This is a genomic window from Pseudomonadales bacterium, from assembly GCA_024234435.1.
In the GTDB taxonomy this organism is placed as follows: Bacteria; Pseudomonadota; Gammaproteobacteria; order Pseudomonadales; family Porticoccaceae; genus JACKOF01.
On sequence record JACKOF010000002.1, the window covers coordinates 1 to 115343 of the forward strand.

The following is a 115343-nucleotide window of genomic DNA, read 5'->3' on the forward strand; positions in this document are numbered from 1 at the left end:
GGCTGCACCGGACAAATTTTCGCCGTCATCTTTTGTGCAAAAGCACGCACAAAAGCTGCCATCAAAAATTTTCTCGGTGAGCCGGGCGTTATGTGCAAGAGATCATCGCATGAAGTTACATTCTCGAAAGCTAAACGAAGCTGATTTTCAAGCAATGCAAGAGCTCCTTCTAAAAGAAGGCCCGAATGAATGGAATTACATTACAGATAAAAGCATTGCGCATCAATTTCAACTTATTAATCAAGGGAAAGCTTTACCCGTTTTAGCGGAAGAGACTAGCATTGTTGGCTTCGCGGTTCTCATTATGAAAGAGGCGTGCCCGTCCAAATTGAGTAAGTATGCTGCTCTAGCAGATATCGCATATATAAATGACGTAGTTGTTGCCTCAAGCCAAAGTGGTAAAGGCCTAGGCAGCCAACTCCTAAAAGAATCCATTAAACTTGCTGGCAATGAAAAATGCAGTCATGTCTATATCGAGCGTCACGAAGAAAATCTGGCCTCTGCGGGAATGATGCGAAAGGCAGGATTTGAGCTCATAGAGACATTCTATGACCCAAATAAAAGAACTACAGGTTCTAGAAAAACTTCGGTGCTAAGTATATGCACATAACAAGCAAAGGCAGCATCGCCCTGCGGGCTGGACGCGCTAACGCGCGCCGCTGCTTTGGGCGTTAGGCACTTGCATGTCCTGCCATTTTAATTTTTAGAAAGTACAGGGCGTTGGTTCAAAGAGATTAAATCTAAATTAGATCATCAAAGAGGCCATGTTAACTTAGAAGCAAAACACGATTATGGAACTGATAATTTATTAAATTATTAGCGTTGAACATCACAGGGAAAATTAAAAAGGACTAAAAATGAAGAAGCTGTGTCAATTACTGGGAATTTTTCTCGTAGTACTGAGTGCAAATATTGCGTTGGCGGAGGTGATAAAGAATAGAACGGAAGAAATAGGTAAGGTCGAAGGAATCATTGACAGTAAATACCTCAAGTTTGTAACCGTCAATAAAAAACTGTTTTCCAAAGGAGGCTTAAATATATCCAGAAATTTAGGCTTCAGCTCAAAAAGTCCACTTCCAGTTAACCTAGTGAGTAGCAGTTACAAGTTTTGTACTCATTTCTACTTGGACAAAGAGTATTCAGCTGATGAGGCAATTCAGTTTAATTTGACCTACGGGGATTCAAAGGTTGAATTGTTAGGCGTCGAGCAACACTCAAATAGGTTGTGCTCATTCAAGGAATTCAGGGTTTTGTTGACAAAAGATGAGCTGGAAAAAGAGCGAAATGAAAGGAATAAAAAAATTGAAGAAGGAAAGAATGTTTCTATTGGAGACGCAACCGTAATTGCTCGCCGAATTTATTCTTATTCAATTCGCACTGGAGAAATTATAGAGAGTAAGCCGCTAAGTAAAAAAGAACTGAGGGCTTGGGGAAGCACCTGTAGAACTGTGAGGGTTAACTCAATGCCAAGTATCGATGAAAAAAATACAAGAAATGTCAAAGTTACGCTCTACAATGTACATACCTCAAATGGCCTATGTATAGCGGATAGCCTTAAGCTTCGATAAGGCTTAAAAAACTAGTAGCTTCAGTTTATTAGCAAGTGAAATATTAGGTTTGGGTTGTCATTATTAAATGGCTAGGCGCTATTTGATTATTAATAGTAAGGTGCCGCAGAACACAGGAAGGTAGGGTTTATGGAAAAACTGTCGAAGTTCTTACTACCAAAAGATGCTATAGAATCAATTTTTAAACTATTTTCCTATTTGGGCGTAGCCACCATAGTTATCGGGTTGGCTAAAAATGAATAAGAATAATATGTTGCAGCCAAACAAAAATTTAATATTTTCTTCTCAACCCATCTATGGAAAATTTTCCATCGTTCTAGTTGTCTTAATGTTGATAACTTTACTCCCCCATTATGTAAAGATATTTGATTCGGAGACAATTGTTACAGCTCAATTTGTAATACATGGAATGCTCTATTTGTGCTGGTACATACTGTTTGCTGTTCAGTCTCACCTATCCTCTATTCAAAATGTTGCCTTACATAAAAAACTTGGCTATCTAAGCCTCTTTCTTATATGCGCTCTGATTTTTAGTGGCACAGATATGATGATCGGTGTTATGCAAAACTACGACAGCAGTTGGAGTGAGGTATTTTTAAGATCTCGAACAAGTTTTGTGTTGGCCATATTGCACACACTTTTGAGCTTTTCCTGTTTGAGTCTGTTGGGCATTATTTTCAGAAAGAAGCTCCATATTCACAAACGTTTTATGGTCTTGGCTTCCCTTAGCATGGTATCAGCTTCTGTAACACGAATTGCATATTTACCCATGATGCCTATTAGCGGCGTACCTCTCGTACTATTATCCACCTATGGTTTTTTATTCGCTCCTATCGTTATTGATCGCATGATATTTGGGCGCGTTCACCCTGTATTAAAATGGGGCATACCTCTTTATATTGTTACTCAACTCCTTTGTATCGGTTTCCTACCGTCCACTGAAATTGGTCAAGCTATAGCATTTCCATTTTAGTGATTTAACGTTGGGGTTGAATGCACGAAAAACACTCCTAACAATTAGCTATGATTACAAGCCACAGGTTCCGACCATTTTTCACCCGAACAAATACCGTTATTCACCACAATATTGAATAGCTGCCTCATGTCATTTGCTTAAAACAGAGAAAAACATGAAACCCAAATTTAACCCCGGAAAAAACATTGCGATAAAAGTACCAGCGCATGAGTTCGACAAAATGGTGAACTTTTATAAGGTAATATTGGGCTTAAAACAGAAAACCGCCAGCTCACCCGACGCCCCCCACTCCGTAGCATTCGAGTTTGGCGACAAGAATTTATGGGTAGATAAAGTATCAGGAATCAGTCAGGCGGAGATATGGCTAGAGATAGTAACAGACGACGCTATTGCGGCAAAAAATTACTTCGAGAGCCAAGGCTGCACAATTAGAAATGAGATAGAGCTATTACCACCGGGTTTCAACGGTTTTTGGTTAAGCAGCCCGTCCAACACAATTCATTTGATTAGCGGGTTATGAGCAATAAATCTCAACTTGTTGCTACCTTAAACAGCGCGGGATAGCCTATAATTTGCCGCCTCACAACACCCCAAGAAATTGACATGTCGAATAAAATTGAAAACTCGTTGGAATCCACCATTTTTAAAAGCCGCTGGATGTTAGCCCCTTTCTATATAGGTTTGGTTTTTAGCCTTGTTTTATTGTTTATTAAGTTTGCTCAAGAACTATGGCATATGACTACTCATGTTTTTAGTGCCTCTGAAGCAGATGTTATTGTCGGAATTTTAGCGCTGGTCGATATGTCATTAGTTGGCAGCTTGTTATTAATGATCATATTTAGCGGCTATGAAATTTTCATCTCAAAAATTGATATTGGTGATCACAAAGATCGCCCTGACTGGATGGGAAAAGTTGATTTTTCTGGCCTCAAACTGAAAGTCATCGGTGCCATTGTCGCCATTTCTGCGATTGATCTTTTAAAATCTTTTATGGACATACCCGAGGTGATGAGCGATGCCGACGCCAATAGCCTGAAATGGAAAGTCATCATCCATATGGCATTCGTTGTGTCCGGTGTGCTATTTGCTGTAATGGACAAGGTTGCTGGCGATACCCAAAAGCACTGATATTTGGGGAAATTAAAAACGGCGGAGCTGCCAAACTCCGCCGTTTTCACTTAAACACCGCGCTCTCCTTCGCCGGAGCATTTGAAACCACTACTAAAGGTCAAAGCGATCCAGAGTCATCACCTTGGCCCATGCATTTACAAAGTCTTTAACAAATTTTTCCTTTGCATCATCGGCGGCATAAATCTCTGCAATAGCTCGCAGCTCCGAGTTTGATCCGAACACAAGGTCCACCGGGGTGGCGGTCCACTTGAGTTTGCCGGTTCCTCGATCATGCCCTTCGTATATGCCTTCGGCGTTTGATGATTTCGACCACTTTGTGGACATATCCAGCAGGTTAACAAAAAAGTCATTGCTCAAGGTGCCCGGACGGCTGGTGAGTACACCGTGCGACGTTTTACCGGCGTTTGCATTCATGGCACGCATACCACCCACCAACGCTGTCATTTCCGGAACGTTTAGAGTTAACAGGTTTGCACGATCTACCAGCGCCTCTGCAGGCGAACGGCGGTTGCTGACCGCAAAGTAGTTACGAAAACCATCGGCTGTTGGCTCCAGTACGGCGAACGATGCGACATCTGTCTGCTCCAGCGATGCGTCGGTGCGCCCCGGTGTGAAAGGCACCTCGATATCGTGACCAGCCTTGTTAGCCGCCTGCTCGACAGCCGCAGCGCCACCCAGCACAATCAAATCAGCCAGAGAAACTTTCTTACCACCTGAGGCTTTGCGGTTAAAGCTCTTTTGAACTCGCTCCAGACGTTTTAACACCTTTGCCAATTCTGCCGGATCATTGGCTTGCCAGTTATTCTGGGGGGCCAATCGGATACGTGCACCATTGGCTCCGCCTCGCATGTCTGTACCTCGGAAGCTGGCAGCCGATGCCCAGGCAGTTTTCACCAGCTGGGGAATAGTCAAGTCCGAATCGAGAATTTCAGACTTCAGCGACTTGATATCGTCGGCGTCAATCAATGCGTGATCGACCGCAGGTACAGGATCTTGCCAAACCAGCACTTCACCGGGAACCTGTGAACCCAGGTAGCGGGAGCGTGGCCCCATATCGCGGTGTGTCAGCTTAAACCAGGCCTTTGCGAAGGCCAGTTCAAACTCTTGCGGGTTTTCCTGGAAGCGCTTGGCAATCTTGCGATAGCTGGGATCAAACTTCAGCGACAAATCCGTGGTAAACATGATGGGGGCATGTCGCTTTGAGGGATCATGTGCATCCGGCACTATTTTAGTGGTGCCTTCATTCTTTGGAATCCACTGGGTTGCACCTGCAGGGCTTTTGGTTTTAACCCATTCATAGGTGAAGAGGTTATCCAGGTATTGCGTAGTCCAGGCAATCGGGTTGGCAGACCAAGCCCCCTCCAAACCGCTGGTCACGGTGTCTTCCGCATTACCTTTGCCACATTTGTTTTTCCAGCCAAACCCTTGCTCTTCCAGGCCCGCAGCAGCAGGCTCAGGCCCTACACATTCATTGGGGTCATGAGCACCATGCGCTTTGCCAAAAGTGTGACCACCGGCAATCAGAGCAACCGTTTCTTCATCATTCATCGCCATGCGACCAAACGTATCGCGGATATCTTTCGCGGCTGCGAGTGGGTCCGGGTTACCATTCGGCCCTTCCGGGTTTACGTAGATCAACCCCATCTGAACAGCTGCCAGCGGGTTCTCCAGTTTTCTGTCGCCACTGTAACGCTCATCAGCCAGGAATTTGCTTTCCGGCCCCCAGTAAACCCTATCAGGTTCCCAGTCATCTTCACGGCCACCGGCAAAACCGAAGGTTTTGAAGCCCATCGATTCCAATGCCACGTTACCTGTCAGCACCATTAAATCTGCCCAGGATATTTTGCGGCCGTATTTCTGTTTAATCGGCCACAGTAAACGCCGGGCCTTGTCCAGGCTGACATTGTCGGGCCAGCTATTAAGCGGCTCAAAGCGCTGCTGCCCACCGCCAGCTCCACCCCGGCCATCACCCAAACGGTAGGTCCCCGCACTGTGCCAGGCCATTCGGATAAAAAACGGACCGTAGTGCCCGTAATCAGCAGGCCACCAGGGCTGGGATGCTGTCATCAACGTTTCAATTTCTTTTTTGATCGTATCCAGATCAAGTGTTTTGAACGCTTCAGCGTAGTTAAAGTCTTCGTCCATGGGGCTGGACTCGGCATCTTGTTGCCGCAAAGGTTGAAGGTCCAACCTTTCGGGCCACCAGTCATGATTCGACATACTTTTGTTCTCGGCATAGGCCGAGGCTGATAGTGTTAACGGCGACATGACTATCGCCAGAACTGCAACCAGAGGCATTTTTTTGATAAACATTTCTACCCACTCCTTCCTGAAAAACCCATATTGGCTTTTCAATATAGCAGTGGATTTAAAGATCGGAGATTTTTATAAACTATAGGATCGATTGAAAATATCTAATTAACTCACAAGCTGATTGCCATAATGATAGTTGACAGGGTGTCAGATACACTTTGAATGCCACAAGAGAAGAAAGACTTTAACGTTATGCTACAGTAGAATTTATCTGTTATCTGGCCATCAGAAAATCAAGGAGACCATCATGGCGAACGAAGGTTATCACGAACCTATTAACGAACTGAGTGATGAAACGCGGGATATGCATCGGGCAATCACGTCACTAATGGAAGAGCTGGAAGCAGTAGACTGGTATAACCAGCGTGTTGACGCCTGCAAAGACCATGAGCTAAAAGCCATTCTTGAACATAACCGGGATGAAGAGAAAGAACACGCAGCCATGGTGCTGGAGTGGATTCGACGCAAAGACCCCTCTTTTGACAAAGAACTGAAAGACTACCTGTTTACTGACAAAACCATTGCTCACAAGTAGATTTTTTCGCGCAGACAATCAGGGAAACTCGGGGCATATGAAAGGAATGCACAAGACCGGGCAGCAATTACAGCGCGGCTTTACATTGATAGAACTGATAGCGGTCGTGGTTGTTTTGGGCGTTCTGGCGGCTATCGCGGTACCTCGCATGGTCAACCTGCGCGAGGCCGCCCTGATCAGCACCACCCAGCAACTCAAGGGTCAGGTGTCCAGTGCTGCTCACTTGGTTTTTGCCAAAGCCATTACCGAAGGCTTGCACAACCAGACTTCAGCGTCGGTGCTAGTGAACGGCATTTCTGTGGATATTGCTTACGGCTACCCCACAGGTACAGCCACCGGCATTAGTCGCATGGTAGATTACCCTCCAGGCGACTGGAACAGCCGCGCCAGTGTTTTCAGTGGCGCCTGGGTCTATTGGCACGGCGAGTTGTCGGAAGATGCCGGAGTGGGCCAATGTTACATCCGCTATCGACAATCGGTGGCGGCTGGAGTCGGCCCGGTCATTGACGAGGTTTACAGCGGTTGTTAGAAATTCAGCAGGGCCGCTCGACATTGCGACCGAATCGCAATTATCACTTGCAAATAAAAATTGACTTCGATTTCAATTAGCTATACTGTGCCGCCCAGCATGAAAGTAAGTCCTTGGTAAACGCTCCATTTCGTCGCATTTCTCGTAATTCTTCGTCCTGTAGTTTCAAATCCCAGTTTATTTTTCCGCTATTACCGCCTTCCCAAAGGCACATTTATATTTTTTATTACAGGATAATTTGTTATGTCTACAGTTAAAGGAACCGTTAAGTGGTTCAACGAAGCAAAAGGTTTTGGTTTTATCGAACAGGAATCAGGCCCAGACGTTTTCGCTCATTTCAGCGCAATTGTAAGCCCAGGCTTCAAAACACTTGCAGAAGGTCAACAGGTAGAATTTACTGTTACCACTGGCCAGAAAGGCCCACAAGCTGAGAACATTGTACCTCTCTGATTTGAGAATCAATGTTTAAAAAGGCAAGCTCAGGCTTGCCTTTTTTATGTCTAAAAAAGACGATCTATTCCGATTCGTAGTTTAAGAGACTGCCCACAGTGGGCAGTCTTCAGCCTAGATAACACCGGCTAGCTTACCGGCACTGTATGCCACCAACCCCAGCGCCGCCACCACAATCCACCACAAAAACAGCAGACTAAAGCGAAACGGCTTACGCTCCACTGAGTGAATACCGCCACCGGTAACCTTGCGAATACGTTCAAGGTCTTCCTCAGAATAAAGCTCTTCTTTTCTGTTACCCATTTGTTTCAAGCTCCTACTAATTTCTGCAACTTGCTATTCAACCGCCTGCTATGCCAGCAGTTCCCCCAGATCAAGATACTGCAATACCTGATCGGCACCCGGATCTGTCAACTTTGGCACCTCGCCTAACAGAGGACAAGATAAACGACGCTGAATCGCTTCAACGTTTTGCCGATAGTGCACCATGTCCTCATCGATGGTATTAGCTATCCAGCCAGCCATTTGCAACCCGTCACGAAAAATCGCCTCGGCAGTAAGCAACGCATGATTAATACAGCCCAGCTTCATGCCTACCACCATGATTACCGGAAGCTGCAACTGGCGTGCGAGATCGGCCAGTGTTTCCCGGTCATTGAGGGGCACTCTCCAGCCACCGGCACCCTCAATAATGGTAACGTCCGGTCGCTTCGTCAGCACCCCCCGACAAAATCCCGCCAAACGGTCAGCGGTCATTCTTCGCCCTTCTTCTGCAGCTGCAATATGCGGCGCGATAGCGGGTAAAAACGCTACCGGATTAATCTGTTCATAACTCAACAGTAACGTAGTGTATTGCTGCAACACCAGGGCGTCATCATTGCGCAAGCCGTCGGGCGTTTCCAGACAGCCCGCAGCCACCGGTTTGATGCCAGCAGTAGACAGGCCCTGTTGTTTTGCTGCTGCTAGCAGACCCGAAGCCATTAATGTTTTGCCGCAATCGGTATCGGTGCCGGTCACAAAAAACGATTTACTCATTACTCAACATCTCATTTGTTGCGTCATTCTTTCTCGCCTGACAGCGGATCACCCGCCAGGTAGCGGGCAACCAACCCTCTGTGGAACGAAACTTTTCGTAACCCTCTTTTAAAGCCTGAATCTGCTTGCGGCCCGTTAATCCGGGATTCTGGCCGGAATTGATATTGTGTGCACCAAGTCCTTTCAGCTCCTGTGTCAGCTGTTTTAAATCGGCATACTCGAGCACACTGTCATCCATTAGAAAGCGCTCAATGTCAAAGCCCTGCTCAGAAAAAACCGACCGCCAGGCCTGCGCCGGATAGAACCGGTTAACATGCACATAATGGTCCACTGCTGACCAGGCTGCCTTTAACTCTGCCAGCGTGCCTTCAACAAGGGAGGTATATGTCAGCAGCCCGCCAGCATTCAAGACGCGGTTTATCTCTTTGGCTAGCAGCGGTAACTGCTCACACCATTGCAGCGCCAGGCTTGAAAATATCAAGTCTGCGCTGCCATCAGCCAACGGCAGCAGTTCTGCATCGGCACAGAGCCACTCTGCTTTTTGAGTTCTGTGACTACGCGCATAGTTCAACATGCCCGGCGCAAGATCCAAACCAATAATGACCGCATCAGGATACCTTTCCGCCAGTTGCGAAGTGAAATAACCGGTACCACAGCCTAAATCGACAACTACACGGGGTGACATGTTCGCCGGTAACTGATCGATCAGCTGCTGGCCCACCTGCCGCTGCAATCTGGCAGCACTGTCATAACTCTTGGCTGCGCGACTAAAAGATTCTGCAACGCGCTGCTTATCGAGGTGATAGCGATTACGCGCCAAAAACCCGACAACCGCATCCGCCAGTCTTTGCGGACAACTCAACTGAGCAAGATGTCCTGTATTTTCCAACACCAAAGTTTGTTGATGACTGTTAAGCCGGTTAATTGCCTGTGCCGCACTATCAGGCACAAGAGCATCCTGCTCACCCAAAATATGTAATCCGGGTACCGTTATCTGTCGCAGATTATGGCGGTTATCAATCTCGCCCAACAGTTGCAATGCCCGCTGCCAACTTTCACCGCCCGGGTTATTGAAATGACCACGCAAGGTTTTCAACAATGTTTTTTCGTGCTGGTCGCCTTTACATTGCAGTCCGTGAAAACGCTTCAGACAAGGTTCCGGCTGTTGCTGAAAAAATTGACAGAACTCCTCAAACACCGATTGCGGCATCGCTGTTTTCCAGCCTTTTTGTTGCACAAAGCTGGCGTTACTGGCAAGGGTTATCAAACCATTAATTCGACCCGGATAATGGGCCGTAAAAGCTGTTGCCAGCATGCCACCCAGTGACCAACCCAACACACTGCAACGCTCCGGCATAACTGATGCAAGCTGTTCGAGCAACTCATTCAGGGTTGTCATTTCAATGGTCGTATTCCTGCCAAACCCCGGTAGATCGATACTGATCACATTCAGATGGACCGACAGCAGAGGCAACAATTGCTGCCATATGCGGCTATCGCTGCCCCAGCCATGCAGTAGTACCAGCGGCTCAGGTTGCAATAGTTCACCTGTACAGGGGTGCTCTGCTGTTAACAATGAGGTATCGATATGTTGTTGTGGCGCAGGATTCATGACATTTCTCACCGATCCCCACTGTTGGCGAAATCATCCAACACTTCAGCCAGGGCCACCAGCAATTTATCAACCTGAGTGTCACTGTGAGCAGCACTGAGCGTTACTCGCAAACGGGCAGTCCCCACCGGCACCGTAGGTGGCCGGATGGCTCCTACTAAAACGCCTCGCTGCCGAAGTTTTTCACCCACCTCAAGCACTTGCTGATCACTGTTCAACAACACCGGCTGTATAGGTGTGGGCGAATCCATCAGGTTTAATCCCATGCTTTTCACCCCGGTTCGAAACTGCTGAATCAAGGTGCTCAGTTTTTCACGCCGCCAATGTTCTTCACGAACGATTTTCAGGCTGGCGCGGGTTGCTGCCGCAATGGCCGGTGGCAGAGCCGTGGTATAGATATAACTGCGTGCAAACTGAATCAGGGTTTCAATCAGGGCTTCAGAACCAGCCACAAACGCACCAAAGGTACCAAACCCTTTTCCAAGTGTACCCATCAGTATCGGTACATCTGTCAGCGATGCCTGTTGCTGTTCTATCAAGCCACCACCGTGATCACCCAGCACGCCGAAGCCGTGTGCATCATCCACCATCAACCAACCGTTATGTTGCGCGCAAACATTAATAAGACCGGGCAAATCCGCCAGGTCGCCATCCATACTGAAAACACCGTCGGTAACCACCAGCTTGCGACCCGATTCAGCTTTTGCCAACAGGCTACTCAAATGATCCATATCGCTGTGTCGATAACGCTTAAAGGCAGCACCGCTGGCCAGGCCACCGTCCAACAAAGAGGCGTGATTCAGCCGGTCTTCCAAAACATAATCGCCCTTGCCCAGCAAGGCACTCATCACACCCAGGTTCGCCATATAACCGGTGGAAAATAGCAGCGCCCGTGGTCGACCAGTAAACTCGGCCAGCTCTTCTTCCAGGGCGTGATGCTCTCGAGAATGCCCGTAGATCAGGTGAGAAGCGCCACTGCCAACACCGTATTGCCCGGCAGCTTTGCGAAAGGCGTTGATAACATCGGGATGGTTGGCAAGGCCGAGATAGTCGTTACTGCAAAAAGCCAGACACGAATGACCACTCACCTCTACATTAACGCTCTGAGGTGAAGTTAATATCTGGCGATTGCGGTAGAGGTGTTGCTGCCGCCGACTATCTAACGCAGCGATGAGCTGGCTGTCCATATCAGTCATCTGCTAGCACACCAAAGGCATTCATCACGCGCAATATAAAAATATCCGGCTGAAGCGCTTTTCGCACAGATTCACCGGTCAGCGTTAAAGAACAAATGGTCTGTCTGCGCTTCCTGCATTTGCTGACGCAGCAACAGCTCTTGCTCTTCGCTGGTTTTCTCCTGCTGGTATTCTTCTGGCGAAATCCCCAGGCGATCAAATAATTGCATATCCCTGTTGGCTTTCGGGTTAGGTGTCGTTAACAGTTTCTCGCAGTAGAAAATGGAGTTAGCTCCGGCCATAAAAGCCAGCGCCTGCATCTGATCGTTCATTTCCTCACGACCCGCAGACAACCGCACATGAGATTTCGGCATCATAATTCGGGCCACAGCAATGGTGCGAATAAATTCAAAATCATCCAGATCCGCTTCATTTTCGAGTGGTGTTCCCGCCACTTTCACCAACATGTTAATCGGCACGGACTCTGGCTGATGAGGCATATTGGCCAGCTGTATCAGCAGCCCCGCCCGGTCTTCAGGTTTCTCGCCCATACCAACGATACCGCCAGCACAGACTTTCATTCCGGCCTTGCGAACATTGTCGAGTGTTTCAAGGCGGTCTTCATAAGTACGGGTGGTAATGATGTCGCCATAGAATTCCGGTGAAGTATCGAGATTATGGTTGTAATAATCCAGCCCGGCCTCGGATAGAGCCTGTGCCTGTTCCGGCTTCAGCATTCCAAGGGTCATGCAAGTTTCCATACCAAGTGCTTTCACTTCGCGCACCATACGCGCAACTTCGGGCATATCTTTGGCTTTAGGTGAGCGCCAGGCAGCGCCCATACAAAATCGGCTGGCACCGCTGGCTTTAGCTGCCTTTGCTTCTTCAATAACCTGCTCGACCGCCATCAGCTTTTCTTTTTCAAGCCCGGTATCGTAACGGGCGCTCTGCGGACAGTATTTACAGTCTTCAGGGCAGGCGCCGGTCTTGATCGACAACAATGTGCTCAATTGAACCTGATTGGGATTAAAATTCTGGCGATGCACTACCTGAGCCTGGAACAGCAGATCATTGAATGGCTGGTTAAACAACGCCAGCACTTCTTCTCTTGTCCAATCGTGGCGAACAGTGGTGGTTTGGCTGGCAGACATGATTAAATATCTCTATGATTTGAGATTGCGGAACATAGCGGCTGAGGTCGCTAGTTTAAAGCACGGGCATTAACAGTCAACCTGAAATGGATTTTTGGTTAACAGTGCATATTTTAAAACTTTATAGCAATTTTCGCCGGTTCAGCAAAAACAGTCTGCCAAGGATCTGTATTTTGTGCAGTTTGCATACACCGGAACCCATTCCAATCTGTAGCGCCTGCCGACTGCATTTGCCTTTTAATCATCACCCCTGCCGCCGTTGCGCACTGCCACTGCCAGCGCAAGCCCCCATCGACAGCCTGTGCGGGCAATGCCAAAATCCAATGCCATCATTCGATGCGGTCGTCGCTCCCTTCCTCTATTCAGAGCCTGTCAGCAACATGATTAACCGCTTCAAGCACCAAGGCCATTTATGGGCAGGCGCTGCAATAACCGACATGCTTGCGGAGCAATTGTTAGCCAGGGAAAAACCTGACTGTATTGTGCCGATACCACTGCACTGGTATCGGCAGTTCAACCGGGGCTTCAACCAGGCCGACTGGATCGCCAGACGTCTTGCACGGCAGCTCGACATTCCCGTTGACAGCGCATTGATAAAGCGCACTACTGCCACACCTCCCCAACAGGGACTCAACAGAAAGCAACGTTTGAAAAATCTGAGGCATGCCTTTCAGCTGAACAAATCTTTCTCTGGCTCAACAATTGCTATTGTCGATGATGTCATCACCACTGGCAGCACCCTCAGCACCATTGCCACTTTACTGAAACTGAATGGCGCCACAAAGGTTTATGGCTGGAGTCTTGCCCGAACCGGGCTGGAAAAAAACTGAGGCTAGCCGGATAATGGTCAACCCAGCTATCAACGGATGCCATCTGTGATTGATACCCAAATGTCAGAAGCTGAACTCTGGCAAAAAATTCAGCTCGAAGTTAACAATATGGCCGACGAAGAACCGACGCTTCGCGGCTTTCTGCAAGCCTCGGTTTTGGGCCATAACCGGCTCGGACCAGCGCTGGCAAAACTGCTGGCTGACAAACTTCAAAGCGTACCATTGCCTGCTGAACTGCTCGCCGGATTATTTGAAAGCAGTTTTGCTGATCCTGATGTTGCACAACAACTGATCTGCGACATCACGGCGATTGTCGAGAGAGATTCGGCCTGCAGTTGTGCCGCCTGCGCCCTGCTTTATTATAAAGGGTTCCACGCCCTCTCCGCCTGGCGTGCCGCCCACCAGCTCTGGCAGAATGGACAAAAATCATTGGCGCAGGCCCTTCAGCACGCCATTTCAACCGCCTTCGGTGTTGATATACATCCTGCTGCAACCATTGGCAAAGGCATTATGTTTGACCACGCCACGGGCATTGTCATCGGCGAAACCGCCGTGATTGAGGATTGCGTCTCCATTCTGCAAAGCGTCACGCTGGGCGGTACCGGCAAAGAGTGCGGTGACCGGCACCCGAAGGTTCGCAAAGGCGTTCTGATAGGCCCGGGAGCGAAAATTCTTGGCAACATAGAAATTGGGGAGGGTTCAAAAATTATCGCTGCCAGCGTGGTTTTGCAAAATATTCCCCCTCACTCTCTGGTAGCGGGCGTACCGGCCAGAGTCATTGGACATGTGGATGTGGAGTCACCTGCCGAATTAATGGACCAGAGCCTGAACGGATAATCTCTCATAACCCGATTTCGAGGATCAGTATGTCAAAGCACCCTGCAAAACTGAGTAATGAGCCAGAACTGCTTAAAGAAGCCATTCGGGTCGGTATGATCTATGCGGAAAAACGCGGTGTCGCCAAATTTGAAAAAACCGACTCGGCCAACGATAAAATTGAATATCTCTACAAACTGCTGGTACACGACAAACTCATTCAGCCACTGGCAAAGGATCAAACAGACTGGCCACAGATGAAACACAAACTGGCCCTGTGGATCTCGCGGCAACTGCCGACTGACCACCCCTTGCTGCAAAACTGAACTGTTCCGCGCAGCGGCTTATTTAGTCTGTATATCCAATGCTTTCTGGTAGAGAGCGTTCTTATGCCCACCCGTAATTTTTGCCGCCAGCTTTGCCGCTTGCTTCAGCGGCACTTCTTCCATTAACAACTTTAAAACCCGTTCTTGCTCGAGGCTATCCTCTGACGTTTGCTCGTTGTTGGCACCGCTTAAAAGAATGACTATTTCTCCCTTTTGCTGATTGGGATCCGCTTGCACTTCAGCCAGCAGTCCGGGCAGGGTTCCGGTCAGGAATGTTTCATAAGTTTTGGTTAACTCCCGGGCGATTACTGCTTGCCGCTCACCACCAAATACTGCCGACATATCTGCCAGTGTTTCCAGAATGCGATGGGGAGACTCGTAGAAAACAATCGTTGCCGTTTCTGCCGCCAAACTCTCCAGGCGTTTGACGCGGGCACCGGATTTGTGGGACAGAAAGCCTTCAAAGCAAAATCGGTCACTGGGCAAGCCTGAAGCACTCAAAGCGGCAATCAGGGCGCATGCTCCCGGCACTGGAATGATTCTGAAACCCAGCTGTCTTACTTCTCGCACCAGTTTGTAGCCGGGATCGGAAATCAGTGGTGTACCGGCATCAGAAATAAGAGCAACCGTTTTTCCCTGCTCAAGAGCGGCTATAATGCGGGCCATCTGCCGATCATCACCGTAATCGTGATAAGCCATCATGGGCGTATCGATGGCAAAATGATTTAACAGCCGGGCGCTGTGGCGAGTATCTTCAGCAGCAACCAGATCAACCATCTGGAGAACATCAACCGCACGGGGTACCATATCCCCAAGATTACCGATCGGTGTAGCTACTATATATAATTCGCCAGCCATACAATTTACCAGATAGAAATGGAAACCTGTGCCAAATAAAATTTTTAACTATTGCTCGCTGTTTGCCCTTTCGCTGCTTTTGGCAGCCTGTGGTGGCGTACCCGGCAAAAGCGCACAACAACGAAGTGCTGACGACTTAATCAGACAGGCAGAGCAGGAACTCAGCCATGCGGACGCAAGCATAGCATCGCAACAACCGGGTCACCAGATTGCCGCCGCGAAACTCTATGCTCAAGCTGGACAAAATCTGCGTGCACTGTCTATTCTCTCCAATCTGGATAGCGACCAGCTAAACAACCAGGAACTGATAGCATACAGTTTGTTCCACACGGATCTGGCGCTACAGGAGGACAATTTCTTCCTTGCCCGGCGACTGCTTTCCAATCAGCGTGTCACCCGGCTCAAGGAGATAATGACACCGGACCAGAAAAAGCAATGGTTACAGCAACGCGGCGACCTGTTTGGCTTGCTGGGTGAGGATGAAAAAAGCCTGCGGGCCTATACGGAGCTGGCGCAACTGACGACCAGCCAGCAGGCGCGCCAGAAGATACACGATCAACTCTGGCAGGTACTGTCCAGCATTCCCCAGCAGTCGCTGGAAACGCTACAGACAACAGAACAGGACCCAATTCTCGCAGGCTGGTATTCTCTGGCAAACACCAGTCGATCAACACAGTCTGATGTGCGCCGCCAGCTGGAATATCTCAATCAGTGGCGTACTGACTGGCCCACACACCCGGCAGCAAGTACGTTGCCTTCCGGGTTGAATACCGTCAGTACCATTGTCAGTGAGCTGCCAACACGGATTGCGCTATTACTGCCTGCGCATGGCCCTCTGGCGCAGGCTGGCGCAACCATCCGGGACGGGTTTCTGGCCGCCTGGTATGAAAGTTACGAGCAATCGAACAGCGCCCCCAAAACCCTTTTTTACGACACCAGTGAAAACATACCGATTACCGAACTTTATCAACGCGCAATTGCTGATGGCGCTGAAATCATTATCGGTCCGCTGCAAAAAGACAAGGTTCAGGAACTACTTTCCCTACCCGAACTCCCGGTGCCCACTATTGCGCTCAATTACATAGACTTGCCCGCTGGGCATTTACCCAAAAATTTATTCCAGTTCGGGTTATCCACCACTGATGAGGCCCGCCAGATTGCCGAAAGAGCCTGGATCGAAGGGCAGCGAACAGCGCTTGCTATTGTGCCCAACTCCAGCTGGGGCGAACGGGTTCTCGAAACCTTTCGCAGAGAATGGGAGGCAAAGGGTGGCACCCTCCATGTTGCCGAACCTTACAGTGATAACGTGGTGGATTTTGCCCCGCTGCTAAAACCCGGTTTACATATCAACCACAGCGACCAGCGAGCAGAGCGGTTAGGTCGGGTACTGGGCAAAAAACTGGATTACACGCAACGTCGACGACAGGATCTCGACATGGTTTTTATGGCAGCCTATCCGGACCAGGCCAGACAGATAAAACCAACGCTGGACTTCCTGTTTGCACGTGATCTGCAGGTTTATGGCACCTCACAACTGTTCAGCGGCGAAGATAATCCCGGCCGAAACCGTGATCTGGAAGGCGTGCGCTTCAGTGCAATGCCCTGGACGCTACCGGGTGCAACAGCAGGAAAACTGCAACCGTCCAGCGACCTGCACCCGTTGTATCGTCACATGTTTGCTCTGGGGATCGACGCTTACCACTTGCACCAATGGCTGAGTCAGCTGACAAGTATGCCGGGAACGCTGTTATTCGGCAGCACAGGTACGCTTCAGGTTTTGGCAAACAACACCATTTCCCGCCAGCAACCCTGGGCAGAATTCAAGGATGGAACGGTACGCTCTGCCCAGCAACTGACCACCAACAAACCCTGACAAACATATGTTCAGACGCTTCACGGATGAAGGTGGTTGTTCGGGGAAAAAGGCAGAGCAATATGCTCAACGTTTTCTCAGATCCCGGAATCTGAGAATTATAAAAACCAATTATGTCGCCCCTCGTGGTGAGCTGGATATCATTGCCCGCGAAGGTGACTGTCTTGTTTTTGTGGAGGTGCGTATGCGATCCGGAAACAGTTTTGGTTCCGCTGCTGACAGCATTGATGCGCGGAAGCAGCAAAGCCTGATTTACGCCGCAACCCACTATTTACAAAACACCGGGCAATGGGACAAAGTCCAGTGCCGGTTTGACGCGCTCTGTTTGTCTCCGGAAACATCAAAACCGGGCAAGGAAAAGAACTATCAGGTAGAATGGATTCGCAACGCATTTAATCCCAGTTAACCGAGCACAGCCCTTCCAATGGAATCGCGAGTCATTGATTTTTTCCACCAGAGCATCGAGGCGAAAATGTCTTGCGGTGAACGGGTGGCACCCGCCATTGTCGCGGCCAGTCGACTGGTGACTGAGCGATTATTGCAAGAGAACAAGGTATTCAGCTGCGGCAATGGTGTCTGCGGCCCCCTGGCCGCTATTTTTACACAATGTCTGTCACTCCGGCATCGCATTGAAAGACCAGGGCTTCCTGCATTGAACCTGTCAGCAGAGGCTTCTACCCTGAGCGCCATCGCAGAGCAGCACAGCAGCGAAATTTTCAGCAGACAATTGCGCACCCTTGGTGTACCTGGCGACGTGCTGGTCATTTTCAGCACTGGCAGTAACGCATCCAGTCTGGTGCAAGCGATTCAAACCGCACATGATCGCGACATGTTCGTCGTATCGTTTACTACCGACGGAGATCAGGATCTGGCAGCATTACTCACTAACAATGACATCACTATCAGCGCCAATAACGCTGAACCGCACCGCGCAACAGAAATACATTTGCTCGGATTATTTTCTGTTTGTGAATTGATTGATCAACAGCTCTTTGGAGGAGCAGGATAATGGTTTCACTGTTTCGACTTTTCACCGCTATCATGGTTGCCAGCACACTGCTTGCAGGTTGCACCAATATTATTCATGCAACTACCGACAAGCCTTTCCAGCCAGACCCTTCGGAAACACCAATTGGCACTGACATTAATGATTGGCAGCTGGAAACCCTGATAGGCGTCAACATCAAGAAGGCTCACCCGACGCTTGAGATTTCCCATATCAATGTGCACGCCTATAACGGCGTGGTATTGCTCACCGGCGAAGTCCCCAGCAATGAGCTACGCAGTCTGGCCGGTCAGACTGCCAGAGATTTTCGTGGCGTCCGTCAAGTCTATAACGAACTGGAAACCAAGGGGGTAACCTCATTTCTCGCCAGAACCAACGATACCTGGTTGACCACGAAGGTAAAAACCAAACTGATTGCGGACAACCAGGTGAAAGCCAGTAAACTGAAGGTCGTTACGGAATCCGGCGTCATTTACCTGATGGGTGTGGTACCACGAGCAATCGCAGAACGAGCCGCCAATATTGCCAGCAATACTAAGGGGGCACAAAGAGTCGTTAAGGTTATTGAGTATCTCGACTAGAATCATCGGCGCAGACTGAACAAGCAGGGGTTGTATACAACCCCTGCTATTTTTGGGCGTGAATACAGGCGGTCATCAGGCCAGCATCAAGCATCCAGCCGGGAACCATAATTCCGCTTCCACTGCGCATAGTCACTAATAATTTTGTCCATCGCCTGCTGGTCATAAGGCACCAGCCCGCTTAACAGCATGTGTTTTTCGCCGCGTCCAACCACATTGCCATTACTGATTAGATTGAAAGCCAAACAAATATTGCCTCGTTTGCCCTGCAAATCAAGAACCGTTTTACCTTTATCCAATTCAAGGCGAACACCCTGAAAGTCCAGCTGATGAAGATCAATCAGCATACTTTGATACATCACCATCGGCCTATCGGGATTAATCATGACGCCTTTTTGCTCCAACAGGGGAACCAGTACGTGGGGAAAGGTGTGTCCGGAGAAGGTAACGTAGCTGTGGGTCAACTCATCAATCAGATTCGAGTCGCGGCTATTATCACCGGTGTGCTCAATAGTCAGGTATTCCTTGCCTTTGTGATCGGCTATACACAGCTGTGGCGACTCATCAGGCAGAATCAGTTCAATACCGTCTGACACCATACCGGAAAAAACAAACCGCATATGCCGCGTGATGCCATACTTGGCCAGCATTACCGCAAACAACAAATCTCCAGGCACACAGAATCGTTTCGACTCTTCGTCATGAAGGGGGTTAAAATCATCTGCCACCTGCTTGGCAAAATCACTCGCCTGCTGACGACTGAAACTGATTTTGCCATCAGCTTCTCTGTAGAATAGGTCTGTTAGCATGTATTGGCTATTTGATCACTTTCAGTGACGGGCGTGTTTTACCACTGCCTGTCGGTGGAGTGGGCTTGTCGGGGTTGTCATCGCTCTTGTCTTTCTTCTTTTCAGGATCAAGCGGGGGCACCTTGACGGGCATGGGCCGCGCAGGTTCTGGCAATTTTTCTTCCTGAAACACCATCCCCTGCCCGTTTTCCCGTGCGTAAATACCCATCACTGCACTAACGGGGAGGTAAATGCTGGTAGGCACACCGCCAAACCGTGTACTGAAAGATATCCCCTGATTGGTCATTTCCAGACCAGTGGTCGCACGCGGCGCCAGATTCAACACGATCTGTCCGTCGCTGACATAATCCTGGGGAACAGAAACCCCGGAGTGATAGGCGTCCACAACCACATAAGGCGTACAATCATTGTCCACTATCCACTCATAAAATGCGCGGATAAGATAGGGACGATTGGATGTCATCGACATGATCTGCTACCTGACGGGGTTAATGTGCTTATGGACGCATCTCCCTTTCCAATTCCGTGAGGCTTTCCTGGAAAGAGTCTCGCTCAAACAGGCGCTGCATATAAGCCAGCAGAGGCTTGGTCTGGCGATTATTCGGGAGTGTGATTCCCATACTTTCCAGACGCCACAGAACGGGGGCAAGACAACAGTCAACCAGCGTAAACTCTTCATTCATGAAGTAAGGCTTTTCAGAAAAAATCGGCGCAATCGTGACCAGGCTGTCTCGCAACTCCTGGCGACCTTTATCCGCTGATTTCAACTCTGGCTTGTTCACTATGGTGTCCACATGTGTGCACCAGTCATTTTCGATTCGGTGAATAAACTGGCGACTCAAGGCGCGGGCCACCGGATAGACAGGCAACAGCGGCGGATGAGGAAAACGTTCATCGAGATATTCCATCATCACTTTGGTTTCAAACAGAGCCAACTCACGGTCAATAAGCGTTGGCAGACTGTTATAGGGATTCAGTTCGCTGACTTCCTGTGGAATTTTTCCTTCTACTTCTTCAATATCAACAGTGACCCCTTTCTCAGCCAATACAATCCTGACGCGATGACTGTAGTGGCAAATCGGGTTTGAATAAAAAATCATTGAAGATCGTTTGGTAACAACCCCCATAATGTAACCTCAAATAATTAAAGAATAAGTGCCGGGCGATCTTGCAAGACCGCCCGGCGGAGTCAATTAGTGAATACCTTTCCAGAATTCCCGGTTAAGCAACCACACCCAGACAAACAGAAATGCCAGGAACAGCAGAACATAGATACCGATTTCCTTGCGTTGCTCAGCCATTGGTTCTGCAACGTAGGTCAGGAAGTTCACCAGATCATATACGGCAGCGTCAAATTCTTCCGGCGACAGACTGCCTTCTTCAATGATCTTGTAGCGCCCGCAGGGATTATCCAGAATTTCCTCGGAAGTCAGAGGGTCGCGTTTAATACCACCATTGTGCGCCAGAACCGGACCCGGGGCACAGTCCTGTAAACCCTGCAGCTCCAGCATAGCATGGGGCATACCCACATCTTTAAACACCTTGTTGTTAACACCTACGGGACGATTTGGATCCACATAGAAGTTGCGCAGATAGGTGTACAACCACTCGGGCGAACGGGCACGGGCAACCAGCGTTAAATCAGGAGGTGTGGCGCCGAACCAGCGTTTGGCGTTGTCAGCGGGCATGGAAATCTGCATCAGATCACCAATCTTCTGATCAGCATAGACAAGATTATCCATCATCAATCCCTTGGGAATATTCAAGTCGCTGGCAACCCTCTCCCAACGGGAATACTGGGCTGAGTGACAGCCCATGCAATAGTTCTGAAATAACTTCACGCCATTTTGCAAAGAGGCCTTGTCGCTCAAATCCGCCTCAAAACTGTCGCAGTGAATAGTGCCGCAGTCGAAACCTGATTCAGCACCCACCGCTTTTAGCGGCGCCCAAGCCAGGAACACCACGATCAGAAAAACACCCCAGGATTTCCAGAAGCCTATTCCACCACTCATCGTCACCCGGTCAGGTTCAGCCAATGTTTTTTCCCGGCTGGTCCAGAACGGCATCAGCAGGAAGTAGGCGAAATAGATAATCGTACAGATCTGAGCCAGCAATGTCCGCGAAGGCGTAGGCGATTTAACACCCAGCACACCGAGAATGATAAACGAAGCCGCAAAAATCACGATAGCGATGCGGCTGACTTTACCTTTGTAGCGGATGGATTTAACCGGGCTGCGATCAAGCCAAGGCAACACAAACATTATCGCGATAGCCGCACCCATCGTTATAAAACCAAACAGCTTATCCGGCACCGCACGCAACATCGAGTAGAACGGCGTGAAATACCACACTGGCGCAATATGCTCGGGTGTTTTCAACGGGTTGGCAATTTCAAAGTTCGCATGCTCCAGGAAGTAGCCACCCATTTCCGGCACAAAGAACAGGATAAAACAGAACACAAACAGAAATACCACGATCGGCACCAGATCGTGAACCGTGTAATAAGGGTGGAAAGGAATACCATCACGAGGGATGCCATTTTCATCCTTATTGGCCTTAATGTTGACACCATCCGGGTTGTTTGAGCCAACTTCGTGCAATGCCAGAATATGCATCACCACCAGTGCCAACAGTACGATTGGCAAGGCAACCACGTGCAATGACATGAAACGATTCAGAGTAATACCGGAAATCAGATAATCTCCGCGCACCCACTCAACAATGGCGTCGCCAACTACCGGAATCGCACCAAACAGGGAAATAATCACCTGGGCACCCCAGTAAGACATCTGACCCCATGGCAAGACATAACCAAGGAAGGCTTCAGCCATTAGCGCCAGGTAGATCGCCATACCGAAGATCCACACCAGTTCGCGAGGCGCCTTGTAGGAGCCATACAGCAAACCGCGGAACATATGCAGGTAAACGACAATAAAGAATGCCGAAGCACCTGTAGAGTGCGCGTAGCGAATAATCCAGCCAAAATCCACATCGCGCATAATGTATTCAACCGAAGCAAAGGCTTGTTCTGCAGAACCCTGAAAGCTCATTAACAACCATATACCGGTGATCAGCTGAATAACCAGCACGACCATCGACAACACGCCGAAGAAGTACCAGAAATTAAAATTCTTTGGCGCGTAATACTCCGCCATGTGTTTTTTCCACTCGACTTGCAACATAGGCATGCGAGAGTCGACCCAACCGCCGAAAGATTTTAGCCAGTTCATTATGCTGCTCCCTCGTCTACACCGATAACAATGACATCGTCGCTCTCATAGGCATAAGGCGGCACTTCGAGGTTCGTCGGCGCTGGCACCCCCTGAAACACTCGTCCGGCAAGATCAAACTTGGATCCGTGGCAAGGACAGAAAAAACCGCCCATCCACTCACCGTCATTACCTTTCAGATCCTGGGCTCCAACATCGGGGCGATACATCGGCGCACAACCCAGGTGTGTGCAGAGACCCACAAGCACCAGCAACTCTTCTCGAGAGGCGCGGTTAGCCGCATCAACATACTGGGGCTGGTTAGATGCTTCCGAATTCGGGTCACGCAGACGATTATCCATCTTGGCGAGATTCGCCAGCGCTTCTGGCGTCCGGCGCACGATATAAACCGGTTTGCCACGCCACTCAACAGTGATCATTGCACCCGGCTCAATCTTTGAAATATTGGCTTTAACCGGCGCACCTGCGGCTTTCGCCTTGGCGCTCGGTTGCCAGGAACCTACAAACGGAATTGCAGCACCCACTACACCGGCGGCCCCTACAACACAAGTGGCTCCAGTCAGAAATCGGCGACGACTTTGGTTAATACCGTCATTGTTCATGACGTTCTCCTGTCAACAGCAAAAAAGTAAAAAAATAGTAACTATTGTTGGGTATGAAATGGCGTGCAATGGTAATGAAAAGCACACTTTTTTACAAGGCATACAATCAAGAAACGAAGATAACTCTCTGTTTTTCTGATAAAAACCAGACAAAAAAATACCCGGCCAAAAATGCCGGGTATCTTCGATTGCGAATATTCCGCACACGTAACGTCAGAACAATCCCCGCTAAAAACGAGAACCTTATTAACGTTTTGAGAACTGAGGACGTTTCCGCGCTTTGTGCAATCCGACCTTTTTACGCTCAACCTGACGGGCATCACGTGTCAAAAAGCCAGCTTTGCGCAGCGAAGAGCGCAACTCTTCATCGTACTGCAACAGTGCGCGAGCAATACCATGACGAATAGCACCCGCCTGACCAAAGCTGCCACCGCCTTTAACGGTAACTTTCAAGTCAAACTTTTCAGCCATATCGGCCAGCTCAAGCGGTTGACGAACGATCATACGAGCCACTTCACGACCAAAATACTGATCGATAGTGCGATTGTTTATAGTAATGTTGCCGCTGCCATTCTCCAGAAAAACCCTGGCTGAAGAAGTTTTACGACGACCAGTACCGTAATATTGAGTGTCTGCCATAATAAGCGATCCGTCAGATATTCAGTTCTTGCGGTTGCTGAGCAGCATGTGGATGCTCTTCACCGGCATAAATTTTCAGTTTCTTGAACATGGCGCGGCCCAGAGGACCTTTTGGCAACATGCCCTTCACTGCATTCTGTATCACACGCTCAGGTGCCTTCTCGATCAACTTTTCGAAGCTGATAGACTTCAGCCCACCCGGATAACCGGTGTGACTGTGATAAATCTTGCCTTTTGCCTTGTTACCCGTAACGCGCACCTTTTCAGCATTGATCACGACGATGTAATCACCGGTATCCACGTGAGGCGTATATTCGGGCTTGTGCTTGCCACGCAGGCGAGTGGCAATATCAACCGCCAGACGACCCAGAGTCTTGTCCGCCGCATCGACGAGCAGCCAGTCGCGCTGTACAGTTTCATTCTTGGCGCTAAATGTTTTCATCTTTTCCTGCCTGAGAAATTGGGAGCTTCACCCTTCCAAAGGGCACCAGCCTTCCAAAAGGAGGGCGCATTTTACAGACGGGACTTATGCTTTTCAAGCGGAAATTACAGTTTATCTGAAACGACCAAAAAACACGGGAACACACCCTGATTAAGGCGGCAATCAAAGGCCTGATCAAGGCATGTGCGGCCTGGCCAGATACTCGTGCGACTGCATTTCCAACAACCGGCTCGTCGTGCGCTGAAACTCGAAACTCAGCTTACCCTCTGTGTACAGCTGCTCAAGCGGAACCTCAGCCGACAACACCAGCTTGACATTGCGATCATAGAATTCATCGACCATGTTGACAAAGCGCCGCGCCTGATCGTCTGTTGAACGGCCCATTTGCGGCACGTTACCCACCAGTACAGCATGAAATTCACGGGCAATTTCAATGTAGTCATTCTGACTGCGCGGCCCGTCACAAATTGCCGGAAAGTCAAACCAGACCACATCTTCACCAACGTAACGGGTGATCAGACTACGCCCTTCGATATCCAGACGCTCCTCCTTATGCACCTCACCAACTGCAGGCACCAAACTCCGAAATGCACTCATTAATGCCTGTTCAGCCTGGTCACCCAGCGGAGCATGAAATAACTCCGCTCGTTCCAGCGCTCTCAACCTGTAATCCACCCCGCCATCCACATTCACCACAACCGTGTGCTCTTCAAGCAGTGCAATAGCAGGTAAAAACCGTTGCCGCTGCAAGCCATTGGGGTACAGGCCAGCAGGCACAATATTGGATGTAGCCACCAGCGTCACACCTCTTCGGAACAACATCTTCAGCAATGAGCCCAGGATCATGGCATCGGTAATATCAGAAACAAAAAATTCATCAAAACAAATAACCCGGGTTTCAGCTGCAATCCTGTCGGCAACAACCTCCAGAGGGTCCGACTGCACTGGCATATTTTTCAGTTCCTGATGAACCCTGCGCATAAATCGATGAAAATGAACCCGCATTTTTCGATCAAATGGCAGGCTCTCATAAAAATTGTCCATCAGATAGGTTTTGCCGCGGCCCACACCACCCCAGAAGTAGAGCCCCCTCTCTGGCTGCAGCTGCTTTTTGTGTCGGCGGAACAACGCCAGAAACCCTTTTGGAACGCTATCGCGTGCAACAGCTACCAACAAACGCTCGTAGAGAGACTGCAAGTGCTCAACGGCTTGCTGTTGAGAAGGGTCATGATTAAAACCCTTTTTCAACAGGTCGCGCTGATATCTCTCTATGGGGGACAACTGTTCCTGAGACATGGCAAATTTAACAATCGTTTTTCAGACAAATAAATTCCGGGGCAGCGAACTCTACACGTGGACAATAACTGTTGGCAAATTGTCTCTGCCTGATTCACCAACAAAATGGTTGATTCACAACAGCGCATATCTCAAACTAGGGCGCATAATCATTTAAAGATACAGCAATTCGGAGATGGTGTTTTGGACATTTCAACGTTATTTATCGCTCTGGCAGCACTGGCGCTGGGGCTAGTTATAGGCTTTTTACTGACTCGCACCCTGCACCCCCAGGAGAAGCAGCGCAAGGAAGTGGAAGAACAACTGCAGCAAGTGCGGCAAGAGCACAAAGACTACCAGCACAAAGTCACCGAGCACTTTATCACTACCTCAACATTGGTCAACGACATGACTGAAAGCTACCGCGGCCTGCACGAGCATCTGGCCGCCAGCGCCATGCACCTGACCAACCCTGAAATCAGTCGCCAGATGATCGAAGCCGGCTACGGCAGAATATCCGGCGATATCGCCAGCGAAACCCTTGCTCGCACCGTATCGTCCGAGATACCTTCACCACCAAAAGACTATGCACCCAAAGTACCTGGCGGCGTACTTAGCGAAGACTACGGCCTGGAAGACAGCAGCGATTTTCCGCCCAACCCAAAGGGCAACCCCAAAAAGGACAAACCGGCAAAAAAACTGAACGACGAACTGAATGACGACCCAACATTGAAGGTAGGCTAGACCTCCAATCAGGACGACCACCAACCAGATTCAGGACCAATTTGTCTTATCTATTACGCTTCATCCGTTACATTGGCTGGCCCACTATCAGTGGGCTGCTGGCTGCTGCCGTTGTTCTGCTGCTATTTCCACAGCTCCTGGAAAACAACCGGGATCAGGTAGTAACCGATGAGCTGGCACCCGATGGCGCCAGCTGGACAGGCCCAATCTCCTACTCGGAAGCGGTCAGGCGAGCAGCACCGTCTGTTGTCAACATATACACCCAGAAAGAAATCACTCGAGCCAGACACCCGCTGCTGGACGACCCCTTTTTCAGGCGGTTTTTCAACAGCAGCAATCTGCCTCAGCAAAAGCGTATGCAATCGTCACTCGGGTCTGGCGTCATCCTCGGCAAAGAAGGTTATGTACTAACCAACAACCATGTAGTTGCCGGTGCCGACCAGATAATTGCACTTTTACACGATGGCCGGGAAGCCAAAGCCCTGGTGGTTGGCAATGACCCGGAAACCGATCTTGCGGTTATTAAAATAGAAGCAGACAATCTCACGCCTATCAGCATTGGTGATCCTTCTCAGGCAAAAGTAGGCGATGTAGTACTGGCAATAGGCAACCCTTTCGGAGTCGGGCAATCTGTCTCCCAGGGCATTATCAGCGCTACCGGCAGAAATGGTTTGGGTTTAAATACCTTTGAAAACTTCATTCAAACTGATGCCGCGATTAACCCCGGCAATTCCGGCGGCGCACTGGTGGATGCCTTTGGCAACCTGCTGGGAATAAACTCAGCCATTCTCGACCGTACCGGCTACTCAGTCGGCATCGGCTTTGCTATCCCTGCCGATACAGCCATCAAGATTCTGGAAGATATTGTTCAATATGGCCGTGTCATCCGGGGCTGGCTGGGAGTGGAAGCCAGACCATTGAGCCAGCAAATGGCTCAACGCCTGGGCCTCAACCCACCACAGGGCCTCTTGATTACCAACATTCAAGGCAACAGCCCGGCTCAACTGGCTGGCATTCAACCCGGAGACATTATCACCCGCATCAATAATCGCTGGGCGGGCGATAACAACCGGAGCATGAGTCTTATTGCGCAGCTTTCGCCGGGCGATCCGGTGCAGCTGGAAGTATGGCGCGATGGAGAAGAAATCAATGTTATGGCGGTGGCAGGCACTCGACCAACACCAAACTAAGTGGCATAAACTCAATCTGACTCTCTCGCCGGACATTACGGGCAATACCAGATACATTGACGCCAGCAGCACACAAAGCACCTAAGACTTCGTTACCCACCTGATCAGATGAAACACACCGAAACCCGGTTTCTTCTCATCATCCAGCTCCACATGCCATGCCTCATCCGCATATGGCCGCTTCAGCCCAAACTGCCTGACAAGTTCATTTGCGCCCTTACTCCAAGGGCCGCCCAGACGCCCCCAGTCGACATTCAAATCTATAGCCCGCCCACACACATGATTCGAAACAGGGATATCCGGCACATTGGGAAACCGGCGCGGGTCTCCTGCCTCATACCCTTCTTCCGCGTAAGCCAAATCATTAGCACCCAATGCTCTGGCATTGCCCAGTACAGCCTCGCAGTCCGATGCCTTTGCATCATCCGGGACACCCACTCCCCATTCATCCGAAAACCACCTGTTACCATCAAGGTCACAGCCATCCTTTAGCTCTCGCAAAGACCTCATGGCAATTTTGCCAACAGCAATACTGTGAGCCGTGCTCCATCGATGAGCAACAGTCGACTTTCTGTAATGAAGATTGATATTGCAGTTAACACCCTGGCTGCGTAAAAAATAACTCAACCCTTTCACCCTGAACTTTAACCGCAGAGCAATTGGTAACGAGAGAACAATAGATTTTTTCAATATTGAAGTATCCGTTCCCAAATTAGCGTTAGAGCAGGAGCTCCAACCCCATACTGTTTGACCCCTTAATCAGAACACTGCTGCCATCAAAATCCTGAGTAGACATCCACGACCTTACTTCTTCCGATGAAGAAAACAACAGATATCCCCTCCCGCTTGCACACTTTGAGAACTCAGCCCCAACCAAAGCGACAAACGTCAAATCCATCTGCCCTAGCTTCCTCACAACATCTCGATGCTCCTTTTGGCTGCTGCCACCCAGCTCAAGCATATCTCCCAAGATAACGACTTTTTTCTCGCCATGAATTCTGGCAAAACTATCTAGTGCAGCATGCATGCTGGTTGGGTTCGCATTATAGGCATCGACTATGTAAGTAGCGCCATCTCTACGAACCACCTGAGATCGATTATTGCTCGGCACGTAGCCCTCAATAGCAGCCTTTATCGATTCATTATCTATTCCTAAATATCGCCCCACAGCAACAGCTGCAAGCACATTAGATAAATTGTAAGCGCCGAACATTTGTGTTTGCACATCAAAGCTCTGGTCTTCATCCAAGGGATCACCAAAATCAACGGTTGAGCAACGCACCCGAACAAATGGCCCGCATTCCAGAACACACCCTCGAATGCGGGCCATTGCATTCTCGCCATAAGACCAGAAACATTCATCAATACCTGGCAACGATTCAATGTGAGGGTCATCAAGGTTAGCAAAAAATACGCCTCCCTTTGCCTGCAAAAAATTAAACAGCCGACTTTTTTCCCTGAGAACACCACCAACACTACCAAACCCTTCCAAGTGAGCCTTGCCAATATTAGTGATAACTCCAGCAGTAGGGTTCACAACTTCGCTTTTCAGGGCAATGGTGTTCTTCCCTGTTGACGAGATTTCGACCACGGCAACCTGAGTCTGCGAATCAATGTCAAAAAGAGTGTGAGCCACTCCTCTGATTGTATTGTAATTCCCGTGCGTGGAAGAGGTTTCAAGTTTGCAGGCAGCAACCGCCGCAATCAATTCTTTGGTGGTTGTTTTGCCACAAGAGCCGGTAATGGCAATACACTCAATATCATGTTGATTCCGGTGGTATGTCGCCGTGTTTAAAAAAGCATGCTCCACATTTGGCGTATAAATATATTCCGGGCCTCGAAACCGGTAACTGTCGACTACCGCTACGCTGGCCCCCTTTTCAATGGCGGCAGGCGCCATGACATTACCATTGAGAGGTTGATCCGCCAATCGAGAAAACCTGTCTGAGCCAAACGCAAAAAAAACGCAGAGCCTTTTCAGCAGCGATGGCGAATACAGCTCAAAAGTCCCCCATACTGCCCACACCATTCTTTTTAATCTGGACTCAGGGCAATAAACGGGAAGAGCAAAAAAAACATCGCCCTCTTCCAGGCTCGACAAGCTGGTAGATACACCCCCACTACGTTTAACACGTTGATATATGGCTTTGACTGTTTGCAGCGGGGTTCGTGGAACATGACCGTTTGGCACAACAAATCTTCCCTGATCAAAAGTCCTGTGTAAGCGCAACTCCATTTTTAAGAGCGCCCAACGAAAATAATACAGGCAGGATTATACCTGATTAACGTCAAAACCAATGAACGGATTGACCGCTAATTGACGGAGCTCAATATACTTCACACACGCCGACAGCTTTTCCACGTCGTTACCACAGATACAAAAAAGCCCGGTATACACCGGGCCTTTTCTTTTCACTTCGAACTGGGAAATCAGAGCACTCTACGGCGTCTTGCGTAGTAAAGGCCTGCCAGACCAAGACCAAACAACAACACAGTAGCGGGCTCAGGAACATCACCGGGTGGATCAACGGGCGGTGCACCTGTTTCAGCTTCCAGCAGGTTCTCAAACATGGTGGCGTTATCAAAAGTGCCGCCCCAGTTAGGAGAGTTATCCCAAACATTCTGATCAGTAATCAGGAAAATACTGCCAGGACCGATATTCTGGTAAGCCATCATAATACTGATGTCGCCGCCAAAATTCTCTTCGCCCAACATCAACGCTTCGGCAGTCCCGCCAATGGTTAAGGGCGCAAAGGCAGCGTATTGGTAAGTGTTAACATTTTCGGTGAGCGCGTGAGAGAGAATCTGCCCATCCACAACGCTGGCGCTTCTGAAACCGGAATCAACAATAACATTGTTGATCAGAATATCGCTGCCAAGAAATGCTAGCGCGGCGTTAATGCGGGTATTCTGCGCGGCTCCGAAGGTACCGTGCTCACCCATGAACGCGATGCGGCCACCACCCAACAGGAAAGTCGCCATGGAGTTTAACTCGGCGGCTGTGTAATCGTTGGCAGGCTGTGTTGCCCACAAAAGATCCGTTCCCGTCAGGTTAACCGTATCCAGGGTTCCACCTGCAATAGTGGAGCTATGCCCCACCAATCCGTTATAAAAATTGTTAATGGTGCTCTGACTAAAGCCGCCTAAAGCTTCACCCCAGACAGTGACAACACCCGCAAATGATGAATTAACTGCACCCACGAACAAAGCCGTTCCGAGGGCAATCTTTTTAAATCCAGCAAACATTTTAGAATCCTCCTAAAACCATAAAGTCCAAGCTTTCCAGCACGGGACTGCCAACCAGCAATTAAAGTTACCAATTGCAAACTAGCAAACTATGTGCCAAAAAAAATATTCTTTTATTTTCAATGAATTAAAATGGTAGAAAAAAACAGCAAGGCTTCCAGTGTAAAAAGTATCGACACAAAAAAACTAAAGTGACAGGATTTCTGATAAGGCGTTAATCAGTGCCTTATTCTGAGACTCCGTACCCACAGTGATTCTCAAGAACTGCTCTATACGCGGCTGTTTGAAGTGTCGTACGATGATATTGCGCTGGCGCAGCTCTGCCGAAAGCCCGGCAGCATCCCGACCAGAATGGCTCGCCAGAACAAAATTGGCAGAGGACGGCAGCACGTCGAAACCCAGCTCGGTGAGTGCTTGTGTGACGCTCTCCCGCTGCTGTATCACCAGCTGACGGGTTTGCTGGAAATACGTCTGGTCTTCAAAAGCCGCCACCGCTCCTGCAATCGCCGGGCGACTCATCGGGTAAGAATTAAAGCTGTTTTTGACTCGTTCTAATGCGGCTATCAGGCTCGCATTACCCATTGCCAGCCCGATACGCATGCCTGCCAGGGCGCGCGACTTGGACAGTGTCTGGATAACCAGCAGGTTAGGGTAATCATTAATCAGGGTTACTGCACTTTCACCACCAAAATCAATATAGGCTTCGTCTACCACCACAACGGATTCGGTATTCGCTTTCAGTAGTTTTTCGATATCCGCCAGAGATAACAGCAACCCTGTCGGTGCATTGGGGTTGGGGAAAATGATGCCACCATTGGCCTGGAAGTAATCCTGCACAGTCAGACTGAAATCGTCCGCCAAGGGTAATTGTCGATAACGAATGCCATAAAGACCACAGTACACCGGGTAAAAACTGTAAGTGATATCCGGAAACAGAATTGGCAGATCATGCTTCAACAGTGCATTGAAGGTATGCGCCAGCACCTCATCGGAGCCATTCCCGGCAAACACCTGACCGATGTCAATCTGGTAATAGTCCGCAACTACTTGCTTGAGCTGCTTGGCATCAGGGTCGGGGTAGAGACGCAAATCATCATTGACTGCCTGTGACATTGCCTGCAAGGCCCTGGGTGAAGGCCCGAAAGGGTTTTCATTGGTATTCAATTTAACGAGATTGTCCTGCCGGGGCTGCTCTCCAGGCACATAGGGCTCCAGCGAATCAAGCAGGCTACTCCAGTACTTGCCGCCCGCGCTATTAGTGGTCATCGACAGACTCATCCAAAATACGGTATTCAGCGGACCGGGCATGTGCCGTGAGACTTTCACCTCGGGACAGCACTGATGCTGTCTTTCCCAATTGCGATGCACCCTGCGCTGAACACCGGATCAAGGAACTGCGCTTTTGAAAATCATAAACACCCAGCGGCGACGAAAACCGTGCTGTTGCCGATGTAGGTAACACATGGTTGGGACCAGCGCAGTAATCACCCAGCGCCTCCGCGGTATAACGGCCCATAAATATGGCACCCGCATGACGAATGTCAGACAACAGCTCGTCAGGATTGGCAACTGACAACTCCAGGTGCTCTGGTGCTATTTGATTGATCAGCTCAACCGCTTGCGCCAGATCCTCAACCTCAATTAAAGCTCCCCTGCGCTCCAGGGCAGCCTTGATAATGGATGAACGTTCCATTTCCGACAGTAAACGTTCCATGCTCGCCTGCACCTGATCCAGAAATTCCCGGTTCGGAGAAATCAATATACTCTGTGCATCTTCATCATGCTCGGCCTGGGAAAACAGATCCATCGCAATCCAGTCCGGGTTCGTTTTGCCGTCGCAGACCACCAGAATTTCGGATGGCCCAGCCACCATATCCAACCCAACATGACCAAATACAGACCGCTTCGCAGTAGCCACATAAATATTGCCAGGGCCGACAATCTTATCCACGCGGGGAATCGTTTCGCTACCGTAAGCCAGCGCAGCAATCGCCTGAGCGCCACCAACAGTAAAAACGCGGTCAACACCGGCAATAGCAGCAGCGGCCAGCACCATCGGGTTTAACTCTCCACCGGGTGCAGGCACGGTCATGATAATTTCACCAACACCGGCAACTTTTGCGGGAATCGCATTCATCAAAACGGAAGAGGGATAACTGGCTTTACCACCAGGCACATAGATACCGACCCGGTCCAATGGTGTTATTTTTTGCCCCAGCACCGTGCCGTCGGCCTCTTGATACTGCCAGGATGCCTGTTTCTGATGCTGGTGGTAAATTTGAATTCTTTTTGCAGCCAGCGCCAGAGCCTCACGCTGACTGTTATCAATAGTTGCCAACGCCTGCTGCAACTGCTCATCGCTCACCAAAAACTCAGACATGCACGCTGCTGAACGACGGTCAAAGCGGTTGTTATATTCGAGTATGGCTGCATCGCCCCGCGCCCGAACAGCATCCAGAATTTCATCAACAGTTGATTGCACAGCAGCATCAGAAACACTTTCCCAGGCGAGCAAACCCTTTAACCGGTCATCAAACCCGGCCTCGCCTGCACACAGGCGAGCGATATTAATCACAGTAGCATCTGAACAGGTCATTCTTCACACCGCTCGCTTCAGATCATCAATAATTTTCTGAATAGCAAGATGTTTGGTTTTCATTGATGCCTGATTGACAATCAGGCGGGAGCTGATGTCAGCAATATGCTCGCGAGGCTCAAGGCCGTTCGCTTTCAGGGTGTTTCCGGTGTCCACAATGTCGACAATCTCATCGGCCAGCGACATCAAGGGCGCCAGTTCCATAGCGCCATAGAGTTTAATCAGATCTACTTGCCTGCCCTGCTCTGCGTAAAAACGACGCGCAATATTGACGTATTTGGTGGCCACGCGTATACGCCCGGCTGGCGGAGAAACGCCGACTATGCCTGCGGTCATCAGCTGACAACGTGCAATGCCAAGGTCAACAGGTTCGTAGAGTCCCTGTCCGCCGTGTTCAAGTAGCGTATCCTTACCGGCAATACCAATGTCGGCAGAACCAAACTGCACATAGGTGGGCACATCCGACCCTCGCAAAATCACCAGTCGCACATTGTCCAGGCTGGTATCGAACAGCAACTTGCGGCTGGTACTGATATCGTCCAGAGGTTCGATACCGGATTTTGCCAGCAGCGGCAGCGTTTCTTTCAATATTCGACCCTTGGTGAGGGCAATGGTAATCATCTGACTTTTCCCGACATTTAGCTTGCCCCGTTAGCCGGGTACCCGGCGTATATTAGCACCCAACTGCTGCAGTTTTTCTTCGATACATTCATACCCTCGATCAATATGGTAGATCCTGTCCACCACCGTATCGCCATCTGCCACCAGGCCGGCAATCACCAGGCTGGCAGAGGCACGCAGATCCGACGCCATGACCGGCGCGGCTTTCAGGCGCTCGACACCCTCGACAATAGCAGTGTTACCTTCGAGGTCAATTTTCGCACCCATACGATTCAGTTCATGGGTTTGTATCAACCGGTTTTCAAAAATCGTCTCCGTTATTCGCCCCACTCCTTCAGCCACTGCATTCACCGTCGTTAGCTGTGCCTGCATATCCGTTGGGAATGCTGGATATGGCGCCGTTTTCAGGCTCACCGCTTTCGGTCGCCGCCCTTCCATATCCAGCTCTATCCAGTCTTCGCCACAGGTGATTTTTGCACCCGCCTCTTCGAGCTTCAGCAGAACAGCTTCAAGAATACGCGGGTCGGTGTCTTTCAGTTTAACCCGCCCCCGGGTAGCTGCTGCTGCGGCCAGATACGTGCCTGTCTCGATCCTGTCCGGCATGATCCGATAACTTCCCCCGGTTAACCTCTCAACGCCGTTGATCACCAGCGTATCGCTGCCTGCGCCCCGCACATCGGCACCCCAGGCATTCAGGCAGTTAGCGAGATCAACCACTTCCGGCTCCCGGGCAGAATTTTCAATGACCGTCTGCCCTTCGGCCAGCACCGCAGCCATCATGATATTTTCAGTAGCACCGACACTGACAATATCCATAAAAATATGGGCACCTTTCAGACGGCCATCACTGCGCGCATTAATATAGCCGCCATCCAGGTCAATTTCCGCGCCCATATGACGTAAACCATTGAGGTGCAGATCCACCGGGCGGCTGCCAATGGCACACCCTCCGGGAAAGGAAACTTTCGCTTCGCCGTAGCGCGCCAGCATTGGCCCCAGCACCAGAATCGAGGCCCGCATGGTTTTCACCAGCTCGTAAGGTGCGGTATGACTGTGAAGCGTGCTGGAATCGACTTCCACCTGTAGTTTTTCGTCAATGATGACACTGACACCAAGACAGCCCATCAGCTCAATCATGGTGGTGATATCGTGGAGGTGCGGAACATTGGAAACCACAACGGGCCCATCAACCAGCAACGTGGCTGCCAGAATAGGCAGTGCCGAGTTCTTGGCGCCGGAAATACGAATTTCTCCGGACAGGGGGCCACCCCCGGATATCAACAATTTATCCATGCTCAACCCTTACGTTTAGCAATAGTCAGATTTCATTAGAGCAAAGTTTGTGCGTCGGCGAAACAGTCGCAATTACCGCTGTTGCCACTCACTGGTTGTGAACGTTTTAATATTGACTGCGTGCATAGCGCCACTGGCTATTTGTTCGCTGAGAGCTGCATAGACCTTCTGCTGCCGCTGGACTGCCCGCAACCCTTCAAAACAATCGCCGACAACAACCAGATTGAAGTGGCTGCCATCGCTCTCTACTGTCACGTCACAATCGGAAAACTCTTCAAGTAACAACTGCTTAACCTGGTCTGGATGCATCACTCATGGCCTTATAACTGTTAAAAATTTATGTTGCGTTTTTTCCACGGCGACATTCAGGCACCGCTTTCAGACGACACACTCCAGTCATCAATCACACGATCCAGATCACCATTAAACTTCTGAGCGCGTTGAATAAACTGGTTGCGAAAAGTTTTACCGAGATTGACTCCGTTGATAATCACGTTGGTGATTTTCCACTCGCCACTGCGCTTCTGCCCCATGGTATATTGCAAAGGGTAATTGCCGTCTTCACCACGAATTTCCTGCAAAACATGAACCGTTCTGCGCCCTGAAAGATCTTCGTTCGGTGGTAGCACAACGATATCCTGTTGACCAAATGCAACCAGCCCCCCGCCATAGGTTTCAACCAGATCACGCCGAAATCTCATCACAAACCGGTCAAGCTGCTCCGGTGTTGCCTGTTTCCGATAAGGGCCCATAACGTTGTAGGAAATCCACTTGAAATCCAGTGCCTCATCAAGCAAACCTTCAAGCGCCAGATAAAACGGTTGTGGGTCTTGCTCGAAACCAACACGATACTGGTCGATGGTAGAAACCAGCTTGACCGTCATCTGTTCAACCACTTCGTGGGCTGTCACTTCATCATTTGCCACGGCTGATGCCGAGCAACCTGCAACAAGAAGCCATAATGCAGTTACTGTTATCCCAACCTTTTTAATCCACATGTTTACCTGTTCCTTTTTTCAATCTCTACGGGAGCGCTGACCCGAAGCCATCGCCAACAGAGTATTGGACACAAAAAAAACTGCCCGGTGCCGTCACCCGATCCAACAGCACACACAAAGAAAACTACTGACTTTGGAAGGCGCGCACTATACCATTGCCAGCCTTTTTTCGAAATACATTCACATCATTCAAAACGAGATTGACTACTGTTCATGGAAAGCCTGTTTGCCGCCTTTATGTCGCTGATTTTTGGCCTGTTGGGGCTACTTTGGGGTGCTGACCGCTTCGTGACAGGTAGTGCAGGGGCTGCCCGCAATTTCGGCATTGCGCCGATGGTGATTGGCCTCACTGTTGTTTCAATCGGAACATCTGCGCCAGAAATTATCGTCGCCATTAACGCCGCATTGAAAGATGCCGGAGATATGGCAGTAGGCAATGCCATCGGATCAAACCTGGCCAATATCGGTATGGTTCTGGGCATTACCGCTATTGTTGCACCCATTCCGGTTCAAAAGCACCTGATTCAGCAGGAGAGCCCGGTACTGCTGATCATAACCCTGTTTGCCGGTTACTGCCTGATTGACGGCGCCCTCAGTCGAACCGATGGTTGGATGCTGCTGCTGGCGCTGATTCCGCTGCTGATTCTGACTGTTCGTTACAAGAAAGAGCACCCCAACCCGGAAGAAATGGAAGAAGCTGAGTCGATTCCGGATATTTCAACAGCCGCCGCCATTATGTGGTTTGCCATCGGCCTCGGTGTGCTGTTGGTGAGTTCCGAAATTCTGGTGTGGGGCGCCAAATCCATAGCCCACCACTTTGGTGTGAGCCAGCTGATCATAGGCCTCACAGTCGTTGCTGTTGGCACCAGCCTCCCGGAGCTGGCGGCCTCGGTGATGAGCGCCGTTCGCGGACACCACGATATTGCCCTGGGAAATATCTTCGGCTCTAACCTGTTCAATCTGATGGCTGTGATGTCCATGCCAGGCATTATTGCGCCATTAGCACTGAGCAATGCTGTCTTTTATCGGGATTACCTGGCAATGGCCTCAATAACCCTGGTGCTGATTGGCGGCATTGGTTGGTCATTATTGCAATCCAGCAGAACCGGACGGCCTGCACGCCTTTCCCGCGCCATGGGCATCGTGCTACTGGTTTTGTACGCACTCTACTACGTGCTTCTGATTCCTACCCAATAGCGCCACCCCCTTAATGGAGCTGCCCGAATCTTATCGTTATACTCTGCACCTGATATTCGTTACCCACAGGAAACCCTGATGCCCGACACCGATTTAGTGTGTATTGGTCAACGTACCATTCGAATGGAAGCTGAAGCCGTCACCGAGCTTGAAGGCCGTATCGGCGCTGACTTTATACGTGCCTGCGAGTTGATTATGGACTGCCAGGGACGGGTAATTGTCACGGGTATGGGCAAGTCCGGGCATATCGGCAGCAAAATCGCAGCGACGCTGGCCAGCACTGGCACACCGGCTTTCTTTGTCCACCCCGGAGAGGCGAGCCACGGCGACTTGGGCATGATTACCCGGAAGGATGTGGTCATCGCGCTGTCCAATTCCGGTTCTACTGCCGAAGTTATCACGCTGCTGCCACTTATCAAACGCATGGGTATTCCACTCATCAGTATGACCGGCAACCCAGGTTCACCTCTGGCTCAGGCATCCGAAGCACACCTCGATGTCAGTATCAAAAACGAAGCCTGCCCACTGGGGCTGGCACCCACTTCCAGCACAACAGCTACACTGGTAATGGGCGATGCGCTGGCTATCGCACTGTTAGAGGCCCGCGGGTTTGGCGCTGAGGATTTTGCTTTCTCACACCCTGGCGGTGCGCTGGGCAGAAAACTGCTGCTGAAGGTGGAAGATATTATGCACAGCGGGAACGAAATACCCAGAGTCGCAGAGGGCACGCCCTTACGTGAAGCGCTATTGGTAATGACCGAAAAAGGCTTTGGCATGACAACCGTTGTCAGTGATGACAATGAACTTTTGGGCGTTTTTACTGATGGCGACCTACGTCGCACAATTGATCAGAACATTGATATCAACAATACTCCTATCGGCAAAACCATGCACCGCGGTGGCACAACCATCAACCGGAACATGCTTGCCGCTGAGGCCCTGAAGATAATGGAAGACAAAAAAATCACTGCTCTGGTCATCGAGGATAACGAGCATCACCCGGTGGGCGTCCTGCACATGCACGATATTCTCCGCGCAGGCGTGATGTAAACAAGAGGACTTACCCATAATGCCGACACCTTCTGAGCAAGTTATCAAAAAAGCCAGAAATATCCGACTGTTGTTGCTGGATGTCGATGGCGTATTAACGGATGGCCGTCTTTACTACGATGAAACAGGGAACGAGCAAAAGGCTTTTAATATTCAGGATGGTCTGGGCATCAAACTGCTACAGCGAAATGGCATCGAAGTCGGCATTATTACCGGCCGCTCTTCTGCCCTGTTGACACGCCGAGCCACCGAACTGGGTATCAAACTGGTCGTGCAGGGCCGTGAAGACAAGCTGACCGCCCTGCAGGAAATTCTGGCAGAGCATGACTTCAGTATGGAACAAATTGCGTTCCTCGGTGATGATCTGCCCGACCTGGCGGTTATCCGAAAGGTAGGGCTGGGAGCAACGCCAGCCAATGGCAATCATTTTGTTGCCCGCCATGCCGACTGGCAGACAGCCGCAGCTGGCGGCAATGGCGCAGTTCGCGAACTGGCTGAACTGATTCTGGATGCCCAGCAAAAACTGGCGCCAACACTGGCGGAATACCTCTAATGCGCCGCCTGATTTTCACTGCAGCCCTGCTCATTAGCTGTGGCGTTTTTTTGTTGCTTTGGGACTCACCACCAGAAAAGTTTCTCTCGCCCATCACAACCAAAACCCCGGACAAGCTGCCCGAAGCTGATGGTTACATGCTTGACACGGATACCAAAAAGTACAACCAGGAAGGGCTGCTCAACTACACACTCAAAACATCGGAAACCCGGTATTTCAAGCGCCGAGATCGGTTTGAAATGGACACACCGGAGATGGTGGTTTTTGATATTAAAAACCCGCTGCGCCCCTGGCAGGTAGCGTCCAGGAACGGTGAAGTTTTCCAGGGAGGCGAAAAAGTGCTGCTCACAGGGGATGTCTATGCCTGGCAGAACACAAACTTCAATGCCCGAAATGAACTCCGCTCGCAACAACTGGTCTTGTTTCCTGACAAGCATGTGGCCGAATCAAAAAAGCATGTCCTTATTACCACACCCGACGGACAAACTGCAGGCACTGGCATGTGGGCCAATCTGCAACAGGAACGTTTCAAGTTACTAAAGAAAGTCAAAGGAATACATCGTGCAAAACCTTAACAAGATACTGGCATTTTGCCTGCTCTGCACTCTGGCAGGCCCGCTTTACAGTCTCCCCGATGATCGCCAGAAACCGATTCATATCGAGTCTAACCAGGCAGAACGGGATGAAAAAGGAGGCACGACCGTTTATGAAGGCAACGTCATTATCAAGCAGGGCACCATTCTCATACGAGCGGAAAAAGTCACTGTATTCTCGACTACCGAGGGCGTCAGTAAAATTATCTGCAAAGGAAAACCTGCCCACTACCAGCAATTGCCAAAAATGGATGGCAGCATGGTGCTGGCAAGCGGTAACACCATTGAGTACCGTCCTGCCCTTGATCAGATTCAACTAATAGACAATGCCAGCCTGGAGCAGGATGGCACCATCATCACCGGTGAACGTATAGACTACGATGTCACCTCGGAGGTCCTCAAGGCTAAAAGTGACAATACCGGCAGGAAACGGATTCAAATGCTTATCCCACCTACCCCCCAGGCAAAATCGGCCAATAAGGAGACAAACTAATGGCCATACTCTCAGCCCAGCACCTTGCCAAAAGCTACAAAAAACGCCCTGTGATTCAGGATGTGTCGATGACCGTCGAGAGCGGAACCATCGTGGGGCTACTCGGGCCAAACGGGGCTGGCAAGACCACCTGTTTCTATATGATTGTCGGACTGGTGCCTCAGGATAGCGGCTCTATCTGCATCGATGATGAGGATATTACCCATCTGCCCATGCATGGCCGGGCCAGAAAAGGCATCGGCTACCTGCCGCAAGAGGCGTCAGTATTTCGAAAAATGAGCGTTCAGAACAATATCCTGGCCATTCTTGAAACCCGCGATGATTTGACCCGAGAACAACGCAAGGAAAAACTTGAATCGCTATTACATGAATTTCATATTACTCACATCCGCGACAGCCTGGGAATGAGTTTATCCGGCGGTGAGCGCCGCAGAGTAGAAATCGCCCGGGCATTGGCTATGGAGCCAGAGTTTATTTTGCTGGATGAGCCGTTTGCCGGTGTAGATCCGATATCAGTAAATGACATCAAGCTGATTATTCGACACCTCCGCGATAAGGGTATCGGTGTCTTGATAACCGACCACAACGTCAGGGAAACCCTCGACATATGCCAGCATGCCTACATTGTTGGGGAAGGTCGGGTCATCGCTGAAGGTCATGCGGCAGAAATTCTCAGTAATCAGCAAGTCAGAGACACCTATCTGGGTGAAAACTTTTCTCTCTAGCAAGCTGTCTGGCCCGCTAGATCAACGCCGAGGCGCAGTTCGCGAAACTTCACAAGAAACCAAAAAAAAGCATGGCACAAGAATTGCTTCACAGGATTGCCAGCGCTACACTGGACGCATCCTTAATGTCCGGAAGCAGTGACACCGCTCATGAAACAGAGTTTGCAGTTAAAAATCGGTCAGCAACTGACCATGACGCCGCAACTGCAACAGGCAATCAAACTTCTTCAGCTTTCCTCGCTGGAATTACAACAGGAAATCCAACAGGCACTTTACTCCAACCCGCTGCTGGAAGTTGACGAAGACTCACCGGAATCGGGCCAGCAAGATGACGACAACCGAAAATCGGCCTCATCGGAGGAAGAAACATCACCGCTGAACTCGTCGCCTGACGACGATCAACCCATCCCGACAGACCTGCCCGTCGACGCCAGTTGGGATGATATTTACCCCACCGCGCCTACTACCAATCTGAGCAACAGCAGCAGTGATTATTCTGCCGACTTCGAAAGTTTTCACAGTGTCACCGAATCTCTCCAGGATCACCTTCACTGGCAACTGAACCTGACACCAATGTCCGACATTGATCGACATATTGGCACCACCATTATCGACGCCATCAGTCCCGATGGCCGACTTACCCAGACACCGGCCGACCTTTGGGCAGCGCTGGACGATGATGAGATCGAACTGGACGAAGTGATTGCCGTTATTCACCGCATCCAGCAATTTGACCCACCCGGGGTTGCCGCCAGCTCGCTACAGGAATGCCTGTCCATCCAGCTAAACCAGTTTTCAGAAAACACCCCTTTTCTGGCCGAAGCCAAGCTACTGGTGACGCAATATCTGCCTCTGGTGGCCAACCGTGACTTTAAAACACTGACCAAAGCCACCGGCCTGAACAGTGACATACTTGAGTTCGCCATTGAGCTGATCCAGACACTTAATCCGCTACCCGGTGACAGCATCGATAGTGCGGACGCGGGGTATGTGGTTCCAGATGCAAGAGTGGTCAAGCGCGATGGTTGCTGGCAGGTATCACTCAATAGTGACGTGTCGCCGAAAATCTCGATTAACCAGCAATATGCTTCTCTCATCCGCCGCGCAGACAACAGTAACGACAACACCTTTCTTCGCAACCATCTTCAGGAAGCCAAATGGTTTCTGCGCAGCCTTGAAAGCCGCAATGAAACCCTGCTCAGAGTGTCCTCCAGCATTGTCGAGCTACAGCAGGATTTTCTGGAGCACGGTGCCGAGGCAATGAAACCTATGATTCTGGCTGATATCGCCGAGAAACTGGAGCTTCATGAATCCACCATTTCTCGTGTTACCACACAGAAATATATCGATACCCCGCAAGGCATTTATGAGCTGAAATACTTCTTTTCCAGCCATGTAGGAACGACCGGTGGCGGGGAGTGTTCATCTACCGCTATTCGCGCTATCCTGAAGAAGATGATTAGCGCAGAAAACCCTTCAAAACCCCTCAGCGACAACAAGCTCGCGTCGTTACTTCAGGAACAGGGCATTGAAATTGCCCGTCGCACCGTGGCCAAATATCGCGAAGGAATGAACATTCCTTCATCCAGCGAACGCAGACAATTTAACAACTAAACAGCTAGTATTCACTAAGGAGAAACACATGCAACTTAACATCAGTGGACACCATCTCGACATCACTGACGCCATTAACGATTATGTCGTGAACAAGCTCTCCCGTCTGGAGCGCCATCATGATCGCATCACCAGCACCAATGTTATTCTTTCCGTTGACAAACTGATTCAAAAAGCGGAGGCCACCGTACATGTCAGTGGCGGTGAATTTTTTGCCAACGCCGAGCATGAAGACCTGTATGCTGCGATTGATGATCTTACCGACAAACTGGATCGTCAGCTGATCAAACACAAGGAAAAAAACCGCGGCCGATAACCTCAACCACCTCTAAATCAAGCAGTAATCACCATGGAAATAGCCAATATTCTGACCCCGGAGTACACACTGTGTGCTGCCCCTGGCGGCAGTAAAAAACGTGTTCTGGAGTACCTGTCACATTTTGTTGCCGACAATATTGACAGCATTGACGCCGACTCCCTCTACCACCAGTTCCTCGCGCGCGAAAAGCTGGGTAGCACCGGCATCGGCCACGGGGTTGCCATTCCTCACTGCCGTGTCAGTGGTTGCCAGCAAATTCGGGCAGCGTTACTGAAACTGGAAAGCCCGGTGGATTTCGACGCTATTGATGATAAGCCTGTGGATCTGGTGTTCGCGCTAGTGGTGCCTGAAGAACAGAATGACGAGCATTTGAAAACCCTGTCATCCATCGCCGAGCTGCTACAGCACAGTGAAAAACGCCAACAGCTTCGCGACGCCACGACCAGTCAGGCACTCTACCAATCTGCTGTTACAAGACAGCAAAGCTAATAGGGCACCGGTATGCGACTGGTTATCATCAGTGGAAGGTCAGGCTCAGGAAAAAGCACTGCTCTCAATGTGCTCGAGGATGTCGGCTTCACCTGTATCGATAACCTGCCCGCCAGCTTGCTGCCCAACCTTATCCAGCAGACCGTCAATGACAAGAAGCAGATTTGGCCAAACAAGATAGCTGTTGGTATTGATGCACGCAATGTGCTGGGCAATCTTGGTGATTTACCCGCCATTATCAAACAGCTCCAGCTCGACGGAATTCATAGCGAAATCATTTTTCTGGATGCACGCAGCCCCGTCATCATCCAACGCTTTAGCGAAACCCGTCGCAAACACCCGCTCAGCAGCGGCACAGTCGATCTGAAAGAAGCGATCAAACTGGAAAGCAAGATGCTGGAGCCACTGGCAGACATTGCCACCCGAAAAATAGACACCAGCACCCTGACCCTGCACCAGCTGCGAGATATCATTAAAAAGCACATCGCACCGGACACTCAGGGAGAACTGGCTGTTCTGTTCGAATCTTTTGGTTTCAAGCGCGGCGTTCCGGTAGATGCGGACTTTGTTTTCGATGTGCGATGCCTGCCCAACCCCTACTGGAAACCGGAATTACGGGGCTACAGCGGTAATGATCAACCGGTCATTGAGTTTCTTGAAACACAACCCGATGTGGCTCATATGCTTGCTGATATCAATGGCTACCTGAGTCGCTGGATTCCTCAGTTTCAGGCCAGCAATCGCAGTTACCTGACCATCGCCATTGGCTGCACTGGTGGTCAGCACCGCTCTGTCTATATCGCCAATCAGTTGGGAAAATTTTTCAGCAACCGACTACCCAATATTCAGGTTCGCCACCGTGAACTTTCATAATATTTCCCGTTATTTACCCATCAATAACATACCAGAGCGACTTGACTTCAAGTGCCAGCTCAGGCATTTATAGCCCCATGATTGAGTGCGAAATAAAAATTATTAATAAACTCGGCCTGCACGCACGCGCGGCGGCCAAACTTGCCTCAACTGCAGGCAGATACGCCGCTGCGATTCAAACGGGCCACAGCCTTGAAAAACTGGTCGACGCCAAAAGCGTGATGTCGCTGATGCTATTGGCTGCAAGCCAGGATACCGTTTTGCATTTCCGCTTTAATGGTGAAGATGAAGACGCCGCACACGACAATATCTGCCAACTGATTGCCGACCGCTTCGGCGAAAGTGAATAATCACTTACGCTCATTCCAATTTATTTTAGGCACCTTCTTCTCCAGCAAGCCTGGCACACTGTTATTTTCGCTTTGCGGTCAGTAAACTAACGCCACTCAACCACTGATCCGGAGTTCTGGATAATATGCAAACGTCATCTGACACCGCCAGCCAACTGTCTCTACTCGCCGGCATTGATGACGTCATGGATTCCCAGGCCGTCCATCAACTGGGCTACATGCTCAATAATCTCGCCCCGGCTGACATCGCCCACCATATCGAATCCGCCCCTCCGCGAATTCGGCGCATCTTATGGAGCCTGGTAGAGTCCGAGTCGGAAGGGGAAGTCCTCGGTGAACTGCGCGAAGATATGCAGCAGGAAATACTCAAAGGCATGGGCAGCGAGGAGATGGCCAGCCTGTTCGAAGGGCTTGATACTGACGATATCGCCGACATTCTGCAACAGTTGCCCGATCAGATAATCCCGGAAGTGCTACAGTCAATGAGCACACAGGATCGCCTGCGTGTGGAATCAGTACTGACCCACAACGAAGACACCGCTGGCGGCTTGATGAACACGGATACCATCACCGTGCGCCCCGATATGTCTCTGGATGTTGTGCTTCGTTACTTGCGTCGCCACGAAGAAATACCGGAAGTGACCGACAACCTGTTCGTGGTAAATCGAAAAGATATCTTCCTGGGGACATTGCCATTGAGCAAAGTACTCACTTCGAACCCCAATACCACCGTTCGGGAAGTCATGGTGACTAACGTAGAGGCCATACCCGCCACCATGCCAGATTCCGAAGTTGCACACCTATTTGAGCGCCACGACTGGGTATCAGCTCCAGTCATTGACGAGAACAACCACCTGCTGGGGCGAATCACCATTGATGACGTGGTAGACGTTATCATGGAAGATGCCGACCATTCTCTGCTGGGGCTGGCTGGCCTCAGTCACGAGGAGGAAACATTTGCCTCCATCCGCCGCACCGCACCGCGCCGTGCGATCTGGCTGGGCGTAAACCTGCTTACTGCCATTGCAGCATCTTCTGTTATCAACATGTTTGAAGCCACTATCGACAAAGTTGTCGCGCTGGCAATCCTTATGCCTATAGTTGCCAGTATGGGCGGTGTGGCCGGCAACCAGACGTTAACGGTGGTGATTCGGGGCATGGCGCTTGGGCATGTGGGACGCAGTAACCTTAAATGGCTGCTCAGTAAGGAATTTATTGTCGGCTGCTTTAACGGCCTGCTCTGGGCGCTGGTTATGGGTGTTATCGCCGCTTTCTGGTTTGACGACGCCACCATCGCCTTTATTATCGCGGCAGCGATGGTGATCAACCTGCTAACCGCTGCGGTGGCCGGAGCCTCATTACCCATGATCCTGAAATACCTGGATATCGATCCGGCATTGGCTGGTGGTGTGGCTCTGACGACAGTTACCGATGTTGTCGGCTTCTTCTCATTCCTCGGGCTTGCCACCCTGTTTTACACCTGACCCCAGAGACACAAATGCCAAAGAAAAACCACAGCTGGCCAGGTACTGATGATGAGCAACCGGATGCCCTGGAACCAGAGAAAAGCAAATCTGAACTCAAACGGGAGATGCTCGCACTGCAAAAAATTGGTGAAGACATCGCTAACCTGCCCAATGCACAGTTCATTCAGATTCCTCTGGAAGAAACCCTGAGAGAAGCCCTAGAACTGTTTCGGCGACTCAAAAACCGCGAGGGGCGGCGACGCCAAATGCAGTATATCGGCAAACTCATGCGTGTTGCCGATACAGACCTGATTCTCGCCAAACTCGACCTGTTCCGGAAGGACGGCGAAACCTACCGACGGCATTTTCATCGCATTGAAAAATGGCGCGACAAAATCATCGAAAACGGCGATGACGCCGTTAACCAGCTACTGTCAGAAGAGCCTCAGCTCGACCGGCAGCACCTGAGACAAATGGTTCGACAATCGCAAAAAGAACTCAGTCAAAACAAGCCGCCAGCAGCAAGTCGCAAACTGTTTCAATACCTGCGCGACACCATTGAGCCTCACTAACGTAAACACTCTAACAGTCTGGCAAACAACCGCACCACAGGCCACAGCAAGTGCTTGACAACAACAGGCAAAATAGTGAGAATTCGCAGCCCTCGAAATGAGCACCTTGTGGCTACGTAGCTCAGCTGGTTAGAGCACAGCATTCATAATGCTGGGGTCGGTGGTTCAAGTCCACCCGTAGCTACCATATAAATCAAAGGGTTACGTACGCACAGCCCTTTTTGCTTCTACCAAATGCGTGAGATTTGCGTGACTCTCCTTTTGTCACTGCATTTGGACTCCATAAAAGTGCCAGAGTTGACGTTAATTCTCACTCGAAACTCACCTTCCCAACACGCTTAATCCAGCTTCGCAATACCCACTGCAGTGTAAGGTATGACGGCCTGCTAGCTGGCATAACCGAGCATAAATGCTGGGGTCGGTGGTTCAAGCCCACCCATAGCTACGATACAAATCAAAGAGTTACGTACGTGTAGCCCTTTTTGTTTCTACCAAATGCGTGAGATTTGCGTGACTCTCCTTTTGTCTCTGCATTTGGACTTCTCAGTAGCGTTAGAGTTGGTGTTGACCCCCGCTCAAAACTCACTCTCTCAGCCGCTTCTATCAGCTCTCCGATTTCCACTGCTGAGTAGTGTGTAGTGATTTGTTTGTTGGTGTGACCAAGCATCACCATACGCGTTTCAACCCCAATTCCAGCAGCGCGCAAACGACGACCAAAGGTGTGTTTCAGATCGTGAACCCTGACCTGAGATAACTCTGTCACGTCCCGCGCTCTGCGCCATGCTTTGGTATTCATCCGCTCGACCGGCTTGTGCTCACCTTTATATGTATAAGTAAACACATGTTCCCGATGCTTGCCCCGCTGGCGATTCACAACCGCTCTTGCCACCGAATTCAACACCACTAACCGATCTTCGCCATTTTTAACAAGGTCCCCCGGTATCAAAAATACACTGGCAGACAGCTCTGGAAGTGAAACTTCCCACTCCCATCTTAACCCGCAGACTTCCGCTTCCCGTGTGCCGGTGTTGACCTTGAACAACGCCATTTCCCGCAAGTGAATCGGCAGTTCAGCAAACAGCCTTTCCTGCTCAACCCACGAAATCGGGTATGGTTTTCTGGCATCTTTCCAATCCAACATACGAATCAGCGGTGTTGTCTCCAGCCAAGGGTTGCCACGCTCATCACGCCACAACCTGGCAGCCAGTATTAATACCCGCCGGACAACGGCCAAATCACGATTGATCGTATTGGACTTGAGACCCTCTTTTTTGCGTGAAGCAATAAAAGGCCCCAAGGTATCCTGATGCACCTGCCGCAAGGCCAGATTCCCGATAAAAGAATCAAGAATCCTCAGCGACTGAGCATCGCGATCAATACTGCGCTTGCGCTCGTTTTCCAGAAGATATTTGGTCGCTGCCTGCCGAAAGGTGTAATCAGGTTTGACCCCGTACACCATCTCATTGCGAATCTGTTCCAGACGAAAAGTCAGGTATCGCTCTGCTTCCTGCCTGTCACCCGTTCCAGTGCTTTCGAAAAGGCGTCCATATCCTCTGATACGTTTGTCGATTGTCCAAATGCCGTTTTTGCCCCGCTTGACGAGGCCCGGTGTTCTCTTCGACATAGTGAATGTCTCCTATGGTTAATCGAACACCCACAGCGGGACTTATACTGCTCCACCCAAGCGTCCATTTCAAGTCGGTCAAAGGCAATCCCCTGCTTGCCAATCGGCATTTCTGTCAACTGATGACGGACTTCCCGGTTAAACCGATTCTTGTCCATGCCGAGGTAGCCTGGCGCATCCCGTAATCGGATCAGCCGCGGCTGCAAATACAATCTCGAATCCTGTTGTGCGTGCATATCAGTTCCCCTCAAATCCATTTAGTAGAGTTTCCAACCAAGTCGGTTAACGGCCCAGATAGACCGCCGTGATCTGCTCCCGCTCATGCCCCAACTCCGCACTGATCTGAAGACGGGCAGCTCGATCCCCTCGCCGCTGATCAGCTGTTAATTGAGGCCGATTGGGGCCACCAGCACTGGGGCAGTTCCACCCTGTTAACGCGCGATATCGGGCCTGCGCATAGGCATGTCGCAGACCATGCAACTTCGACAAACCAGCATAGGTACAAGCATGTTCATAACGCCGCAACTGACGCACATAAGTCAGATCAGCAGGAATTAGCGACCCCCAAGCTGCCAACTTCTTGGCCGCCTCCAGAACCGCACGCTGCTCAACCGAAATAATCGGAATAGTTCTGGGTCGCCCACCCTTGGTCCAACCCGACTTCAACCGCAAATAGGTTTGCCGATCAGCCCAATGGGGGCAGATTTTCAGCGCCTCCTCCCGGCGCAAACCAAAAGCTTGTTGCAACTGGAGGCTCATCCGAACAAAGGGATCATTGATCCGCTGGAAATCCTCCTTACTCAAAGACACCGCCTTATTCACCGACGACACAAACTGTCGATCCGGTATTCCGTAGTAAATATTAGCGTTCGCAATCACACTAGACCGGTTAATCTTCTCAGCCCACCAACGCATATGGGCCATGCGATTCTTGATGGTGCCTGCACTGACCTGCTGATCCAGCCACAAATCCACCAGCGCCTGCACATGTTTCTGACGCAAAGAATTGATACTCATTCCTCGATAACCCAGATTATGAAGTTGATTGGCAATAGCCGTAAGCTGCCTCTCCCTATCAACCCGCGTGGCATAACTGCCATCCCGATTACGGCGACACAACAACTTCAGTTGATAATTCAGATTTCTCATGGTGTTTTCTCCTTTGGTTAGTGTTTCTGACCACCTGCCAACTCATAGCTGGGCAGAGCCGCCTAAGCGGTAAAGTCGCGGGACACCACTCCCGAAAATTCATTAATCGTCTGGACATAGACGGCACGTCGCGATTTCAGAGAAATACGGATCGTGCGAACAAACACCCGAGCACAAAACGGCCAAGGCTAACATTGCAAAAGCATGTAGAGTCGCAATAGCAACCATGAGCGGTCGCTATGCTTAGAGTGGGTCACCATGACAAAGAGCGCCTGCGTGACAGCCTTTTTGACATCCGAGACCAGCAGTGGGCCTGGGAAGATAATGCAGCCTATGGCGGCTGCGGTGATACAGGCCTTTGAGCGGATGCAGCTTTCACTGCGCCAAAGAACTGATTAAGCACGGCCCTGAATAAACCGCTGTGCTGCAACTCGCCCTAGATCAGCACATTCGACGACTTCGTAAGATAAATTCGCCTATCCCGTTTTGCAGATGCGAGGGGGGAATGCACCTCTTTCGTTAAATTCACAAATACGCATCAACAAACAATGCGCTTGAACCCAGTATAGAAAATTGCCCTCGCAACTCAACAGTTCAAATGTACCCCTTTATTTATACAGATAATGCCTAAAGACCACCCACTTCAAGACATGCGCAACGAAAGGAACCTGACAGAGTATCAAGTGACAGCGTAGTGATACGCTCTTCAAAACCGGCTACGCCCAGCAACAAACTCAGCAACCACGGTACTTATAGCCTACGTCACTACTGCCAAAGGCGGGTAGTGACGTAGGCATCTCTCAGCTACCAACCTAAAAAGCGAAAGACGAACTCTACCCCAACTGGCGAAAATTACTGAAAAACTGTTCCAAGCAGCGAAGGCTATTAATAAAACTTTTTCTTAAATTTGCCCGACATGAGCTAAATATGGTTATTTGATTTGTTCACTAGACTCAGATGTAATGCCTGCTTCCGACCCAAAGCGGACATTTTGTGCTTCAAGAATCAGCTTTTACACTGACTCCAAATATTTGAAAAAATATCACATCGATATCAAATCCACTGCAGAGAACGATTTAAAATCACGTTATCTTCAGATTGCCGAGGAGTCTCCTCAAAATACGGCGAGGTGGTATCTGGATATTATCGAAACAATCGAAAAACTCGATCCGCTCGCCGAGCTTTGCCCCATCGCGTCAGAGGGAATCAATACACAGAGAGGAACACGTCATTTCATACTCGGCAACTACCGCGCGCTCTATTTGATAAATCAACTTGTTGTCGATGTCCTGCATGTTCGGCATGGTAAGATGGAGAGAAAGCTATAAGGTGCTTTCTTTGCAGAGCGAACCCTAACTTTAACGAATTCAAAACCAATAATATGGGAAACAGTTTTCATTGAAAATCGAAAAGTTTAATCATGGCTCATTTATTAGTTTGTTCTGCGGATGCGGAGGCTTGGATTATGGATTCAATAAGCTTGGATTTGAATGTCTTGGTGCGTACGACATAAATCCACAAGCAGTAGCCAGCTACAACAAAAACTATGGTCAATTAGCAGCACAAGACGATTTGTCAGCGTTGAATTTCTCGATTAAAGGAGTGAGTAAGGTTGATTTAGTTCTATCTGGGTCTCCTTGCCAAGGTTTTTCTACCCTAGGTAAAAGGAATTATGATGATCCAAGAAATCAATTGCTTATAAGAGCAGTTGAAATCGCGCTGCAATATAAAGCTAAGATATTTGTCGCAGAAAATGTTCCTGGAGCACTCTCTGGAAAGCATGGAGATTGGTGGAAGCGCGCCAACGATATACTTTTAAATAATGGCTTTGTTACAACTACCTTAGTAATTAAGGCTGATGATTATGGAGTGCCTCAGAAAAGAAAACGGATTTTTCTAGTGGGAGTTCGAGGTGCGAATACAGATATCTTTAATCGAGTCCAGCTTTCTAAGAGTTTCAAGAAAAAAACTGTCGGCCAGGTATTAACTGATGGACCGAAAGAATCTGCGCCTGAAATACTAAAAGGAATAGATTTACTTATTGCTAAAAAGATCAAACCAGGACAAAAGCTCTGTGATGTCAGGGGAGGGAATGCGGCGGTTCATACGTGGGATATTCCTGAAGTTTTTGGGTATGTTGATGAAACTGACATACTGATATTGAAGGAATTAATGAAGGCTCGTAGAGCAAAGAGTAATCGGGTTAGAGGACATGGAGATGGCGACTTTGTCGCCCCGTCGGTTTTAGAGAAAGGCTTGGGTTTTGGCGTCAAGAGGCGGCTACGCAGCTTAAATAAAAAGGGCTATGTAAGAGTTGATAAAAATCAGAAAGTAAATTTATCCCATACGTTTAATGGGAAGTATCGGAGGCTATCTCCTGACGGTTTTTCTCCTACAGTCGACACTAAATTTGGCAATCCAAAATATTTTCTTCATCCAACCGAAAACAGAGGTTTTGCTTCCTGTGAAGCAGCTTTATTACAAGGGTTTCCTAGAGACTATAAGTTTATAGGTACGGAGTCGCAAAAGATGCAGCAGGTAGGAAATGCTGTCCCCCCACCTGTTTCAAAGGTGTTAGCAAAATATATAAAGGATATTTTGGAGGCCATTTAGTGACGGAGAAAGAAATTCAAGAAATGGTAATCAGCTGGGGCTTAGGATTGGACGATGGCTCTGAGTTTATGGCGTTACAAGAACTAATAAGATACTTGGATAAATTGCTTTTCTCAGAATATGACGTGTTGCCAAAATTCAAGCAAAGATTAAATGGGTGGTTAGGAAATGTCGAAAAGGTTGAAGAAAAGAAATCTTTATACCAGTTAATTCCAAATCTGTTTTTCGTTGGGTCAAAAGAGTTTAAATCTCTCTACAAAACGGCATTTGAAGAAAACTATCTTCAATGGCTATTTAAAACGTCAGGTGAGCTGAAATTTGATAGCACTGAATCGTTTAATGCGATTATACAGGAAGAAGTCAATCGTACAGCATTTACTAAATTGACTGATAGCATGAATCTGAATGATTTTTATCATGCAAATGGCTTGATTAATAAGGGGTTATCTATAGATTGGTATGCGGATGTCCGAGCTGGTGGAGAAGATCGAGTAGCTTCAAGCATTGAGCTACTAAAGAAAAGAAACATAGAGCGAGTGGTTATCCTCGATGACCATGTCGGTTCGGGAAGCCAAATGGATTACGTGTTAAATGGCGCAAATACGTTATTTAGTGAATTTAGCGTTTTAGTTATTCCATTATTATGCGGGAAAACTGGATATGAGAATGGGATGTCATTGGCCCGTGCATTACATTTTATGTTTAAACCGGTCTTGATAATGAATGAGCATGTATTCATATCCGCAAAGCAAGAGACTCAAAGTAATGACATTCTGGAAAAAGTGAAACAAATCGCAGAGAAATACGAAAAGAAATACATTGACGAGAACAATGGAGAGTATGACACGATATATGGTTTCGGAGAATCTGGGTCATTATTGATAATGCACACTAACTGCCCAAATAACACGATGCCTCTAATTCATTCAAATTATGATGAGTGGACACCTTTATTTCCTCGACAAGGTGGGCATCGATGATAAAGAGAAACCCATTTGCCGATTACTATCGAGCAGAGTCAGTAGACAGCAATAGTTTTGTGTCTCTATTTACGCCTATTTTGATAGATAGAGTCTCTCAGCTTTTTCGTCCAGGAAATGTTGTGCTAAAAGGCACTCCAGGCACCGGCAAGACTATGCTCTTAAATTTGCTTAAGCCTGAAGTGAGGGTCGCATACTCTAGATCAGGGGAGGAGTTTCCGGTACCTCTTGATTCAAGGCGTTTTGTGGCAGCAGGTATCAATATCAACACAAGTGGGGCCTGGGATTTTAGTCAACGCACCGATGACAAGTCCGAAGGGCGAGAATCAAAGGTGCCTTTTTATTTTGCAGACTTTGTAAATTATTGGTTGGTTAATGATCTAGTCCAGAATATTGAGAAGGTAGTTGTTGAAGGCGAAAGCTTAAGTGGCCAGGCAGGAATTTCCAAAGATAGTTTTGAAAAAGGAAGCTTCGTAACCGAATTGGCAAATGACGATTGTTGGTTTGGCGCGCTAAAAGATGTTTCAACGATTAACGAGTTAAAAGAAGTCCTTAAAAAAAGACTACTTACCTACAAAAATTATCTGAATTTTAATATTCGCAGTATTCCAGAGGAGATCGACAAATCCAAAACGGAGATAGGGAAACCTATAAATGCTCTGGTTAACTCACTGAAAAAACACAACTGTATACAACAAGATACTACGGTTTTTATTCATATAGACCAGTACGAAGATTTGTTCCACATAGAAGAAAGCGGGGGCAAATTCAATGAAAGCTATAGGGAGATGATCAATAAAGCTCTAGCTGATAGATCGACTCAGGTTTCCTATCGCATAGGAACTAGAAGTTATGCATGGAATGACAGCAATCTACAAGTATTTGGCTCAAGCGCTACGCTTGAAGAAGGAAGAACTCACGTATTACTCGATCTGAATCAGGAACTTCGCAGACTGGAAGACCCATCTAATTGGGTTTTCCCTGAATTGATGGAAAAAGTATTTATTAGACGCCTTCGCAGCGCGGGATATACGTTATCCAACGTATCTGGCAAAGAAGCTATGACCAATATATTTGGAGTGTCTTGGTCAGCCAAAAAGAAGGCGGAATACTATGGAGGCACAAATCCATCGCGTGCACTAAGGTTGGCGGATGCTTGGCCAGAAGATTTTAAAGAATTTTTAAAAGCTTTAAATAGCCAAAATGTTCTGGATGCGAAGTTAGTAGAGGCATGGGTAAGGCAACAGGGGCAAGCCAAAAAAGATTATTTATCTAATTTCGAGAAGCTGGAATCTATGCCGTGGAAAGATAAGCCTTATTGGAGAAAGGAGCGAGTAGCCCACGCGTTAAAGCAAATTAGCAGCCGTTGTGGTCAGAGAGAAACGTGGAGTGGTTACGCTGACATACTCACGTTGTCGGGAAGCAATATTTCTACGTTTCTCAACATGTGTAAATACATCTGGGATGAATTGCTTGAGGACGAATCACTAGATTCAGAAGAAGATTTAGAATCAATCAGCGAAAAAATTCAGAATATTGGTATTCACAAAGCCAGTGCTCATTCACTTAGACAGATAGCGAGCGAGTATAACGGCGAAAATAGATCGGGTTTTATCGAAAACTGCTCACGCTTTTTGGAAAAGCGTTTATACAAGGATCTTTCAATGTCATACCCTGGCGGCACCGGTTTTTCTGTTAAGGTAAAAGACATCGATTTTGATAACGAGCTTAAATCTTTGCTCGGAGACCTTGTTGGATTTGGGGACTTGATCGAAGTCGAGCATACCACCAAGTCAGCAGATCGAAAGGCCAGGAGGAAATATTATTTCCGACCGATTCTGTGCCCTTTCTTGAAAATCCCTCCATCCAAAACAAAAGAACCTTACTACGCATCATTAGATGATGTTAGAAGCTGGGTTTCGAAAGGAGGTTGTAATGTTATTCAAGGGGGCGGTGATCAGGATACAGATTTTCAAGGAGAGTTTGATTTTTGATTAAACCATGGGGATATATGCACGATATTCTATCGTGTGTCGATGTAGATACCTGGGATTTAATTACCTGCATTTCCACGGAAGAAAGAACCTTTGCAGTTGCAGATAATTTGCAAAAAATGGAACTTTTAGGTCGGGTGGGGGGAATTAAGATACTAGGGCACCCGTTGAATCAGGAGTTGCAGAAATTTACAGAATCGCTATCTAGCCAAACAGAAATTGGACAAGCAGCATTTGGTCATGAGTTTTCGTCAGCTGAGTTTGAATTGCTGTCCAAAGCTGGGGATTTGAATACTTGGTACGAAAATTTTGTGGGCGATAGCGAGAGCATAGTGCTTGATATTTCATGTTTTCCAAAAAAATTTTTTTTCTTGCTTGCCAAGCTGATAATTCGGGATGAAAGGATAAAAAACTTCATAGCTTGCTATTCAGTGCCTGAAAAATATGGAAAGCTTCCTCTTAGCTCTCAAGATGAGCCATGCCAGACATTGCCTGCATTTAATGATGACAATGTATCTGATGATTTATATGACTTGGTTTTGATTGGGGTAGGATATTCAGCCATGGCCTTTCCCAGTTTTTTGAGTGCCAATTGCCATGCAGGAGATGTGGAATTGTTGTTGCCATTTCCACCGGGGCCGCCTTCTTACCAAAGAAACTGGCAGTTTATTAAAAATATTAACGATGCCTTTCTTCACGAAGAAGATATAGAGCCTACTCGGGTTTCTGCTCGTAACGTACCTTCCATATTTGAACAAATATGCTTGCTTACTGAAAATGGAAAAAGGAAAACATGGTTCGCACCATATGGCCCCAAACCAATGTCTCTGGCTATGTGCTTATATGCTTGTACCGTTGGAAATTGCGCTGTCTACTATACGCAGCCCAAAGTATATAGTTTGAAGTATTCGCTGGGAGTTAGAAAAATGGACGATATGAACGAGGCATTTGCATATTTTGTAAAGCTTGGGGGTAATCAAATCTATACGTTAGATACCCAAGTTCATAAAAGTTGAGGTGGAATCTGAGCATCCTTGGGACAGTTTATGTAATTGAATGTCCGCTTCTGGCCGATTGGCGACAGTTTAAATATCCTGAACTGGATCCAACCTTCTACCACCCTGCCTCGCCATACCCCTGACAACTTATTCAACTCTATTTGTGTGACTTGTTGTGAAAAACCGTGCCCTGTACTGCAAACTTGCCTTGGGTGGCGATAATAAAATCAATTAGTTATTAATTTTCAGCCAATTTCATAGTAGTGACAAAGCGAAATAAAAAGCCGGACATTAAAGCGGTCTTTTATTCGGTTAAACTACTCCTTTAAAACAAATTAACTATATGATATAAAACAGTTTATGGACAAAAAAGAACCGGACATTAAAGCGGACATAGCGGCGGCCATTGATCGCGGAGAATCTACTGCAATCATGGAGCCACTCCAAATCAGTGAAGGCTCCCGTCACCGTGCGGCTTTAACTGAGCTATCTGTAGAGCTTGCCGCCAAGTCTGCCGGCTTCAGACGCAGCCTGCCCGAAGGAATCGTAACCGCTCTTGCCAAACTTGTTCGCGCCATGAATTGTTACTACTCGAACTTGATTGAGGGGCACAATACTCACCCCGTCGATATTGAACGCGCGATGCGGGACGACTATAGCGCCGAACCGAAAAAGAGAGACCTACAACTAGAAGCGCGCGCTCATGTTATGGTTCAAAAATGGATCGATGAGGGTGGATTGGACGGTGGGCGAACCACTACCCTTGAAAGCATTTGTGAAATCCACAAACGGTTTGGCGAACTGTTACCGGAAGAACTACTTTGGGTAGAAGATCCCAATTCAGGTGAACGTGTACGCCTCACCCCTGGACAGTTGAGATTACGGGATGTACAGGTCGGAAACCACATTCCTGTAAGTGCAGGTGCTCTGCCCCGTTTTCTGCGGCGATTTGAAGATGTGTATAGCCAGCATAAAAAAGCAGAGACAATTTTCTCGGCGGCAGCGGCACATCATCGCCTTTTATGGATTCACCCGTTTCTTGACGGGAATGGCCGCGTGGCTCGCCTCATGTCATACGCTATGCTCCGAGAAGCTCTTGATACAGGCGGGGTGTGGTCAATCGCCCGCGGCCTTGCCCGACAAGAAGCCAAATACAAGCAACACTTGATTGCTTGTGACCAACCGCGCCGTGGCGATACCGATGGTCGAGGAAACCTTAGTGAAAGCGCCCTTGCCGAATTCACAGCATTCTTCTTACAAACTTGTATAGATCAAGTCACTTTTATGGAGCAACTTGTTCAGCCGGATAAATTGCGGGAACGCATCCGACTCTGGTGCGAAGAAGAAATACGGACAGATAACCTGCCGCCGAAGGCAGGGAATGTACTGGAAGCCATCCTGTATCGCGGCGAACTTCCGCGGGGAGAAGTTCAAGGCATTGTGGGCACAGGAGAGCGACAGGCGCGACGAATCGTGGCAGCTCTCCAGAATGCCGGAGTCATTACCTCCGAAAGCACACGCGCCCCCTTACATATAGCCTTCCCGGCCACACTCGCCGGTCGCTGGATGCCGGGGCTATTTCCGGAGGCTTAAATAAGGCCAGCTATTAATTCATTCATCAGTGAAACCATTGCCTCACCTGCTAGAGCAAGACTACAGAGACCGTTACCCCGCTTTCCTTGAGAAAAAGTGAATATGCATCTTAAAAATCATGGTGCTTCTTTCGGTTGGCTGCTTTGTGTAACTTGGTTTTTTGAAAATGAAATTAGGCGGGACTTATTTTATTCCCTTACCTTAAAAGTGAAATAACAGTGTCGGCACGCCCTAAACCCAAATATGGCACTTGCGTGAGATTTGCGTGACTTGCTGTGAAAAACTGTGCTCTGTACTGCAAATTTGCTGTGGGTGACGAAATTAAATTTAATAAAATCAATGAGTTAATAATTTCCAGCCAGTTTCATAATGCTGGGGTCGGTGGTTCAAGTCCACCCGTAGCTACCATCTCATTCAGAGCGTATGCCGAACACTGTGTTTACACCTTTTCCAGCATAGCTAACCTTTATTTCTTGGCAGGTAAGCACTTGCCTTCGAACAGCAACTGACTTATTTCTTCCGCCGGTTTGGGTTTGCTAAAGAAGAAGCCCTGCATGGCGTGACTGCCGTGTTCCGATAGGAATGCAAGCTGCTCGGGGTTCTCAACACCCTCTGCAACCACTTCAAGCCCCAGGTTTTCCGCCATGGTAATAATGGCCCGCACAATCGCTGCATCGTCCATATCTGCCGTGATATCGCGCACAAACGAGCGGTCAATTTTGAGCGTATCTATCGGGAAGCGCTTAAGGTAGCTGAGGCTGGAATAGCCTGTACCAAAATCATCTATTGAGAATTTAACGCCCATCATGTCGAGCTTGTTGATGCTGTGAACGGTCAGCTCCGAGTTGGTTATCAGGATACTCTCTGTAATCTCCAACTCCAGGCACTGGCTCTCCAACCCCGTTTCAGTCAGTATTTCCTCAATACTGGCAACCATGTCTGGTTCATGAAACTGACGGGACGAGACATTAACAGCTACATACAAATCCGGGTAACCGGCCTCATGCCAGGCTTGCATCTGCTCACATGCCGTCCTCATCACCCATTGTCCAATGGGTACAATCAAACCACTATCTTCAGCAATGGGGATAAAGCGCACGGGAGAAAGATCACCCAAATTGGGGTTAGACCAGCGTAATAGTGCTTCAACACCCCGAATCTTGCCGGTTCGCAAGTCTACAATCGGCTGGTAGTGGAGTGTCATTTCATCATTATCAATGGCACTTCGCAGGGCAGTTTCAATGGCTATATCCTCGTGTGCCCGCTTGGTCATGCCTGCATCGTAGAATCGATAGGTGGAGCGCCCTACTTCCTTGGCACGGAATAACGCAATTTCAGCGTTGCACAAAACCGTTTCCACGTCAGCCTGCTGGTCATCCACCGGGTGCAGTGTAGCACCGAGGCTCGCGCTGATATGCCGGTTTTGGCCATCGACCTCGAACGGCAAACTGAAAACCTGCATCACGCGCTGCACAATCAAGGTGGCATCATCGTCTTTCTCCATGTCGGCAAGCAGCAGGGCAAACTCATCCCCACCGATCCGGGCTACCGTATCACCAGGACGCACCGCTTTTTCGAGACGCTGGGCCGTATCCTTTATAAGTATTTCACCGACATGCAAACCAAGCGTATCGATGATGCTTGTAAAACAGTCAATATCCAGAAAGATGACGCATATCGAGCGGTTGTGCCGGTGCACATCCACCATCGCCTGCCCTAGCCGATCTGTAAACAACGTTCGGTTAGGCAACCCGGTCAGCGCATCGTAATTGGAGAGAAAGCTCACCCTTTCTTCAGCTTTTTTGCGATCCGTCACATCTACCGTCAGGCACAAGACAGAGAGTTCACCACTGACCGGGCAATGAATCGGTGCCCAGTTCGTCTCTACCCAGCGCAACTGGCCGTTGCCATCGACAATTTCCAGTTCAGTGCGAGCACTAAGTCCCTTTAAAGCGGCTTCAAAAGCAGCCCACGCCTGATCTTTGAATTCGGGTGAAACAAACTGACCCAGACGATGCCCCACAAGCCGGTCCGCGCTTTTGAGCCCTAGCATTGCCACCCCAAAGGAATTAATTTCCTGAATCCGCCCCTCGGTATCCAACAGATTGATACACTGGGGGCTGCCATCAAAAATAGCGGTCAGGCGAGCCTGTTTTTGCTTTAGTTCATGTAAATTCTCCATTGCTTCGGTAACATCAGTGGCAACCCCCCGCAAACGTAAAGGCTTCCCATGATCATCGTACTCATATCGTCCTTGCGCCTGAATCCATCGAATAGAATCCTCACCAGGCCAGATAACACGGTAACGTGCCTGATAAGCTACCTGTTCGCGACGAGCCTTGTCTGAAGCTTCTTCAACACTCGCAAGATCATCCGGGTGGATAAAGCTCGAGAACGTGGCATAGTTCCCATCCAACCGATCAACTTGCAACCCGCAGAGGTGCGCATGAGCCTGTGACCAAGTCACAACGTCATTAACCAAGTCCCAGTCAAAAATGCCCATGCCCCCGACTTCAAGAGCAATTCTTAACCTTTCTTCACTTTCAATAAGCGCCTGGTTAACCAAATTATTTGTTGATGATTTTATTTCAGGAGAAAGCGTAACCACGTGCGGAAGCAAACCAGAGCTTCGCACTGATTTAAGCAGCAGTGGCAACTCAGCCTGCAGTTCTGTTTTGGTGATGTACCCATCCGCCCCAGCTTCACTGGCGTAGTACCGATACTCCGCATTATTGTGCAGGGAAACCATAACAATCAGGGGGGGATTCTCTCGGGCCTTAATCTCACGGGCAATATCAATACCACTCACCTGAGGCATCACGATATCCATGAGAATCAGCTGAGGCTCAAGCTCATGAGCAAGTGACAACGCCTCCTCTTTTGACGACGCCTGACCAACAACTTCGACCCAGGGGTAGAGCCCTAAAAACCGGCTGGTTGCAGCAAGGTAATGGGGGCAGTCATCTACCAATAATACCCGCAATGGCACAGCAGGCGATGTTGAAACAGCAAGAGAGCTCATCGGTATCACTCAGTTTCTAACGGCATACTCAGTCTGCGTAAAAACAGAAAACCCTGCCATCAGGAAATCCCTGAGTAATCACCGCTAAATACCCGAGACCAGATTGGAGGATAGGTGGTAGAGAGAATCGACAGAGCGGCTGTATCAGGAGTCGATATGTATCAGGCCATACCGGATAGCAAAACGAACTAATCCGGAGATATCATGAATATCCAGTCGCTCCATAAGCTGAGCCCTGTGTGTTTCAATGGTTTTAATGCTCACATCAAGTGTTGCCGCAATCTGCTTGGTGCTTTGCCCCTCGGCGATCAATTGCAGAATCTCTCTCTGGCGGGCAGTCAGGGCATCAAGTGGGCTAATATCAGCTGGATGGGAATCGAGGTAATTGTCCACCACAGCCCTCGAAATAGAGGGCGACAGCCAGAGTTTGCCCTGCATGACTGATTGAATAGCAAATTTAAGCTCTTCCGGGGCGGCATTTTTAAGCAGATAACCACTGGCACCGGCTCGAAGTGCCTGACGCACATATTCCTCATCAGCATGCATGGACAAGATAATAACCCGAACATCGGGGCAATCTCTGGCAATATGTGCCGTCGCCTCCAGACCATTTAGCCCCGGCATGGCGATATCCATCAGTACAATACCAGGGCGGTGCGATTTGGTTAACTCAACTGCCTGACGGCCATCGCCGGTTTCTGCCACCACTTCGACCTATGGAAAGGACTGCAGCAAGGCACTCATACCTGTACGCACCAAATGATGATCGTCGGCAATCAAAATGCGTACAGTGCTCATATCTCGGATGCTTTCACTGCAGGAACAGCCTCCGAAAGAGTGATTGGGAATTGTGCGAATATACGGGTTCCTTGCCCCGGAGCGGAATCAATATCAAGGCTGCCGCCAGCCAGTTCGGCACGCTCCTGCATGCTGAGCAAACCAAAACCCTGGTGGTTCGGGCCCGCATAAAACCCAACACCATCATCAGTAACCGTTAGCTCCAGCTGATTATCCACCACCGCCAGCTCCACCAGAATGCGCTTCGCGCGCGCATGACGAACAATGTTGGTAAACGCTTCCTGTGCTATTCGAAAACAGGCTGTTTGGACTTCTTCTGCCAGGAAAGGCAAGGCCGGGGGCAACTTTAAATCCACCTTAAATCCCCTCCCCAGCCGCTCTGCCTGCCGCATGACATACCAGCGCAAAGCGGGGGCCAGACCAAGGTCATCAAGCATTGATGGTCGTAGATTCATCGACAGGTCTCGCACCCTTGCCACTACCCGATCAATGGACTCCATACCATCTTTCAAGGCCGGCGCCAGTGCTTCGCTGCCGGTCTTGTGCAAAACGGTTTGCAGGTCAAGTTTTACCACTGTGAGCAGCTGGCCAATTTCATCATGCAGTTCCCGAGCGACGTTACGGCGCTCGGCTTCCTGGGCAGACAACATTTTGCGTGAAAGCTTTTCAAGCTGGCGATTGCTCTCCTGAAGCTCTAGCTCTGCCAGTTTGCGCGCAGTCACTTCCACCACAGCGCCCCGCATTCTTGGAGGTTCGCCCTCGGCGGTGTCTGCCATCTCGCCCCTTGCTGCAATCCAGTGAATGCTTCCATCCGGCCAGATAATGCGAAATTCATGCGAGAACGGAGTTCGATTGGCAATACAGTGCTGCGCCTTGCTGTCAATAGCCTCGATATCATCCGGGTGTATACGTTTGGCAAAAGCCTCATAGGTGCCATCAAATTCGCCATCGAGAAATCCCCACGCCGTTTCATGATAGCGAGACCAAACAATCTGATTACTGGCGATATCCCAGTCAAAAATCCCCAGATGCGCTGCTTCCAGCGCTAAACGAAAACGCTGCTCGCTGGCCCTAAGCTGTTCTTCAGCTTGCTTGCGCCTGGTAATAGTCTCAGAAAAAAGGATAATGCCACCAATCCCTCCGCTCGCCGCCCGCCACGGATGAATCTCCCAGCGTACCCACTCCTCTTTGCCACTGGCCCGAACGAAGGACTCTTCTTCACATTTTTCTATGCTGCCGGCTAAACAACGCTTGTGCACGTCCTTCCAGTGTGCTGGCAGGTCGGGAAATACATCATAGTGGCAAAGACCAACAAGATCCCGCTCACCCAGCTCGTAATCAATCAACCAGCGCTGGCTGTAAGCCAGGTAACACATATTCTGATCAAACATGGCAATTGCCGAAGGTGAATACTGAATGAACAGGCGCAATTTTTCTTCGCTCTCTCGCAACACAAGTTCAGCTGCGTGACGCTCACTGAGGTCGCGAACAATTGCCATGCAGGAATCTTCATCGATTCGACGCGCGCTGACCTCAGCCAGAAAGGTCGAACCATCCTTGCGGATATGTTCCCACTCCTCCAGATGTCGCTCACCCGCCATCATTCTCTCAGTGGATGGCCGTAAACGCTTCTTCTCGTCGAATGCCACAATATCGGCAACCCTCATATGCAACAACTCTTGACGGCTGTAGCCCAGCATTTCTGCACCATGAGGGTTAACATCGAGGTATCGATTGTCGTTAGCAGAGATAATGTAGATGCCGTCATTAGCCTGCTCGAAGACATTGGCCATCCGGATACGACTCCGCTCCAGAAGCACTTCCGAATGATGCCGACTGATCGCGATAGCAGCAATGCTCGCAGCCGTATCAACCAGTCTAAACCCTGGCATATCCGGTAGCCCCGGTTCAGAATAATAGACCGCAAAGGTGCCGAGCACTTCACCACCTTTATCAAAAATCGGGGTTGACCAGCACGCCTTCAAGCCGGACGCCAAAGCAAAAGACCGGTAATCATCCCATAGCGGGTCAAACGTTATATCCTCGACATAAACAGGTTCACGCCGATACATCGCCGTGCCACAAGAACCTGCTTTTGGTCCGATCGCCTGACCATCAATAGCCGCAATATACTCTGCTGGCAGCCTTGGTGCGGCACCATGGCGGACATGCACACCATCTTCTTCCAGCAGTAAAATTGAGCAGATCATTTTTGGATCCTGTTGCTCAATCAGCGTTACCAATGCTGTGAGCGAATCACCAAGCGCTGCACCTCTGGCAATTTTTTCAAGTATCTGGTTCTGCCCGTAAAGAAACTGTTTGGTTTGCTTCAGTTCCTCAATATCACGCTGTGGCGCCTGACTGTAGAGAATTTCCCTGCTCGAGAGACGATGTGCAGTGGCACTCAAACTGACATCGCACTTGTCTCCATTCTTTAACAATATCTGAAGCTCTTCACTCTGCGGTTTGCCTGTTTCTGAGAAATCGCTGAAAACCCTTTCTACCTGCTCACGACAGTCCGGGTGATACAGTTCAAAAATAGGGCGCCCGATAACTTCCGCTTTGGTAAACCCCGTCACATCGCATAAAGTGTTGTTACACTGGGTAATACGCCCGGTATTGGCATCGAGAGAAAAAACCATATCTGGCAAACTACCGGTCACATCTTCTGCTTCCTCTCCGGTCAAAGCGAGGTTCTTTTTTAAGGTATTGCGCCAGAAAAGCTTCATATTTTTTATTCTATTCCATCAGTGACTCGGCTAACTATAAGCACTTACAACCCGTGCCGCTACCTTTCCAAGACCGCAAAAAATAATCCGGTTACAGCCCTTGAGCCGTATACTCACATCCGTATGTACAAACTCGTATGGTAAAGCTATGGTATCGCTTTTATCTGGCCACGTCCTTGATCAAAGTACATTAGCGAATTGAATCGAGCCCAACCGCATGAACATACAAAAATTAAAGCGCGCTGAAGCCCAGTTTTTACAGGTGTATCCACAAGGTTTTTTGCACCCAGACATGCAGGCTATTGCAAAAAAGCACCGGCTTGCGCAGATGTCCTCCTTGACACAGGAGAGTTTCAGCAAAAAGCAATTCTCCACCCCGCTGACGATCACCGAGAACATGTCAAAAATTATTGGTCGCTCATCCATGGTTTCAATGTTCGAAAAGCCCAAATTTCGAGACGCTATCAAAGCAATGGATAGCGATATGAAACACACTCTTGCGAACGGACTGAAAAAACTGTTGCACGGAAACCAGCAACAAGGCTTTGAGCAGATGGTTCAGGTACTGGCGCATTACAAACTCGCAAAATGGTCGTTGATCACCATTTTGCCAAACTACTTCTCGCCGGACACAGAAGTGTTTGTCAAACCCAACACGACAAAGGGGATTATCAGATTTTTCGAACTGGAAGATCTGGTATACAAACCGCAACCAACCTGGAATTTTTATGAACAGTACCGGAGCATCATAACCGATATGAAATCACAGGTTGACGCCTCGCTATTCCCCAACAATGCTGCTTTCACCGGATTTCTGATGATGAGCCTGGAAAAATAAGCAATCGACACTGGAAGCCGCTGTTATACCTCTTCGTAAATACTGATCTGGTCCGGTGTAAGGCCATTCAGACAATAGTTGATCAGGCGCTCAACCATAGACGACGACATAGCCTGCCCCTTTTTAACCAGCAACTGTCCATTAGTACTGCGGATATCGTCGGCGATCACCATATTTTCTGACAACTGTGTCACCCGTATGACCTTTACCACCCTCTCCGTGCTGGCGCCCATAACAGATTCCAGCGCCTCCAGAACTTTAGGATCATAGAGGTGTTTGTTGGATTTTAATTTTGCCAGCGCTTCACTCTCCGAAAGCCCTGCACAACCAAAAACCAGATCCAGCACCAGTTTCAGAATGCGGGCACCCTGAGGGATATCATCCCCGGCCACATCGTCGATAGGAATGCCCGAGCCGTCGTAACATTTATTCTGGTAGCGAACAATTTCCGAAATACCTTCCAACCGGGGAATTTTATCAATTAACTGACCACCAATTTCCGGGTACTTATCAAAAATAAGCCGTTCGTCTTCCGTCAGCGGATTACCACGGATCACTTTGTCCACCATGCTTTCGGGAAGAGTGACCGCACCAATTTGACCAAGTAATGCGGCCGCCTCAAGCTCCCACAGGTTGCCAATCCCCATCTGCCCGGCACACTTGACCATGTAATCCTTGATCGTAGGTGCATAGCCAAAAATCCTCGGACTTGCAATGGAAAGGATCTCAACCATGGCCTGAATACTGCCTTTCACGGTTTCTTCCAGTAGCTCTTTTTCAGCCCTGAGCAAGCGGTGATGGCTGAGTGCAGCATTAATGGCTGAGGTCATTTCTTCCGGAGAGCAGGGTTTGTTCAGAAACCGATAAACGTCACCGACATTGACTGCGGATACCACCGTACCCTGATCTGCATTGCCCGTTAGCATGATTCGGACCGTGTCCGGGTATTTCTCCTTCATGACGGACAAAAACTGCGCGCCATTCATTTCCGGCATATTCATATCGGAAACAACAACCGGAAACGGACCTTCCTTCCCAGCAATCTCCAGAGCCTGTTTGCCACCAGTAGCCGGCACCACATTGAAGCTTTTCCTGAGTGTACGCTGATACGCCTGCAGGATATTGGGTTCGTCATCAACAAATAGTATTCGTTCAGCCATTTTAGGGGTCTACTTCATTCATTGTTTGTGTTGAGGAAACTCTCGGTTATTGCTACCCACTTATTCACAATATCCCGGCCAACGATTCTATCCAGGTAATCAACATCAATAATTTCCGATTCGAGGTCAATCTCCTGATGCTCAGAGAAAAGTGTATACATGGCCCAGGCAGCATGTGTTACAGCCAGCGGTGACAGGACATCAACACTGCTTAAAGCCGGTTGCTTATGCCACGTCACTGCTTCAACAATAGGAAAAGGCATGGCCCAGATCCCCATCAGATACCCACCCAGAAGATCGGTATCGAGTGGATCCTCGTTTGCCTGGACCAGCTTATCACCCAGAAAAACGCCAAGCAAACCACCCAGATTGACCATCATACCCGCTATTTGAATATGGTCTCTGGTGCGTCCGGTCAACTCACAGGCCTTGGCAAACCTGCTTGCCAATAACCCGATTTGCTGACCATCATGATTCAGCTTGCGAAGGAAATCATGATCGGCAATAGGCCCCTTGAATGACAGAAAAATGCTGTTGGACAGCGCCAGGTTTTTGATGGTATCGACCCCCAAAATCGCCGCCGCCTGTCCGGGAGTTTCAATGTGTCTGACCAGAGAAAAGAAAGCCGAGTTCACGAGTTTCAGCAAAGAAGAGGATAGCGCCATATCTCGCTCAACAATGTTACCCACTTTCTCCAAAGAGGATTTATCGGATGCGATCTCGCGCATTAACTCGTCATATATTTCCGGAAGCATCGGCAGGGATTCAAGCGAACCCAGCAAAGATTTTAATATTGGGTTAGCTAGCGATTCTTGCAGGCGAAGCCCTCTTTCAATGGTGCTCACCACAATTTCCTGATCAGCCGGTTTTGAAATAAACTGGTGAGCGGCATGCAGGCTTTCAAGGATCAACTCGTCATTCGCATACCCGGAAAGCACAATCCTCAGGCAATCAGGTGAACGCTCTTTCACTTGCATCAACAGCTCGGCGCCGTTCATACCCGGCATCCGCATATCACTGACAACAATATCGAACTTCTTGTCGTCAAACGCTTTCAACAGCTCATCGCCTGAAGGGAAGAAGCTCAAATCCCACTCTTTTCGGTAATTGCGCAACATTCTGCGCAACCCGTCAAGGACTCTCTGGTCATCATCAACAAACGCTATGGTTTTCATTGGATATTTCCTGTGTACTACTATCCATGTGTCTATTAAAGTTTCTGTTCAGGCTGTTCTTCAGAGTCTGCCCCACTCTGCTTGACAGGCAGCAGGATTCTGAACGTTGTGCCAACACCGACGGTACTGTCAACCTCGATCTTGCCACCGTGCTTTTCAACAATCATCCGGTAAGCAAGGCTGAGGCCCTGACCGGTGCCTTTACCAACACCCTTCGTGGTAAAGAAATGGTCGAAAATCTTTGATTTTACCGACTCAGGCATGCCTGCCCCGTTGTCACTGATTTCAATAGCGATTTTGTCCTCAAGACTTTTAGTCTTGATCCCAATACGTCCCTCGAGGTTGTCAGGGTCATCATATCTTTCAACAATAGCGTGGGAAGCGTTGACAATCATGTTCAACACCACCTGATTAATATCGCTCACAACGCATTCAACCATCGGCAGACCTTCTTCAAACTCCGTTTCCAGCACCGCAAAGTACTTCCACTCCGAGCGGGAAATCGTGACGGTGCTGTCGATAGCCTTATTAATATCAGCCAGCTCGATGGATTCGCCAGGGTGGGAGTAGTCCTTCATTGCCCGGATGATGCGCGCAATGGATGAAATCCCTTCATAAGACTGAACCAGTGCGGGTGTAATTTCGCCCTCCAGGTATTCAAGATCGACTTCTTCACACTTACTTTCCACAGACTCGGCCAGTGCCTGCACACCACTCGCCTTAACTTCCTCACGCAAATCACCAACCAGCTTCAGCACATCAGCCACCGAGTCCTGCAGGAACACCAGGTTATCGGAAATAAACTGCGCTGGCGTATTGATTTCGTGAGCAATACCCGCAGCCAGTTGCCCCACGGACTCCAGCTTCTGGGCATGCAGCAACTCCTCTTCTATCCGTTTTTTCTCCTGGCCTGCCTGCTTGAACTCAGTGATGTCCACAACCACACCAACCAGTGACTTAACAACGCCGGACTCCAGCTTGGCGGAACAAAGCTCTCTCGCCCATATCGTGTTTTCGCCAGACTGGATACGATACTCAACACTGACAACCGACGAATTCGCAGTGATGGCATCAATCTGCTGTTGCCGCAACTCGATATCTTCCGGGTGTATCTTTTTAGTGAGATCGGCAATATTGCCAACACTGTCTGCCCGCTCTCCCCAGATCCTTGCAATACCCTTACTGATGTAGAGGAATTTGCCAGAAGCCGCGTCATACTCATAGACACAGCCATGAATGGTATTAATGATGGCATCCAGCTTGTTTTTCGATTCATCCAGTTGTACAAGCAGCGTTTCTCTCTCATTTTTTTCCAGCTGCAGGCGGGTCTTGGCGTTCTCGAGGTTAGCTGTGCGCTGGTGAACCAGTTTTTCAAGATCACGATTATGAGCGGCCAGCTGATTTCTCAACAGGTAGGCCTTGCGAGAAAAGGTTGCCCCGGAAGCCAGCACCACAAAGGCAACAAACAAAAACAGATAGGAATATCGTACTGACCTTTGCAGCTCCGTATCATATTGATCGCGCAATTCCTTCTGAAGCCTGTCTGCCAGTACTGCGAGTCTCTTCTGGAAACTTTCCCCCTGCTTGAAGGCACCTTCTACAACAGGCGTATTGGCATAAATCACCTCCAGATGCTTTTCAATAAACCCTACAAACTGCTGTACCTCCTGCCACTCAACGCCTGTGAACTTTTGCTTGATATCCGCCAGCTCTGCATCCACGTCCTGTCGGTAGACATCGTTTTTGAAATAACTCAATTCAAGCAGACTTTTTTTCAATGCCGAAAAGTTTTCCTTCATCGAAGGATGGGCATCAATCATCGGCTGCAGATCATCGATCAACTGAAAAACAATAATTTCAGAATTTCGCAACATCGAAAAGCTGGTTTTAAAAGTATTGGCAATAGGCGCAGAATCGATACACAGCTTAACCAGTGGCTCGACATCAAGACTTATTTCCTTCTGGTTAACCTTCCATGCACTCCAGAGATCAAATGGTTCAGAAGGAGCAGACTTCAAGCTGACAGAGAAGTCTGTCACAACTGCAACCATCTGAAGCTCTTTCTCGGTCAGCTGATCAAAGTCGAACCGCCTGCCACTGCGCACTTTATGTGCGGCCACATCCAGCTCACGAACTGTCAGGCGCAACCGTTCAAACCTGTCCTGCCAGGCCACGTAGCTGGTCTTATAGCGATTGATACTCAGCCAGAAAAAAGTCACCAGAAGAACCGCGACCACCAGAATCACAAGAACCCTGAAAAAAGAAAAATACTTTCTCATTTGAGCTCCTCTTCTACTTCACCAGTCAGCGTCAGCAAAAATGCCTCAATTTGATCAACCTGACTCTCAGTGATGGGGCGCCCCAATTGATAGCGAGCCATAACGCGGATGGCATCACCCAACGTTTCAGCACTGGCATCGTGAAAATACGGCGCGGTGAGAGCGATATTGCGCAAGCTGGGAACCTTGAACTTGAAGCGATCTTCTTCCTTACCGGTCACATTGTATCTGCCATAATCCGCCTTCTTTATATTCCCTCGATCCTGAAAATAGTTGTCCATAACGCCGAAATACTGAAACAGGTTGCCACCCAGATTTTGCCCCTGATGACAGGAAACACAACCCATGTTTTTGAACAACTGGTAACCCGATTTAGCCTTTTCGCTGATAGCATCAGCTTTGCCATATAAATACCGATCAAAAGGTGAGCTAACCGTGATCAAGCGTCGCTCGAAGGCCGCAATAGCCTTGGCGATATTAACTGCATTGATACCATCGGAATAAAACTGGTTGAACATCTTCTTGATGCCGGGTTCTTTTTCCAGCTTGCCGATCACTTCCGGCCAGCTGCTGTCCATTTCAAGCGGATGATGCACGGGATCAGACACCTGCGCTTCAAGACTGGGAGCCCGCCCGTCCCAGAACTGAAAGGGATTCAGCCCACTGTTAAACACAGAAGGTGTATTAATCTCCCCCCTTTTGCCATCCACACCAACCGCTACCGGCAGACCATCGTCACCGCCTTCCGCGAGATTGTGACAAGAGGCGCAGGAAATACTGTTGTCGCGGGAGAGCAATGGACTGTTAAACAGTATCTTGCCCAGCGCCACTTCCTCAGGATAATAGAACTCTCGGTCTTCTATGGGATAAACAGGTTCCGAAAATGCTGCAGAAGGGAACACCGAAGCAATCAGCGAGAAACCATGTAAAACGACTGTGATGGAAAATACCAAACCCGATGTTTTCATGCCGTACTCGTCCTACGTAACAGGTGGGCAAATTATTATTATGGCCCGAGCATAGCAAAGTAATCAGAACGAAGTCGAACAGGATAACGCTGTTTATTTGACTCACGTCACAAAAAAACAGCAGACGCAGACCGGAAACAGGGCCAGGCAAGTTTTATTTTTGCAAAGAAAGAAGCGTGACAATCGAAGACTATAATAGTGGGGAATAAACCCCAAGAACTAACCTGAGGATCGCTTGCCCCCGGAAGATTCCTTGTTTTTACCAGCCCGCTCTGCCACTTTAGATCGCTGCTCTTTCCGCTCTTCCAGCACTTCAAGAAACGGAAACAGATACTTTTCAGAAAAAAACACGACAGACATAAGCACAACCAGCATTATAAATAACGCTACCGCTAATTCTCCATACATAAAAACATCCCTATTTTTAAACAGTATTATCGGTTGAGCCTTACGATATCACCTTACGGCAGAATCAGGTGCGAAAGGGCGCGCAATAATACAGTCTTAATTGTTAAATTTGTAGTCTCCCGCTACAAAAGATCGCTTGCCAGCGAGAAGATCCTGTCTCAACTGCTCAATATTCACCATTCTTGACCCTCCAACCTTGACGGTTGGTATCGCCCTGGTTGTTACCCAGGAACGAATCGTTTTCGTTTCCTTGCCAATCAACTGGGCAAACCGGTCTTGCGATAACAAGGGAGGCATGGATACGAAGTTAATTTTTTCAGCAAGTTCCATTTGTTAATTACCACTGCGTCAAATAGAATCAAAAACTACACGGCAACATCAGCAAAATTAGAGACTAGCACATTTGTGTTATTAATACACGGTAATTATTATACCAATGAGCAATATCGGCGACAGAGTACGTAGCCTGCTGGAAATACGCGGCATGCCAAACAAGCTTGAAAGCATGACTGGCATAGACCGTGACACTTGGCGCAATGTTCGTTATGCCAAACAAAAAGTCAACGAAGACCACATCACCGCCGTTTGTGAAGCCTTTCCGGAGTATCGTTTGTGGGTGGAAACAGGTCACACGGCCCCGGATAAAGGCCAAATCTGTCCGGACAATTCGGACAAATAGTATTCACAGCTCATCTATGCCTGCTGCTCACGCCGAAACCTCTTTCTATCACAGCCTCCCTCATTATGCACTTGAGCGATCACCGCAGGCCATAAATGGCCGGTCAACGTGCTTCATTAACACATAAAAACAAAACACAACCAACGGTTGTTGCCGTAACAGCAAACCACTTGGCATAACAACATATTGTGGTTATCATGCCCTGATTAGCACAATATAAGCGTAAGCCTCCGCTCGCAATTGGGCACGTTAAATAACAACTCTCGGTGAAAAACTAGGAAATGACCCTGTTTAACCGGTTAAATAATAAAAAATCGTCAAAGAAAGGGGTTGTCGGGATAGAAGTTGGGGATAGAGGTGTTGCATTCGCACATCTGAAGCTTTCCCCCAGCTTGGCTCTGACAAGCTGTAATTACCTGACGGCTGCTGACGAAACATCCATCATCTCGACTCTCAGGGAGGATATCTCTTCCCTCCATCTGGAGAACACCCCCTGTAATGTTGCCCTCTCAACAGATGATTACGCTCTTTTGCTGGTCGAACCTCCCAAGGTGCCTGAGAATGAACTGAGGGATGCCATTCAGTGGAAGATCAAGGATCTTAGCCCAATTCCTATTGAAAAAGCCGTGATAGACGTCTTTCGCATGCCAGAAAATGCCGGTTCCGTCGGTAAAGGTATGGTATTTACCGTCGTCGCCAAAAAAGCGGCTGTTGAAAACCTGGTGTCTCTGGTTGAAGGTGCCGGTCTGAAAATGAACGCCATCGATATACCGGAGCTGTGCCTTCGCAATTTTGCTCTGCTCCAGCACTCGGAGCAAAGCATGCTGATTGCCAGGCTAATGTCTGACAATTCTCAGGTAACGGCCATATCCCGAGGCGAGTTGTACCTCAGTCGCTTATTTAACTTCCGCTACACGGGTGGTGTCATTTCTGAAGAAAGGGCCGAGAACCTGACACTGGAACTGCAACGTTCGGCAGACTACCTCCGTCATCAGATGCACCAGCCCACACCCAGCCAGATATTACTGCTGGGCAACGGACTGCAGGATCGCGACCTGCCTGAATCCATTAATGACAATTTCTCCGGTGAAGTAAAAACACTGGATATAAGCGATGCTCTCCCGATAACAGCAGGTGTTGACAGGCAAGTACTCAACCGCTGTGCCATTGCCATCGGTGCAGCCCTGCGCGACCATGTGAGCACCCTGGGAGTCAACCGTTAATGCAACAGGTTAACCTCTACCGCCAGGAATTCAGCAGCACTACCGAACTGCCCGGCTTTCAACAGATGCTTCTCGCATGCGCAACAACTGTTATTCTGTTCACGCTTTTTTTCGGTGTGCAACTATTCCGCATGTACCAGCTCGACTCACAGATCGCAGAGGCCGAAGTCACCGCAGGGGAGCTGGTAAAAACCATCGAGAACATCAGCCTGTCTGCTTCGACAGCTGACGGCAGTACCAATGAACATAATATTGATCAGCTAAAAACCCGGCTGCTATATCTTCGGGAACTCACTACAGCACTGTTTAATCAGCCTGGCGACACCAACAGGCAAGGTTTTTCAAATCAGATGGACGGCCTTGTGCGCCAGCATGTAGAAGGCATTTCCTTGTCAAACATGCGGATTTTCAACGGCGGCCAAAATCTCGCACTACAGGGTACGGCATCCCCTGCAGAGAAGGCACCTCACTATTTAACGGCACTGCAGTCCGATACCGCTTTCAGTGGCGTCGATTTTGGTCAGTTGCAAATGCGTCGCAATGAACAAAACGGAGAAATAGATTTTTCCCTTCACCATCATGAAGCAGATGTGTCGCAATGAAAACGCAACTGAATAAAGCCAGAGACTGGTACGAGGGTCTTGTAACCCGTGAACGCTGGCTGGTGCTGGCGATGGCCGTCGTACTTGTCGCCCTGATTATGGACACGGTACTGATTACACCCGCGGGCAAGGCCATCAAACAAAAACAGGCTGCTTTGACCCACGCCGAAGAGTCGCTGAAAACCAGCCAGCTTCAACTCGACACCCTCAACAATGCCGCCAACAGCAACCCGCTAGCTAGCAAAGAAGCGGAACAAAACGCATTGCAAAAGCAGGTATCTGTACTCGAAAGCCGGTTCAAAGAATTATCGGAAGGGCTGATCTCGGCCTCTTCACTGCCCAAAATCCTTGAGGAAATGCTGCAGCAGGCTGGCAATCTGAGCTTGCAGGAAATGATCGTAGAACCGCCGGAAGCCAAAATCAGTGGCCTGTACAAGCACGCCGTTTCAGTGAAACTTTCCGGCGACTTTTTTTCCGTTATCAACTACCTGAAAGCACTGGAGAAACTTAACTGGAACTTCTACTGGGAAGAACTGAATTACAGTGTGCACCATTACCCCGACGCTGAAGTTGAACTGAAGGTGTACACCCTCTCATCAAAAGAGGCCGCGATCTGATGTTTACCCGAATAACCGCCATAATTTTGCTGTTGTTGGCCAGCGCATTTGCAGAATCCGCTGTAGACCCCACGCGTCCACTCAACTATTCAAGCGGGCCGCAGACAATATCCAGCAGTCTGAATCTGGAATCCATTTTACATTCCAAGAATCGAAAAATTGCCATTATCAACCAGCAGGTGCTGGGCGAAGGTGACAAAATAGGCGATATCAAGGTCACCAGAATCAACCCGCGCAGTGTGCAAATCACCCAGAACGGCGTAGCGCGAACATTGTCACTACCAGCAACTCAGGTAAAAACATCACCTATCGACAGCCAGCAGGATAAGTAACATGGGAAAAAACCAACCCTCAGCAAACCACAAACTGTTTAGCGCTTTTGTGATTGCAGGCTTTGCCTTGTTGTTGTCATCCTGCGCAGGCACACCTATTCCTACGCCGTCAGAGCAGGCTGTCGAGATGCTCGACAAGGCAATGGAAGACACCGGAAAACAACCCGACACCCCAGCCTCCGCAGCACTGAACAACGCCCTGCTTGCACCTCCGGCAAGCGAGTCCATGCCGACTACAGAAGCTATTGAGCGCTTTGATATTTCCGTCAGTCAGGTAAGCGCTCGCGCATTTTTTCTTGGACTGGTAAAGGGTACCAACCGTAACATCGTGGTTCACCCCCAGGTCAGCGGTGACATCACTCTGGAACTGAGCAATGTTTCCATAGAAGACACACTAAAGGTCTGCCGCGATATCTACGGCTACGAGTACAAGCTTAAAAATGGCATTTACACCATATTCCCGAGCGCCCTGCGCACCGAGATCTTCCCTATTAACTATCTGGATGTAAAACGTGTCGGCCTGTCAGACACCAGTGTTCTGGTAGGAAAGGTAGAGAGTTCTGACAGCAACTCCAACGATAATCGCAACAATAACAATAGCAACAATACGGACAATACCAGCCTGCTGGGTATGCTTGATGATGGCTCCGGCGGTAAAAACCGCCAGTCTCCCAGCTCAACACCTGGCGCCCGTATCCAGACACTGACCAAAACAGACTTCTGGAGCTCGCTGCAACAGGCGGTTACCGCCTTGATTGGAGGGCTGGAAAACGGCCGTGATGTCACCGTTACACCACAGGCCGGACTGGTGATTGTGAAAGCGCTCCCCAATGAGCTACAGGTAGTAAAGGACTTTCTCGAACGTTCATCACTGAGTGTGAAAAGGCAAGTGCTGCTTGAGGCCAAAGTCGTTGAAGTCCGCCTGAATGATGAGTTCAACGCCGGTATTAACTGGAACGCTATCAGTGGCGATCTCAATCAGTGGCACAACATCAGTTCCATAGACAGTGACGGCACAAGATTCATTGACGAATCACTGGATGACACCTTTTTCTCCGTACTCAAGGTCAACGACATTAACGATCTGCTGGATTTGATGTCTACCCAGGGCAGCGTTCAGGTTCTCTCCAGTCCCCGAGTAGCCACCGTGAATAATCAGAAAGCAGTTATCCGGGTTGGCACCGACGAATTCTTTGTAACTGGCCTGAGCAGCGACACCACTACCGGTGGTGGCGACACCGTGGTCAACAGCCCGGACATTGAACTGACATCCTTTTTCAGCGGTATCGCTCTGGATGTAACGCCGCAGATTTCCAGCGAGGGCGAAATTATTCTGCATATTCACCCCGTGATCACTACCGTGGAAGATCAGGTCAAAGAGTTGCGTATTGGCGATCAGCTGTTCAATTTCCCGCTCGCCCTGAGAGATATCCGTGAATCAGACAGCATCGTAAAAGCCCAAAGCGGTCAGGTTGTGGTATTGGGCGGCCTGATGCAGGATGTGGAAAACATCACCAAAGGCAAACGCCCCGGGCTCGGTGATGTACCTCTTGTGGGTCATGGCCTGTTTCGTACCAAGGCCTCAAAAAAGACCAAAACGGAACTGGTGATATTGCTAAAGCCAACCATCATTGACAACCAGTCAACCGCCAGACAGCTTCGCGAGAGCCGCGAGCGCATTAAAGCCATGGGAGAAATTTACCAGGAGCGTTTTTAGGTGTATGAAACACACTTCAACCTCCGCGAAATGCCTTTTTCGCTAACCCCGGACACGCAGTTTTTTTACAACCGCGACACTCACAATCAGGCACTCAATACGCTGGTGTTTGCGCTCGAACAGGGAGAAGGCTTCGTTAAGGTGGTAGGTGAAGTCGGCACAGGCAAAACCATCCTGTGCCGCAAGCTACTTCGGGTGCTGGGCAAAAAATTTAAAACAGCTTATATACCCAACCCCTACCTGACACCGGAAGAACTCAAAAACCTCCTGGCCAAAGAGATTGGCGCCAATGTCACTACGCACATGCCCGCACACCGGGTTTTATCCGCCATCAACAACCGTCTGATCAAACTGGCGGAGAGTAATCTGCGCGTTGTCATGATCATCGATGAAGCCCAGGCAATGCCGCGTGAAACCCTTGAAGCATTGAGGCTACTGAGCAATCTTGAAACGGAAAAGAGAAAACTGCTGCAGGTCGTATTACTGGGCCAACCAGAGCTGGATGAACTGTTAAACAGGGATGACCTGCGCCAACTGCGCCAGAGAATTGTTTACCAGGAATACCTGCAGCCCTACGACCTGAAAACAGTCCGGCACTACTTGCGTTTCCGGCTGGCAGCCGCAGGCTACAAGCAGGGCACTCTTTTCTCCAATGCTGCCGAAAAACTGTTGTATTTTGCCAGCAGGGGTGTTCCCCGATTAATCAACATTCTTGCCCACAAAGCGATGATTTGTGCATGGGGCTGCGGCGACAATCGTGTTACCAGCTACCATGTCGCCAAAGCCATTACCGACACTCGGGAGAGCTGCACTCTGGGCAAGTTTTTCTCACTGCGCTGGCACCTGTTATGGCCTCTGGCCGGTGCTGCATCAGTGGCTATGGTACTGATACGCCCGGTGTGGCTGAGTGGCCTGTTATGAGCGTGCAGAGATGAGTCTGGTCAACAGCAGCCTGCAGAATCTGGAAGCTCGCCGCGGCGAGGAAACCCTCTCCAACTACGCAGCAGCCAGCATCAGGCTTGGTCACAAGGAAACCAACAACAGTGCCCGGAAATCAGTTATTGTCGGATGCCTTCTCGTCGGGCTGGCGATGACTATTTACCTGCTTCAATCCCGTTCGGATCAACCGGAAAAACTTCAGACCAGAGCCACCACACAGGAGCTCCCCAACTCTGACCAGCCCGTGATTGTGAAGCTTTCAGCCCTTATTCAAGAGCCTTCCGCTTCTGAAAAGAGCCTCCGAGTTCACCCCCAAAGTCCTCATGCTATTGCAGAGAAACAACAGGCCGTTACACCAGAGCTGATCGAAAATACCGTCACTCTACTGCTGGCATCCGCCGCCGCTGCTCTCAAGTCTGACAGACTGATCACCCCGGAAAACACCAGTGCAAAAAACTATTATCAGCAAGCACTGCTGTTGCAACCCGACAACCAGACCGCGCAACAGGGCCTGAAAAATATCGCCACTCGTTACGCTGAACTGGCCCGCAACCAGTTTCAAAAAGGCCTGATCGAGCCCGCATTAAAGCTGATTGCCCTCGGGTTAACCGTAGAGCCCAATGACCCGGAGTTGCTGATATTGCGCTCGGAAATAGAAGCCTCACCAGAACCAATAGATATCCAGAATAACCCGCCTGGTAACACCACCATAGCTCAACAAATACCTGCAGCTTCACTGAGTGTTCAGCCAAGCAATGCGGGATTGGATAACCGACAACTCAAGCTGGCAAAAGATAAAGTTGCCAGCGGTGACGTTGATGGCGCCATTAGAGACCTGGAACAACTGGCATCCACAGGCGAGATCGGCAAAAACAGCACTCGCCTACTGGCAAACCTGTACCTGCAACAGCAACGACCACTGGATGCAGAAAAGCTGATTCAGCAGCAGACTGCCCTTTCGCAGGCCGAGGCTGCCTACCTTATTGCCCGCGCCCAGGTTCAGGCAGACAACCTGGCAGGCGCGCTCGCCACGCTGGAATCACAGCCACCCCTGATCCAGGATTACCCTGATTATTACTCCCTGTTGGCCGGCATCTATCAGCAGGGAGGGCAATACCGGCAGGCAGTTGCTATCTACAAAAGATTAAGCCAGCTGCAACCGGAAACCTATACACACTGGCTTGGCCTTGCCGCAGGGCTGGATAGCCTCCGGGAGCCCACCGCACTGGCCGCTTTTCGAAAGGTGTTACCCATGATCCCTGAGCAACAGTCCGAACTGAAACACTACATCCGGCAACGACTCGAACAACTGTCAATCCAATAGGTACCGAACAGCATGACAGCCCATTCTCAACCACAACGCATTCGACTCGGTGACCTGCTGATTTCCCAACAGGTCATCACCCCGGAGCAATTACAAGAGGCGCTCCAGGCACAAAAAGATTCCGGACAGAAGCTGGGGCAAGCTCTCATTTCACTGGGCTTTGTTGACGAAAGAACCGTTCTGGAAATTCTTTCACGCCAGCTCAACATTCCCTTCGTTGACCTTCACCATTACAACATTGAACCTGAGCAGGTACGCAGTATTCCCGAAACTGTTGCCCGCCGCTTCAGGGTCATTGTGCTAGGTGAAGAAAACGGCAAGGTTGTACTCGGCATGTGTGACCCGGCTGATATTTTTGCTATTGACGATGTATCCAGGCGCCTCGGCAAGGAAATATCACCCGTTGCCGTGGTAGAAGCCGAACTGCTGGACAGTCTTGATATGTCATATGGCCGCTCGGAGCAAATCCAGAGTCTGGCAGCCGAGCTGGATGAAGTCCTGAGCGAAGCAACCGTCGATATTTCCAACCTGATCAACGACGTCCCTGACAGCGATGCTCCGGTCGCTCGGCTGCTGGAAAGTATTTTCGAAGAAGCGATCAAGACCAACGCTTCCGACATTCATATCGAACCTGAAGAAAAGATTCTGCGAATCCGGCAACGGATCGACGGAATGCTCAGCGAACGCATTATGAATGAACGCCGCATTGCAGGAGCGCTGGTGGTGCGTCTGAAGCTGTTGGCCGGTCTGGATATTTCGGAAAAACGCCTACCTCAGGATGGTCGCTTTCATATCAAAGTGAAAGGCCGTGATATTGATCTGCGGATGTCCACTATGCCCGTTCAGTACGGTGAATCAGTGGTGTTGCGGATACTCAACCACGCCGATGCCGTGCTTTCACTGAACAATAGTGGCATGCCAGAGCGGATGGTCGGCCGTTTTCGCGATTTCCTGCACCGCCCCAACGGGCTGGTACTGGTCACCGGTCCCACTGGCAGCGGTAAAACCACCACGCTTTACAGCGGCCTGACCGAACTCAATACCGCCGACAAAAAAATCATCACCGTAGAAGACCCGGTAGAGTACCGTCTACCACGTGTCAATCAGGTACAGATTAATGAAAAAATCGGCCTGACCTTTGCCAAGGTGCTGCGCGCCACCTTGCGGCAGGACCCGGACGTACTGCTGGTGGGTGAAATCCGCGACCGGGAATCGGCAGAAATTGCCATGCGTGCAGCCATGACCGGTCACCTGGTATTATCAACTCTGCACACCAATGACGCCTGCTCATCACCGCTCAGGCTGGTAGACATGGGCGTCGATCCCTACCTCGTCGCTTCGTCACTGAAAGCGGTTGTCGCGCAGCGCCTGTTACGCCGACTGTGTGATAAATGTGCAAAATCCCATCAGCCGGATGCAGGAGAAAAACAATTAATAGAAATGATTTCAAAACTCCGCGAAATCAAAGCGACCGATTACCGCACGGCCGTGGGCTGTCCGCACTGTTTTAATACCGGCTACAGGGGACGTGTTGGCGCCTTCGAATGGCTCGAAGTTAACGACGAGATGGCCGATCACTTGCGTGAAAACAACAGCCGAGGTTTCCTCAAAGCAGTCCATCAAAGCAGAACTTTCCGCCCGTTGAGTGTTAGCGCCATGGAGTATGCCGAGAAAGGTATTACCAGCCTGTCCGAGGTGATGCGCGTATCCGCACAGCTGGAAGATGAACAACTGACGGATGTCGACTAATGCCAACGTTTAAATACAAGGGTCGTAACGTTGAAGGCATAGAGCTGAAAGGCGTTATTGAAGGCAGCTCCACAGATCACGTGCTCTCACAACTCGCCAACCGTGGCATCACGCCTATCACGCTCACTGAAGCGCGGAAAAGCACCGAGCTGGACGTCATGGTCTACCTGCGCAGACGCCAAAAGGTATCAATGGACGAGTTGATCATGTTCGCTCGCCAGATGTACACCATTACCCGCTCGGGTATTCCTCTTATCCGCAGTGTGCGGGGCATTTCCGGAACCGTTTACAACCCGCGTCTGAAAGATGCACTGGACGATACCGCCGACAGACTCGAAACAGGCATGTCACTGTCTGCTGCCATGCAACCGCACATAGACGTTTTTGGCCCCATGTTTATCAGTATTATCCAGGTAGGTGAAGACAGTGGTCGCCTTGATGAAGCTTTCAAACAGCTCGCCGAATATCTGGAACGTGATCTGGGCACCACACGCCAGATTAAAACCGCACTTCGCTACCCCAGTTTTGTGTTGATCGCTTTTATCATTGCCATCACTGTAGTGAATATCTGGGTTATCCCTGCATTTGCAGGCATGTTTGACCGGCTCGGTGCCGAATTGCCACTACCTACCCGGATGCTGCTGGGGCTGTCTTCATTCTTTGTTAACACCTGGCCCCTTTTGTTGCTGCTGGTGAGCGGCAGTATTTACTGGTTCAAACGCTTTGTCAGAACCGAAGAAGGGGCAAAAAAATGGGGCAAGCTTAAAGTCACCATGCCTATCATTGGCGACATTATCAATCGCGCCACCCTGTCCCGCTATGCACGTGCCGTTTCATTGATGCTGGCGGCAGGCGTGCCGGTGAACCGGGCAATGGAACTCAGCGCCCGGGCGGTCAACAACGACTATATGGCAGAAAAAATCCGCGGCATCCGTCACGGTATTGAGCGCGGCGAGAATATGCTTGCCACCCATACGGCGACCAATATGTTCACACCACTGGTGCTGCAAATGATCGCAGTGGGCGAAGAAAGCGGCAAGGTAGACGAACTGTTGAGCGAGGTGGGAGAGTTCTATGAACGCGAAGTGGATTACGACCTCAGTACGCTTACCGCCAAAATTGAACCTATCATGATTGTGATGATGGCCGCTTTTGCCCTGATCCTTGCACTGGGCATATTTCTGCCCATGTGGAGCCTGTACAGTGTGCAGGCCTGACACTTTTAATACCACTCGCAAAAGCCTGCCTCAACGGGGCTTTTCAATACTTGAACTGCTGGTTGTTGTCGTGGTAATCGGCATTCTGATCACCACCGCATACCGCTACCTGCAGGATCATATTACCGAAGCTGAAAAAGCGACACTGACGAGCCTGTCGAGAGATTTCGCCGTCAGCATGTCCATGATACGCAACAAATGGATTGTAGAAGGAAAGCGCACAACCCCCAAAGGCCAAAGAGTCACCCAACTGGAGGACAGCACTGTCTACCTGAATCAGAGCGGTTGGCCAATTGCAACACGGGCGCTGGACAAAGGTGAAATTCCCACCGCCGAAGACTGCGCGCAACTCTGGAATATTATTATGCAGTACAGCGTAGCGACCACTGTTGAAGGGGCCAGTGTACGCGGCGACGCCAGTTACCATATCTCGTCGCCAGGCAGAAACCATTGCCGGTACGAACTCGCCTATCTGCCGAAAAACCACTACTACTTTGACTACCTGTCAGAGAAAGGGGAAGTAAAACTGAACCGGAATTAACCGGCTATCGACGAAAACGCCCATTTGTCAACAAGTTACAACAGAATACTCATGTAAAGCATTGACTTTTCAGCCAATAGCTTCAACAATAACGACAATTTCGTCAATTCCACAACGTGTTAGATATTATCGATTTTGTCAGTTACGGGATTATCAGCGAATAAGCGTTAAAACCAACCACAAAGCAAATAAAGGGAAGAAAAACATGAAACAACAACGTGGTTTTACTCTGATTGAACTCATCGCCGTTATCGTTATTCTGGGCATCCTGGCCGCCGTTGCCGTACCCAAATTTGTTGATCTGTCACAAGCAGCAAAAGAAGCAGCCGTGAAAGGTGCTGCTGGTGCGTTATCCAGTGCTTCTGCACTGAACCATGCCAATAACATTGCCAATGATGCAGGCCTAACCACCACTACAACTATTGTAGCGGTTGCCAATTGCACGGATGTTGCCAACATACTTGATGGCGGCCTGGACAGCCAGTTTGAGATTGTTGCCGCTGCCGTCGGCACAAATGAAGGCGATAGCGAAACTTGCGTTGTCCGTGACAGTGTGACGACTTCGATCACTGAAAACTTCACAGCTTACCGTGTAGCTCCCTAATGTAGCTCCTCTGAAACAGTGGTTTTGCTGAAGGTTGCCCGACAATCCGGTTTTACCCTGATTGAACTGATTGCGGTGATACTGATTCTCTCAGTACTCACCGCCGGGGTCGCCAGCCAGTTCAGCAACACCTCACAGTTTCAGGCCATGACGACCCGCGACGATATAGTTGCGGGTTTGTTTTATGCCCAGCAAATAGCCCTGGCCAGAGCAGCAACAGACAACACGGTTGCGTTCGTATCGAGTGGAAACAGTATTGATGTCCTTGAAGACGGCACCACAGTTAACGGCATATACCCCCTCACCCTTCCCGGTGGTTTTACCCTGACCAGCGCCACTCTCAACTATGACAAGCTCGGCAGGACAACCGCCACAGCACTGACATTGAGCGACGGTTCCAGTAGTGTCGTCATTCAGGTATCGGCCTCCGGCTATGCAAACTGAAAAACCTTTTTGGATCACTCCAGATCCGTTCGTGATGGCAGCCTCGCCAAACCGCCATTGCGAGCCGCAGGTGCGGCAATCCAAAAAAATATTGCTGGATCACCTCACCCGCGTTCGCAATAACAGCGCCACCTCCCGCTCATTGCGAGCCACAGGTGTAGCAATCCATAGAGCACGTCAACAAGGTTTCTCCCTGATTGAACTGGTGGTCTTTATGGTGGTGGTCGGGCTGGCTTTAAGCTCCACTATACTGGTTTACAACCAATCGGTGATTAACAGCGTTGACCCCATTATTCGCGTGCAAATGGCCGAACTGGCTCAATCACAACTGGATGAAGTTATCGCCAGAAAATATGATGAGAATACTCCCACCGGCGGCATTCCAGCCTGCGGCAGTGCCGAAACCGGCGCACCGGCTTGTGCGGGCATGGGGCTGGAAGCGGGTGAAGTTCTTAGCGACCAGTCCACTCTGGACGATGTGGACGATTTCGATGGTTACAATGATACACCCTATACTGGCTATACCCGTGATGTCGCCATTAGCATTGTCGGCAACACCAAACAAATTACCGTAACGGTATCCGGCCCGAACAACCAGCAGCTTATACTCAGTGCTTTCCGAGCCAACTTCTAGGCTAATCACTGTGATATCAACCACCCGAAAGTCATTTTCAGCTCGCAGTCAGTCCGGTTTTACACTGATTGAATTGATTACAGTGATCGTGATTCTCTCGATCATCGCCACTTTCGGCAGCGGTTTCGTGGTATCGACTCTGGATGCCTATAGCCAGACCCAGGACCGCAGCAAACTGATTAACCGGGGACGTCAGGCAATAGAGCAGATCACCCGCCGAATCCGGGGCGCTACCCCTAACAGTATCCGTATTACCGGCAACTGCCTGGAGTTTCTGCCGCTGGCCAGTGGCGGCAATTATTTAAATGCCGTGCCCGATCTGAATAACGGCGCCCCCGCCTCCAACACGATAAGCATCACACCCTATAGCGTCGATTTTGGTACTGCACGGCATGTCACTATCGGCGCAGACAGCGCTGGTGACATTTACAGTGGCGGGTCGCTGGCAACACTGGATTCATTCACGGCCACCACACTGACGCTCACGGGCAACAAGGTCTGGCAAAGAAATTCACCCACACGGCGTTTCTACCTGACCGATAACCCGGAATCGTTCTGCATGACAGGAGCAAACCTGCTGCACCACAGTGGTTACGCCACCCCCCTGACCAGCACCGGAACACCCGGCGGGGCAGGCACACTGATGGCTGAAAATGTATCCTCCGGCACCCCTTTTGCGATAGAGGCAGGCACTGAAACCCGCGGTGCAGTGGTGATGATTGATTTGGTATTTGCCGAGAAAGACCAGCAGGTACCTATTCGTCAGGAGGTATTTGTTCGCAATGTTCCCTGACACGTTCTGTAATAGCTTAAACCGCCTTCTGGATCGCTTCACCGCTGTTCGCGATGACAACCTGCCCTCACTGTCATTGCGAGCCGAAGGCGTGGCAATCCAAAACCACTCAAGCCAAAGGCGCTCTCTGCATCTACCCCAAAAGCAACAAGGCTTTCTGATGCCGCTGGCCATTTTTATTGTCGTGATCATGGGCTTCTTTATTACCACTCTCTCCCGCACCACCAGCCAGACGGCAACCTCCACCACGCAGGAGGCGATTTCACTGCAGGCTTTTTACGCAGCAGAAAGTGGTGCGCAACTGGGCATGGCCAACCTGTTTTACGACACACTGAATCCATTAACGGCTTCAGCGGTTACAGGCCGTTGCGATGCGATGGCATTAACACCCAGCTTTAGCATCACAGGGCTGCGAAACTGTTCAGCCAGCGTCAGCTGTGCAACCGACAGTTCCGTTCCCGGTAAAAGCTTCTATACCATTACCAGCGTTGGCCGGTGTGGAGGCACTGACATTGGTTCAAACCGAACTGTTCAGGTTTCGGCAAAAATGGAATAACAGCGAATGTGTTTACGGCGTTATATCACTGCTCTGCTTCTGCTGGCTGCCACCGGGCTGCAAGCGGCACCTGGTGATATTCTGTTTCAGGAACAATTTAACAACACCGCTGACCTGACGGCTGACTGGACCACTGACAGTGAAGCCCGCGTCAACGCAGTGACCGGCAACCCAACACCTTCGCTTTCCATAGAGGCTGGCAATGGGGCTCGTTCTGCAACGTCCCGGCCAATTGATACGCAGGTTCCCAGTGCTTCACTGAGCTTCTGGGTAAGGCGTGGTTTCGACACTCAGGGGGGCAACTGTCCATCCAATCAGACATGTTCTGAATACCCGGAAGGTGGTGAGAATTTCCAGGTCCAATACCTCAACAGCAGTAACAACTGGATCACCCTGATCACCTATACCGGTGGCGGCACCTCTGGAGAAATATTCACCTATGATGAACCTCTGCCCGCGGATGGCTTGCACGCAGCCTTCCGCCTGCGTTTTACTCATGTGGGTGGAAACCAGGGCGGCTGGGATTTATGGCATGCCGACGATGTGCTGATCACGGAAACCATTGATATCGCCGCCACCTGTTCTACCACCAGTACGATTTTCTACGAGGCGTTTAACAACAATGGCGACCTCAATAGTGACTGGAACACCGATAACGGTGTTCGTATTAACAGCATCACGTTCGGCGCAGCGTCACCCTCTGTCTCTATTGATGGTCGCTCCGGACTGCATGGCATTACCAGCAAATCAAATCGCATCGATGCCAACGTCGCAGCCGCCCGCCTGGGGTTCTGGGTCCGCCGCGGCTTTGATACCCAGAACAATGGCTGCCCAACCAACCAGAATTGCTCTGAGGATACCGACGACAACGAAAATCTGGTGGTGGAATATCTCAACAATGCCAACAGCTGGCAACCGATCATTACCTACGAAGGCGGCGGAACAAAGGGTGAGATTCTGAATTACAGTGCTCTGCTACCCGGCGATGCACTGTACAGCGGCCTCCGGCTTCGTTTTTTGCATACCGGTGGCAGTGGTTCAACCTGGGATCTCTGGCATATTGACGATGTCTTGGTAGAGCAGTGTACGGGCTCCGCAGGGCCGGACCACTACAGCATTAATAACCTTGCCACTACTGCTGTCAGCTGCGAAGCCATAAACCTGACCATCGAAGCCCATGATGCCAGCCACAACCTGACCGATGCCCTTTCAGCCACGGTTACACTCACCACATCCACTGGTCGCGGCACATGGTCCGGCACAGGCATCAGCGATGCCACACCCAATGACGGAACGGCTACGCTCACCTTCTCCAGCGGTGCTGACTCAATGAACGTACAATTGAGCCACCCGGATCTGGGCGGCAACACCAGCGAGACAATCAATATCAATGTCAGCGACGGCTCTATCACTGAAATCAGCGGCAATGCCATCGCCCTGGATGACCCCAGCACGGTAATTTCAGACTCCGGCTTCCGTTTTATTGAAGTCGCAGGAGCCACGACCACTGCAACCATCCCCAGCCAGGTAGCCGGTGTACTGTCTTCCCAGAATCTGTTTATCGAAGCCATACGTACTGACTTGGACACGGGCTCCTGCACTGGCGTGTACCCGGCTGGCACGACAGTGAATGTGGATCTGGCCGCCGAGTGCAAAAACCCACAAAACTGCGCAGGTCTGCAAGTCGCGATCACCAACAATGGCAATACCACCAGCATTGCCACCAGCAACGACAACAGCGGTACAGGGGCCGCCGCCTACACCGGCGTTAATCTGCTGTTTGCCAGTGATTCCCGCGCGGCCTTCAGCCTGCGCTACCGTGATGTCGGCAATATCAGTCTGCACGCCCGGGATACCGTCAACCTGCCCGGTAACGTATCGGACACACTGACAGGCGAAAGCAACGGTTTTGTCGTCAAACCCTATACGCTGATGATGATTCTGGCCGAAAGTAACGACGCCACGCCGATTAACAACCCGGGGACAACCACTGCATTACCGGGATTTCTGCCCGCCGCCGCATCATTTCGAGTGGTAGTCGAATCTCAGGATGCTGATGGCAACCGAACACCTAACTACGGCAACGAAACCATACCGGAAACCGTTAGTGCATCATTCGGTTCGCTGATTTTTCCAGTGGGCCCAGGAGCGGCAAACGGTACTTTTTCATCCGGCACGTTCACGGCCACTGCCACCCCAGGTCAGTTTGAATCAACAACCGCAAGCTGGACAGAAGCGGGCACCTTTACGCTGATAGCCGATATCGGCGACAGTAATTACCTGGGCGCTGGCGGCGTGGCATCACCCGCAGAATCCGGTAATATTGGCCGTTTTTACCCGGCGGACTTTGCCCTCAGTGGAGAAGCGCTTGATCAATGGTGTGAGGCATCGGGCACGAAAACCGGCTCGTTCTCTTATCTCTCCCAGCCGAATCTGCGACTCACCTATACGCTTACCGCCCGCAACCGCTCGGGCAATCCCGTGCTCAACTATGACAATACTGACTTAAACTACCTGATCACCAGCCCTGACGTACCTATTGGTGCCATCAACTATCATGCCGAAAATGCCGATAACGGTATTAACCTGAATGCACGCGTAACGGTTTCACCCTCGGCACCCATTGCATGGGATAACGGCGTTTACCGGTTGACCGATGTTCCCGGTCAGCTTAACCGTATCGCTGCACCTGATGGCCCGTTCACCGAAACGCAATTTAGTCTGGATGTGACAGACCCCGACGGGGCTGTACTGGATATCGCCAACCGCAACCAAAATCCTGACACTTCGGGGGACTGTTTGACACCCGCCAATTGCACCAGTGCTGCACTGGGCAACCCTCAGGTTTTCCGGTTTGGTCGCACCGTTATTGAAGACGCCAGTGGTCCTGAGTCCGCTCCCCTGCCCGTGATTTTTGGCACCGAATACTGGGATGGCACCAACTTCATCACGACCACCAACGACTCCTGCAGTACACTGGCGTTTAGCGAAATTACCTATGCTACGAATAACCCGATTGCCAACCCACAGCCTGTAGCGGTGGGCAGCGGCACCAGTAATGGCTCACTGAACGCAGCTGGTTCAGCTGCGGCAGTCACCTCCGGCACCTTCGGGCTGATTTTTTCTGCTCCCAATGACACAGGTCAATTCCCTGTTTCGGTCAACCTCACCAATTACCCCTGGCTGCGCTTTGACTGGAACCAGGACGGCGATTACAACAATGATACTGCCCTGCCTGACGCCACCATCAACTTTGGTGCCTACCGTGGTCACGACCGGGTAATCTACTGGCGTGAGCGATTCTGATCGTGAGTTTTGAAACATGAGCCTTCGCCTGTTGTTACCCCTGATGTATATGGCAATACTGTTTGCACTGTCATCCATTCACGGTGGCGCAAGCGCCACCCCGGCAGAGGAATTGCTGGCCTGGTTGCCTCCGGGAATACAGAACCTGCTGCACATCCCGGTTTGGGCGGGGCTGACAGGCTGCTGGGTATGGGCGCTCCAAAGGAATCATTATCCGCTTTTGCTGGCAGCAACGTTCTCGGTTAGCTATGGCATAGTTGACGAGTTATACCAGCGCACAGTTCCCGGCCGCTACGGCTCTCTGACTGACCTGTTATTTGATACTATTGGCGTTATTGCCACCTTATTGCTGGTCGCCTGTTTCAAAAAATCATCGTCGGCAATAACATGAAAACAGCGGACATAGGCTTTTCAGCCTGGCATTTGCGGCCCATAATCAGACACAGACAATGAACAGACTTTCTCTCTCGGGCACTTTCATGAACAAAACCCTTGGTTTTATGATCGCAGGGCTGCTAATCGTCGGCCTGGAGGCTCATGGTAAATCAGCCAGCAGCTCCCCTGAAGGGCTGGCCCTTGCCAAAGCGGTGTACGACAGACCAACGGGCGAGGATGCCAGCTCAAGAGTGCTGATGATATTAACCCGTCAGGGAGGCGAACCCAGACAGCGCCTTCTCTACAGCTACGCCAAGGATAAAGGTGATGCAGAGCGCTGGACACTGATGCGATTTATCCAGCCGGAAGACGTCGACAAAACCGGCCTGTTAACCAAGGATTATGAAGGCGATGACAGCGACCAGTGGTTGTACCTACCGGCCCTTGACCGGGTGCGGCGCATTTCATCTTCTCGCAAAGGCGGTCGCTTTGTTGGATCGGATTTTTATTATGAGGACCTGAAAGATCGCGAAGTGAATATGGACCACCACCGCATTATCGGCAAGGACAAGGTGGGTGGTGTGACCTGCGTTTTGCTGGAAAGTATCCCGGTAGAAAAATCGAACTCCGTTTATTCAAAACGCGAGAGCTGTATTTACAAAAAATTGATGATTCCACTGCGAATAGACTACTACAGCAGAAAGTCAGAGCAGCCCGTGAAACGCCTGCAAGCCAGAAAAATCAAGAAAATACAGGGTTACTGGACCATCTTTGACAGCACCATGGTCAACCTGAAAACGGGACACAGTACCAAGCTGATCACAACCGATATCCGTTATGATCAGGATATCCCTGACGCTCTGTTCAGTCAGCGAGGATTATCGGATGACAGTCGGGAAAAACCGTTCAGACCGCAGAGTGACAGCGCAAGAACCGATCAGGAATGAACAAAATACAAGGAACACACCCATGAATATCAAAACCATCGCGCCCCTGTTACTCACCACACTGGTTCTGAATACCTATGCGGAAGACAGTGAAGAGTTGCTGATTATTGAAGATGAAGAAACACTGATCATGGAAACAGATCACCATGATTCAGAAACCATCGTACTGGAAGAATCAGGCGAAGTTGGCTCTGAAGACGATATACTCTTGATAGATGACGGCGCTGATGAACGCGAGATTGTGGAAACGGCACAGGATGTCGACCTACCCCCTTCCACTATTGCACAACACACAGAAGACCGTGCCGAAAAGCCTGACGGGGAGCTGGTTTTTAAGGCTGACAACCTATGGGCAGAGTACGGTGCTTTCAGCAACAGCAACTCGGCAGCCGATCACCAGGGGTACGCACACGGTCAGGCAACCCTGTCGTGGACCGATGGCTCTCAGTGGGAGGTACAGGCCTCGGCCAGAGTGGATGGTTACACCGAGTCCGGCAAGGAAGACTGGCATGATGTCACCATCGATTACGACGAAACCTTCATTCGCTACAAATCCGAAAGCTCGATTTTAACGGTAGGCGCACAGAAAATCCTCTGGGGACGGATTGATGAGTTCCCACCCACCGACCGCCTCAGCACACAGGATTTACGCCGTTTTGTGATTGATGACCTGAAAGACCGCCGTCTTGCCTCAGCTGCCATTCGCTACGAACATTTCTTCGGCAATAACAAGATTGATCTGATGATTTTGCCCGCTTTCCGTGAAGCGGAATTGCCGGATAAAGACAGCATCTGGTACCCGGTCAATCAACACACCGGTGAGATACTGGGGCTAGAAACGACACCTGCTCTTGAAACCCTTATCAAAAGCACCCCGATCAAAAATGATGAGCCCAGTTCGGAAGGCGGCGCTGGCCTTCGTTTCAGCAGTATCGGCTCCGGTCTGGACTATGGCCTCAGCGTTCAATATGGTCGTCAGACACTACCCTACTTCAGCTATAACGCAACGGACGGTTTAATCGAAGCACGCTACCCCAGAAGCTGGATTGTTGGCGGCGATATCGGTGTCGAGGCTTTTGGTGGCACCTTGAAATTCGAAGCGGCCTGGCTTGGTGACACACCCGTCACCAGAATCAACGGAACATTTGACACCGTTGAAAGTGTCAACTGGGGAGCGGCATGGGAAATTTTCCCAGGTGATGGCGACGGCCGCATCAATCTGCAAATTACCGGCATAAAATTGCTCAACGCTTCTTCTGTGCTGGATAGAACCGAGATTTACGCGTTTAATGGCTCTTATGAAATACCGTTTGCCGACAACCAGTGGCGCTTTAAAACACGCTTTTTCGCGGGCCTCGACGACAAGGACTTCTACCTCAATCCGGAGCTGGCCTATACCGGCTGGGACGCTCAGGAAATCTACTTGGAAGCACACTGGTTTGACGGCGACAATGGCACAGTCGGTGGATTCCATGAAGACAACACATTGCTGACACTGGGCTGGCGAGCGGACTTTTAACAGGAATTAACCATTAACAACGAGAGTAACAACCCAGCTCACACCGAAAAGCTTTATCGCAGCCGACTGGCAGATGAAAGCCAGCCTTATGCTGTTCTGCACTACGGCATTGTCGTTTTTGCCAATGACGCATTTGCAAGGCGTCTGGGGCTTGCCAGTGGTCCAGACCTTGAGTCGATGCTGATTCTGGATTTTGTGCCAGAACCGGAGCAGAGTCAGGTTCGCAGCTATCTGGATCAGGCAGTACAGACGACTAAAAATGACACGCCTCACGAACAGACCTGCACGTTCAGAGGTGTTGACGGCCAATCAATACCCGTGCAGCTGCAGGCCTGTAAAACACTTTTCGATGGCGAAGTGGCTGTTGAGCTTCAACTGCAGACGGCAGAAGATCTTACCCTCGCCAAACGGGTTCGACGTTTGCCCTGGCACCTGTATTTCAGCTTTGTCTGTCTGGCTCTGATTATCACCATACCCAACCTGTTGTTACCAAACCTGAACATCAACAACACACCATCAACATTTCTTCCTCCAGATGCGCCGTCTATTGTCGCCGACAAAAAGGTCAGGGAAACTTTCCCTGACGATGAAGTGATCGTATTGCTCTTTGAGGGCGTTGCACTTTTCTCAGACGGCTTCCTCCGCGCCTACCATGCCCTGACAGAATCACTGGAGGAACACCCGTTAATCGATGATGTGGTCAGCATCAGTCGACAGGATCATATCAGCGCCTCTGAAAACGGATTCCTCGTTGCACCATTGATCAACATTGAAGAACTCGCTGAAACCAGCCCAAAGGAACGCCTTGCCAAAGCGGTGGGCGACCGGTTTGCCAAAAATTCGCTGGTCGCATCTGACGGATCGGCAATTGCCATGGTGGTCATTCCCCAGGCGCTGAACAACAGCATCAAACACCTGGCTCTGGAAGAAGATGTACTGGCACTTGTCAGGCAGCATCGCATAAACGGTTACCTTACTGCCATGGCCGGAGAGATCAGTACCGATGTGGCCCAAATGCGAATTATTCAGCGGGATAATATGATTTTTATACCCGCCACCGTCATTGCCGGACTGCTACTGATATGGCTATTGTTTCGCCGCGTTATTGCTGTGGTAACAACAGGAGTAGCAACCAGTGCCGTTGTTGGTTCGACCCTTGCTTTCTATGTGGTATTCGAGCAACCCTTTAACTCCATTTCCGGGATTATTCCACCACTCCTGTCAGCATTGACGATCGCCACCCTGATCCACTTTTACAACGCCCTGCACTACGCTTCCATGCGCGGTCTGTCAGGCAAGCGGCGCGTTGATTCCGCCCTGCGCGAGGTCAAACGGCCTGCGCTGTTCAGTGCATTGACCACATCAGCAGGTCTGGCTTCACTTGGGCTAAGCCCAATACCGCCGATCAAGGTATTTGGTCTGACAGCAGCAGCGGGTGTATTTGTCATTTATTTCATCGTGATTCACTTGCTGCCGCCGATCTTCGCCCGCTTTGACCGGCAGGAGTGGCCAAACCGGAAATCGGGCCTGCTACTGATCGACAAGCTGGTGCGTGGACTTTTTCACATTGGTATCCGGCAGCCCGTGGTAGTGCTGGTCATGTTTGTTCTGCTTCTGGGGGCCGGTGTTCCCTATATACTGAAAGTTGACGTCGAAACAGACGTACAGGCATTTTTCCACCCCGGTCACAAGTTGCGCAAGGCAACCGAACACATCCAGCAAAAACTGGTTGGCACCATGCCGTTGGAAATCATATTAACCTCGGCAGAACCAGAAGAGCTGATCCAGCCGGAAGTACTGATCTACATACGGGAACTCCAGACATGGCTTGAGCAACAACCGGAAGTCGACAAAACAGTGTCCATTGCAGATTTTGTAGAAGAAATGCATTGGGGCTTCAATGCAGAAAATCCCACCTTCCGAGCAATACCCGACAACCCTGAACTGATCAGTCAGTACCTGTTTGTTTACGATGGTGAAGATCTGTATGACTTTATTGACGAGGAATACAGCATCGCCCGAATTCCACTGAATCTCAATGTTCATGGCGCTAACGAGATAGGGGAGGTGATGCTTCGCATCAGGCAGCAACTGCAGGAAACCCTGCCAGCCAATATCAGCTGGGACACTGCCGGGGCCGCGCGCATGTTTTCAGACCAGGAAGACCTTCTCATCAAGGGACAGGTTTACAGCCTGGGCGGCGCACTGCTACTGATTTTTGTATTGATGCTGGCCCTGTGGCGATCCCTGAAGGATGCACTGATCTGCATGATTCCCAACCTGTCACCTGTCTTGCTGATTTTCATTTTGATGGGGATCATGAGCATCTGGCTGGATATGGCAACGGCCATGATCGCCAGTGTTGCTGTTGGCATTGCCATTGATGACACCATCCACATATATCACGGTTTTATCCACCGGGTGCGACGGGGCACCAATCCTGTTATGGCAATGGCCAGAACCTACCGGCAGGCAGGCAGAGCGGTTATGACAACCACTATTATCCTCTGCTCACAATTTGTATTGATGCTGGCAAGCGCCTTTGTGCCCATGAACAGTTTCGGACTGCTCACCAGCACAGGTCTGCTGGCGGCGCTGGTATTCGACTTGCTGCTGTTACCGGCTCTGTTGATTCTGGTTTTTAGAGCAAAATCCTCTAACACACCTGCCCACAGCCAAGCGGCTGCATAAAAAAGCCCGCCATTCGGCGGGCTTCACAGTACACTTGTTATACCCTATTTAAGTGTTTTCAAAAGAGCTGCTGCCTCCTCTTTCTCCGGGAATTCAGCCTTTTCAGCCAGCAATGCTTGCAATTGCTGTTTTGCTTTTGCCTCGTTACCCGCCTCTGCCGTAATCATAGCACTGTGATAAAGAAGGGAAGGGTCCCGGGGGAAAATTTCCAGCGCCCGCTCGATCGAGCGTTGAGCCTTGAGATGGTTGCCGGTTTTCGATTGCACCACTGCCAGCGTATCCAGAGCTGCTGCTGATTTCGGCTCAAGGCGCACAGCCTCTTCGGCATACTCAAGAGCACGTTTTGTGTCTGTTTCGCGCAACAGCCAGGCCAGATTATTGAGCGCCAGTAAATTCTGCTTATCTATCGCTAACACAGCAGAATATTGTTCCTGAGCGAGTTTTTCTTCATTATCAGTAATGTACAGACGCGCCAGCTCAAGGCGAGCTAACGAATCCTGAGGGTGCTCCTCAACCCAGGACTCCTGCAACTGACGGCTCGCCTGGCGATCACCCATACTGAGCATTTGCCTCGCCAGAATCAGCATATTCCTGGTTGAAGGCATCTTCTCGTGAGCCAGCGCAAAAAGTTCCAATGCTTTTTCCTGTTTCCCATCGAGGCGGTATTTCTCCCCCTCCAGTTGCAGGACTTCGTAATAATCCGGAGCAATCTCTTTCAATAAAGACAGTTGGTCTTGCACCTCTTTTTTATTTTTCTGCTCGAATAAAAGCTTCGTCAACTCAATGCGCGGTGCCAGATACCCCGGCGATATCTCAAATGCGGCCCTGAATTCCTTCATCGCCTTGGCTTTATCATTCAGCCCCAAATAAGCTTTTCCCAGATGGAATCTGGCCTGAGGCGCATCAGGACGTGATTTGGAAAGCTTTTCAAACGAATTCTTCGCTTCGAAAAACTGACCGCGTTCAAGCTGCGAAAGACCCAGCACATTGATCACATCAGGAAGGTTTCTCTGGTTTACATCCATATCCCCAAGCGCCACAGGCACCTGTTCTGGCTTGCCCTGAAGAATATGGTAGCGCGCCATTAAGACTTTCAGGTAAGCAGAGCCCGGATGTGCCTTCAGCCCTCTCTCCATATAAGCAACCATGGCATCATAGTTTTTATTGATTTCTTCAAGCGCAATCAGTTTTAGCAAAATACCCAGATCATTATCGTGATATTTCAGTGCTTCCAGATAATAATTCTTCGCTTGATCCTTCTGATTATCCTTGACTGCCAGAAATGCCAGATTGTGAATGGCTGTCAGGTTTCCTGGATCAAGATCCAGAGCCTTACCGAACGATACTCGAGCTTCCTGCTCTTTTTGAGAGGCCAGATAAATTCTGCCTCTCAAATTATGGGTAACCTCACTATTGGGGTTCTTTTCAGCAAACTTGTCTACAGCCTTCATGGCACCATCGTAATCACCATCACGCAGATGCGCAGCCACAATCAAAATATCGGCCTGTTGCAGTTCAGGGTTAAGATCCCGCGCGGATTGAATCTGCTGCAGCCCCATTTCCTCCTGCCCGGAAGAGAGCAAACTGGCTCCAAGCCTTAATCTCGCCTCAGCAGAATCAGGCTGCAGTTTGGCTATCCTGGCGAGAAGATCTATCGATTCCTGCTTTTTGCCCTGCATCATTAAGGCCTTGGCCAGAATGTTCAAGGCGTTGGCATCGTCTGGAGATTGCTCCAGCAATGGAGTCAATAACTCTTGCGCTTCTTCTGCTTCACCAGACTTCACTTTAAGTCCGGCCAGCAATCGCCGACCGGCAGCATTGTCGGGCACTATTGATAAAAAGCGGTAGGCAAAATCCTCAGCCTGGCGGAAGTTACCTTCGATATTATGAGCCAGCCCAAGATACAGGAGAGACATGGGATACCGGGTTTCAAACTTGCTGCTCACCTCAAAAGAAGAAATGGCATCCTTAAAATTTTGCTCCTGAAAAAAGATTAAACCTTTCAGGTAATACACCCCAGGGTGGTTGGGAACACGTTGTGCAAGCGCCTTAATATCTTTTTCAGCGCCCTCAACATCTCCCAGCTGTAAACGAACCAGAGCCCTTTTGTAATAGTCTTCCAGGTTCTTGGAGCCAGCATCTATCGCTTTGCTATAGGATTGTTCAGCCAAGTTCAGTCGGGCTGTCTGGAATTCAATATCCGCCAGCAAGCTCAAGGCTGGTGCATAACCCGGGTCAATTTCCAGCACATGATTAAGTTTCCGTAACACCTCGTCAAACTGACCATTTGATTGAAGAGCCGTGATTCGTGTATCGGCAACAAGTGCAAATGCAGATTGAGGATCTTCCTCAATGGCACGACTCACCAGAGACGCTGCTTCTTCAATCCGTTCCCTGCTCAAAATCCCCAGGCCCTGCGCCGCGAGCACGAAAGCACGGGAACTGGCAGAAGTGAGATTAGCTACCGGAAGCCCTGCAAGCTTTTCTTTATCTCCCACGGCAAGGTACGCCTCTGCCAGTAACGGCAAAACATCGTCATGCGACTGCCCGAGCTCCAGAGCCCTATCAAGCTCTTTAATCGCATTTGCATAATCACCTGACTCAAGATAGAGCTTGCCCAGCAACCAACGGGCTTCTTGATTACCTTCGTCTTTCTGAAGCGTATTCTTAAGCTCGATAGTTGCCGCCTTGCTTTTACCTTCCGAGATAAATTGCTTGGCATCTTCAAGGTTTTTGGCACCCGTCGGATCACCACTGCAGGCAAACAGCCCAAGGGTGACACAGATTAAAAGAATTTTGTGGAAATATTTGTTCATATCAACAATCCATTTGACTTGTTTTTAATACGTTATTCAGGTGCGCACGCTGTGTTATCCAGCGTACGACATAGCTATCTTACATCCAGCAGCAGAAAACTGTTGCATATAAGCAGCGTTGTGCCTTTTAGCACAACATTCCCGACTGAAATTACCAGATAGAAGTTACCACGAAACAGGGAATTTTTCATAGAGGCTTTTGCAACACATAAAGCTTGTATCCATAAAATCGACGCATAAAAAAAGCGGCCCTGTAAACAGGGCCGCCTTCTAATGCCTGACAAATCTATCAGCTTTGGTGCTTTCTGCGACGCAGACCCAACATCAGCAGCAGGCTACCAGCAAACAGAGCAAGTGTAGCTGGCTCTGGAATCTCTTCAGCCGTAATGGCGAATCTCAGCTGGAACGCGTTAGTTTGTCCTTCCAGTGTGATCAGACCAATACAGCCATCTTCCGCACCAGCGACCGAACAAACTGCATTATCCAGGAAGCCCAATCCTTCTGCCAGCAGATAAACAGTGTACTTAATGAAACCACCACCATCAGCAGGGATCAGGAACTGATCAATCTGGAAGGCGTCGTCATCGGAATCGATCACATCAACTTCTGGACCAAGATCCAAACCGCTCAGCGTGAAAATGTCACTACAACCTGTTCCTGGGTTACCTGAAGGGCAGGCATCGCCAGTCAGGGCGTTATTGGTTTCCGCAAAATTAATACCAAAGGTAAGCACGCGTGGAGCCAGTGCACCCAGTGGCGGAGCCAGCGCTTCCAGTACCACGTAATCCGTACCAGTGGCCGTATCCAGTGTCTGGAAAGCATTGCTGATCGCAAAGTTGTTGTGAGCCAGAACCGGGCCAAGTCCAAAATCGGCCAGTTGCAAAACACCATCAGTACTGGTTGTTACATTTGAATTAACCAGAGCGTTGGTTGGCTGGGTCGGATCAACACCAGGATTAATAACGATGCTGCTGCGAGGGCTACCGGTAGGGCTACCCCATGCCAGCTTGGTCACACCAGCGACATTGCTGCCACTTGCACCGCTGGCAAAAATATCATCACCGCCACCACCATTGGTGTCTTCCCAGGCAGTAAATTCAAATTCCTGTTCCGAACCCCACTGGGTAATCAGGGGCACGGCGTTTGCGGCAGATACGCCGAAAACAGAGAGTACTGATACCAGAGCTACTTGCTTCAATTGTGTTGCTAATTTCATTTTTTCCATCTCCATTTTAATTTTTCCTGCCCTGTTGCTTCAGCTTAAAAAACAAAATCGCGATCCTTACGTTTACAACAGAACAGACAAAACACTCAGCTACGAATAATGCACTTTGCATGCCAAAAAAATAAACCGACAAAAAAAAACACCTAAGATACTGATTTAAAATAGTTTTTTTAGAATTCGGCCTATCTGAAAAAGCGACATCAACGCCACCCAAACATCAATTGTAAATAATGCTGACAGTCACTTGATAACAAACCCCACCTCATCTCTCACCCACCCACAACGGGTATGTTTTTGTCCAGACACGGGCTTTGACGCATTGCCGTATTCTCTCCATAATCCGGCAATGAATATTATCCAACAACTCATTACTGCGGCGCACAGTGCCCCCTCTGCCGACAACAGCCAGCCCTGGCACTTTGATTGGGATGGCACCCGGCTGACGGTGAAATATGATTCAGAAAGAGTCGCAGGAAAAACCTTTCCTCCCGAGAGCCAGGCTACCTTGCTATCCATAGGGGGAAGCATAGAAAACATTTGCACGTTGCTGCACAGCTACGGCCTTGAACCCTCTGTGCACTGGCCTCCAGCCAGCGGAGATACCTGCCCGTATTATGCACAAATCAGCTTTACGCAGACCAGCGCAAAAGCCTCTGCTCTGGATTCTGACACTCTGAAAACTATCCTGAACCGCCACACCAACCGTTTCCCCTACCAAAAAGAACCGCTGAAACATTCGGCTCAACAAAGCATCGAAACGCTTTCCTGTGGAAACGCAAGGCTGTTATTTATTGAAGAACGGGATCAAAGGAACGGGCTCTGGGAACTGGTGAAATCTGCCACAGAAATACGTTTCCAGACAAAGGAGGTTCATGAGTGGCTGGGAGCCAGCCTTCGATTCAAAAAGGACTCTGTAAAAAATTCTGACGGCCTCGACATTGATACACTGGGGCTGCCGCCCGGAGGCAGCCTGATGCTGCGTGGAATAAGCAACTGGAACCGAATGAAGTGGTTAAACAAACTGGGTATTTACAAGTTGCTGGCAAAAATAGACTCTGCCCCGGTCAGGCAGGCCCCGGCAATCATTGCCATTGTTGGCCAGAACAATCGCCAGGGCGCTATTGAGGCGGGCCGTCTTCTGGTCCGTTGCTGGAATGCATTGAACGCTCAGGGTCTCGCGGTACACCCCTATTATGTGGTGTCGGATCAGATCAACAGGCTACAGGAAGGAACGGTTCCCAAAGAGCTAACTGACCAGGCACAGCAAATACAGCAAAAGTGCAATGGAATTTTCCAGTTAGCAGACTCTGAAACTTTATACATGCTACTTCGAACAGGTTACCCGAAAAAGGAGAAACCGCCTCGCTCCGCACGCCTGCCTCTTGAGCAGGTATTTAGCGACCATTCCAAAGCCTGATAACGTCCAACTCCGTCATGGGAAATGCGGCTATTTTTTAAACACCCTTTTTCTGGCAATTCTTATACCCAACCGCTGGAGCGGGTTATTATTTCCCCAGGGCCGCCAAGTGGTTTTCAGCTTATTGCGATATGCATCAAAATGGATTCCCCTGGGAGCACAATCCACTTCACCCCGTTCAAGCAAAATTTTCAGCGCCTGTGTTGCGGCCATACCCGCGCACAACTCGCAGGCCATTATCGTCGACGGCCCTTTTTGTCTGGCGAAATCCACCCTGCTAGTGTCAACCAGATAAGGGATCTGTAGCATTGCCGGAGACAATCCCATTAAAAATCGCACCAGTTGCTCCTGCTCGGGTTGCCCTTCCAACCGAAAATATTGCTCAAAGGTCATCCGGCCTGGCATGAAATACAAAAATGCCACCCCCATGCCCAGCGGCGCAGCAGTAATCGCAGGAATGCCCTTACGCGCACAGGCAGCAAAAATCGCCTTGCGCGCATCAAGGGCAAAGAAGTCCAGAGAATCCACATAAAGATCAACCCCTTCCAGAAAACGGTCAAGATTGCTTTCGTTCACGCCTTCAGGGTATTTTTCCAGGTCAAGCGACGGATTAATATCCAGCACCATTTCAGCCAGCACATCAACCTTGTCTCTATTCAAATGGCTGACTGAAGCACCTGCCTGACGATTAAAATTGGCCAGCTCGAACTGATCAAAATCAGAAATTCGGAATCGCCCGACACCCAGCCGGGCAAGCGTTAACAGATGCCCGCCACCAACCCCTCCCATTCCGGCAATGGCCACACACTTTTGAGAGAGCAACGCCTGTTCCGCCTCGGTTACCCAGCCAAGGTTGCGGGAAAAGGCTTCCTGATAATTAAAACCGCTTGCCATCAGAGCCTTCTCCAAAAGAATTATCGCGCGGTTGCATCAGACGCACACCATCATTCTGAACCGGAAGTGATAAGCTGATACTCTGCTTCCATATCGTCATATATCGGTTCATAAAGCTCTCTCATCCCCGGCTCCATGCTCCTCAGCGCCGACTCCAGTGTGGAAAAATAGGGTGCCCTGATACCGTGATAGTCAATATCACAGCCCACCTTGAGAAAATCAATGCCAGAGCGTTTCAGCAATCGCGGCAGGAAAGGTTCCATCATGGCGAACACATTCGTGCAGCCAGACAATTCACTCATGGCAGTTGCGGCCAGAAATGCCGCTACAGAAATAAAGGAAAATGTACGCCGTTCATGCAGCGAGCAGTCAATGGCGTCCACCTCACCAAACCGGGTAATCGCCTCCCCCGCACGCCGACGGAATGCGCCATCAACAGCCAGTCGTGAAATTTCACACATACTGGATCGTTCAGCTTTCAGCCCCTCAATAAACCCTTTATTCAGGCTGTCTGCACAGTAGGTTTCCAGCGGCAAATTGCTCACCCCCACACCTTTTGTGCCGGGTACCAGACGCACACACCCGGCAGGTCGCCCTGTACCGATATGGGTAATCAGCCCGTGCAGCGCATGTTCATCAAAAACGTCATATTCCATGTTGTCTGGAAACTGATCAGCATCTTCATACTGAAACTCCTCGCAGTAAACCCGGTAACGAATACCATACACGTCCTGCTTCTGCTCGGGGCTTATCGCTAACCCAACCTTGAAATAACGTCGGAAGCTTTCTATTAATGAGTCCGCCTCTTCCCTCATAGTCTTTCCTACCGTCTGCCTGCCCTTTATATTTTTAAAGCTACCTGAAACCATCAATAATAATGAACCATCGACGGACTATAGCCTGTCATTCCGTTTCTTACGCTTTTCAAAACTCCCGCTTCAACTGTCCAAATCATACAGCAGCTGATTTATCAATCCTGACATCGCGTTGTCCAGTAAAACAAAAACCTCCTGAAACCCGCCAAGGCCACCATAATAAGGGTCCGGCACCTCCGGATACATAGCATTATCAGCACAGCTCATAACCAGTTTCAGTTTATGACAGAACTCCGGTGGGCACATCCCCTGCAAGTCAACATAATTTGCCTGATCCATGGCATAAATGCGATCAAACTTCTCGAAATCCTTGAGGTTGATTCTCCGGGAGCGGTGCTTTTTTAAATCTACGCCCTGTGATATCGCCACTTTCCTGGCTCGCTCGTCAACACGATGCCCCTCACCGTCACCGTGTGTTCCCGCTGAATTAACTTTTACCTTCTTGTGTAACCCCGCCTGTTTCAAGTGATTCCGCAGAATACCTTCAGCCATAGGCGAACGACAGATATTGTGGCGGCAAACCATCAGCACCAATACTTTCTTCACCCGTTGATGACCTCATTATTAATAGCAGCGTTTCGATTCACAGAGACGGGGTCCCTAGGCAACAGAATTGCCGAAAACAAAAACAAATAAAACATCCAGCTGACTCGCGCCGAGTCGAGGGGCGAACCAAACAGACCAAACACTCCGATACCTGATACCCCCACACAGCACAACGCGAGATAAGCAGCATGATCACTTGAGGAAACAGCACGCTTTGCCAACAGCGCAACCAGCGCCAGCAGTAACAGCAACCCAAGCCAGCCAGTGTCATACCATGCCTGCAGAAAGGTGTTTTTTATATGCCAGGGAAGGTGGGCGTAGTCGTTAAAGAAAAACCAGCTATCCGCCCCCTGCTCAAAAGAAGCGTTTTTCAACACATTCTCACCACCTGCGGAAAAGACTATTTCATCAATATTCACCCGCTGTTTGGTGAAATTTTTCAGATATAACGTTGTTGGCCACCGCTGCAGGGAGGGCTTCAAACCCACTTTTCCAGAGTTCACAGTGGCCGAAAATTGCCTGAACTGGCCAGCTGTATCTGTGAAGCGAATCAGGGTCGTCTTGCAATTCGGGTGAAAATTATTGGCAAAAATCAGATTGCGCTCACAAACAAAGACCGCAATTTTTCCTTTTCCGGCTGCTTTCACCTGCATGGAAACTTTGTATTCAGTTCCGGGTACCAACGGAATTCTCTGGCCAAACGCAAGATCTTCTCCCGGCCCAATCGCGATATACCGCCTACCGTCAGCACCTTCAACAGCAAAACTGCCCACATCGGCTAAGGCTTCCGGGTATTGATACAAATAGTTCGCCGGAAAAGAGCCGACACCATTCCCCAGCAATCCGACAAACACACCCGAACCGGAGCTTTCAACCACCTTCTCCCAATGCACAAGGCGCTTGTCGAAATCTCTACCTACCTCTCCCATCCGCTCATTAAACTTATAACCGCCCAGCGCAATGGCAAAAACAGCAGGAAACAAGGCCAGAAACACGATTAGAATCACACCGTTAAAACGACTCTGATTGACCATACGAGAAGACAACAGCAGCAGCATTCCGTAGGCAACGGCGAAGACAAGGACAATCACAACTGCCTTGAACACAGAAGAGCTAACCCAGCTGCTTTGCAAATGCGCTTTCACCGCCAATGCCATAAAAATAACACCCACGAACAGGGTAAGCCTTGCAACCAGAAGCTGCTTCGATAATAACCAGTAATATGGAATGCCCGACAGAATCAACCCGACAAAACAGACCAACCCCAGGCTGCCGGCAAATTTAAAAGCGACAAATGCTGCCACCATTGCCAATGCAAGCACAACACCCAGCAATCCTGACGGAAACCTCTCACCATGGGAAGTCGTCCGCTTGTGGTGAAGCCAAAAAAGGCCGAAAAACAACACCGATGAAAAGAAAAAAGCGGCATAGGTCGCCCGTGTAAAGCCCACAACAGTACAGTAAGCAAGCGCGCCGAATGCAACAACTGCAATAACTCTTAACCAGACCTTTCCCTGATAAAAACCCCCGCAAAGGGTAGCAGGCAGAAGCAGTAAAATAACACCGTCTATCACCTCCCCTCCCGTATGCATATCAGAAAAAATACCGGTTGTCCGATACGAGGAAGCAAGATCAAACACAGCCCCGGCCAACTGATACCAGTGGCTGCCTGAAAACAGCACACTAAAAATGCCTCTTTCCCAGAAGATTACACCGCCAAGCACGATGGCTGCACTACAAAAACCGGCCAGCATCCACTGTAGCGTTTTCTCCCTGTCACTGGAAAAGTTGTTCAGCAACAGCGGTGTCAGGAAAAGCCCCCAGAGCAGGCCTTTAACCACTTTGTAACCATACTCCGGCAAATAATAAGGGTTGCCGGATACAGCTTCCGGCGGAAACAGAAATGACGGCCAGGCAGAAAACCCGGATAACACAACAAACAGATAACTGACTGTTAACAGCAAAGGCAACTTTCTGGAAGCACGGAAAAAAGAAAAACAACCTGAACACCAGGCAAAGGCAATGGTGGCCAGAAAAACCAGATCCAGCTCGTTAAAAAGAAACCTGCCCGTGTAGGTCGTCAGATCAAAACAGACCGTCACCAGAGGCAAAACCACCAACCAAAGGCGAGGCAAATAAAACAGCAACAAAAAATAACTTAAACCGGAGGCAATGATCCAGCCGCCAAAATCAGGGAAAGAAAAAAACGGCTTCAGAGAAATGGACAGCAGAATTAACCCTGCGATCATTCCGAAAAGTCTGGTAGATTTAAAATTACCAGTCGCAGAAAAACTATCCAGCATTATGCGGCTACCTGCCTTTAATCCAGGCCTGTTAATTCGGACTTTCGGTTGCAGAAGAGCCCAGCAGTTCCCGGACATACTTTACCGGAATGGCATAGCTGATATCGGAAGGGTTACTCAACATGGCCTCTTTTGACTCTTTCACAAATACGCTATTAATCACCGCAACCACTTCACCGGTTTCCACATCGTAAACCGGACTGCCACTATTGCCCGGATAACCGGTAGCATCCAGCTGGTAGACATTAAACCGCTCTCTTGCACGCTTAATCTGCGCAGCGGTCAGATGTTTTGAAGACAGCGCAGGCATCACTATCGGCGTCACCACCGACACAATGCCCTTATGGGTAACCGGATACAAGCCCAGTACCAGCCCGATTGGAAAGCCGGTAAAGGCTATTTCTTCGCCCTCTCGCAAAAACCGCGATTCCGCCAGCTTGAAAACCGGTAACGCAGGGCCGACAAATTGCAGTAACGCCAAGTCGTGCGCTTCATCCACTTTCACAATTTTTGCGGTGTGCACTTTTGCGTTACTGCCACGGCCACTGAAAATCGACAGTAACTCCCCTTTCTCAACATCAACCACTTTTTCAATAACATGGTAATTGGTGACCACCTGACGGCCATTGCCCACCGCAAAACCTGTGCCCCGGAATGTCATGGGGGGCGAAGCGGCATCCCGATGCTTGGCCGAAGGAAACACCGTGCCAATACCCACAACACTGCCTCTGATTTTGTCAATAGTGTCTGGCAACTCTGCCACCGCTTCCACGGCAATCAAAAGAGCCACGAGCAACAGGGAAACAATCGTTTTTCGATTCATTTTCAATCAACACACCCAAATCTGATCAACGGTAAAAGCCTACAGCCGACAGGTTACGCGGTATTGACAAAAATCGCTATAATCCCGCCACTCAAGAGCTATTCCCGGCGAAGCTAACATTGGAACAGTGGCAATCATGACAGAACTTCTCCACCAGCTTATCAGCAAACAGGCAAAAAAATCGCCTGAAGCCCGAGCCATGTTTTTTAAAGACCAGCAATTCAATTATGCAGAGCTGGATCGTCAAATAACCCATGCCGCCGCAGGGTTGCGGTCACTGGGTATTTGCCCCAATGACCGGGTCGCCACTTATCTGCCCAAACTGCCTGAAAATGTTTTCAGTCTGTTTGGTGCTGCCGCCGCAGGCGGTGTTTTTGTGCCCGTAAATCCATTGCTCAAACCTGCTCAGGTTGCCTATATTCTTCAGGACTGCAACGTTAAAGTACTGATTACCTCGGCCCAGCGACTCGGCATTTTAGGCGACGTGCTGGACAGCTGCCCGGATCTGACAACCGTTATTGTTGTGGAAGACGAACGGCCTGCTACAGGGCAACAATCACACTATGAAACGCTTAACTGGACGTCTTTCACAACGACCGGCAGCGAACAGAACCATCACACCCGCATCGATGCGGATATGGCTGCCATTCTTTATACCTCTGGCAGTACCGGCAACCCCAAAGGCGTTGTGCTCTCACACAAGAACATGGTCACCGGCGCGCACAGCGTCGCCTCCTACCTGAACAACACTGCCGAAGACCGCTTGCTGGCCGCACTGCCCTTCAGCTTTGATTACGGCTTCAGTCAGATGACAACGGCTTTTTCGGTAGGCGCTTCAGTCACGCTAATGGATTATCTGTTGCCAAGGGATGTGGTCAGGGCAATCGAAAAATACCAGATCACCGGCCTGGCTGCCGTACCACCACTCTGGAACCAGCTGGCGCAACTGGAATGGCCCCAAGCTGCTGCTGAAACTTTGCGTTACATCACCAATAGTGGCGGAGCCATGCCACAAGCAACGACCGCCAGATTGCGGAAAGCGCTACCAAAAACAAACGTGTTCCTGATGTACGGACTGACCGAGGCTTTTCGCTCCACGTTTCTGCCACCGGAACAGATCGACATCCGCCCCGACTCCATGGGCAAGGCAATTCCCAATGCCGAAGTCATGGTGGTGCGCCCCGATGGCACGGAGTGTGACCCTCACGAACCAGGAGAACTGGTACACCGTGGCTCATTGGTAGCAATGGGTTACTGGGGCGACCAGGCGAAAACTGCCGAACGATTTAAGCCTTCCCCTGGCAGGCCAACAGATATTCCCATTACTGAAATTGCCGTATGGTCCGGCGATCAGGTAAAGAAAGACGAGGAAGGCTTCCTCTACTTTATCAGTCGCATGGACGAAATGATCAAAACCTCCGGCTACAGGGTCAGCCCGTCTGAAGTGGAAGAGGTTATTTATAACCTGAAAGCAATAAAAGAGGTGGCTGCGCTGGGTTTACCCCACCCCACTCTCGGGCAGGCTATTCTGATCGTTGCCAGCCCAACAGACAGTAACGTTGAGAGTTTGGAAAAAACTATTCTTACACACTGTAAAAAAGAACTACCCGGCTTTATGGTGCCTCAGGCCGTTATTGTTGAAAGCGAATTACCCCATAATCAAAATGGCAAAATAGACCGAAAAATGCTTTCCATTCAACACCAAAACATTTTTCAGGATAACGGACAGGAGTAAACCGGTGAGCAAACCTCAACCCCAGCATACGGATATGGCGCAATTTCCCGTCGTCAACAACTGTCTTCAAATAGGCGGCATGCCGGTCACGGACCTGGCTGCGAAAGTAGGCCAGACACCCTTCTATGCTTACGACCGTCAATTGATGACAGACCGTGTTGCCGAACTTCGACGCATTTTGCCCTCAGGAATCAGCCTTCACTACGCCATGAAAGCCAACCCCATGCCCGATGTGGTTAACCATTTTTCAACGATTACAGATGGGCTGGATGTCGCTTCGGGGGGCGAACTAAAAGTCGCGTTAGCCACAGGCATCAACCCCAAAGAGATCAGCTTCGCCGGCCCGGGAAAATCAAATGAAGAGCTCGAAGCCGCTGCCAGAGCGGGCATTATCATCAACCTCGAATCGGAAGGTGAAATGGAGCGGCTGTCCATAATTGCCAGCACCCACGACCTCAACCCTGTCGTATCTGTGCGTGTAAACCCGGACTTTGAGCTCAAAACCTCCGGCATGAAAATGGCGGGCGGCCCGAAACCATTTGGTGTTGATGCCGAGCGCGTACCCGAAATGCTCAAACGCATCGGTGAACTACCATTTGAGTTTGTCGGTTTTCATATTTTTAGTGGTTCTCAGAACCTCAAACCCGACGCCATTATCGAAGCGCAAACAAAAACGTTTCAACTGGCAATACAGCTCGCAGAACATGCGCCTTCACCCGTTAGATGGCTAAATATCGGCGGAGGTTTCGGCATCCCTTACTTCCCCGGCGAACAGCGTCTGGACTTGCAACCCATCGCCGACAACCTTGAAATACTGCTGAAAGAATACCAACCGAAACTGCCCGAAGCAGAAATAGTGATTGAACTGGGCCGTTACCTCATTGGCGAGGCAGGTGTGTACGTGTGCGAAATTATCGATGTTAAGGAATCCCGTGGAGAAACCTTCGCCATTGCCAATGGTGGCTTACACCACCACCTGTCACTATCCGGCAATTTTGGCCAAGTCATTCGCAAAAACTACCCGGTCTGCATTGGCAATAATGTGGTCAGCGAAGACACAGCGGCAGTCAATATTGTCGGGCCACTGTGTACACCACTGGATATTCTGGCCAACAAATATGAACTGCCACTTTTGAAAACCGGAGACCTGGTGGTGGTGTTTCAATCCGGCGCCTATGGCTTCACCGCCAGCCCCAGAGATTTTCTGAGCCACCCGGAAGCCCGGCAAATACTGGTTTAAGGGTCATTTTTTGCGACCGACCGGCAGATGATTTTCACCCTGAAATGTATATACTGGCCTCTGCATAAATAACCCCTGAAAACATTTACTGAATTTTAAATTGGCAAACAGCATGGATACACTGGAGCGCCTCGCGCTTGTTTTTGAAGACACCTTTACCGACGATTCCTACCAGTTTTCTGAAGAGACCACTCAGGAGGATATTGAGGAGTGGGACAGCCTCAATCAGGTTCGACTACTGATGGCTATCGAGCAGGAGTTCGGCATCAAGTTTGCTCTTGATGAGATGGAAAAGCTCACAGGTGTTGCCGCTATTTCCGCTGTCATTTCAGAAAAACTGAATTGACCGCTCCTCTTGTGATTATTCGCCTCGATAGTTGCTGAGAATCCCGCATGAATGACCTGCCCTGGCTACTGCCTGCTCCTGAAAATTTTAACGAGCAATGCGCGCAAATGCTCTCTGCTGATAACAGCCTGGACCGGGCCTGCCAACTGGCAGCCACATCGCTTTCATTGAACCAGTGCAACCGACTGATCAAAGCTCTGGACAAAAGCCATGATCAACAACAGGCCACCAAATCGCCACTGACACACTTCAAGCTCGGTATCGTCAGCAATGCCACGTTTAACCTGTTTGTACCGGCGCTACGAGCCTCAGCGCTTCGCCACGGTATTTTACTTGATGTTGTGTTAGCCGATTTTGACCAGATTATGCAAGAAGCATTAAACCCTGAATCCTTGATCAATAGTGCCGATGTCGATGCCATATTGATCGCACTGGACCATCGGGGCTACCCTTTCGCTACTGACACCCTTGCCAGCACTACACCCGATACCACCGCAGCAGATGCCGTCGAACACCTGAACCAACTGCGTTCGGGGTTTGCACGGCACAGTGGTGCTCCCTGCATAGTGCAAACGCTGGCATGCCCACCCTTTCCGTTACTGGGAGGGCTTGATACGCAACTGGCAGGGCTGTTGCAAAAAGAAATCCGGGATTTCAACAGCCAACTTTGCGATATTGTCGCCGACAGCACGGACATCATGCTCGATATAGCTTCACTTGCCAGCCGCGTCGGAACCGGTCAATGGTTTGATGAGCGGCAATGGTTAATGTCTCGCATTGCCATGGCTAACGAATTCATCCCCCTATACTGTGATCATGTTGCCCGCACCCTGGCTGCCATGCGCGGCAAAAGCAAAAAATGCCTTATTCTCGATCTGGATAACACACTTTGGGGTGGCGTGATTGGTGACGATGGCATGGATGGCATACATATCGGCCAGGGTCATCCTGTGGGAGAAGCTCATCAGGCCATACAGCGGTATGCAAAAGAGCTGAAAAATCACGGCATTATTCTTGCGATTTGCTCAAAAAATGAAGAAGCCATCGCCCTGCAACCATTCCGGGAACATCCCGATATGGTGTTGCAAGAAGAGGACATCGCTGTATTCGTTGCCAACTGGAATGACAAAGCCAGCAATATTCAGCATATTGCCCGTACACTCAATATTGGCACCGATGCACTGGTGTTTCTGGATGATAACCCAATGGAACGCGATATTGTCCGGACGGTATTACCCGAAGTTTCAGTTCCCGAATTACCCGATGATGCAGCGTTGATTCCACGCACACTGGCTGCGGCAGGCTACTTTGATTTAATCAGCTTTACCACTGACGATGCCCAGCGAAGCGAGCAGTACCGCGCCAATGCTATACGTCAGAAGGCTATGGAGTCTTCCGGGAATATCGACGACTACCTGGCCAGCCTGGATATGGCCATTGAGTTCAAAGCCTTTGATGCCAGCGGACGCAAACGCATCACACAGCTGATCAACAAAACCAATCAGTTTAACCTGACAACCCGACGCTATACCGAAGCAGAAGTGGAACAGTTTGAAGTAAACCCGCAATACATCACCCGGCAGGTTCGACTTTCCGACAAATTTGGTGACAACGGCATGATCAGTGTGCTGATCGCCAAGAAAGAGCAGGACTGTCTGATTGTTGACACTTGGCTCATGAGTTGCCGGGTAATTAAACGCCGCGTTGAAGATGCACTTTGTGACGAACTGGTCGCCGCAGCAAAAGCTGAGGGCATCACAACCATCCGTGGTGTCTACCTTCCTACGTCCAAAAACCCCCTGGTAAAAGAACACTACCAAAATCTGGGTTTTTCTCTCATTGACAGCACTGATGGCACCGACACATGGGAACTGAACATCAACGATTATCAAGCCAAAACACCCCCCATGTCCGTCACAAGACAATCACCTGAAATGGTCGGGGCCTGACGTGCCAGAAAAAAAGCGGATTGGTGCGTTCTCGATATCACAGGCGTTTACCCATGCATTTGCAGAACTGTCTGGCGACAGTAACCCTCTGCATGTGGACCCAATTGCCGCCCGTCGTTATCAATTTGGCACCACCGTTGTGCATGGTATCTGTGCTGCATTAAAAGCGCTGGATGTTTTTTTCGGTGCCCAGCCTGCCAGTGGCAACACCCTAGCACTGGCATCGATCAAAATTCAGTTCAACAAGCCGCTGCATCACGATGATGATGTGGAAGTGTTTCACAGCATCAATGAAAAATCGCATCGGCTGGAACTGAGCAAAAACGGCAAACGCGCGCAGATCATCAGCTTTGAACTGCAATCCATCCATGACAGCGGCAAAGCGACGGTCAAAAGCCTTTCGGAAAACAGCTCTCCGATTTCAATCAACAACTACACTTTTGTGGAGGCCGCCACTGCCGAAGGCAAGATTCCCTTTAACTGGAATCAACGCCTCGCCGAAGAGCTGTTTCCCAATGCAACAAATGTTTTGCCTGCAAGCCAGATCGCTACGCTGCTGGCAACCACCGTTATTGTGGGTATGAAGTGTCCGGGGCTGAACTCTGTTTACGGCGGCTTGAATCTATCATTCAATGCAACGTTAATTGCCCAGCCCGGCCCACTGAGCTACCGGGTCAGCGACAGCGACGAGCGTTTTAACCGATTGTTGATTGATACCGAAAACGACATAGCCTCCGGTCAGATTGAAACCTTCTACCGCGCACCACCGGTCGTTCAACCTTCTTTCAAGCAAATAAAACCCTTGCTGACCGGCAACGAATTTGCTGCCCAACGTGCACTGATTATTGGCGGCTCTCGGGGCCTGGGAGAGATCACTGCAAAAATACTGGCGGCAGGCGGCGCTAAAACTATTATCACCTACGCCAGCGGCCAACAGGATGCCGAACGTGTCGCCAATGATATTAACGCAGGCAGCGGCTACTGTCAGACCGCCCAATACAATATTTTGAAGCCTGACGTCCACATCGCCCACAGCTTCACCGAAGAGCCCATCAGCCACATCTATTACCTGGCATCACCGGTTATCAGCAAAAGCGATCACCTGCTGTGGGACGACAGCCTGTTTAACCACTATTACCGCTATTACGTTACTGGTCTCAAAGATCTGTTATCCCCTTTTGTAGAAAGTGCCGACTACAAAAAATCGGCGCTGAATATTTTTATCCCTTCCACCGTTTTTCTCTCGGAACCCATTAAGGGGTTTGGAGAGTATTGTGCTGCTAAAGCCGCCGCCGAAACTTTTGCACAACAGATTCCGCTTGCTGCTCCCAGGTGGTCCGCGTTCAGACCAAGATTGCCGAGGCTACAAACGGATCAGACCAGTGGCGCCATGTCTGCGGACCCGATGGAAGCCACCACCGTATTACTCAACACTTTATTGTCGTTGTCATTATGAATCAGCCTGCAGAAAAAACTGTCAGCCCGAACCTTCTTCCCATTGGCGAAGAAAATATCCCCGATGTCGCAGTTTTTTTAAACAGACATATGAACAGCACATTCTCTGTCGAAGCGTGGGCGAACGGATTGCGCGCCTGCTGGCTGGAAGACGCACCCAATCATGGCTTTATGCTGCAAGCAGAAGGTCAGATTGTCGGCGTACTGTGCGCCATCTATTCCCTGCAAAATATTGAAGGCCGCACAGAAAAATTTTGCAATCCGCACACTTGGTGTGTGCTGGAACCGTATCGCAGTAAAAGCGTACCCCTGGTGCTCTCGGTTATCCGGCAGGAGGGCTACCACTTCACCATGTTCTCACCCAACAAGGAAGGCGAGCAGATATTCAGCTACCTGGGGTTCAAACCCCTCGATCGCTCGAAGCTGGTATTGCCACACACCCCCAGCCCAAAGCGTTTCAAAAAAGATGAAATTTTCACCCACGACCTGACTCAGTATCTGCCACCAACACTCGCCAAATGCGCCGAAGATCACCAGCCTTATCCCTGGGTGCACAGTTTTGCGTTCCGCTCGGGTGACGAATATTGCCTGGTTTTTTACAAACCGGGCAAATACAAAAAAATGCCCTGCGCCAACATCACTTACATCAGCAATAAATCTCTGTTCAGCCGTTGCTGGGGCGCTGTAAAAAATCACCTGTTGTTCAAGAAAGGGCTTTTGGTTACCCGTATTGACGCGCGGTTTCTTGAAAACCCACCCAGGCTATCGTTTAAAACACTTGATGGGCCAGCCCGTTTTTACCTTAGCAACACCGCCGGGCCTGCAGACATTGAATACATTTATAGTGAACTTACGGTAATGAATCTTTAAAATGCACGGCAAACAAGTCGTACCTATAACGGAATCAAACTATGAACTTGCTGGAAGATATAACTCAGATTGTTGCTGAAGTTTTAATGCTTGACGACCAGGCAGACGGTTTTGATGAAAACACCGCATTGCTCGGCGCAATCCCCGAATTCGACTCCGTGGCTGTTGTCTCACTGGTCACCGCACTGGAAGACGAGTTTGGCTGCACGTTTGACGACGACGAACTCAATGCCGACGTGTTCGCCACTATCGGTAGCCTAACCAAAACTGTCGAACAAAAACTCGCCTGATGAACCAACCGTTCTTCCTCAAACCCGGCTTTATTGAAGGTGAAAAGGGCCCTCTCTTTGCCATACACCATGAACCGGTTATAAAGGCAGACCGCAATGAGTGCGTGGTCGTTCTTTCCGCATTTGCCGAAGAAATGAACCGTTGCCGCTATATGCAAAACATGCTTGCACAGGCTCTTAACAAACAAGGTTATGGCCTGATTTGCGTAGACCCCTATGGCACCGGCGACAGCGCTGGTGAATTTGCCGACGCTGACTGGAACGGCTGGGTCTCTGACAGTATCACCGCAATCCACTATGCCGCAGAACTGGGCTACAACAAAATTTCGCTACTCGGCATCCGCCTGGGCGCGTTACTGGCGCTGGCGGCAATGCCTTCGGTAAATAATGTCTCCCACCTGCTTCTGTGGCAGCCGGTATACAACGGCAAGGCGACTCTGACCCAGTTTCTGCGGCTCAAAATTGCCGCAGCCATGGCACGAGGTGAAGACGGCATTACTACCGCTCAACTGGAAGACGAAATCAATCAGGGTAGCAGCATTCAGATTGCCGGCTATGATGTCTCCCCGGGCCTTTTCAAGGGTATTCAGCAAGCACATATCAACCACCATTTCGATGCAATTCCAGCGTCTGTCTCTTGGTTTACCGTATTGCCCAGTGCTGACAAAAAAGCGCCACGAGCAGACCTGCAGACCATAGAAAAATGGCGCAGCAAAGGTGTCCAGATCAACCACCAGAATATTGTTGGCCCCGCTTTTTGGCAGGCACATGAACGCACCCTGGCGCCCGATCTTGTTCCTGCTACACTCGCCGCAGTAATCGGAGGTGAAGCGCCATGAACGAAAAGGCGGTTGTCTTCAGCTGCGGTAACGACCCGCTGATAGGCATCATTCACCAACCGGATGAACCCGTAAACACAGGGGTTATTATTATCGTTGCCGGTGGTCCGCAATACCGGGTTGGTGCCCACCGGCAATTCGTCACCCTTGGCCGCCAGCTGGCCAGCAAGGGGATTCCCACCCTTCGGTTTGACCATCGCGGAACCGGCGACAGCAGCGGCGATTACCGCGGCTTTGTCGACATGGACAAGGATATTCAGGCCGCCATTGACACACTATTAAAAGAATATCCGCATCTGGAAAAAATTGCCTTATGGGGCGAGTGTGAATCCGCTTCTGCCGCCGCTTTCTATGCCTATAATGACGACAGGGTCAGCGGCCTTTTTCTGGTCAACCCCTGGATACGAACCGAAGCAGGTCAGGCGAAGACCTACCTCAAACACTACTACCGCAAGCGCTTGCGGGATCCAAAATTCTGGAAAAAATTACGCTCCGGTGAGTTCTCGTTTTTGAAATCTGCAGAAGCTTATTTGAAGCTGCACTCTGAAGCCAGAAAACAAAAACAGTCCGCGGAAAAACCACAGGAAAACCTGAAAGAGTTACCTCTTCCCGAGCGCCTGACCAAAAGCCTGCACCTTTTTGCAGGCAACACCTATATTCTCACCAGCGGCAACGACTATATTGCCCAGGAATTCAAAGACTTTATGGCCACCTCTGATTTATGGAAAAAATCAGGCATCAATGAAAAATCCACCTTTCACGATATGGCCGATGCTGACCACACCTTCTCGCGCACAGAGTGGCGGGTAGAGCTCTTTCAGCACACAGAAACCTGGCTATTGGCTAGCCAATAAGAACGCACCCACGGAACTGCGACTATGAAAAAAAACGTCATCATCCTCACCCACGGCTGGACCGGCAGCTCCGTTTTTTCTGCACTGATTGGCAAAGCCGGATACTGGAAAGGTGACAACACCCACAAGAAACCTGACTACGACACACATGAAAATAAAGAGCTTATTCAGCTGAATGAACGGCTGATGTCTGAGTTAGGCTTCACGGGTGACCACGAGCACGAATTCGATCTGGCAACCATTCAAAACCTGGCCAAACGCGCCGAAAATATCGACCTGTCTCCCTATCAGGAGTTTGTCGACAAGTGCGAGCAAAACAAACCCTGGATCTGGAAAGACCCGCGCCTGACATGGACTATTCGCGTATGGGCCAAACTTTTGGATTTAAAAAATATTGCTTTCGTGATTCTCACCAGAGATGATGAACAGGCTTGGATATCCTGCAACCTGAGACGGCATATTCAAAGCAAACGTTTTACCAAAGCCTACAATCACGGCATCACCTCTTCACTTCAGAAATTTCTCGATGAAAACCAGTGTGGTTTCGTGAAATACGAGTTTGAAGATTTGTTGCTCACGCCAGATAAGACCATCGAAGAGCTAAACGGTTTTCTTGATATTAACCTGACTATGGAAGACCTGACATCTGTCTATCGATATCCTCTTTACAAAAAGTCTCGGAATTGGAAAGACAAGCTGGAGGCAACAGCTATTTATCTGAAAAACTATAAAGAGCGCTATCGATAACGAAAAGGTCACGCAACAGAATAAGCCGACTTCCTATCCACAAATTTACGTATTATTTCAATCAATAGTTGCGGGCTTCACCCAAACTTTAAAGTCGTACCTGACCCTACTTACTCTTACTGTACCTGACCCTACTTACTCCCCTACTTACTCACTACTACTTTCTTTGGCACGTTTCACATGCTATCCCTTACCGTAATAACAACTTCTGTTGTACGAATATGATCCAACAACTTTT

Annotated in this window: 111 protein-coding genes, 1 tRNA gene and 1 pseudogene (1 of these 113 running past the window's edge); 70 read left to right on the forward strand and 43 right to left on the reverse strand. The window is 49.7% G+C overall.

The window, feature by feature from the left end; translation table 11 throughout:
* The first annotated feature begins 109 nt into the window (after positions 1-109).
* The 5 genes from H7A02_09835 to H7A02_09855 all read left to right on the forward strand — a co-directional run bounded on the left by H7A02_09835 (position 110) and on the right by H7A02_09855 (position 3672).
* Positions 110-610 (forward strand): GNAT family N-acetyltransferase, encoded by a 501-nt coding sequence (locus tag H7A02_09835; protein ID MCP5172555.1) that lies wholly within the window; start codon positions 110-112, stop codon positions 608-610.
* A gap of 247 nt (positions 611-857) precedes the next feature.
* Entirely contained in the window at positions 858-1568 is a 711-nt protein-coding gene (locus H7A02_09840) for a hypothetical protein (GenBank protein ID MCP5172556.1), read from the forward strand.
* A gap of 235 nt (positions 1569-1803) precedes the next feature.
* Complete coding sequence (locus tag H7A02_09845) at positions 1804-2541, forward strand: hypothetical protein (GenBank protein ID MCP5172557.1); 738 nt, start codon at positions 1804-1806, stop codon at positions 2539-2541.
* A 157-nt stretch (positions 2542-2698) separates the two neighbouring features.
* Complete coding sequence (locus tag H7A02_09850; GenBank protein ID MCP5172558.1) at positions 2699-3064, forward strand: hypothetical protein; 366 nt, start codon at positions 2699-2701, stop codon at positions 3062-3064.
* An 83-nt stretch (positions 3065-3147) separates the two neighbouring features.
* Positions 3148-3672, forward strand: a complete 525-nt coding sequence (locus tag H7A02_09855) for a TIGR00645 family protein (GenBank protein MCP5172559.1) — start codon at positions 3148-3150, stop codon at positions 3670-3672.
* A gap of 93 nt (positions 3673-3765) precedes the next feature.
* On the opposite strand, the gene katG is transcribed toward H7A02_09855, so the two are convergent.
* Entirely contained in the window at positions 3766-5988 is a 2223-nt protein-coding gene (gene katG, locus H7A02_09860) for a catalase/peroxidase HPI (protein MCP5172560.1), read from the reverse strand.
* Between the two features lie 247 nt (positions 5989-6235).
* Here katG and H7A02_09865 point away from each other — a divergent pair, with 247 nt between their 5' ends.
* The 3 genes from H7A02_09865 (at position 6236) to H7A02_09875 (ending at position 7502) form a co-directional block, all read left to right on the forward strand.
* Positions 6236-6523: a ferritin gene (locus H7A02_09865; GenBank protein MCP5172561.1), complete on the forward strand. Its 288-nt coding sequence runs from the start codon at positions 6236-6238 to the stop codon at positions 6521-6523.
* Between the two features lie 46 nt (positions 6524-6569).
* A complete protein-coding gene (locus H7A02_09870; protein ID MCP5172562.1) occupies positions 6570-7052 on the forward strand; it encodes a prepilin-type N-terminal cleavage/methylation domain-containing protein in 483 nt (160 codons plus the stop codon).
* A 243-nt stretch (positions 7053-7295) separates the two neighbouring features.
* Complete coding sequence (locus H7A02_09875; protein MCP5172563.1) at positions 7296-7502, forward strand: cold-shock protein; 207 nt, start codon at positions 7296-7298, stop codon at positions 7500-7502.
* A gap of 114 nt (positions 7503-7616) precedes the next feature.
* Here H7A02_09875 and H7A02_09880 read toward each other — a convergent pair whose 3' ends face one another.
* From H7A02_09880 to bioB, 5 genes are all read right to left on the reverse strand, one after another.
* Positions 7617-7805, reverse strand: coding sequence for a DUF3094 domain-containing protein (locus H7A02_09880; protein ID MCP5172564.1), 189 nt, complete (start codon positions 7803-7805; stop codon positions 7617-7619).
* A 48-nt stretch (positions 7806-7853) separates the two neighbouring features.
* The gene (gene bioD, locus H7A02_09885) at positions 7854-8537 is read right to left on the reverse strand and encodes a dethiobiotin synthase (GenBank protein MCP5172565.1); all 684 of its coding nucleotides are present in this window, start codon (positions 8535-8537) and stop codon (positions 7854-7856) included.
* Positions 8530-10149, reverse strand: coding sequence for a malonyl-ACP O-methyltransferase BioC (bioC, locus tag H7A02_09890; GenBank protein MCP5172566.1), 1620 nt, complete (start codon positions 10147-10149; stop codon positions 8530-8532). Before bioC ends, bioD begins: the two co-directional genes overlap by 8 nt.
* Positions 10150-10157: 8 nt before the next feature.
* Positions 10158-11345, reverse strand: a complete 1188-nt coding sequence (bioF, locus tag H7A02_09895) for an 8-amino-7-oxononanoate synthase (protein MCP5172567.1) — start codon at positions 11343-11345, stop codon at positions 10158-10160.
* Between the two features lie 71 nt (positions 11346-11416).
* The gene (gene bioB / locus H7A02_09900) at positions 11417-12475 is read right to left on the reverse strand and encodes a biotin synthase BioB (GenBank protein MCP5172568.1); all 1059 of its coding nucleotides are present in this window, start codon (positions 12473-12475) and stop codon (positions 11417-11419) included.
* 173 nt (positions 12476-12648) lie between these two features.
* Here bioB and H7A02_09905 point away from each other — a divergent pair, with 173 nt between their 5' ends.
* From H7A02_09905 to H7A02_09915, 3 genes are read left to right on the forward strand one after another with little or no spacing between them, the layout of a single operon-like run.
* Positions 12649-13305 (forward strand): ComF family protein, encoded by a 657-nt coding sequence (locus H7A02_09905; GenBank protein MCP5172569.1) that lies wholly within the window; start codon positions 12649-12651, stop codon positions 13303-13305.
* Positions 13306-13365: 60 nt separating this feature from the next.
* Positions 13366-14142, forward strand: coding sequence for a serine O-acetyltransferase (cysE, locus tag H7A02_09910; GenBank protein ID MCP5172570.1), 777 nt, complete (start codon positions 13366-13368; stop codon positions 14140-14142).
* Between the two features lie 29 nt (positions 14143-14171).
* Positions 14172-14447 carry a DUF5062 family protein gene (locus tag H7A02_09915; protein ID MCP5172571.1) on the forward strand — a complete coding sequence of 92 codons (276 nt, stop codon included), beginning with the start codon at positions 14172-14174 and terminating at the stop codon, positions 14445-14447.
* An 18-nt stretch (positions 14448-14465) separates the two neighbouring features.
* Here H7A02_09915 and rsmI read toward each other — a convergent pair whose 3' ends face one another.
* Positions 14466-15305, reverse strand: coding sequence for a 16S rRNA (cytidine(1402)-2'-O)-methyltransferase (rsmI, locus tag H7A02_09920; GenBank protein ID MCP5172572.1), 840 nt, complete (start codon positions 15303-15305; stop codon positions 14466-14468).
* A 28-nt stretch (positions 15306-15333) separates the two neighbouring features.
* On the opposite strand from rsmI, the gene H7A02_09925 reads away from it, so the two are divergent.
* The 4 genes from H7A02_09925 to H7A02_09940 are packed head-to-tail and all read left to right on the forward strand — an operon-like array spanning position 15334 to position 18765.
* A complete protein-coding gene (locus H7A02_09925; GenBank protein MCP5172573.1) occupies positions 15334-17178 on the forward strand; it encodes a penicillin-binding protein activator in 1845 nt (614 codons plus the stop codon).
* 7 nt (positions 17179-17185) lie between these two features.
* The gene (locus H7A02_09930) at positions 17186-17584 is read left to right on the forward strand and encodes a YraN family protein (protein ID MCP5172574.1); all 399 of its coding nucleotides are present in this window, start codon (positions 17186-17188) and stop codon (positions 17582-17584) included.
* Between the two features lie 18 nt (positions 17585-17602).
* Entirely contained in the window at positions 17603-18187 is a 585-nt protein-coding gene (locus H7A02_09935) for an SIS domain-containing protein (protein ID MCP5172575.1), read from the forward strand.
* Positions 18187-18765 carry a BON domain-containing protein gene (locus H7A02_09940; protein MCP5172576.1) on the forward strand — a complete coding sequence of 193 codons (579 nt, stop codon included), beginning with the start codon at positions 18187-18189 and terminating at the stop codon, positions 18763-18765. The genes H7A02_09935 and H7A02_09940 overlap by 1 nt, the downstream gene beginning before the upstream one ends.
* An 86-nt stretch (positions 18766-18851) precedes the next feature.
* Here the strand turns inward: H7A02_09940 and H7A02_09945 are convergent, their stop codons facing one another.
* The 8 genes from H7A02_09945 to H7A02_09980 form a co-directional block, all read right to left on the reverse strand.
* Complete coding sequence (locus H7A02_09945; GenBank protein MCP5172577.1) at positions 18852-19574, reverse strand: DUF3581 family protein; 723 nt, start codon at positions 19572-19574, stop codon at positions 18852-18854.
* A gap of 7 nt (positions 19575-19581) precedes the next feature.
* Positions 19582-20037 (reverse strand): ClpXP protease specificity-enhancing factor, encoded by a 456-nt coding sequence (locus H7A02_09950; GenBank protein ID MCP5172578.1) that lies wholly within the window; start codon positions 20035-20037, stop codon positions 19582-19584.
* A 34-nt stretch (positions 20038-20071) separates the two neighbouring features.
* Complete coding sequence (locus H7A02_09955) at positions 20072-20701, reverse strand: glutathione S-transferase N-terminal domain-containing protein (GenBank protein MCP5172579.1); 630 nt, start codon at positions 20699-20701, stop codon at positions 20072-20074.
* Between the two features lie 66 nt (positions 20702-20767).
* The gene (locus H7A02_09960) at positions 20768-22804 is read right to left on the reverse strand and encodes a ubiquinol-cytochrome c reductase (GenBank protein MCP5172580.1); all 2037 of its coding nucleotides are present in this window, start codon (positions 22802-22804) and stop codon (positions 20768-20770) included.
* Positions 22804-23406: a ubiquinol-cytochrome c reductase iron-sulfur subunit gene (petA, locus tag H7A02_09965; protein MCP5172581.1), complete on the reverse strand. Its 603-nt coding sequence runs from the start codon at positions 23404-23406 to the stop codon at positions 22804-22806. Before petA ends, H7A02_09960 begins: the two co-directional genes overlap by 1 nt.
* A 246-nt stretch (positions 23407-23652) precedes the next feature.
* A complete protein-coding gene (gene rpsI / locus H7A02_09970) occupies positions 23653-24045 on the reverse strand; it encodes a 30S ribosomal protein S9 (GenBank protein ID MCP5172582.1) in 393 nt (130 codons plus the stop codon).
* Positions 24046-24058: 13 nt separating this feature from the next.
* On the reverse strand, positions 24059-24487 hold the full coding sequence (gene rplM / locus H7A02_09975) for a 50S ribosomal protein L13 (GenBank protein ID MCP5172583.1): 429 nt from the start codon (positions 24485-24487) through the stop codon (positions 24059-24061).
* A 174-nt stretch (positions 24488-24661) separates the two neighbouring features.
* A complete protein-coding gene (locus H7A02_09980) occupies positions 24662-25768 on the reverse strand; it encodes a cell division protein ZapE (GenBank protein MCP5172584.1) in 1107 nt (368 codons plus the stop codon).
* A 198-nt stretch (positions 25769-25966) separates the two neighbouring features.
* Between H7A02_09980 and H7A02_09985 the strand changes: the two genes are divergently transcribed.
* Together H7A02_09985 and H7A02_09990 are read left to right on the forward strand one after the other, a co-directional pair.
* Positions 25967-26506, forward strand: coding sequence for a YhcB family protein (locus H7A02_09985; GenBank protein ID MCP5172585.1), 540 nt, complete (start codon positions 25967-25969; stop codon positions 26504-26506).
* 41 nt (positions 26507-26547) lie between these two features.
* Entirely contained in the window at positions 26548-27696 is a 1149-nt protein-coding gene (locus H7A02_09990) for a trypsin-like peptidase domain-containing protein (GenBank protein ID MCP5172586.1), read from the forward strand.
* 81 nt (positions 27697-27777) lie between these two features.
* Here H7A02_09990 and H7A02_09995 read toward each other — a convergent pair whose 3' ends face one another.
* The 9 genes from H7A02_09995 to H7A02_10035 form a co-directional block, all read right to left on the reverse strand.
* Positions 27778-28386 (reverse strand): hypothetical protein, encoded by a 609-nt coding sequence (locus tag H7A02_09995; protein MCP5172587.1) that lies wholly within the window; start codon positions 28384-28386, stop codon positions 27778-27780.
* A gap of 28 nt (positions 28387-28414) precedes the next feature.
* A complete protein-coding gene (locus tag H7A02_10000) occupies positions 28415-29887 on the reverse strand; it encodes a UDP-N-acetylmuramoyl-tripeptide--D-alanyl-D-alanine ligase (GenBank protein MCP5172588.1) in 1473 nt (490 codons plus the stop codon).
* 239 nt (positions 29888-30126) lie between these two features.
* Positions 30127-30678: a PEP-CTERM sorting domain-containing protein gene (locus tag H7A02_10005; protein MCP5172589.1), complete on the reverse strand. Its 552-nt coding sequence runs from the start codon at positions 30676-30678 to the stop codon at positions 30127-30129.
* A 450-nt stretch (positions 30679-31128) separates the two neighbouring features.
* A complete protein-coding gene (locus H7A02_10010; GenBank protein MCP5172590.1) occupies positions 31129-32208 on the reverse strand; it encodes a histidinol-phosphate transaminase in 1080 nt (359 codons plus the stop codon).
* The gene (gene hisD / locus H7A02_10015) at positions 32198-33538 is read right to left on the reverse strand and encodes a histidinol dehydrogenase (protein MCP5172591.1); all 1341 of its coding nucleotides are present in this window, start codon (positions 33536-33538) and stop codon (positions 32198-32200) included. The genes H7A02_10010 and hisD overlap by 11 nt, the downstream gene beginning before the upstream one ends.
* A 3-nt stretch (positions 33539-33541) precedes the next feature.
* Positions 33542-34159, reverse strand: a complete 618-nt coding sequence (locus tag H7A02_10020; GenBank protein MCP5172592.1) for an ATP phosphoribosyltransferase — start codon at positions 34157-34159, stop codon at positions 33542-33544.
* 30 nt (positions 34160-34189) lie between these two features.
* Positions 34190-35452: a UDP-N-acetylglucosamine 1-carboxyvinyltransferase gene (murA, locus tag H7A02_10025; GenBank protein MCP5172593.1), complete on the reverse strand. Its 1263-nt coding sequence runs from the start codon at positions 35450-35452 to the stop codon at positions 34190-34192.
* Between the two features lie 72 nt (positions 35453-35524).
* On the reverse strand, positions 35525-35761 hold the full coding sequence (locus H7A02_10030; GenBank protein ID MCP5172594.1) for a BolA/IbaG family iron-sulfur metabolism protein: 237 nt from the start codon (positions 35759-35761) through the stop codon (positions 35525-35527).
* 56 nt (positions 35762-35817) lie between these two features.
* Positions 35818-36450, reverse strand: a complete 633-nt coding sequence (locus H7A02_10035) for an ABC transporter substrate-binding protein (GenBank protein MCP5172595.1) — start codon at positions 36448-36450, stop codon at positions 35818-35820.
* A gap of 213 nt (positions 36451-36663) precedes the next feature.
* Between H7A02_10035 and H7A02_10040 the strand changes: the two genes are divergently transcribed.
* The 14 genes from H7A02_10040 (at position 36664) to H7A02_10105 (ending at position 46931) form a co-directional block, all read left to right on the forward strand.
* A complete protein-coding gene (locus H7A02_10040; GenBank protein ID MCP5172596.1) occupies positions 36664-37647 on the forward strand; it encodes a calcium/sodium antiporter in 984 nt (327 codons plus the stop codon).
* Positions 37648-37725: 78 nt separating this feature from the next.
* The gene (locus H7A02_10045) at positions 37726-38697 is read left to right on the forward strand and encodes a KpsF/GutQ family sugar-phosphate isomerase (GenBank protein MCP5172597.1); all 972 of its coding nucleotides are present in this window, start codon (positions 37726-37728) and stop codon (positions 38695-38697) included.
* 19 nt (positions 38698-38716) lie between these two features.
* Positions 38717-39250, forward strand: a complete 534-nt coding sequence (locus H7A02_10050) for an HAD-IIIA family hydrolase (protein MCP5172598.1) — start codon at positions 38717-38719, stop codon at positions 39248-39250.
* Positions 39250-39825, forward strand: coding sequence for an LPS export ABC transporter periplasmic protein LptC (gene lptC / locus H7A02_10055; GenBank protein ID MCP5172599.1), 576 nt, complete (start codon positions 39250-39252; stop codon positions 39823-39825). The genes H7A02_10050 and lptC overlap by 1 nt, the downstream gene beginning before the upstream one ends.
* Positions 39812-40336: a lipopolysaccharide transport periplasmic protein LptA gene (lptA, locus tag H7A02_10060; protein ID MCP5172600.1), complete on the forward strand. Its 525-nt coding sequence runs from the start codon at positions 39812-39814 to the stop codon at positions 40334-40336. The genes lptC and lptA overlap by 14 nt, the downstream gene beginning before the upstream one ends.
* Positions 40336-41061: an LPS export ABC transporter ATP-binding protein gene (gene lptB, locus H7A02_10065; protein ID MCP5172601.1), complete on the forward strand. Its 726-nt coding sequence runs from the start codon at positions 40336-40338 to the stop codon at positions 41059-41061. The genes lptA and lptB overlap by 1 nt, the downstream gene beginning before the upstream one ends.
* 150 nt (positions 41062-41211) lie before the next feature.
* Entirely contained in the window at positions 41212-42675 is a 1464-nt protein-coding gene (locus H7A02_10070; GenBank protein MCP5172602.1) for an RNA polymerase factor sigma-54, read from the forward strand.
* A 28-nt stretch (positions 42676-42703) separates the two neighbouring features.
* Positions 42704-42991, forward strand: coding sequence for a ribosome-associated translation inhibitor RaiA (raiA, locus tag H7A02_10075; GenBank protein ID MCP5172603.1), 288 nt, complete (start codon positions 42704-42706; stop codon positions 42989-42991).
* Positions 42992-43024: 33 nt separating this feature from the next.
* Positions 43025-43483, forward strand: coding sequence for a PTS IIA-like nitrogen regulatory protein PtsN (gene ptsN / locus H7A02_10080; GenBank protein MCP5172604.1), 459 nt, complete (start codon positions 43025-43027; stop codon positions 43481-43483).
* A gap of 12 nt (positions 43484-43495) precedes the next feature.
* Positions 43496-44356 carry an RNase adapter RapZ gene (rapZ, locus tag H7A02_10085; protein MCP5172605.1) on the forward strand — a complete coding sequence of 287 codons (861 nt, stop codon included), beginning with the start codon at positions 43496-43498 and terminating at the stop codon, positions 44354-44356.
* Positions 44357-44433: 77 nt separating this feature from the next.
* Positions 44434-44706, forward strand: coding sequence for an HPr family phosphocarrier protein (locus H7A02_10090; GenBank protein ID MCP5172606.1), 273 nt, complete (start codon positions 44434-44436; stop codon positions 44704-44706).
* Positions 44707-44831: 125 nt separating this feature from the next.
* A complete protein-coding gene (mgtE, locus tag H7A02_10095; GenBank protein MCP5172607.1) occupies positions 44832-46190 on the forward strand; it encodes a magnesium transporter in 1359 nt (452 codons plus the stop codon).
* Between the two features lie 14 nt (positions 46191-46204).
* Positions 46205-46744 (forward strand): DUF615 domain-containing protein, encoded by a 540-nt coding sequence (locus tag H7A02_10100; GenBank protein ID MCP5172608.1) that lies wholly within the window; start codon positions 46205-46207, stop codon positions 46742-46744.
* Between the two features lie 110 nt (positions 46745-46854).
* Positions 46855-46931: transfer RNA gene (locus H7A02_10105), tRNA-Met, on the forward strand.
* 267 nt (positions 46932-47198) lie between these two features.
* Here the strand turns inward: H7A02_10105 and H7A02_10110 are convergent.
* Together H7A02_10110 and H7A02_10115 are read right to left on the reverse strand one after the other, a co-directional pair.
* On the reverse strand, positions 47199-48368 hold the full coding sequence (locus H7A02_10110; GenBank protein ID MCP5172609.1) for a tyrosine-type recombinase/integrase: 1170 nt from the start codon (positions 48366-48368) through the stop codon (positions 47199-47201).
* Positions 48369-48650: 282 nt separating this feature from the next.
* Entirely contained in the window at positions 48651-49517 is an 867-nt protein-coding gene (locus H7A02_10115) for an integrase domain-containing protein (protein MCP5172610.1), read from the reverse strand.
* 1031 nt (positions 49518-50548) lie between these two features.
* Here H7A02_10115 and H7A02_10120 point away from each other — a divergent pair.
* The 6 genes from H7A02_10120 (at position 50549) to H7A02_10145 (ending at position 57695) form a co-directional block, all read left to right on the forward strand.
* Positions 50549-50845, forward strand: a complete 297-nt coding sequence (locus H7A02_10120) for a type II toxin-antitoxin system RelE/ParE family toxin (protein ID MCP5172611.1) — start codon at positions 50549-50551, stop codon at positions 50843-50845.
* A gap of 70 nt (positions 50846-50915) precedes the next feature.
* Positions 50916-52130, forward strand: coding sequence for a DNA cytosine methyltransferase (locus H7A02_10125; protein ID MCP5172612.1), 1215 nt, complete (start codon positions 50916-50918; stop codon positions 52128-52130).
* Positions 52130-53110, forward strand: a complete 981-nt coding sequence (locus tag H7A02_10130; protein ID MCP5172613.1) for a hypothetical protein — start codon at positions 52130-52132, stop codon at positions 53108-53110. Before H7A02_10125 ends, H7A02_10130 begins: the two co-directional genes overlap by 1 nt.
* On the forward strand, positions 53107-55104 hold the full coding sequence (locus H7A02_10135) for a hypothetical protein (GenBank protein ID MCP5172614.1): 1998 nt from the start codon (positions 53107-53109) through the stop codon (positions 55102-55104). Before H7A02_10130 ends, H7A02_10135 begins: the two co-directional genes overlap by 4 nt.
* Before the next feature lie 17 nt (positions 55105-55121).
* Positions 55122-56120: a hypothetical protein gene (locus H7A02_10140; GenBank protein ID MCP5172615.1), complete on the forward strand. Its 999-nt coding sequence runs from the start codon at positions 55122-55124 to the stop codon at positions 56118-56120.
* Between the two features lie 414 nt (positions 56121-56534).
* Positions 56535-57695 (forward strand): Fic family protein, encoded by a 1161-nt coding sequence (locus tag H7A02_10145; protein MCP5172616.1) that lies wholly within the window; start codon positions 56535-56537, stop codon positions 57693-57695.
* A gap of 466 nt (positions 57696-58161) precedes the next feature.
* Here the strand turns inward: H7A02_10145 and H7A02_10150 are convergent, their stop codons facing one another.
* From H7A02_10150 to H7A02_10160, 3 genes and pseudogenes are all read right to left on the reverse strand, one after another.
* Positions 58162-60717: an EAL domain-containing protein gene (locus H7A02_10150; protein MCP5172617.1), complete on the reverse strand. Its 2556-nt coding sequence runs from the start codon at positions 60715-60717 to the stop codon at positions 58162-58164.
* 144 nt (positions 60718-60861) lie between these two features.
* Positions 60862-61515 (reverse strand): annotated as a pseudogene (locus H7A02_10155) (response regulator transcription factor).
* A complete protein-coding gene (locus H7A02_10160) occupies positions 61512-64244 on the reverse strand; it encodes a PAS domain S-box protein (protein ID MCP5172618.1) in 2733 nt (910 codons plus the stop codon). The pseudogene H7A02_10155 and the gene H7A02_10160 overlap by 4 nt, the downstream one beginning before the upstream one ends.
* 217 nt (positions 64245-64461) lie before the next feature.
* Between H7A02_10160 and H7A02_10165 the strand changes: the two genes are divergently transcribed.
* A complete protein-coding gene (locus tag H7A02_10165; GenBank protein MCP5172619.1) occupies positions 64462-65082 on the forward strand; it encodes a hypothetical protein in 621 nt (206 codons plus the stop codon).
* Between the two features lie 23 nt (positions 65083-65105).
* Here H7A02_10165 and H7A02_10170 read toward each other — a convergent pair whose 3' ends face one another.
* The 6 genes from H7A02_10170 to H7A02_10195 form a co-directional block, all read right to left on the reverse strand.
* Positions 65106-66242 (reverse strand): response regulator, encoded by a 1137-nt coding sequence (locus H7A02_10170; protein ID MCP5172620.1) that lies wholly within the window; start codon positions 66240-66242, stop codon positions 65106-65108.
* A gap of 14 nt (positions 66243-66256) precedes the next feature.
* Positions 66257-67417: an HDOD domain-containing protein gene (locus H7A02_10175; protein MCP5172621.1), complete on the reverse strand. Its 1161-nt coding sequence runs from the start codon at positions 67415-67417 to the stop codon at positions 66257-66259.
* A 35-nt stretch (positions 67418-67452) separates the two neighbouring features.
* Positions 67453-69696, reverse strand: a complete 2244-nt coding sequence (locus tag H7A02_10180; protein MCP5172622.1) for a PAS domain S-box protein — start codon at positions 69694-69696, stop codon at positions 67453-67455.
* Positions 69693-70664, reverse strand: coding sequence for a c-type cytochrome (locus H7A02_10185; GenBank protein ID MCP5172623.1), 972 nt, complete (start codon positions 70662-70664; stop codon positions 69693-69695). The genes H7A02_10180 and H7A02_10185 overlap by 4 nt, the downstream gene beginning before the upstream one ends.
* A 219-nt stretch (positions 70665-70883) precedes the next feature.
* A complete protein-coding gene (locus tag H7A02_10190) occupies positions 70884-71072 on the reverse strand; it encodes a hypothetical protein (protein ID MCP5172624.1) in 189 nt (62 codons plus the stop codon).
* Positions 71073-71168: 96 nt separating this feature from the next.
* Positions 71169-71369, reverse strand: coding sequence for a hypothetical protein (locus H7A02_10195; protein MCP5172625.1), 201 nt, complete (start codon positions 71367-71369; stop codon positions 71169-71171).
* Between the two features lie 139 nt (positions 71370-71508).
* On the opposite strand from H7A02_10195, the gene H7A02_10200 reads away from it, so the two are divergent.
* The 21 genes from H7A02_10200 to H7A02_10300 all read left to right on the forward strand — a co-directional run bounded on the left by H7A02_10200 (position 71509) and on the right by H7A02_10300 (position 93881).
* Entirely contained in the window at positions 71509-71751 is a 243-nt protein-coding gene (locus H7A02_10200; GenBank protein MCP5172626.1) for a DNA-binding protein, read from the forward strand.
* 281 nt (positions 71752-72032) lie between these two features.
* Positions 72033-72974 (forward strand): hypothetical protein, encoded by a 942-nt coding sequence (locus H7A02_10205; GenBank protein MCP5172627.1) that lies wholly within the window; start codon positions 72033-72035, stop codon positions 72972-72974.
* A complete protein-coding gene (locus H7A02_10210; protein MCP5172628.1) occupies positions 72974-73576 on the forward strand; it encodes a hypothetical protein in 603 nt (200 codons plus the stop codon). The genes H7A02_10205 and H7A02_10210 overlap by 1 nt, the downstream gene beginning before the upstream one ends.
* Positions 73573-74193, forward strand: coding sequence for a type 4a pilus biogenesis protein PilO (gene pilO, locus H7A02_10215; protein MCP5172629.1), 621 nt, complete (start codon positions 73573-73575; stop codon positions 74191-74193). Before H7A02_10210 ends, pilO begins: the two co-directional genes overlap by 4 nt.
* Positions 74193-74525, forward strand: a complete 333-nt coding sequence (locus H7A02_10220; GenBank protein ID MCP5172630.1) for a hypothetical protein — start codon at positions 74193-74195, stop codon at positions 74523-74525. The genes pilO and H7A02_10220 overlap by 1 nt, the downstream gene beginning before the upstream one ends.
* Before the next feature lies 1 nt (position 74526).
* Positions 74527-76242, forward strand: a complete 1716-nt coding sequence (gene mshL, locus H7A02_10225; GenBank protein ID MCP5172631.1) for a pilus (MSHA type) biogenesis protein MshL — start codon at positions 74527-74529, stop codon at positions 76240-76242.
* Positions 76243-76272: 30 nt separating this feature from the next.
* On the forward strand, positions 76273-77163 hold the full coding sequence (locus tag H7A02_10230) for an AAA family ATPase (protein ID MCP5172632.1): 891 nt from the start codon (positions 76273-76275) through the stop codon (positions 77161-77163).
* Positions 77150-78505 carry a tetratricopeptide repeat protein gene (locus H7A02_10235; protein MCP5172633.1) on the forward strand — a complete coding sequence of 452 codons (1356 nt, stop codon included), beginning with the start codon at positions 77150-77152 and terminating at the stop codon, positions 78503-78505. Before H7A02_10230 ends, H7A02_10235 begins: the two co-directional genes overlap by 14 nt.
* A gap of 12 nt (positions 78506-78517) precedes the next feature.
* Complete coding sequence (tadA, locus tag H7A02_10240; GenBank protein ID MCP5172634.1) at positions 78518-80254, forward strand: Flp pilus assembly complex ATPase component TadA; 1737 nt, start codon at positions 78518-78520, stop codon at positions 80252-80254.
* A complete protein-coding gene (locus tag H7A02_10245) occupies positions 80254-81471 on the forward strand; it encodes a type II secretion system F family protein (GenBank protein ID MCP5172635.1) in 1218 nt (405 codons plus the stop codon). The genes tadA and H7A02_10245 overlap by 1 nt, the downstream gene beginning before the upstream one ends.
* Positions 81458-82012: a prepilin-type N-terminal cleavage/methylation domain-containing protein gene (locus H7A02_10250; GenBank protein MCP5172636.1), complete on the forward strand. Its 555-nt coding sequence runs from the start codon at positions 81458-81460 to the stop codon at positions 82010-82012. Before H7A02_10245 ends, H7A02_10250 begins: the two co-directional genes overlap by 14 nt.
* 205 nt (positions 82013-82217) lie before the next feature.
* Positions 82218-82616: a prepilin-type N-terminal cleavage/methylation domain-containing protein gene (locus H7A02_10255; GenBank protein ID MCP5172637.1), complete on the forward strand. Its 399-nt coding sequence runs from the start codon at positions 82218-82220 to the stop codon at positions 82614-82616.
* 24 nt (positions 82617-82640) lie between these two features.
* Positions 82641-83060, forward strand: a complete 420-nt coding sequence (locus H7A02_10260) for a type II secretion system protein (GenBank protein ID MCP5172638.1) — start codon at positions 82641-82643, stop codon at positions 83058-83060.
* A gap of 34 nt (positions 83061-83094) precedes the next feature.
* A complete protein-coding gene (locus H7A02_10265) occupies positions 83095-83694 on the forward strand; it encodes a type II secretion system protein (GenBank protein MCP5172639.1) in 600 nt (199 codons plus the stop codon).
* Positions 83695-83704: 10 nt separating this feature from the next.
* Entirely contained in the window at positions 83705-84487 is a 783-nt protein-coding gene (locus tag H7A02_10270) for a type II secretion system protein (GenBank protein MCP5172640.1), read from the forward strand.
* 160 nt (positions 84488-84647) lie between these two features.
* On the forward strand, positions 84648-85043 hold the full coding sequence (locus H7A02_10275) for an MSHA biogenesis protein MshP (GenBank protein ID MCP5172641.1): 396 nt from the start codon (positions 84648-84650) through the stop codon (positions 85041-85043).
* 6 nt (positions 85044-85049) lie between these two features.
* Entirely contained in the window at positions 85050-88349 is a 3300-nt protein-coding gene (locus H7A02_10280; GenBank protein ID MCP5172642.1) for a hypothetical protein, read from the forward strand.
* Between the two features lie 16 nt (positions 88350-88365).
* Entirely contained in the window at positions 88366-88740 is a 375-nt protein-coding gene (locus tag H7A02_10285) for a VanZ family protein (GenBank protein ID MCP5172643.1), read from the forward strand.
* A gap of 109 nt (positions 88741-88849) precedes the next feature.
* Positions 88850-89671, forward strand: a complete 822-nt coding sequence (locus H7A02_10290) for an outer membrane lipoprotein-sorting protein (GenBank protein MCP5172644.1) — start codon at positions 88850-88852, stop codon at positions 89669-89671.
* Between the two features lie 22 nt (positions 89672-89693).
* Positions 89694-91190, forward strand: coding sequence for a hypothetical protein (locus H7A02_10295; protein ID MCP5172645.1), 1497 nt, complete (start codon positions 89694-89696; stop codon positions 91188-91190).
* 177 nt (positions 91191-91367) lie between these two features.
* Positions 91368-93881 carry an MMPL family transporter gene (locus H7A02_10300; protein MCP5172646.1) on the forward strand — a complete coding sequence of 838 codons (2514 nt, stop codon included), beginning with the start codon at positions 91368-91370 and terminating at the stop codon, positions 93879-93881.
* A gap of 44 nt (positions 93882-93925) precedes the next feature.
* Here the strand turns inward: H7A02_10300 and prsT are convergent, their stop codons facing one another.
* Together prsT and H7A02_10310 are read right to left on the reverse strand one after the other, a co-directional pair.
* Positions 93926-96697: a PEP-CTERM system TPR-repeat protein PrsT gene (prsT, locus tag H7A02_10305; GenBank protein MCP5172647.1), complete on the reverse strand. Its 2772-nt coding sequence runs from the start codon at positions 96695-96697 to the stop codon at positions 93926-93928.
* Positions 96698-96986: 289 nt separating this feature from the next.
* Positions 96987-97913, reverse strand: coding sequence for a THxN family PEP-CTERM protein (locus H7A02_10310; protein MCP5172648.1), 927 nt, complete (start codon positions 97911-97913; stop codon positions 96987-96989).
* Between the two features lie 355 nt (positions 97914-98268).
* Here H7A02_10310 and H7A02_10315 point away from each other — a divergent pair, with 355 nt between their 5' ends.
* Positions 98269-99339, forward strand: a complete 1071-nt coding sequence (locus H7A02_10315; protein ID MCP5172649.1) for a hypothetical protein — start codon at positions 98269-98271, stop codon at positions 99337-99339.
* Between the two features lie 30 nt (positions 99340-99369).
* On the opposite strand, the gene H7A02_10320 is transcribed toward H7A02_10315, so the two are convergent.
* The 5 genes from H7A02_10320 to H7A02_10340 all read right to left on the reverse strand — a co-directional run bounded on the left by H7A02_10320 (position 99370) and on the right by H7A02_10340 (position 104780).
* Positions 99370-100233 (reverse strand): ThiF family adenylyltransferase, encoded by an 864-nt coding sequence (locus tag H7A02_10320; GenBank protein MCP5172650.1) that lies wholly within the window; start codon positions 100231-100233, stop codon positions 99370-99372.
* Between the two features lie 50 nt (positions 100234-100283).
* Positions 100284-101048, reverse strand: coding sequence for a PEP-CTERM/exosortase system-associated acyltransferase (locus H7A02_10325; GenBank protein ID MCP5172651.1), 765 nt, complete (start codon positions 101046-101048; stop codon positions 100284-100286).
* A gap of 123 nt (positions 101049-101171) precedes the next feature.
* On the reverse strand, positions 101172-101654 hold the full coding sequence (locus H7A02_10330; protein ID MCP5172652.1) for a low molecular weight phosphotyrosine protein phosphatase: 483 nt from the start codon (positions 101652-101654) through the stop codon (positions 101172-101174).
* A complete protein-coding gene (locus H7A02_10335) occupies positions 101651-103957 on the reverse strand; it encodes a hypothetical protein (protein ID MCP5172653.1) in 2307 nt (768 codons plus the stop codon). Before H7A02_10335 ends, H7A02_10330 begins: the two co-directional genes overlap by 4 nt.
* A 31-nt stretch (positions 103958-103988) precedes the next feature.
* Positions 103989-104780 carry a trypsin-like peptidase domain-containing protein gene (locus H7A02_10340; protein ID MCP5172654.1) on the reverse strand — a complete coding sequence of 264 codons (792 nt, stop codon included), beginning with the start codon at positions 104778-104780 and terminating at the stop codon, positions 103989-103991.
* Positions 104781-104916: 136 nt separating this feature from the next.
* Between H7A02_10340 and H7A02_10345 the strand changes: the two genes are divergently transcribed.
* The 10 genes from H7A02_10345 (at position 104917) to H7A02_10390 (ending at position 115105) form a co-directional block, all read left to right on the forward strand.
* The gene (locus H7A02_10345; GenBank protein MCP5172655.1) at positions 104917-106515 is read left to right on the forward strand and encodes an acyl-CoA ligase (AMP-forming), exosortase A system-associated; all 1599 of its coding nucleotides are present in this window, start codon (positions 104917-104919) and stop codon (positions 106513-106515) included.
* Between the two features lie 4 nt (positions 106516-106519).
* Positions 106520-107755: a pyridoxal-dependent decarboxylase, exosortase A system-associated gene (locus tag H7A02_10350; protein ID MCP5172656.1), complete on the forward strand. Its 1236-nt coding sequence runs from the start codon at positions 106520-106522 to the stop codon at positions 107753-107755.
* Positions 107756-107867: 112 nt separating this feature from the next.
* Positions 107868-108101 (forward strand): acyl carrier protein, encoded by a 234-nt coding sequence (locus tag H7A02_10355; GenBank protein ID MCP5172657.1) that lies wholly within the window; start codon positions 107868-107870, stop codon positions 108099-108101.
* Between the two features lie 47 nt (positions 108102-108148).
* Positions 108149-110050, forward strand: a complete 1902-nt coding sequence (locus H7A02_10360) for an HAD-IIIC family phosphatase (protein ID MCP5172658.1) — start codon at positions 108149-108151, stop codon at positions 110048-110050.
* A 1-nt stretch (position 110051) separates the two neighbouring features.
* The gene (locus H7A02_10365) at positions 110052-111506 is read left to right on the forward strand and encodes an SDR family NAD(P)-dependent oxidoreductase (GenBank protein MCP5172659.1); all 1455 of its coding nucleotides are present in this window, start codon (positions 110052-110054) and stop codon (positions 111504-111506) included.
* Positions 111503-112375, forward strand: a complete 873-nt coding sequence (locus H7A02_10370) for a hypothetical protein (protein ID MCP5172660.1) — start codon at positions 111503-111505, stop codon at positions 112373-112375. The genes H7A02_10365 and H7A02_10370 overlap by 4 nt, the downstream gene beginning before the upstream one ends.
* Positions 112376-112416: 41 nt before the next feature.
* Positions 112417-112665, forward strand: a complete 249-nt coding sequence (locus tag H7A02_10375; protein MCP5172661.1) for an acyl carrier protein — start codon at positions 112417-112419, stop codon at positions 112663-112665.
* Complete coding sequence (locus H7A02_10380) at positions 112665-113504, forward strand: hydrolase 2, exosortase A system-associated (protein ID MCP5172662.1); 840 nt, start codon at positions 112665-112667, stop codon at positions 113502-113504. Before H7A02_10375 ends, H7A02_10380 begins: the two co-directional genes overlap by 1 nt.
* A complete protein-coding gene (locus tag H7A02_10385; protein ID MCP5172663.1) occupies positions 113501-114358 on the forward strand; it encodes a hydrolase 1, exosortase A system-associated in 858 nt (285 codons plus the stop codon). The genes H7A02_10380 and H7A02_10385 overlap by 4 nt, the downstream gene beginning before the upstream one ends.
* A 24-nt stretch (positions 114359-114382) precedes the next feature.
* The gene (locus tag H7A02_10390; GenBank protein ID MCP5172664.1) at positions 114383-115105 is read left to right on the forward strand and encodes a hypothetical protein; all 723 of its coding nucleotides are present in this window, start codon (positions 114383-114385) and stop codon (positions 115103-115105) included.
* A gap of 176 nt (positions 115106-115281) precedes the next feature.
* On the opposite strand, the gene H7A02_10395 is transcribed toward H7A02_10390, so the two are convergent.
* A protein-coding gene (locus H7A02_10395) for a hypothetical protein (GenBank protein ID MCP5172665.1) crosses the window boundary here: on the reverse strand, positions 115282-115343 show its end. Its footprint extends 637 nt past the window's final position; only the last 62 of its 699 coding nucleotides appear in the window; its start codon lies beyond the right edge, outside the window; the stop codon is at positions 115282-115284.

Bases quoted from the DNA above. Each gene is read 5' to 3' on its own strand.
- H7A02_10290 (MCP5172644.1), top strand. From the start codon at position 88,850: ATGATCGCAGGGCTGCTAATCGTCGGCCTGGAGGCTCATGGTAAATCA.
- lptB (MCP5172601.1), top strand. From the start codon at position 40,336: ATGGCCATACTCTCAGCCCAGCACCTTGCCAAAAGCTACAAAAAACGC.
- lptC (MCP5172599.1), top strand. From the start codon at position 39,250: ATGCGCCGCCTGATTTTCACTGCAGCCCTGCTCATTAGCTGTGGCGTT.
- H7A02_10360 (MCP5172658.1), top strand. From the start codon at position 108,149: ATGAATGACCTGCCCTGGCTACTGCCTGCTCCTGAAAATTTTAACGAG.
- H7A02_10320 (MCP5172650.1), bottom strand. From the start codon at position 100,233: ATGGCAAGCGGTTTTAATTATCAGGAAGCCTTTTCCCGCAACCTTGGC.
- H7A02_09930 (MCP5172574.1), top strand. From the start codon at position 17,186: ATGTTCAGACGCTTCACGGATGAAGGTGGTTGTTCGGGGAAAAAGGCA.
- H7A02_10160 (MCP5172618.1), bottom strand. From the start codon at position 64,244: ATGAAGCTTTTCTGGCGCAATACCTTAAAAAAGAACCTCGCTTTGACC.
- H7A02_10340 (MCP5172654.1), bottom strand. From the start codon at position 104,780: ATGAATCGAAAAACGATTGTTTCCCTGTTGCTCGTGGCTCTTTTGATT.
- bioF (MCP5172567.1), bottom strand. From the start codon at position 11,345: ATGACTGATATGGACAGCCAGCTCATCGCTGCGTTAGATAGTCGGCGG.
- H7A02_09955 (MCP5172579.1), bottom strand. From the start codon at position 20,701: ATGGGGGTTGTTACCAAACGATCTTCAATGATTTTTTATTCAAACCCG.
- H7A02_10150 (MCP5172617.1), bottom strand. From the start codon at position 60,717: ATGAGCTCTCTTGCTGTTTCAACATCGCCTGCTGTGCCATTGCGGGTA.
- H7A02_10180 (MCP5172622.1), bottom strand. From the start codon at position 69,696: ATGAGAAAGTATTTTTCTTTTTTCAGGGTTCTTGTGATTCTGGTGGTC.
- H7A02_10090 (MCP5172606.1), top strand. From the start codon at position 44,434: ATGATTGAGTGCGAAATAAAAATTATTAATAAACTCGGCCTGCACGCA.
- H7A02_10110 (MCP5172609.1), bottom strand. From the start codon at position 48,368: ATGTCGAAGAGAACACCGGGCCTCGTCAAGCGGGGCAAAAACGGCATT.
- H7A02_09865 (MCP5172561.1), top strand. From the start codon at position 6,236: ATGGCGAACGAAGGTTATCACGAACCTATTAACGAACTGAGTGATGAA.
- mgtE (MCP5172607.1), top strand. From the start codon at position 44,832: ATGCAAACGTCATCTGACACCGCCAGCCAACTGTCTCTACTCGCCGGC.
- H7A02_10115 (MCP5172610.1), bottom strand. From the start codon at position 49,517: ATGAGAAATCTGAATTATCAACTGAAGTTGTTGTGTCGCCGTAATCGG.
- H7A02_10230 (MCP5172632.1), top strand. From the start codon at position 76,273: ATGCCTTTTTCGCTAACCCCGGACACGCAGTTTTTTTACAACCGCGAC.
- H7A02_09940 (MCP5172576.1), top strand. From the start codon at position 18,187: ATGGTTTCACTGTTTCGACTTTTCACCGCTATCATGGTTGCCAGCACA.
- H7A02_09840 (MCP5172556.1), top strand. From the start codon at position 858: ATGAAGAAGCTGTGTCAATTACTGGGAATTTTTCTCGTAGTACTGAGT.
- prsT (MCP5172647.1), bottom strand. From the start codon at position 96,697: ATGAACAAATATTTCCACAAAATTCTTTTAATCTGTGTCACCCTTGGG.
- H7A02_10185 (MCP5172623.1), bottom strand. From the start codon at position 70,664: ATGAAAACATCGGGTTTGGTATTTTCCATCACAGTCGTTTTACATGGT.
- petA (MCP5172581.1), bottom strand. From the start codon at position 23,406: ATGAACAATGACGGTATTAACCAAAGTCGTCGCCGATTTCTGACTGGA.
- katG (MCP5172560.1), bottom strand. From the start codon at position 5,988: ATGTTTATCAAAAAAATGCCTCTGGTTGCAGTTCTGGCGATAGTCATG.
- H7A02_09880 (MCP5172564.1), bottom strand. From the start codon at position 7,805: ATGGGTAACAGAAAAGAAGAGCTTTATTCTGAGGAAGACCTTGAACGT.
- H7A02_10170 (MCP5172620.1), bottom strand. From the start codon at position 66,242: ATGGCTGAACGAATACTATTTGTTGATGACGAACCCAATATCCTGCAG.
- H7A02_09855 (MCP5172559.1), top strand. From the start codon at position 3,148: ATGTCGAATAAAATTGAAAACTCGTTGGAATCCACCATTTTTAAAAGC.
- bioC (MCP5172566.1), bottom strand. From the start codon at position 10,149: ATGAATCCTGCGCCACAACAACATATCGATACCTCATTGTTAACAGCA.
- H7A02_09835 (MCP5172555.1), top strand. From the start codon at position 110: ATGAAGTTACATTCTCGAAAGCTAAACGAAGCTGATTTTCAAGCAATG.
- H7A02_10035 (MCP5172595.1), bottom strand. From the start codon at position 36,450: ATGTGGATTAAAAAGGTTGGGATAACAGTAACTGCATTATGGCTTCTT.
- raiA (MCP5172603.1), top strand. From the start codon at position 42,704: ATGCAACTTAACATCAGTGGACACCATCTCGACATCACTGACGCCATT.
- H7A02_10355 (MCP5172657.1), top strand. From the start codon at position 107,868: ATGGATACACTGGAGCGCCTCGCGCTTGTTTTTGAAGACACCTTTACC.
- H7A02_09950 (MCP5172578.1), bottom strand. From the start codon at position 20,037: ATGACATCCAATCGTCCCTATCTTATCCGCGCATTTTATGAGTGGATA.
- H7A02_10325 (MCP5172651.1), bottom strand. From the start codon at position 101,048: ATGAGGGAAGAGGCGGACTCATTAATAGAAAGCTTCCGACGTTATTTC.
- H7A02_09875 (MCP5172563.1), top strand. From the start codon at position 7,296: ATGTCTACAGTTAAAGGAACCGTTAAGTGGTTCAACGAAGCAAAAGGT.
- H7A02_10040 (MCP5172596.1), top strand. From the start codon at position 36,664: ATGGAAAGCCTGTTTGCCGCCTTTATGTCGCTGATTTTTGGCCTGTTG.
- H7A02_10315 (MCP5172649.1), top strand. From the start codon at position 98,269: ATGAATATTATCCAACAACTCATTACTGCGGCGCACAGTGCCCCCTCT.
- H7A02_10295 (MCP5172645.1), top strand. From the start codon at position 89,694: ATGAATATCAAAACCATCGCGCCCCTGTTACTCACCACACTGGTTCTG.
- cysE (MCP5172570.1), top strand. From the start codon at position 13,366: ATGTCAGAAGCTGAACTCTGGCAAAAAATTCAGCTCGAAGTTAACAAT.
- H7A02_10005 (MCP5172589.1), bottom strand. From the start codon at position 30,678: ATGGCGACTTTCCTGTTGGGTGGTGGCCGCATCGCGTTCATGGGTGAG.
- H7A02_10010 (MCP5172590.1), bottom strand. From the start codon at position 32,208: ATGACCACTAATAGCGCGGGCGGCAAGTACTGGAGTAGCCTGCTTGAT.
- H7A02_09870 (MCP5172562.1), top strand. From the start codon at position 6,570: ATGCACAAGACCGGGCAGCAATTACAGCGCGGCTTTACATTGATAGAA.
- H7A02_10375 (MCP5172661.1), top strand. From the start codon at position 112,417: ATGAACTTGCTGGAAGATATAACTCAGATTGTTGCTGAAGTTTTAATG.
- H7A02_10195 (MCP5172625.1), bottom strand. From the start codon at position 71,369: ATGCCTCCCTTGTTATCGCAAGACCGGTTTGCCCAGTTGATTGGCAAG.
- ptsN (MCP5172604.1), top strand. From the start codon at position 43,025: ATGGAAATAGCCAATATTCTGACCCCGGAGTACACACTGTGTGCTGCC.
- rpsI (MCP5172582.1), bottom strand. From the start codon at position 24,045: ATGGCAGACACTCAATATTACGGTACTGGTCGTCGTAAAACTTCTTCA.
- H7A02_09960 (MCP5172580.1), bottom strand. From the start codon at position 22,804: ATGAACTGGCTAAAATCTTTCGGCGGTTGGGTCGACTCTCGCATGCCT.
- H7A02_10310 (MCP5172648.1), bottom strand. From the start codon at position 97,913: ATGAAATTAGCAACACAATTGAAGCAAGTAGCTCTGGTATCAGTACTC.
- H7A02_10190 (MCP5172624.1), bottom strand. From the start codon at position 71,072: ATGTATGGAGAATTAGCGGTAGCGTTATTTATAATGCTGGTTGTGCTT.
- pilO (MCP5172629.1), top strand. From the start codon at position 73,573: ATGAAAACGCAACTGAATAAAGCCAGAGACTGGTACGAGGGTCTTGTA.
- H7A02_10100 (MCP5172608.1), top strand. From the start codon at position 46,205: ATGCCAAAGAAAAACCACAGCTGGCCAGGTACTGATGATGAGCAACCG.
- murA (MCP5172593.1), bottom strand. From the start codon at position 35,452: ATGGATAAATTGTTGATATCCGGGGGTGGCCCCCTGTCCGGAGAAATT.
- rsmI (MCP5172572.1), bottom strand. From the start codon at position 15,305: ATGGCTGGCGAATTATATATAGTAGCTACACCGATCGGTAATCTTGGG.
- H7A02_09850 (MCP5172558.1), top strand. From the start codon at position 2,699: ATGAAACCCAAATTTAACCCCGGAAAAAACATTGCGATAAAAGTACCA.
- H7A02_10205 (MCP5172627.1), top strand. From the start codon at position 72,033: ATGACCCTGTTTAACCGGTTAAATAATAAAAAATCGTCAAAGAAAGGG.
- H7A02_10370 (MCP5172660.1), top strand. From the start codon at position 111,503: ATGAATCAGCCTGCAGAAAAAACTGTCAGCCCGAACCTTCTTCCCATT.
- H7A02_09945 (MCP5172577.1), bottom strand. From the start codon at position 19,574: ATGCTAACAGACCTATTCTACAGAGAAGCTGATGGCAAAATCAGTTTC.
- H7A02_10380 (MCP5172662.1), top strand. From the start codon at position 112,665: ATGAACCAACCGTTCTTCCTCAAACCCGGCTTTATTGAAGGTGAAAAG.
- H7A02_10070 (MCP5172602.1), top strand. From the start codon at position 41,212: ATGAAACAGAGTTTGCAGTTAAAAATCGGTCAGCAACTGACCATGACG.
- H7A02_10335 (MCP5172653.1), bottom strand. From the start codon at position 103,957: ATGCTGGATAGTTTTTCTGCGACTGGTAATTTTAAATCTACCAGACTT.
- H7A02_10030 (MCP5172594.1), bottom strand. From the start codon at position 35,761: ATGCATCCAGACCAGGTTAAGCAGTTGTTACTTGAAGAGTTTTCCGAT.
- H7A02_10220 (MCP5172630.1), top strand. From the start codon at position 74,193: ATGTTTACCCGAATAACCGCCATAATTTTGCTGTTGTTGGCCAGCGCA.
- rapZ (MCP5172605.1), top strand. From the start codon at position 43,496: ATGCGACTGGTTATCATCAGTGGAAGGTCAGGCTCAGGAAAAAGCACT.
- mshL (MCP5172631.1), top strand. From the start codon at position 74,527: ATGGGAAAAAACCAACCCTCAGCAAACCACAAACTGTTTAGCGCTTTT.
- H7A02_10255 (MCP5172637.1), top strand. From the start codon at position 82,218: ATGAAACAACAACGTGGTTTTACTCTGATTGAACTCATCGCCGTTATC.
- H7A02_10175 (MCP5172621.1), bottom strand. From the start codon at position 67,417: ATGAAAACCATAGCGTTTGTTGATGATGACCAGAGAGTCCTTGACGGG.
- H7A02_10140 (MCP5172615.1), top strand. From the start codon at position 55,122: ATGCACGATATTCTATCGTGTGTCGATGTAGATACCTGGGATTTAATT.
- H7A02_10050 (MCP5172598.1), top strand. From the start codon at position 38,717: ATGCCGACACCTTCTGAGCAAGTTATCAAAAAAGCCAGAAATATCCGA.
- H7A02_09935 (MCP5172575.1), top strand. From the start codon at position 17,603: ATGGAATCGCGAGTCATTGATTTTTTCCACCAGAGCATCGAGGCGAAA.
- bioB (MCP5172568.1), bottom strand. From the start codon at position 12,475: ATGTCTGCCAGCCAAACCACCACTGTTCGCCACGATTGGACAAGAGAA.
- hisD (MCP5172591.1), bottom strand. From the start codon at position 33,538: ATGACCTGTTCAGATGCTACTGTGATTAATATCGCTCGCCTGTGTGCA.
- tadA (MCP5172634.1), top strand. From the start codon at position 78,518: ATGACAGCCCATTCTCAACCACAACGCATTCGACTCGGTGACCTGCTG.
- H7A02_10285 (MCP5172643.1), top strand. From the start codon at position 88,366: ATGAGCCTTCGCCTGTTGTTACCCCTGATGTATATGGCAATACTGTTT.
- H7A02_10345 (MCP5172655.1), top strand. From the start codon at position 104,917: ATGACAGAACTTCTCCACCAGCTTATCAGCAAACAGGCAAAAAAATCG.
- H7A02_10045 (MCP5172597.1), top strand. From the start codon at position 37,726: ATGCCCGACACCGATTTAGTGTGTATTGGTCAACGTACCATTCGAATG.
- H7A02_10165 (MCP5172619.1), top strand. From the start codon at position 64,462: ATGAACATACAAAAATTAAAGCGCGCTGAAGCCCAGTTTTTACAGGTG.
- H7A02_10020 (MCP5172592.1), bottom strand. From the start codon at position 34,159: ATGATTACCATTGCCCTCACCAAGGGTCGAATATTGAAAGAAACGCTG.
- H7A02_10390 (MCP5172664.1), top strand. From the start codon at position 114,383: ATGAAAAAAAACGTCATCATCCTCACCCACGGCTGGACCGGCAGCTCC.
- H7A02_10135 (MCP5172614.1), top strand. From the start codon at position 53,107: ATGATAAAGAGAAACCCATTTGCCGATTACTATCGAGCAGAGTCAGTA.
- H7A02_09845 (MCP5172557.1), top strand. From the start codon at position 1,804: ATGAATAAGAATAATATGTTGCAGCCAAACAAAAATTTAATATTTTCT.
- H7A02_10265 (MCP5172639.1), top strand. From the start codon at position 83,095: ATGGCAGCCTCGCCAAACCGCCATTGCGAGCCGCAGGTGCGGCAATCC.
- bioD (MCP5172565.1), bottom strand. From the start codon at position 8,537: ATGAGTAAATCGTTTTTTGTGACCGGCACCGATACCGATTGCGGCAAA.
- H7A02_10385 (MCP5172663.1), top strand. From the start codon at position 113,501: ATGAACGAAAAGGCGGTTGTCTTCAGCTGCGGTAACGACCCGCTGATA.
- H7A02_10300 (MCP5172646.1), top strand. From the start codon at position 91,368: ATGCTGATTCTGGATTTTGTGCCAGAACCGGAGCAGAGTCAGGTTCGC.
- H7A02_10275 (MCP5172641.1), top strand. From the start codon at position 84,648: ATGCCGCTGGCCATTTTTATTGTCGTGATCATGGGCTTCTTTATTACC.
- H7A02_10200 (MCP5172626.1), top strand. From the start codon at position 71,509: ATGAGCAATATCGGCGACAGAGTACGTAGCCTGCTGGAAATACGCGGC.
- H7A02_09915 (MCP5172571.1), top strand. From the start codon at position 14,172: ATGTCAAAGCACCCTGCAAAACTGAGTAATGAGCCAGAACTGCTTAAA.
- rplM (MCP5172583.1), bottom strand. From the start codon at position 24,487: ATGAAAACATTTAGCGCCAAGAATGAAACTGTACAGCGCGACTGGCTG.
- H7A02_10210 (MCP5172628.1), top strand. From the start codon at position 72,974: ATGCAACAGGTTAACCTCTACCGCCAGGAATTCAGCAGCACTACCGAA.
- H7A02_10245 (MCP5172635.1), top strand. From the start codon at position 80,254: ATGCCAACGTTTAAATACAAGGGTCGTAACGTTGAAGGCATAGAGCTG.
- H7A02_10145 (MCP5172616.1), top strand. From the start codon at position 56,535: ATGGAGCCACTCCAAATCAGTGAAGGCTCCCGTCACCGTGCGGCTTTA.
- H7A02_10280 (MCP5172642.1), top strand. From the start codon at position 85,050: ATGTGTTTACGGCGTTATATCACTGCTCTGCTTCTGCTGGCTGCCACC.